General features: G+C 69.3%; 98 protein-coding genes and 2 pseudogenes (2 of these 100 cut by a window edge). 53 read left to right on the top strand and 47 right to left on the bottom strand.

The window, feature by feature from the left end:
* The 7 genes from WT60_RS14640 to WT60_RS14610 form a co-directional block, all read left to right on the top strand.
* Window positions 1-114, top strand: partial view of a PLP-dependent aminotransferase family protein gene (locus WT60_RS14640; RefSeq protein WP_060355459.1) — the 3' end only. The gene continues 1,338 nt to the left of window position 1, outside the view; the window shows 114 of its 1,452 coding nt (coding positions 1,339-1,452); its start codon lies off the left edge, out of view; the stop codon is at window positions 112-114.
* Window positions 115-246: 132 nt separating this feature from the next.
* The gene (gene htpG / locus WT60_RS14635; protein ID WP_038748705.1) at window positions 247-2,145 is read left to right on the top strand and encodes a molecular chaperone HtpG; all 1,899 of its coding nucleotides are present in this window, start codon (window positions 247-249) and stop codon (window positions 2,143-2,145) included.
* Window positions 2,145-2,747 carry a chorismate lyase gene (locus tag WT60_RS14630; protein ID WP_186448540.1) on the top strand — a complete coding sequence of 201 codons (603 nt, stop codon included), beginning with the start codon at window positions 2,145-2,147 and terminating at the stop codon, window positions 2,745-2,747. The genes htpG and WT60_RS14630 overlap by 1 nt, the downstream gene beginning before the upstream one ends.
* The gene (locus WT60_RS14625; protein WP_038748743.1) at window positions 2,747-3,223 is read left to right on the top strand and encodes a DNA-deoxyinosine glycosylase; all 477 of its coding nucleotides are present in this window, start codon (window positions 2,747-2,749) and stop codon (window positions 3,221-3,223) included. The genes WT60_RS14630 and WT60_RS14625 overlap by 1 nt, the downstream gene beginning before the upstream one ends.
* Window positions 3,224-3,422: 199 nt before the next feature.
* Window positions 3,423-4,346, top strand: a complete 924-nt coding sequence (locus WT60_RS14620) for a hypothetical protein (protein ID WP_059574700.1) — start codon at window positions 3,423-3,425, stop codon at window positions 4,344-4,346.
* Window positions 4,347-4,637: 291 nt separating this feature from the next.
* Window positions 4,638-4,877: a DUF3311 domain-containing protein gene (locus tag WT60_RS14615; protein WP_038748701.1), complete on the top strand. Its 240-nt coding sequence runs from the start codon at window positions 4,638-4,640 to the stop codon at window positions 4,875-4,877.
* Complete coding sequence (locus WT60_RS14610; protein ID WP_038748699.1) at window positions 4,874-6,424, top strand: sodium:solute symporter; 1,551 nt, start codon at window positions 4,874-4,876, stop codon at window positions 6,422-6,424. The genes WT60_RS14615 and WT60_RS14610 overlap by 4 nt, the downstream gene beginning before the upstream one ends.
* A gap of 118 nt (window positions 6,425-6,542) precedes the next feature.
* Here WT60_RS14610 and WT60_RS14605 read toward each other — a convergent pair whose 3' ends face one another.
* The 5 genes from WT60_RS14605 to WT60_RS14585 form a co-directional block, all read right to left on the bottom strand.
* Entirely contained in the window at window positions 6,543-6,977 is a 435-nt protein-coding gene (locus WT60_RS14605) for a glyoxalase/bleomycin resistance/extradiol dioxygenase family protein (RefSeq protein WP_038748697.1), read from the bottom strand.
* 350 nt (window positions 6,978-7,327) lie between these two features.
* Window positions 7,328-8,281, bottom strand: coding sequence for a transaldolase (gene tal / locus WT60_RS14600; RefSeq protein WP_059574696.1), 954 nt, complete (start codon window positions 8,279-8,281; stop codon window positions 7,328-7,330).
* 281 nt (window positions 8,282-8,562) lie between these two features.
* Window positions 8,563-9,780 (bottom strand): benzoate/H(+) symporter BenE family transporter, encoded by a 1,218-nt coding sequence (locus tag WT60_RS14595; protein WP_059645774.1) that lies wholly within the window; start codon window positions 9,778-9,780, stop codon window positions 8,563-8,565.
* Window positions 9,781-9,841: 61 nt separating this feature from the next.
* A complete protein-coding gene (locus WT60_RS14590; protein WP_038748692.1) occupies window positions 9,842-11,017 on the bottom strand; it encodes a VWA domain-containing protein in 1,176 nt (391 codons plus the stop codon).
* Between the two features lie 122 nt (window positions 11,018-11,139).
* Entirely contained in the window at window positions 11,140-11,982 is an 843-nt protein-coding gene (locus tag WT60_RS14585) for a MoxR family ATPase (RefSeq protein WP_060355458.1), read from the bottom strand.
* 233 nt (window positions 11,983-12,215) lie between these two features.
* Here WT60_RS14585 and WT60_RS14580 point away from each other — a divergent pair, with 233 nt between their 5' ends.
* Together WT60_RS14580 and WT60_RS14575 are read left to right on the top strand one after the other, a co-directional pair.
* A complete protein-coding gene (locus WT60_RS14580; RefSeq protein ID WP_038748688.1) occupies window positions 12,216-12,575 on the top strand; it encodes a cytochrome c in 360 nt (119 codons plus the stop codon).
* A gap of 40 nt (window positions 12,576-12,615) precedes the next feature.
* Window positions 12,616-12,984 carry a c-type cytochrome gene (locus WT60_RS14575; RefSeq protein WP_038748686.1) on the top strand — a complete coding sequence of 123 codons (369 nt, stop codon included), beginning with the start codon at window positions 12,616-12,618 and terminating at the stop codon, window positions 12,982-12,984.
* Window positions 12,985-13,473: 489 nt separating this feature from the next.
* Here the strand turns inward: WT60_RS14575 and WT60_RS14570 are convergent, their stop codons facing one another.
* Window positions 13,474-13,908: a DUF1841 family protein gene (locus tag WT60_RS14570; RefSeq protein WP_038748684.1), complete on the bottom strand. Its 435-nt coding sequence runs from the start codon at window positions 13,906-13,908 to the stop codon at window positions 13,474-13,476.
* Between the two features lie 395 nt (window positions 13,909-14,303).
* Between WT60_RS14570 and WT60_RS14565 the strand changes: the two genes are divergently transcribed.
* Both WT60_RS14565 and WT60_RS14560 read left to right on the top strand, forming a co-directional pair.
* Entirely contained in the window at window positions 14,304-15,236 is a 933-nt protein-coding gene (locus WT60_RS14565; RefSeq protein WP_059670798.1) for a DMT family transporter, read from the top strand.
* A 188-nt stretch (window positions 15,237-15,424) separates the two neighbouring features.
* Complete coding sequence (locus tag WT60_RS14560; protein ID WP_060355457.1) at window positions 15,425-15,676, top strand: hypothetical protein; 252 nt, start codon at window positions 15,425-15,427, stop codon at window positions 15,674-15,676.
* 307 nt (window positions 15,677-15,983) lie between these two features.
* On the opposite strand, the gene nth is transcribed toward WT60_RS14560, so the two are convergent.
* Both nth and rsxB read right to left on the bottom strand, forming a co-directional pair.
* On the bottom strand, window positions 15,984-16,628 hold the full coding sequence (gene nth, locus WT60_RS14555; protein WP_038748677.1) for an endonuclease III: 645 nt from the start codon (window positions 16,626-16,628) through the stop codon (window positions 15,984-15,986).
* Window positions 16,629-16,632: 4 nt separating this feature from the next.
* Window positions 16,633-17,505 (bottom strand): electron transport complex subunit RsxB, encoded by an 873-nt coding sequence (gene rsxB / locus WT60_RS14550; protein WP_060355456.1) that lies wholly within the window; start codon window positions 17,503-17,505, stop codon window positions 16,633-16,635.
* A 257-nt stretch (window positions 17,506-17,762) separates the two neighbouring features.
* Here rsxB and bspR point away from each other — a divergent pair, with 257 nt between their 5' ends.
* Window positions 17,763-18,395: a T3SS transcriptional regulator BspR gene (gene bspR, locus WT60_RS14545; protein ID WP_038748673.1), complete on the top strand. Its 633-nt coding sequence runs from the start codon at window positions 17,763-17,765 to the stop codon at window positions 18,393-18,395.
* A 143-nt stretch (window positions 18,396-18,538) separates the two neighbouring features.
* Here the strand turns inward: bspR and phaZ are convergent, their stop codons facing one another.
* On the bottom strand, window positions 18,539-20,017 hold the full coding sequence (phaZ, locus tag WT60_RS14540; protein ID WP_060355455.1) for a polyhydroxyalkanoate depolymerase: 1,479 nt from the start codon (window positions 20,015-20,017) through the stop codon (window positions 18,539-18,541).
* Between the two features lie 218 nt (window positions 20,018-20,235).
* Window positions 20,236-22,068: a glycoside hydrolase family 15 protein gene (locus WT60_RS14535; RefSeq protein ID WP_038748670.1), complete on the bottom strand. Its 1,833-nt coding sequence runs from the start codon at window positions 22,066-22,068 to the stop codon at window positions 20,236-20,238.
* A gap of 237 nt (window positions 22,069-22,305) precedes the next feature.
* Between WT60_RS14535 and WT60_RS14525 the strand changes: the two genes are divergently transcribed.
* The gene (locus WT60_RS14525; RefSeq protein ID WP_038748668.1) at window positions 22,306-23,481 is read left to right on the top strand and encodes a lactonase family protein; all 1,176 of its coding nucleotides are present in this window, start codon (window positions 22,306-22,308) and stop codon (window positions 23,479-23,481) included.
* Between the two features lie 199 nt (window positions 23,482-23,680).
* Here WT60_RS14525 and WT60_RS35185 read toward each other — a convergent pair whose 3' ends face one another.
* Window positions 23,681-29,449 carry a DNA translocase FtsK gene (locus tag WT60_RS35185; protein WP_060355454.1) on the bottom strand — a complete coding sequence of 1,923 codons (5,769 nt, stop codon included), beginning with the start codon at window positions 29,447-29,449 and terminating at the stop codon, window positions 23,681-23,683.
* 175 nt (window positions 29,450-29,624) lie between these two features.
* The gene (locus WT60_RS14515; protein ID WP_038748664.1) at window positions 29,625-30,173 is read right to left on the bottom strand and encodes an META domain-containing protein; all 549 of its coding nucleotides are present in this window, start codon (window positions 30,171-30,173) and stop codon (window positions 29,625-29,627) included.
* Between the two features lie 774 nt (window positions 30,174-30,947).
* Between WT60_RS14515 and purT the strand changes: the two genes are divergently transcribed.
* From purT to WT60_RS14480, 4 genes are all read left to right on the top strand, one after another.
* Complete coding sequence (gene purT, locus WT60_RS14500) at window positions 30,948-32,162, top strand: formate-dependent phosphoribosylglycinamide formyltransferase (protein WP_038748661.1); 1,215 nt, start codon at window positions 30,948-30,950, stop codon at window positions 32,160-32,162.
* Between the two features lie 173 nt (window positions 32,163-32,335).
* Entirely contained in the window at window positions 32,336-32,500 is a 165-nt protein-coding gene (locus tag WT60_RS14495) for a DUF6726 family protein (protein ID WP_038748659.1), read from the top strand.
* 63 nt (window positions 32,501-32,563) lie between these two features.
* On the top strand, window positions 32,564-32,950 hold the full coding sequence (locus WT60_RS14490) for an MliC family protein (RefSeq protein WP_038748657.1): 387 nt from the start codon (window positions 32,564-32,566) through the stop codon (window positions 32,948-32,950).
* Window positions 32,951-33,488: 538 nt separating this feature from the next.
* Window positions 33,489-34,937, top strand: a complete 1,449-nt coding sequence (locus tag WT60_RS14480) for a DEAD/DEAH box helicase (RefSeq protein ID WP_059574683.1) — start codon at window positions 33,489-33,491, stop codon at window positions 34,935-34,937.
* 306 nt (window positions 34,938-35,243) lie between these two features.
* Here the strand turns inward: WT60_RS14480 and gluQRS are convergent, their stop codons facing one another.
* Window positions 35,244-36,137 (bottom strand): tRNA glutamyl-Q(34) synthetase GluQRS, encoded by an 894-nt coding sequence (gene gluQRS, locus WT60_RS14475; RefSeq protein WP_038748653.1) that lies wholly within the window; start codon window positions 36,135-36,137, stop codon window positions 35,244-35,246.
* A gap of 31 nt (window positions 36,138-36,168) precedes the next feature.
* A complete protein-coding gene (locus WT60_RS14470) occupies window positions 36,169-37,050 on the bottom strand; it encodes a sulfurtransferase (protein ID WP_038748651.1) in 882 nt (293 codons plus the stop codon).
* 548 nt (window positions 37,051-37,598) lie between these two features.
* On the opposite strand from WT60_RS14470, the gene dnaE reads away from it, so the two are divergent.
* From dnaE to rfaQ, 7 genes are all read left to right on the top strand, one after another.
* Window positions 37,599-41,123 (top strand): DNA polymerase III subunit alpha, encoded by a 3,525-nt coding sequence (gene dnaE / locus WT60_RS14460; RefSeq protein WP_038754833.1) that lies wholly within the window; start codon window positions 37,599-37,601, stop codon window positions 41,121-41,123.
* A 36-nt stretch (window positions 41,124-41,159) separates the two neighbouring features.
* The gene (gene msbA, locus WT60_RS14455; protein ID WP_060355453.1) at window positions 41,160-42,950 is read left to right on the top strand and encodes a lipid A export permease/ATP-binding protein MsbA; all 1,791 of its coding nucleotides are present in this window, start codon (window positions 41,160-41,162) and stop codon (window positions 42,948-42,950) included.
* Between the two features lie 50 nt (window positions 42,951-43,000).
* Window positions 43,001-44,092, top strand: coding sequence for a glycosyltransferase family 4 protein (locus WT60_RS14450; RefSeq protein ID WP_038754827.1), 1,092 nt, complete (start codon window positions 43,001-43,003; stop codon window positions 44,090-44,092).
* A 317-nt stretch (window positions 44,093-44,409) separates the two neighbouring features.
* Window positions 44,410-45,555, top strand: a complete 1,146-nt coding sequence (locus WT60_RS14445) for a glycosyltransferase family 9 protein (RefSeq protein ID WP_059574676.1) — start codon at window positions 44,410-44,412, stop codon at window positions 45,553-45,555.
* The gene (locus tag WT60_RS14440; RefSeq protein ID WP_038754822.1) at window positions 45,552-46,850 is read left to right on the top strand and encodes an O-antigen ligase family protein; all 1,299 of its coding nucleotides are present in this window, start codon (window positions 45,552-45,554) and stop codon (window positions 46,848-46,850) included. Before WT60_RS14445 ends, WT60_RS14440 begins: the two co-directional genes overlap by 4 nt.
* Entirely contained in the window at window positions 46,847-48,100 is a 1,254-nt protein-coding gene (locus WT60_RS14435; RefSeq protein ID WP_060355452.1) for a glycosyltransferase, read from the top strand. The genes WT60_RS14440 and WT60_RS14435 overlap by 4 nt, the downstream gene beginning before the upstream one ends.
* An 86-nt stretch (window positions 48,101-48,186) precedes the next feature.
* Complete coding sequence (rfaQ, locus tag WT60_RS14430) at window positions 48,187-49,383, top strand: putative lipopolysaccharide heptosyltransferase III (RefSeq protein WP_060355451.1); 1,197 nt, start codon at window positions 48,187-48,189, stop codon at window positions 49,381-49,383.
* Window positions 49,384-49,767: 384 nt separating this feature from the next.
* Here rfaQ and WT60_RS14425 read toward each other — a convergent pair whose 3' ends face one another.
* Entirely contained in the window at window positions 49,768-50,532 is a 765-nt protein-coding gene (locus WT60_RS14425) for a glycosyltransferase family 2 protein (RefSeq protein ID WP_060355450.1), read from the bottom strand.
* Between the two features lie 423 nt (window positions 50,533-50,955).
* Here WT60_RS14425 and WT60_RS14420 point away from each other — a divergent pair, with 423 nt between their 5' ends.
* Window positions 50,956-51,348, top strand: a complete 393-nt coding sequence (locus WT60_RS14420) for an RcnB family protein (RefSeq protein WP_038754811.1) — start codon at window positions 50,956-50,958, stop codon at window positions 51,346-51,348.
* Window positions 51,349-51,615: 267 nt separating this feature from the next.
* On the opposite strand, the gene WT60_RS14415 is transcribed toward WT60_RS14420, so the two are convergent.
* From WT60_RS14415 to WT60_RS14390, 6 genes are all read right to left on the bottom strand, one after another.
* A complete protein-coding gene (locus tag WT60_RS14415) occupies window positions 51,616-52,173 on the bottom strand; it encodes an FUSC family protein (protein WP_052145211.1) in 558 nt (185 codons plus the stop codon).
* A 267-nt stretch (window positions 52,174-52,440) separates the two neighbouring features.
* On the bottom strand, window positions 52,441-53,703 hold the full coding sequence (locus WT60_RS14410; RefSeq protein WP_038754805.1) for an MFS transporter: 1,263 nt from the start codon (window positions 53,701-53,703) through the stop codon (window positions 52,441-52,443).
* Window positions 53,700-54,674, bottom strand: coding sequence for a hypothetical protein (locus WT60_RS14405; protein WP_060355468.1), 975 nt, complete (start codon window positions 54,672-54,674; stop codon window positions 53,700-53,702). The genes WT60_RS14410 and WT60_RS14405 overlap by 4 nt, the downstream gene beginning before the upstream one ends.
* 659 nt (window positions 54,675-55,333) lie before the next feature.
* On the bottom strand, window positions 55,334-55,786 hold the full coding sequence (locus WT60_RS14400; RefSeq protein WP_059645655.1) for a carboxymuconolactone decarboxylase family protein: 453 nt from the start codon (window positions 55,784-55,786) through the stop codon (window positions 55,334-55,336).
* A 481-nt stretch (window positions 55,787-56,267) separates the two neighbouring features.
* Window positions 56,268-57,161: an RNA polymerase sigma-70 factor gene (locus tag WT60_RS14395; protein WP_060355449.1), complete on the bottom strand. Its 894-nt coding sequence runs from the start codon at window positions 57,159-57,161 to the stop codon at window positions 56,268-56,270.
* A gap of 172 nt (window positions 57,162-57,333) precedes the next feature.
* A complete protein-coding gene (locus tag WT60_RS14390) occupies window positions 57,334-58,326 on the bottom strand; it encodes a LysR family transcriptional regulator (RefSeq protein WP_060355448.1) in 993 nt (330 codons plus the stop codon).
* Between the two features lie 109 nt (window positions 58,327-58,435).
* Between WT60_RS14390 and WT60_RS14385 the strand changes: the two genes are divergently transcribed.
* Complete coding sequence (locus WT60_RS14385; RefSeq protein WP_059574668.1) at window positions 58,436-59,668, top strand: MFS transporter; 1,233 nt, start codon at window positions 58,436-58,438, stop codon at window positions 59,666-59,668.
* A gap of 280 nt (window positions 59,669-59,948) precedes the next feature.
* Here the strand turns inward: WT60_RS14385 and WT60_RS14380 are convergent, their stop codons facing one another.
* Window positions 59,949-60,242: a hypothetical protein gene (locus tag WT60_RS14380; protein ID WP_038753152.1), complete on the bottom strand. Its 294-nt coding sequence runs from the start codon at window positions 60,240-60,242 to the stop codon at window positions 59,949-59,951.
* 301 nt (window positions 60,243-60,543) lie between these two features.
* Between WT60_RS14380 and WT60_RS34500 the strand changes: the two genes are divergently transcribed.
* A complete protein-coding gene (locus WT60_RS34500; protein ID WP_186448539.1) occupies window positions 60,544-61,170 on the top strand; it encodes a hypothetical protein in 627 nt (208 codons plus the stop codon).
* A gap of 49 nt (window positions 61,171-61,219) precedes the next feature.
* Window positions 61,220-61,479 (top strand): annotated as a pseudogene (locus WT60_RS14365) (chemotaxis protein); the annotation flags it as partial.
* Between the two features lie 207 nt (window positions 61,480-61,686).
* On the opposite strand, the gene WT60_RS14360 reads toward WT60_RS14365, so the two are convergent.
* A complete protein-coding gene (locus WT60_RS14360; RefSeq protein WP_038753150.1) occupies window positions 61,687-62,202 on the bottom strand; it encodes a hypothetical protein in 516 nt (171 codons plus the stop codon).
* 972 nt (window positions 62,203-63,174) lie between these two features.
* Between WT60_RS14360 and plcR the strand changes: the two genes are divergently transcribed.
* Window positions 63,175-63,891: a phospholipase C accessory protein PlcR gene (plcR, locus tag WT60_RS14355; RefSeq protein WP_060355447.1), complete on the top strand. Its 717-nt coding sequence runs from the start codon at window positions 63,175-63,177 to the stop codon at window positions 63,889-63,891.
* Window positions 63,892-63,948: 57 nt separating this feature from the next.
* Window positions 63,949-65,337, top strand: coding sequence for a pectin acetylesterase-family hydrolase (locus WT60_RS14350; RefSeq protein WP_060355446.1), 1,389 nt, complete (start codon window positions 63,949-63,951; stop codon window positions 65,335-65,337).
* 474 nt (window positions 65,338-65,811) lie between these two features.
* Here the strand turns inward: WT60_RS14350 and WT60_RS14340 are convergent, their stop codons facing one another.
* The 11 genes and pseudogenes from WT60_RS14340 to upp all read right to left on the bottom strand — a co-directional run bounded on the left by WT60_RS14340 (window position 65,812) and on the right by upp (window position 76,221).
* Window positions 65,812-67,200 carry a nucleobase:cation symporter-2 family protein gene (locus tag WT60_RS14340; RefSeq protein WP_038753145.1) on the bottom strand — a complete coding sequence of 463 codons (1,389 nt, stop codon included), beginning with the start codon at window positions 67,198-67,200 and terminating at the stop codon, window positions 65,812-65,814.
* Between the two features lie 180 nt (window positions 67,201-67,380).
* Window positions 67,381-67,918 (bottom strand): annotated as a pseudogene (locus WT60_RS14335) (GNAT family N-acetyltransferase).
* A 249-nt stretch (window positions 67,919-68,167) separates the two neighbouring features.
* Entirely contained in the window at window positions 68,168-69,631 is a 1,464-nt protein-coding gene (rng, locus tag WT60_RS14325) for a ribonuclease G (RefSeq protein ID WP_038753141.1), read from the bottom strand.
* A gap of 16 nt (window positions 69,632-69,647) precedes the next feature.
* Window positions 69,648-70,280 carry a nucleoside triphosphate pyrophosphatase gene (locus WT60_RS14320; RefSeq protein WP_038753139.1) on the bottom strand — a complete coding sequence of 211 codons (633 nt, stop codon included), beginning with the start codon at window positions 70,278-70,280 and terminating at the stop codon, window positions 69,648-69,650.
* A gap of 49 nt (window positions 70,281-70,329) precedes the next feature.
* Window positions 70,330-70,800, bottom strand: coding sequence for a 23S rRNA (pseudouridine(1915)-N(3))-methyltransferase RlmH (rlmH, locus tag WT60_RS14315; RefSeq protein ID WP_038753137.1), 471 nt, complete (start codon window positions 70,798-70,800; stop codon window positions 70,330-70,332).
* 88 nt (window positions 70,801-70,888) lie between these two features.
* Window positions 70,889-71,344: a ribosome silencing factor gene (gene rsfS, locus WT60_RS14310; RefSeq protein WP_060355444.1), complete on the bottom strand. Its 456-nt coding sequence runs from the start codon at window positions 71,342-71,344 to the stop codon at window positions 70,889-70,891.
* A 4-nt stretch (window positions 71,345-71,348) separates the two neighbouring features.
* Window positions 71,349-72,101: a nicotinate-nucleotide adenylyltransferase gene (locus WT60_RS14305; protein ID WP_038753133.1), complete on the bottom strand. Its 753-nt coding sequence runs from the start codon at window positions 72,099-72,101 to the stop codon at window positions 71,349-71,351.
* Window positions 72,098-73,021, bottom strand: a complete 924-nt coding sequence (gene hemF, locus WT60_RS14300) for an oxygen-dependent coproporphyrinogen oxidase (RefSeq protein ID WP_038753131.1) — start codon at window positions 73,019-73,021, stop codon at window positions 72,098-72,100. The genes WT60_RS14305 and hemF overlap by 4 nt, the downstream gene beginning before the upstream one ends.
* A 127-nt stretch (window positions 73,022-73,148) precedes the next feature.
* Entirely contained in the window at window positions 73,149-74,426 is a 1,278-nt protein-coding gene (gene purD, locus WT60_RS14295) for a phosphoribosylamine--glycine ligase (protein ID WP_038753128.1), read from the bottom strand.
* A 107-nt stretch (window positions 74,427-74,533) separates the two neighbouring features.
* Window positions 74,534-75,262, bottom strand: coding sequence for a YebC/PmpR family DNA-binding transcriptional regulator (locus tag WT60_RS14290; protein WP_038753127.1), 729 nt, complete (start codon window positions 75,260-75,262; stop codon window positions 74,534-74,536).
* Between the two features lie 308 nt (window positions 75,263-75,570).
* Window positions 75,571-76,221, bottom strand: coding sequence for a uracil phosphoribosyltransferase (gene upp, locus WT60_RS14280; RefSeq protein ID WP_038753126.1), 651 nt, complete (start codon window positions 76,219-76,221; stop codon window positions 75,571-75,573).
* A 237-nt stretch (window positions 76,222-76,458) separates the two neighbouring features.
* Here upp and WT60_RS14275 point away from each other — a divergent pair, with 237 nt between their 5' ends.
* The 19 genes from WT60_RS14275 (at window position 76,459) to WT60_RS14175 (ending at window position 99,537) form a co-directional block, all read left to right on the top strand.
* Complete coding sequence (locus WT60_RS14275; RefSeq protein WP_059669575.1) at window positions 76,459-77,238, top strand: SDR family oxidoreductase; 780 nt, start codon at window positions 76,459-76,461, stop codon at window positions 77,236-77,238.
* A 193-nt stretch (window positions 77,239-77,431) separates the two neighbouring features.
* Window positions 77,432-77,824 carry a methylglyoxal synthase gene (locus tag WT60_RS14270; RefSeq protein WP_038753122.1) on the top strand — a complete coding sequence of 131 codons (393 nt, stop codon included), beginning with the start codon at window positions 77,432-77,434 and terminating at the stop codon, window positions 77,822-77,824.
* Window positions 77,825-78,590: 766 nt separating this feature from the next.
* Window positions 78,591-79,565, top strand: a complete 975-nt coding sequence (locus WT60_RS14260) for a quinone oxidoreductase (protein ID WP_038753118.1) — start codon at window positions 78,591-78,593, stop codon at window positions 79,563-79,565.
* A gap of 436 nt (window positions 79,566-80,001) precedes the next feature.
* A complete protein-coding gene (kdpF, locus tag WT60_RS14250) occupies window positions 80,002-80,094 on the top strand; it encodes a K(+)-transporting ATPase subunit F (protein ID WP_038753116.1) in 93 nt (30 codons plus the stop codon).
* The gene (gene kdpA, locus WT60_RS14245) at window positions 80,091-81,899 is read left to right on the top strand and encodes a potassium-transporting ATPase subunit KdpA (protein WP_060355442.1); all 1,809 of its coding nucleotides are present in this window, start codon (window positions 80,091-80,093) and stop codon (window positions 81,897-81,899) included. Before kdpF ends, kdpA begins: the two co-directional genes overlap by 4 nt.
* Before the next feature lie 67 nt (window positions 81,900-81,966).
* The gene (kdpB, locus tag WT60_RS14240; protein ID WP_100185295.1) at window positions 81,967-84,078 is read left to right on the top strand and encodes a potassium-transporting ATPase subunit KdpB; all 2,112 of its coding nucleotides are present in this window, start codon (window positions 81,967-81,969) and stop codon (window positions 84,076-84,078) included.
* 12 nt (window positions 84,079-84,090) lie between these two features.
* Window positions 84,091-84,672, top strand: a complete 582-nt coding sequence (kdpC, locus tag WT60_RS14235; RefSeq protein WP_060355263.1) for a potassium-transporting ATPase subunit KdpC — start codon at window positions 84,091-84,093, stop codon at window positions 84,670-84,672.
* Window positions 84,673-84,920: 248 nt separating this feature from the next.
* Complete coding sequence (locus tag WT60_RS14230; RefSeq protein WP_081989514.1) at window positions 84,921-88,004, top strand: sensor histidine kinase KdpD; 3,084 nt, start codon at window positions 84,921-84,923, stop codon at window positions 88,002-88,004.
* A 56-nt stretch (window positions 88,005-88,060) separates the two neighbouring features.
* Window positions 88,061-88,759 (top strand): two-component system response regulator KdpE, encoded by a 699-nt coding sequence (gene kdpE, locus WT60_RS14225; protein WP_038747356.1) that lies wholly within the window; start codon window positions 88,061-88,063, stop codon window positions 88,757-88,759.
* Window positions 88,760-89,055: 296 nt separating this feature from the next.
* Window positions 89,056-89,352, top strand: a complete 297-nt coding sequence (locus WT60_RS14220; RefSeq protein ID WP_038747354.1) for a DUF333 domain-containing protein — start codon at window positions 89,056-89,058, stop codon at window positions 89,350-89,352.
* A 204-nt stretch (window positions 89,353-89,556) separates the two neighbouring features.
* Window positions 89,557-89,877 (top strand): quaternary ammonium compound efflux SMR transporter SugE, encoded by a 321-nt coding sequence (gene sugE / locus WT60_RS14215; protein WP_038747351.1) that lies wholly within the window; start codon window positions 89,557-89,559, stop codon window positions 89,875-89,877.
* A gap of 191 nt (window positions 89,878-90,068) precedes the next feature.
* Window positions 90,069-90,686 (top strand): DUF4126 domain-containing protein, encoded by a 618-nt coding sequence (locus WT60_RS14210; RefSeq protein WP_038747348.1) that lies wholly within the window; start codon window positions 90,069-90,071, stop codon window positions 90,684-90,686.
* Window positions 90,683-93,310 carry an FtsX-like permease family protein gene (locus WT60_RS14205; RefSeq protein ID WP_060355262.1) on the top strand — a complete coding sequence of 876 codons (2,628 nt, stop codon included), beginning with the start codon at window positions 90,683-90,685 and terminating at the stop codon, window positions 93,308-93,310. The genes WT60_RS14210 and WT60_RS14205 overlap by 4 nt, the downstream gene beginning before the upstream one ends.
* Before the next feature lie 71 nt (window positions 93,311-93,381).
* Entirely contained in the window at window positions 93,382-93,792 is a 411-nt protein-coding gene (locus WT60_RS14200) for a group II truncated hemoglobin (protein ID WP_038747342.1), read from the top strand.
* Window positions 93,793-93,904: 112 nt separating this feature from the next.
* Window positions 93,905-94,636, top strand: coding sequence for an alanyl-tRNA editing protein (locus tag WT60_RS14195; RefSeq protein ID WP_060355261.1), 732 nt, complete (start codon window positions 93,905-93,907; stop codon window positions 94,634-94,636).
* The gene (locus tag WT60_RS14190; RefSeq protein ID WP_060355260.1) at window positions 94,633-95,259 is read left to right on the top strand and encodes a DUF924 family protein; all 627 of its coding nucleotides are present in this window, start codon (window positions 94,633-94,635) and stop codon (window positions 95,257-95,259) included. The genes WT60_RS14195 and WT60_RS14190 overlap by 4 nt, the downstream gene beginning before the upstream one ends.
* A gap of 263 nt (window positions 95,260-95,522) precedes the next feature.
* Window positions 95,523-96,917, top strand: a complete 1,395-nt coding sequence (locus WT60_RS14185) for an amidase (protein WP_060355259.1) — start codon at window positions 95,523-95,525, stop codon at window positions 96,915-96,917.
* A gap of 156 nt (window positions 96,918-97,073) precedes the next feature.
* Window positions 97,074-98,408, top strand: a complete 1,335-nt coding sequence (locus WT60_RS14180) for an MFS transporter (RefSeq protein WP_059645078.1) — start codon at window positions 97,074-97,076, stop codon at window positions 98,406-98,408.
* A gap of 55 nt (window positions 98,409-98,463) precedes the next feature.
* Entirely contained in the window at window positions 98,464-99,537 is a 1,074-nt protein-coding gene (locus WT60_RS14175) for a porin (RefSeq protein WP_060355258.1), read from the top strand.
* Window positions 99,538-99,614: 77 nt separating this feature from the next.
* On the opposite strand, the gene WT60_RS14170 is transcribed toward WT60_RS14175, so the two are convergent.
* The 13 genes from WT60_RS14170 to WT60_RS34495 all read right to left on the bottom strand — a co-directional run bounded on the left by WT60_RS14170 (window position 99,615) and on the right by WT60_RS34495 (window position 111,150).
* Window positions 99,615-100,553, bottom strand: coding sequence for a LysR family transcriptional regulator (locus WT60_RS14170; protein ID WP_060355257.1), 939 nt, complete (start codon window positions 100,551-100,553; stop codon window positions 99,615-99,617).
* A gap of 200 nt (window positions 100,554-100,753) precedes the next feature.
* Complete coding sequence (locus WT60_RS14165; RefSeq protein ID WP_060355256.1) at window positions 100,754-102,670, bottom strand: hypothetical protein; 1,917 nt, start codon at window positions 102,668-102,670, stop codon at window positions 100,754-100,756.
* Window positions 102,671-103,199: 529 nt separating this feature from the next.
* Window positions 103,200-103,958 (bottom strand): SDR family oxidoreductase, encoded by a 759-nt coding sequence (locus WT60_RS14160; protein WP_059669565.1) that lies wholly within the window; start codon window positions 103,956-103,958, stop codon window positions 103,200-103,202.
* A gap of 312 nt (window positions 103,959-104,270) precedes the next feature.
* The gene (locus WT60_RS14155; protein WP_059574632.1) at window positions 104,271-104,858 is read right to left on the bottom strand and encodes a TIGR00730 family Rossman fold protein; all 588 of its coding nucleotides are present in this window, start codon (window positions 104,856-104,858) and stop codon (window positions 104,271-104,273) included.
* The gene (locus WT60_RS14150; RefSeq protein ID WP_006025081.1) at window positions 104,855-105,574 is read right to left on the bottom strand and encodes a TetR/AcrR family transcriptional regulator; all 720 of its coding nucleotides are present in this window, start codon (window positions 105,572-105,574) and stop codon (window positions 104,855-104,857) included. The genes WT60_RS14155 and WT60_RS14150 overlap by 4 nt, the downstream gene beginning before the upstream one ends.
* A 237-nt stretch (window positions 105,575-105,811) precedes the next feature.
* Window positions 105,812-106,360, bottom strand: coding sequence for a diacylglycerol kinase (locus WT60_RS14145; RefSeq protein ID WP_038747312.1), 549 nt, complete (start codon window positions 106,358-106,360; stop codon window positions 105,812-105,814).
* Between the two features lie 8 nt (window positions 106,361-106,368).
* Entirely contained in the window at window positions 106,369-107,403 is a 1,035-nt protein-coding gene (locus WT60_RS14140) for a glycosyltransferase family 1 protein (protein ID WP_038747309.1), read from the bottom strand.
* 21 nt (window positions 107,404-107,424) lie between these two features.
* Window positions 107,425-108,363, bottom strand: coding sequence for a UDP-2,3-diacylglucosamine diphosphatase (locus WT60_RS14135; RefSeq protein ID WP_038747307.1), 939 nt, complete (start codon window positions 108,361-108,363; stop codon window positions 107,425-107,427).
* Window positions 108,364-108,453: 90 nt separating this feature from the next.
* Entirely contained in the window at window positions 108,454-108,963 is a 510-nt protein-coding gene (locus WT60_RS14130; RefSeq protein WP_161788657.1) for an RDD family protein, read from the bottom strand.
* 6 nt (window positions 108,964-108,969) lie between these two features.
* Window positions 108,970-109,722 (bottom strand): DUF3106 domain-containing protein, encoded by a 753-nt coding sequence (locus tag WT60_RS14125; RefSeq protein ID WP_038747305.1) that lies wholly within the window; start codon window positions 109,720-109,722, stop codon window positions 108,970-108,972.
* Window positions 109,723-109,752: 30 nt separating this feature from the next.
* Window positions 109,753-110,178 (bottom strand): DUF3619 family protein, encoded by a 426-nt coding sequence (locus tag WT60_RS14120; RefSeq protein WP_038747303.1) that lies wholly within the window; start codon window positions 110,176-110,178, stop codon window positions 109,753-109,755.
* Window positions 110,175-110,735, bottom strand: coding sequence for an RNA polymerase sigma factor (locus tag WT60_RS14115; protein ID WP_038747300.1), 561 nt, complete (start codon window positions 110,733-110,735; stop codon window positions 110,175-110,177). Before WT60_RS14115 ends, WT60_RS14120 begins: the two co-directional genes overlap by 4 nt.
* Before the next feature lie 109 nt (window positions 110,736-110,844).
* Window positions 110,845-111,150 carry a hypothetical protein gene (locus WT60_RS34495; protein WP_186448594.1) on the bottom strand — a complete coding sequence of 102 codons (306 nt, stop codon included), beginning with the start codon at window positions 111,148-111,150 and terminating at the stop codon, window positions 110,845-110,847.
* Here WT60_RS34495 and WT60_RS14105 point away from each other — a divergent pair.
* The 4 genes from WT60_RS14105 to WT60_RS14090 all read left to right on the top strand — a co-directional run.
* A complete protein-coding gene (locus WT60_RS14105) occupies window positions 111,122-112,885 on the top strand; it encodes an acetolactate synthase 3 catalytic subunit (RefSeq protein ID WP_059574629.1) in 1,764 nt (587 codons plus the stop codon). The genes WT60_RS34495 and WT60_RS14105 overlap by 29 nt on opposite strands.
* 112 nt (window positions 112,886-112,997) lie before the next feature.
* Entirely contained in the window at window positions 112,998-113,489 is a 492-nt protein-coding gene (gene ilvN / locus WT60_RS14100) for an acetolactate synthase small subunit (protein WP_004186134.1), read from the top strand.
* 82 nt (window positions 113,490-113,571) lie between these two features.
* Window positions 113,572-114,588: a ketol-acid reductoisomerase gene (ilvC, locus tag WT60_RS14095; RefSeq protein WP_038747295.1), complete on the top strand. Its 1,017-nt coding sequence runs from the start codon at window positions 113,572-113,574 to the stop codon at window positions 114,586-114,588.
* A 121-nt stretch (window positions 114,589-114,709) separates the two neighbouring features.
* Window positions 114,710-115,343: the 5' portion of a phosphatidylserine decarboxylase gene (locus WT60_RS14090; protein ID WP_038747292.1), read on the top strand. 17 nt of this gene lie beyond the right edge of the window; the window shows 634 of its 651 coding nt (coding positions 1-634); its start codon is at window positions 114,710-114,712; its stop codon lies off the right edge, out of view.

Below are 115,343 nucleotides of genomic sequence, written 5' to 3'. Positions count from 1 at the left end.
CCGCAGCAGTCGCCGTCGACGTGGACGCGCTTTAACGTCGCGAACTGCGGCGATCCGGCGTTGCCCGCGTTCCTCGGCCGCTATCTCGACGGCGTGAACCGCCGCGCCTCTTGAAATTCCGTCGAGCGCCCCAACTTGGGGCGCGGTCGAGCGTCGCGAAAGTGTGATGACGCCGCGCGCCGGCTCCTTTGGGGTCGTGAATCGAAAACGTCTGTCGTAATTGACGCAATCAATGGGTAAATCAAGATGACTCAGCAAACCATGAGCTTTCAGGCAGAGGTCAAGCAGCTCCTCCACCTGATGATTCATTCGCTTTACAGCAACAAGGAAATCTTCCTGCGCGAACTCGTGTCGAACGCGTCCGACGCCGCTGACAAGCTCCGTTTCGAGGCTCTGGAAAACAACGCGCTCTACGAGAGCGATCCGAACCTGCGCATCCGCCTGTCATTCGACAAGGCCGCGCGCACGATCACGATCGACGACAACGGGATCGGCATGAGCCGCGACGAGGCCATCGCGAACCTCGGCACGATCGCGCGCTCGGGCACGAAGGAATTCTTCTCGAAGCTCTCCGGCGACCAGCAGAAGGACGCGGCGCTCATCGGCCAGTTCGGCGTCGGCTTCTACTCGGGCTTCATCGTCGCGGACCGGATCACCGTCGAGACGCGCCGCGCGGGCCTGGCCGCGTCCGAGGGCGTGCGTTGGGAAAGCGCGGGCGAAGGCGACTTCTCGGTCGATGCGATCGAGCGCGCCGCGCGCGGCACGACCATCACGCTGCACCTGCGCGACGGCGAGGACGAACTGCTCTCGTCGTACCGCCTGAAATCGATCGTCCAGAAGTATTCGGACCACGTCGCGCTGCCGATCCTGATGAAGAAGGAAGAGTGGGATCAGGAAAAGGGCGAGATGGTCGAGAAGGACGAGGACGAGACCGTCAACCAGGCGAGCGCGCTGTGGACGCGTGCGAAGAGCGACGTCACCGAGGAGCAGTACAAGCAGTTCTACCAGCACGTCGCGCACGACCACCAAGATCCGCTCGCGTGGACGCACAACCGCGTCGAGGGCCGCAGCGAGTACACGCAACTGCTCTTCGTGCCGTCGCACGCGCCGTTCGACCTGTGGAACCGCGACTATCGCGGCGGCCTCAAGCTGTACGTGAAGCGCGTGTTCATCATGGACGACGCGGAGCAACTGCTGCCGCAGTACCTGCGCTTCGTGAAGGGCGTCGTCGACTCGTCGGATCTGCCGCTCAACGTGTCGCGCGAGATCCTGCAGGAAAGCCGCGACGTGAAGGCGATCCGCGAAGGCGTGACCAAGCGCGCCCTGTCGATGCTCGAAGAGCTCGCGAACGCCGAAGACGACGCCGGCCGCGAGAAGTACAAGACGTTCTGGAGCGCGTTCGGCCAGGTGCTGAAGGAAGGCGTCGGCGAGGATCACGCGAATCGCGAGCGCGTCGCGAAGCTGCTGCGCTTCGCGTCGACGCACGGCGACACCGACGAGCAGAACGTGCCGCTCGCCGATTACGTCGCGCGGATGAAGCCCGAGCAGACGAAGATCTACTACGTGACGGCCGACACGTGGCAGGCCGCGAAGAACAGCCCGCATCTCGAAGTGTTCCGCAAGAAGGGCGTCGAAGTGCTGCTGCTCACCGATCGCGTCGACGAATGGATGCTGTCGTTCCTGCACGAGTTCGACGGCAAGGGGCTCGCGAGCGTCGCGCGCGGCGACCTCGATCTCGGCGCGCTGAACGACGACGAGAAGAAGGCGCAGGAGCAGACGGGCGAGGCGATGAAGCCCGTCGTCGACAAGATGAAGGAAACGCTCGGCGACAAGGTGAAGGACGTGCGCGTGACGTTCCGGCTCACCGATTCGCCGTCGTGCCTTGTCGCCGACGACAACGACATGAGCGGCTACCTGCAGCGGATGCTGAAGGCGGCGGGCCAGAACGCGCCGTCGTTCCAGCCGATCCTCGAGATCAATCCGGAGCATCCGCTCGTCAAGGCGCTGAAGGCCGACGGCGCGGACTTCGGCGACTGGTGCCATCTGCTGTTCGAGCAGGCGCTGCTCGCCGAAGGGGGCGCGCTCGAGGACCCGGCAAGCTTCGTGAAGCGGACCAACGCGCTGTTGCTGTCGCGCGCGGCGTGATGGCGCGGATGCGTTTCGACGCGGCCGACGCGCATTGGCGCGAGACGCCGCGCCCCGGCGCGTCGAGCGCGCAGAAGGACTGGCTCACGCGCGGCGGCTCGCTGACCGCGCACCTCGCGCGGCTCGGCCGCGTGACGGTGCGCGTGACGCGCGAGACCGTCGCGACGCCGTGGGCCGATGAGCACGCGGCGCTCGCATGCGCGCCGCGCACGCCGGTGTGGGTGCGCGAAGTCGTGCTCGCGGTCGACGGCACGCCGTTCGTCGCCGCGCACAGCATCGCGCCGCTCGCCGCGAGCAAGGGCGTGTGGCAGGCGATGCGGCGGCTGCGCACGCGGCCGCTCGCGGAGCTGCTGTACAGCGATCCCGAAGTGACGCGCTCGGCGCTCGTGAGCCGGCGCGTGATCGCCGGCCATTCGCTGTTCGCGCTCGCGTCGCGCGCGCTCGAGCGCGCGCAAATCGCGCCGCACGCATTCGCCGCGCGCCGCTCGGTGTTCGAGCGGCACGGCGAGCCGCTGATGGTGACCGAATGCATGCTGCCCGCGTTGTGGCGGCATCTCGATGCGCGCGGCGCGCGCCGCGCGCGCGGCGGCGAGGCCGCGTGATGTTGCGCGGCTTTCCTCCCGTCGTGGCGCCCGGCACGCACACGCTGATTCTCGGCAGCTTTCCCGGCGAGGCGTCGCTCGTGGCCGCGCAGTATTACGCGCATCCGCGCAATCAGTTCTGGCGGCTGCTCGGGGCGGCGCTCGGCGAGCCTGCGTTGCATGAATTGCCGTACGACGCGCGTCTCGCGCGCGTGCTCGCGCACGGCTTCGGCATCTGGGACGTGCTCGCTGCGTGCCACCGCGAAGGCAGCCTCGATTCGGCGATCCGCCATGCGAAGCCCAATGATTTCGATTCGCTGCGGGAAGTCGCGCCGTCGCTGAAGAAGGTGTGCTTCAACGGCAAGACGGCGGGGCGGTTCGAAGCGATCATTCGCGCGGCGGGGTTCGATACGCTCGTGTTGCCATCGTCGAGCCCGGCCAATGCAACGCTGTCGTTCGACCAGAAGCTGATCATTTGGAAGGGCATCGTCGCCTGACGCGCTGCGCGCGACGCGATCGCCGACGCCGGCCGTCGCGCGTTTCCCGTTCGTTTCGTTTTGCTTCGTCATCCTTCGCGTCGAGTGCCGCGGAATGCGGGGCGAACCGATGCGGCGAGCAACCGTTTCACGTGTGCTCAATGCCGCGAGTGCTATCCTCTCGTTCGCCCGAAGACCCACATCAGTACGAGATTCATCCATGACCCGATTGATCAAGCGCGCGTCCGCCGAGGCGCGCGCGTTCCAGCGCGGCAAGCCGTCTCCGTTCAACGGCTCCGACAAGCTCAAGCCGTCCCGCGCGAAGCGTAGCCGCGCCGCGTTCGACGACGAAGTCGACGGCGTTGCCGTGCTCGACGCGCCTCGCAAGCCGCGCTTCGCGCCCGTCACGTTCTCCGAAGAGCGCGGCGTGCGCTATCTGCATTTCGGCACCGAGTGGGTGCAGGGCGCGATGCGCCTGTCGAAGCCGCATCACATCGAGCTCGAGTACGCGCAGCAGATGATGGCGTGGCTGCTCTTTCTCGAGACGCCGAAGCGCATCGTCCAGCTCGGCCTCGGCACCGGCGCGCTGACGAAGTTCGCGCATCGCTTCCTGCCGCGCGCGCACGTCGAGGCGGTCGAGCTGAATCCGGCCGTGATCGTCGCCGCGCGATCGATGTTCGAGCTGCCGCCCGACGACGCGCGTCTGACCGTCCACGAAGCGGACGCGTGGGATTTCGTCAATGATCCGAAGAATCGCGGCACGATCGGCGCGCTGCAGATCGACCTGTACGACGCGACCGCGCGCGGCCCGGTGCTCGACAGCGTCGCGTTCTATCGCGCGGTGCGCGGCTGCCTGGCCGGCGCGGGCGTCGCGACGATCAACCTGTTCGGCGATCATCCGAGCTTCGTGCGCAACATGAAGCACCTGAACGCCGCGTTCGACCAGCGCGTGATCGCGCTGCCCGAAGTGCACGACGGCAATCGGATCGCGCTCGCGTTCTCGGGCCCGGCGCTGTCGGTGCCGTTCGCGCAGCTGACCGAGCGCGCGAAGCTGATCGAGGCCGAGCTGCGCCTGCCCGCGCGCTCATGGGTGAAAGGATTGAAAGCGTCGCTCGGCGAGCGCGCCGACGTGTTCACGATCTGACGCCGAAGCGGCCGCGCAGGCCGAAGGCCGCGTATGCCGCGCAGGCCGCGTATGCCGCGTATGCCGCGTATGCCGCAGAGGCCGCGCAGGCCGCGCAGGCCGCCCGCGCCGCCGCCGCAAGGGCGGGCGGCGGCGGGGCCGGCTCCGGGTTCGCCCTCGTATGACAGGGTATTTCCGACTTTTATACTGACTGACGCCAGGGGAGGCGCAGCTTACCCGTCGTGTCGTTCCTCTCGCACCGCCGTACCCGTTCAGAACATATCAATAACCGGGATGTGAAGAGGAGACGTCATGGCTCACGATGCCGACGCCAACCGGGCCGCGAAACGCTGGCTCTGGCTGCTGGTCCTGCCGCTCGTCGCGATGGTCTGGGTGCCGTCGTACAACAAGATCGAACCGCAATGGCTCGGTTTCCCGTTTTTCTACTGGTACCAACTGATGTGGGTGTTCATTAGCGCCGTGATCACCGCGTTCGTCTACTTCAAGACGAAGAACTGCTGGAAGGGCGTTCCGCGGGGAGACGGCAAATGAACCTGACCGCGACCTTCGTCTTCGTGCTGTTCTTCGTCGGCGTGACGATCATGGGCTTTCTCGCCGCGAACTGGCGGCGCGGCAATCTCGCGCATCTCGACGAATGGGGCCTCGGCGGCCGGCGCTTCGGCACGATCGTCACGTGGTTCCTGCTGGGCGGCGATCTCTACACCGCGTACACGTTCGTCGCCGTGCCGGCGCTCGTGTTCGGCGCGGGCGCGATGGGCTTCTTCGCGCTGCCGTACACGATCCTCATCTATCCGTTCGCGTTCGTCGTGTTTCCGAAGCTCTGGAGCATCGCGAAGCGCCACGGCTACGTGACGGCCGCCGATTTCGTCAGCGCCCGCTACGGCAGCCGCTCGCTCGCGCTCGCCGTCGCCGTGACGGGCATCGTCGCGACGATGCCGTACATCGCGTTGCAGCTCGTCGGCATCGAAGTGGTGATCGGCGGGCTCGGCTTCGACACGAAGGGCTTCGTCGGCGACCTGCCGCTCATCATCGCGTTCGCGATTCTCGCCGCGTACACGTACACGTCGGGCCTGCGCGCGCCCGCGATGATCGCGATCGTCAAGGACATCCTGATCTACATCACGATCGCCGCGGCCGTGATCGTGATTCCGGCGAAGCTCGGCGGCTTCGGGCACATCTTCGGCGCGGTGCCCCCCGCGAAGCTGCTGCTGAAGGTGCCCGACGCGTCGAGCATGAACGGCTTCAGCGCATACACGACGCTCGCGATCGGCTCGGCGCTCGCGCTCTTTCTGTATCCGCATTCGGTGACGGCGATCCTGTCGTCGTCGTCGGGCAACACGATCCGCCGCAACATGGCGATGCTGCCCGCGTATTCGTTCGTGCTCGGCCTGCTCGCGCTGCTCGGCTACATGGCGCTCGCGTCGGGCGTGAAGGACATGCCGCAATACGCGCCGTACTTCAAGGCGTTCGGCCCGAACTTCGCGGTGCCCGCCTTGTTCCTGCACTTCTTCCCGTCGTGGTTCGTCGGCGTCGCGTTCGCCGCGATCGGCATCGGCGCGCTCGTGCCGGCGGCGATCATGTCGATCGCGGCCGCGAACCTGTACACGCGCAACATCCATCGCGAGTTCGTCAACCGCAACATGACGCACGACCAGGAGACGAACGTCGCGAAGCTCGTGTCGCTGATCGTGAAGGTCGGCGCGGTCGCGTTCATCCTCGGGCTGCCGCTCACGTACGCGATCCAGCTGCAGCTGCTCGGCGGGATCTGGATCATCCAGACGCTGCCCGCGATCGTGCTCGGCCTCTACACGCGCATGCTCGACTATCGCGGGCTCCTGCTCGGCTGGGCGGCGGGGCTCGTCTGCGGCACGTGGATGGCGATCTCGCTGAAGCTCGCCGGCTCGATCTTCACGATTCATTTGTTCGGCTATGCGATTCCGGGCTACGCGGCCGTCTGGGCGCTGGCCGTGAATCTCGTCGTGTCGATCGTCGTCAGCGCGCTCGTGCGCGTGCTCGGGATGGCGCATGCGGAAGACCGCACGCGGCCGGAGGATTATCTCGACGTCGTCGAGAGCTGAAGCGCGCGCCCGCTCCGGCGGGAAACGCAAGCAAAGACGCCCGCGGCGCGCATCGCGCCGCGGGCGTCGTCCGTCGATCGGTTGCGGGAAGCTTCGGCTTCCGAAGCGTTCGCCGCCTTCACTTCTTCATGTTCGGATCTTCGACGTTGATCATCCAGTGCACGCCGAACTTGTCGCGCAGCATGCCGAAGCCGAGCGCCCAGAACGTCTTCTCGAACGGCATCGTCACCGCGCCGCCGCCGCCGAGCAGCGCGTCGAAGATCTTCTTGCCTTCGTCGACGCTCGGAGGATTGAGCGACAGCGAATAGCCGTCGTGCACCTGCTGCGTGCCCGACTTGCAATCGCCGTCCGAGCACATCAGCACCGAGTCGCCGATCTGGAAATTCGCGTGCATCACCTTGTCGGCCATCTCGGGCGGCGTCGGCCGCTCGGGATTCGGCGGCGCGTCCTTGAAGCGCGCGATGAAATTCACTTTCGCGCCGAGCGCGTCGCCGTAGAACTTCAGCGCCTCGTCGCAGCGGCCGCCGAAAAACAGATACGGTTGTACTTGCATCGTCGTCTCCTTGAACTTGGGCTGGGAGGGGCGCAGTCGCACCCGTGCGAACGATTGTAGTGCGTCTGGATGACAGCGACGGGAAGAATGAAAAGGGCCGCAACGCGCGAGAGGGGAAAGCGCTCGGGAGAAGGGCCGCGATCGAACAGGACCTCAAAAGAACCGTGCCGGTGGCGGACGGCCGGGCGTGCGCCACCGGCGCGATGCAAGAGCGCCGCATCGCATCGCGACGCAGCGCTTCGTCGATTCATGCAATGGCAAGCAAAGAAACGGATGCCGGCCCCGAGCCGCGCGGCGGCGGACGTCGACGCCGCGCCGCGCGCCGCACCGCGATTCGGGGCCCGCGCGCGTCAGCGCAGCGCGTCGATCATCCGCTCCAGCTTCACCGCATCCGCCGAGAACAGGCGGATGCCTTCGGCGAGCTTCTCGGTCGCCATCGCGTCGTCGTTCAGCTGGAAGCGGAACGACGATTCGTCGATCGCGACGCGCTCGAGCTGCGCGTCCTTCGCCGCGTCCGGCGACAGCTTGCGCGCGACCGTTTCGGCGCTGTCCTGCAGCTTCTGCAGCAGATCGGGGCTGATCGTCAGCAGATCGCAGCCGGCGAGCTCGGTGATCTGGCTCGTCGTGCGGAAGCTCGCGCCCATCACTTCGGTCGTGTAGCCGAAGTGCTTGTAGTACGTGTAGATGCGGCGCACCGACACGACGCCCGGATCGTTCGCGCCGCCGTCCTTCGCCTCGTCCCACTCGGCGCCTTTGTGCTTCTTGTACCAGTCGTAGATCCGGCCGACGAACGGCGAGATCAGTTGCGCGCCCGCCTCCGCGCACGCGGCCGCCTGCACGAGCGAGAACAGCAGCGTCATGTTGCAGCGGATGCCTTCGCGCTGCAGCACTTGCGCCGCACGAATGCCTTCCCACGTCGACGCGAGCTTGATCAGCACGCGTTCGCGGCCGATGCCCGCCGCTTCGTAGAGCTTGATGAGCTCGCGGCCCTTGTCGATCGAGCGCTGCGTGTCGAACGACAGGCGCGCGTCGACTTCGGTCGACACGCGGCCCGGGATCAGCTTCAGGATCTCGGTGCCGAACGCGATCAGCAGGCGATCGATGATGAAGCCGACGGATTCGCCCGCATGGTCGCGGACCGTTTTTTCGAGAATCGGCCGATAGGCGTCCTTCTGGACGGCCTTCAGGATCAGCGACGGATTCGTCGTCGCGTCCCGGGGCTGGTATTGCGCGAGTTGCTGGAAGTCGCCCGTGTCGGCGACGACGGTCGTGTATTGCTTGAGCTGGTCGAGTGCGGTAGTCATGACGAGTCGAAAGCGAGGCGCGGCGCGCCGGTTCGGTGAGGACGACCGCGCGGCGAGGCGCGGGGCGATGCGTGGCGGCGCGGCTTGCGCGGCCGCCGGGCCCTCCATTTTAGGCCCGAATCGGGAACCGGTGCCGAACGCTCGTGCGCGGACGGTTGCGCGGCGCGCGCCGACCGCGCATCGAGCGCGCATGCCGGCGATGCATCGGGATGCCGATCGCGCCGCCGCCCGCGTGCGAGCCGGGCGGACCGAACGCGGCGCGCACGCGAGCCCGGCGAACGTCAGGCGGTGCGACGCGCGTTGAGAATCGCCTGCGTGAGCACGCCCGCGACGAGCCCCCAGAACGCCGAGCCGATCGACAGCAGCGTGAGGCCGGAGGCCGTGACCATGAACGTGACGAGCGCCGCCTCGCGCTGTCGCGCGTCCTGCATCGCGTTGGTGAGGCCGCTCATGATCGAGCCGAACAGCGCGAGCGCGGCGACCGATACGACGAGCGCCTTCGGCAGCGCGCCGAAGAGCGCGGCGATCGTCGCGCCGAACACGCCCGCGACGAGGTAGAACACGCCGCACCAGACGGCCGCCGTGTAGCGCTTCGTGCGATCGTCGTGCGCTTCCGGGCCGGTGCAGATCGCGGCCGTGATCGCCGCGAGGTTGATACCGTGCGAGCCGAACGGCGCGAGCACGAGCGACGCGATGCCCGTCGTCGCGATGAGCGGCGACGACGGCGTCTCGTAGCCGTCCGCGCGCAGCACCGCGATGCCCGGCACGTTCTGCGACGCCATCGCGACGACGAAGAGCGGAATGCCGATGCTCACGATCGCCGACAGCGAGAACGACGGCATCGTGAACACCGGCCGCGCGAGCGCAACGTGGAAGCGGCTGAAGTCGAGCAGGCCGAGCGCGCCGGCGGCCGCGGTGCCGGCCGCGAGCGTCGCGACGATCGCGTAGCGCGGCGCCGCGCGCTTGACGATCAGGTACGTGAAGAACATCGCGAGCACGAGCGCGGTCTGGAACTGCGCGGCGCGGAAGATCTCGATGCCGATCTCGAACAGGATGCCGGCGAGCAGCGCGGCGGCGATGCCGGACGGAATCCTGCGCATCAGCGTGTCGAACAGGCCGCTCGCGCCGACCGCCGCGAGCAGCAGCGCGCACACGACGAACGCGCCGATCGCGTCCGAGTACGCGACGCCCGGCAGCGATGCGACGAGGAGCGCCGCGCCGGGCGTCGACCACGCGACGACGATCGGCGCGCGATACCGCAGCGACAGCCCGATCGTCGTCACGGCCATGCCGATCGACAGCGCCCAGATCCACGACGAGATCTGCGCATCGCTCAGATGCGCGGCGCGGCCCGCCTGGAACATCAGCACGAGCGAGCTCGTGTAGCCCGTCATCATCGCGACGAAGCCCGCGACGAGCGCGGACGGCGACGTGTCCGCGAGAAGATTGGGCCGCGCGAGCGCGGGCGACAGATTGGAGGCGGGCGGCTGACTGCTCATCGGTGAAACGTCGGGTCTGATGCGTTGGGGGAGGTGAAAGGCGCGGTGCGCGGCGCGTGCGTCACTTGCTCAGCGCGCGCATCGCGGATTCGAGGCCCGCGAGCGTGAGCGGATACATCCGGTCGCCGAGCACGTCGCGGATGATCGAGATCGACTGCCGGTATTCCCACAGCCGCTCGGGCTCGGGGTTCAGCCACGCGAAGCGCGGGAACTGGTCGGCGAGACGGCGCAGCCACACGGCGCCCGCCTCGGGATTGTTGTATTCGACCGAGCCGCCCGGCTGCAGCACCTCGTAAGGGCTCATCGTCGCGTCGCCGACGAAGATCAGCTTGTAGTCGGGCGTGAACTTGTGCAGCACGTCCCACGTCGGCGTGCGCTCCGCGTGGCGGCGGCGGTTGTTCTTCCACAGATGGTCGTACACGCAGTTGTGGAAGTAGTAGAACTCGAGGTGCTTGAATTCGGCCTTCGCGGCGGAGAAGAGCTCCTCGGTGCGTTTGATGTGGTCGTCCATCGAGCCGCCGACGTCGAGCAGCATCAGCACCTTCACGTTGTTGTGGCGCTCGGGCACCATCCTGATATCGAGCCAGCCGGCGTTCGCGGCGGTGCTGCGGATGGTGTCGGGCAGGTCGAGCTCCTCGGCCGCGCCTTCGCGCGCGAAGCGCCGCAGCCGCCGCAGCGCGACCTTGATGTTGCGCGTGCCGATCTCGACCGAGTCGTCGTAGTCGCGATACGCGCGGGCTTCCCACACCTTGACCGCGGTGCGGTTGCCGCTCGACGGCCCGCCGATCCGGACGCCTTCCGGGTTGTAGCCGCCGTGCCCGAACGGCGACGTGCCGCCCGTGCCGATCCATTTGTTGCCGCCCTCGTGGCGCTCCTTCTGCTCGTCGAGCAATGCCTTGAGGCGCTCCATCAGCTTGTCGAGGCCGCCGAGCGACTGGATCTGCGCCTTCTCCTCGGGCGTGAGCTCGCGCTCGAGGCGCTTTTCGAGCCAGTCGAGCGGGATGTCGAACGCGTCCGACGGCAGCGCCGACACGCCGTGGAAGTACGCGCCGAACGCCTTGTCGAACTTGTCGAAGTACTGCTCGTCTTTCACGAGCGTCATGCGCGCGAGATAGTAGAACGCGTCGAGCGACGGCTCGATCGTCTGCGCCTTGAGCGCCTCCAGCAGCGTCAGGTATTCCTTGACGGACACCGGCAGCTTCGCGGCGCGCAGCGAGTAGAAGAAATCGATCAGCATGGGCGGGCCCTCGCGCAATCGCGGCGAGCCGGGCGGCAAACGCGCGTCGCGCGCTCGTTCGCGCTCGTGGCGGCTGAAATCCGGCGGCTCATCTCGCGTGTCTCCTCGCAGCGCCCGCGCGCCTAGCGGTTATGGCGGTTCATGTAGACGAGCCGCTCGAACAGGCTCACGTCCTGCTCGTTCTTGAGCAGCGCGCCCGCGAGCGGCGGCACGATCTGCTTCTGGTCCTTCGAGCGCAGCGCGTCGGGCGGGATGTCCTCGGCGAGCAGCAGCTTCAGCCAGTCGAGCAGCTCGGACGTCGACGGCTTCTTCTTCAGCCCCGACACGCCGCGCAACTCGAAGAAGCTCTCGAGCGCCGCGCGCAGCAGGTCCTGCTTGATGCCGGGGTAGTGGACCGCGACGATCTTCTGCATCGTCGACGGATCGGGGAACTGGATGTAGTGGAAGAAGCAGCGGCGCAGGAACGCGTCGGGCAGCTCCTTCTCGTTGTTCGACGTGATGATGACGAGCGGGCGGTGCTTCGCGCGCACGGTCTCGCGCGTCTCGTACACGTGGAACTCCATCCGGTCGAGCTCGCGCAGCAGGTCGTTCGGGAATTCGATGTCGGCCTTGTCGATCTCGTCGATGAGGAGCACGCTCGGGCGCTCGGCGTCGAACGCCTGCCAAAGTACGCCCTTGACAATGTAGTTCGCGATGTCCTTCACGCGCTCCTCGCCGAGCTGCGAGTCGCGCAGGCGCGATACCGCGTCGTACTCGTAGAGGCCCTGCTGCGCCTTCGTCGTCGACTTGACGTGCCACTGCAAGAGCGGCATGCCGAGCGCCGCGGCGACTTCCTCGGCGAGCATGGTCTTGCCCGTGCCCGGCTCGCCCTTGATGAGGAGCGGGCGCTGCAGCGTGAGGGCGGCGTTGACGGCGAGCTTCAGATCGTCTGTCGCGACGTAGTGCGAGGAACCTTCGAAACGCATGGCGGCGAGCTTCCGGCGAAAAAATCCCAGTATAAGGCAGAAGCGCCGACGGCTTCGCGCGCGCGGTGTATCGTGCGGGGCGCACTCGGCGGGGCCGCATGGTGGACGCATTCCCCGGCGACGCGGTACAATCTGGCCGTTTTTTTGGCCTGCGTGGCGGCCTCACAAGTAAAACGGCGCCGGCCGTTGCCTTTGCGGGCGCCAGTTTCCCCTCAAGCTAGGTTACAAGAGCTATGAATAAATTCGGCAAACATGTCGTTGTCGCAGCGGCGCTCGCGGCGCTCGCCGCCGGCGCGCAGGCGGCCGGTGTGGTCGGCAACCCGAAGGACGGGGCGAGCAAGGCCGCGATGTGCATCGGCTGTCACGGCATCGACGGCTACCGCGTCGCTTACCCGGAAGTCTACCGGGTTCCGCTCCTCGGCGGCCAGAACCAGGTTTATCTCGAGAACGCGCTGAAGGCCTACCGGAAGAAGGATCGCCATTTCCCGTCGATGAACGCGATCGCCGAATCGCTGACGGATCAGGACGTCGCCGATCTCGCGGCCTACTACGCCGCGCAAAAGCCCGATTCGAAGAACAATCCCTACAAGTAAGCTCGCGCTTGCTGATCTCAGCACCGGGATAGGAGCATCCATGAAGAAGCCTCAGACGGCACTCAAGACGGCGGCGGCGCTCGCGCTCGCGGCCGGCTTCGCGATCGGCACCGCGCATGCGGCGGACATCGCGAAGGGCAAGGAACTCGTCGAGTCGCACAACTGCGCGGCCTGCCACGGCGCGAAGCTCGACAATCCGATCAACGCGGAATATCCGCGCCTCGCGGCCCAGCACGCCGACTATCTGGTCTGGGCGATGCGCGAGTATCAGATGGGCCTGACGAACCCGCTCCTCGGCCGCAACAACGCGATCATGCAGGCGCAGGTGCAGAGCCTGTCGGTTGCCGACATGAAGGACATCGCCGCGTATCTCGAGTCGCTGCAAGGCAGCCTCGTGTTCAAGAAGTAAGGACGGATACGTCCGGCGTCGCGTGCGTCCGCTTGCGCGGCGCGCGCCCGAAAAAATGCCCCGCTTCGCGCGGGGCATTTTTTTGTTCGGCGCGCAGCGCGCGGATAGCGGCGTGCGATGCGATCGCGAGCGCGGCGGTGCGGGCGATCGCGCAAGCGCGGGGTGAGCGCGGCGCTCGCCGGTGTGCGAGCGTTTCCGGAGCGCGACGCGCGGGCGGCGTGTGCTCGCCCGAGGATGCGCACGGCGCAGCGTGCGGCGGACTCGTTTTTTTGCCCGATTGCGATTGCGGCGCAATCCGTGCGCGCCGATGTTCGCGCGCCGGGCGAAGCCGTGCCGTGTCGTCGCTTCGGCCGTCGCAGCGGCTTTCGAGGGCGGATGGCAGGAGCGGGCGGTGCGAAGCCGCGAAACGGCGCGGCGAAAGCGGATGGCGAAACCGGACGAAGATACCGGAGGAGGCAGCGAAGCGCGAGGTGGCGAAGCGCCGCCGCGTCAGCCGCGCGAAGCGCGTTGCAGGATGCGCTGCAGATAGGCGTCGGAGTCGGGCGGCGTGTTCGTCCGTTGCGCTTCCCAGATCGTTTCGCCGAGACATTCCATGATCGCATGCTGCGCGTCGTGCGCCGAATCGCAGCGGGCGGCGAGTTTCTCGTGCGCGGCCCGGATGCCGGGCGGTTGATCGATCGACAATTGCTCGCTGATCGCGAGATGCATCGACAGATGCAGGAACGGATTCGTGCGCCCTTCGTCGGGCGTGTAGTCGTGCGCGGCCGAACGTTCGGCGTCCTCGAGTTCCGCGTGGTATTCGGGATGCTCGACGATCCAGTCGGCCGCCATCGCTTCGAGCGGCGTGAGGATTTCGCCCTTGCGCTGCTTGCGCCAGGCGTCGATGAAGAAGCGACGCACGTCGTCGCGGCTCGGATTGAACATGATCGTAAAGCGGGGTGCGTGTAGCGGGCCGTCGCGGCCGCGCGAATGCGCATTTTACGCCGCTTGCGGGCGGGCTGCCGAAAGTGCGTCGATACGGTGCGCGGGCGACGGGCAGCGCGCATGCGACGGGGCGGATCGCCCGCGCGCGAGGTTCGCGTGCGGATGGTCGCGGCGCACGGGAAATCGTCCGGCGGCGGCTTGCCGGCGCAGATGCACGGCGATGATTTTCCGTTTCGTCGTGTCCGGCTGGCGAGCGGGCGGTGCGCCCGTGACGCGGGGCATGGAACCCGCCGCGCCGCGTGTTGCGCGGGTGGCGGCGGATTCGGCATAAACACCGCTTATGCGGGCGTTCGAAGCTCGTTAGAATCGAGCGCTGTCACTACTCGTTTCCCGCCATGGCCGCTGCCGCCGGAGCACCTTCCGCCGCCTTGCGCGGTGCGCTATACGTCGCGTTGTCCGCCGCCGCGTTCGGCGCGATGGCGATCTTCGGCCGCTACGCGTATGCGGGCGGCGCCGACGTGCTCGGCTTGCTGATCGTCCGCTTCTCGATCGCGGGCGCGCTGCTCGCCGTCATCGCGCGACGGCGGCGCGTGAGCTGGCCGCGCGGCCGCGCGCTTTGCGCGATCGTCGGCATGGGCGCGCTGGGCTACGTCGGCCAGTCGCTGTGCTACTTCAGTGCGCTGCAACATGCGCAGGCGAGCCTCGTCGCGTTGCTGCTCTATTTGTATCCGGCGTTCGTCACGTTGCTCGCCGCGTGGTGGCTCGGCGAGCGGCTCACGCGCGCGAAGGCGCTCGCGCTCGCGCTGTGCGTCGCCGGCTCGGCGCTGATGGTGGGCGGCGGCCGCGGCGAGCCGCTCGGCATCGCGCTCGCGCTCGGCGCGGCGGTCATCTATTCGCTGTACATCGTCGTCGGCGCGAAGGCGACGCGCGGCGTCGATCCGCTCGCGACCGTCGCGGTCATCTGCTGCGCCGCTGCCGCGACGCTCGTCGGGCTCGCGCTTGCGCGCACGGCCGCGTTCGACTCGCCGCCGCATTGGCCGCGCGCGGCGTCCGGCTGGGCGGCGCTCGTCGCGATCGCGCTCGTGTCGACGGTCGCCGCGATGCTCGCGTTCTTCGCCGGCCTCGAGCGGCTCGGCGCCGCTCGAACGTCGATGCTGTCGACGCTCGAGCCTGTCGTGACGGTCGCGCTTGCCGCGTCTCTGTTCGGCGAGACGCTGACGCCGCTGCAATGGGCGGGCGGCGTCGCGATCCTTGCGGCGGTGCTGTGGCTCGTGCGTGCCGGCAATCCGGCCGACGAAGCGCCGCCGTCGACGATCGCGAGCGCGTGACGCGCGCGGGGTGGCGCGTGGGGCGTCTTGTCGATCGAGCGGGGCGGAGGGCGAGCGTGGGGAGGGAGTTGACGTCGCTCGCGGAAGGCGCTTTTGCGACGGAGACTCCGCCGGGCGTATCGGGCGCATCGAGTACATCGAGTACATCGGGCACGTCAGGTGCATCGGGCGTATCGAGCACGTCGGGCATGTCGGGCACGTCGAACATGTCGAGCGTGCCTAGCGACGAGCATGCGGAGTACGCCGGACACATGAACTACGCCGAGCACATCGAGCGAGCCAAGCACGGCGAGCGCGCGGAGCAAGCCGCGTACTCAATTTCGGCGAGCGCGCCCAGCACGCCCCATATGGAGAGCATGCCGAGCAGATCGAGCGGCTATACGCGGCGCTCGGAATTGAGGCGTGCAGGCGGCGGCGTGATTCGCGTACAGAACGGCTGAGCGGACGGTGCGAATGTCGATGCCGCGCGCCGCGGTCTCCTCAACGGCTTCGATTGCGTCGATGCAGCCTGCGGTGAACGGGACGCACGGGGCGCGGAGCCTCGCCACGCGGCCTCATCGCGACTGTTCGAAGCGAGCGAGATTGACGATGTCTCCATCGGCCGAAGGCGCGTTCGAGTCTCGCATCGCCGGATCGGACGAGGCATTTCGACGCACGCGCCTTCGCATCGAACGCCTGCGCGCAGGCGCGAAGCAAGCGCGGAGCAAGTCGAGCGGACCGCGCCGCATCGCATGCGGCGCGCGTTCGTCACTGCACGGGCGCCGGCGTCTTCGGCTTGTATTCGCACAGCGGCTCGATCGCGCAATGCCAGCATTCGGGCCGGCGCGCCTTGCACACGTAGCGTCCGTGCAGGATCAGCCAGTGATGCGCGTCGTGCACGAATTCCTTCGGCGTGAACTTCTCGAGCGCGGCTTCGACCGCGCGCACGTCCTTGCCGGGCGCGAGCCCCGTGCGGTTCGCGACGCGGAAGATGTGCGTGTCGACGGCGATCGTCGGCTGGCCGAACGCGGTGTTCAGCACGACGTTCGCGGTCTTGCGGCCGACGCCCGGCAGGCTCTCGAGCGCCTCGCGCTCGGCCGGGACTTCGCCGCCGAAGCGCTCGAGCAGGATCTTGCACGCCGCGACGACGTTCTTCGCCTTCGTCCGATAGAGGCCGATCGTCTTGATGTAGTCGGCCACGCCGTCCTCGCCGAGCGCCACGATCTTTTTCGGCGTGTTCGCGACCGGGAACATCTTGCGCATCGCCTTGTTGACCGACACGTCGGTCGCCTGCGCCGACAGCATCACCGCGATCAGCAGTTCGAACGGCGTCGTGTATTCGAGCTCGGTCGTCGGATGAGGATTGAGGCTTTGCAGCGTTTCGAAGATCGCGCGTCGTTTGTTGGCGTTCATGCGGTTATGGCTTCGTTTTCGAGGTCGGCGACGCGTCGCCCGCGGCGCTCGATTCGCCGCCGCCGGGCTGGTCGGTCGTGTCTCGCCGTTCGGCGAGGCGCCGGCGCCGCGCTTCGGCCGCGTCGATCTGCGCCTGCACGGCGGCGCTCACGCCTTCGGTGTTCTTCGGTCCCGCGCCTTGGGCGGCGAGCTCTTCCTTCTTCTTGCGGGCGCGTTCGAGCGCCGCCGCAATGATCGCACGCTTCTTCGCTTCCGGATCGTGGTCGGCGGACGTGCCGGCAGCGGACGCACCGGCAGCCGGCGCGGCCACGGAGGCGCTCGCCGCTGCCGCCGCGCGACGCGCCGCCGCACGCGCTTCGGCGGCTTCGCGCTCGCGCTTCTGGCGCGCGAGGCGCGCGTCGTGCCGCGCGCGCGCGGCGTCCGCTTGCTGCTGCGACCACGCGTCCCAGCCGGTCTTCTCGCCCGTGACGGGTATCATCGCGATGCAATCGACGGGGCACGGAGGCACGCACAGGTCGCAGCCGGTGCAGAGCTCGGCGACGATCGTGTGCATTTGTTTCGGTGCCCCGACGATCGCGTCGACGGGACACGCCTGCATGCACAGCGTGCAGCCGATGCAAAGCTGCTCGTCGATGAACGCGACGGGGCGCGGGCGCTCGACGCCGTGCTCCGGATTGAGCGCGATCACGGGCTTGCCGAGCAGCTTCGCGAGCCGCGCGACGCCTTCGACGCCGCCCGGCGGGCATTGATCGTAGCCGGCGGCGCCGGCCGCGATCGCCTCCGCGTACGGGCGGCAGCCGTCGTAGCCGCACTTCGTGCATTGCGTTTGAGGAAGCAGATCTTCGATGCGATCCGCGAGGGTCTTGGAATCGGTCACAGTGACTACGTGGGGAGGCACGCGGGCGCGGCGCGGCGGCCGGGCGTTCGAACGCGGCCAGGATCTCTCTCGAAACGACAATTATCGCCGATTTTTCGCATTGCGCTTAACAACGCATGTGCCATAATCAAAACGCTTTTTCGCGTGACTATAGCAGGGTGTCCCTTAACGATGGCGCGCCCGTTCACGCCGCCGGCGATCGACGCAGGGCCGGCGGCGCGAGCCGGACTACGCGGCTCACATAGCAAAACGCCACTATGAATCAGCCAAAAATCAAAAGAGACCCAGAGGGAACCCGGCGCCGGATCCTGCTCGCGGCGGCCGAAGAGTTCGCGACAGGGGGGCTGTTCGGTGCGCGAGTCGACCAGATCGCGCGCCGCGCCGAAACCAACGAGCGCATGCTCTATTACTACTTCGGCAGCAAGGAACAGTTGTTTACCGCGGTGCTCGAATACGCATTCTCCGCGCTGATGGAAGCCGAGCGGACGATCGATCTGGAAGGCATCGCGCCCGTCGAGGCGATCACGCGGCTCGCCCATTTCGTGTGGGATTACTACCGTGACCATCCCGATTTGCTGCGCCTGCTCAACAACGAGAACCTGCACGAGGCGCGCTATCTGCAGAAATCGACGCACATTCGCGAAATGATCTCGCCGATCGTCAAGACGCTCGACGGCGTGCTCGAACGCGGCCAGAGGGCCGGGCTTTTCCGCACGGACATCGATCCGCTGCGGTTCTACGTGACGCTGTCGGGGCTCGGCTACTACATGGTGTCGAACCGCTTCACGCTCGCGGCGATCTTCGGCCGTGATTTCAGCACGCAGGGCGAGCGTACCGAGATGATCAAGATGAACACCGAGCTGCTGCTCGCGTTTTTGCTGAGGCGCTGAGCCGGGCGGCGCCCGGCCGGTTCCGATCGTTTGCGGCGCGGATGCGGCCGTAGATTCGTCAAATTCAAAAAAAACGCGCGCCGCTCGCGCCCGAAGGCGGGAGGCGGCGCGCGATTCGGCGGGAGCGCGCGGCGGCGCCCGCTTCAGGCGGCCTTGCGCGAGCGCGGCGCGCGCGTCGAAGGGGCCTTCGCCGCGGTGCGCTTGGCGGCGGCCGGCTTCGCCGCGCGGGCTTTCGCCGCCGGGCGCTTCGCGGTCGTCAGACGCAGCGCGGCCGCTTTCGCGGGCGCGGCGCTCGCCGTTTCACTGCCCGATTTCGATTCGCCCGGCTTGGACCGCGAAGCGGGCGCGGGCCCGGCCTGCGGTGTCGGCTTTTTCGGCTGCGACGCGTGCTCGCGGATGAAGTCGCGCAACTGCGGGTAGATGATCGTGCGCCAGCGGCGGCCGGAGAAGATGCCGTAGTGGCCGCACTTCTCGGCGGTGAGGCTGCGGCGTTGCACCTGCGGGATGCCTGTGCACAGCTCGTGCGCGACATGCGTCTGGCCGCTGCCCGAGATGTCGTCGAGCTCGCCTTCGATCGTCATCAGCGCGGTCGAATGAATGTCGGCCGGCTGCACGCGTTCGCCGTGGATGTCCCACGTGCCTTCGGCGAGACGGAACTCCTGAAACACGATGCGGATCGTGTCCAGGTAGTATTCGGCCGCCATGTCGAGCACCGCGTTGTATTCGTCATAGAAGCGGCGGTGCGCCTCGGCGTCTTCCTCGTCGCCGCGCAGCAGGCTTTGGTAGAAGTCCCAGTGCGATTGCGCGTGGCGCTCCGGATTCATCGCGACGAAGCCCGTGTGCTGCAGGAAGCCCGGATACACTTTGCGGCCTTCGCCCGGATAATTCGCGGGCACCGTGTGGATCACGTTGTTCTCGAACCACGAATGCGAGCGGTTCGTCGCGAGCGAATTCACCGACGTCGGGCTCTTGCGCGCGTCGATCGGGCCGCCCATCATCGTCATCGTGAGCGGCGTGTCCTCGCCGCGGCTCGCCATCAGCGAGATCGCCGCGAGCACGGGCACGGTCGGCTGGCACACCGAGATCACGTGCAGGTTGCGCGCGCCGATATGCCGGATGAATTCCTGGATGTAGTCGACGTAGTCGTCGAGATGGAACGGGCCGACTTCGACGGGCACCATCCGGGCGTCGATCCAGTCGGTGATGTAGACCTTGTGATCCTGCAGCAGCGTGCGGACCGTGTCGCGAAGGAGCGTCGAGTGGTGGCCGGACAGCGGCGCGCACACGAGCACGACGGGTTCGTCCTTCAGTTGCCCGACGGCGCCCGAATCGTCCGCGTAGCGCTTGAAGCGCAGCAGGCGGCAGAACGGCTTCTCGACGATCGTCTGCTCGACGATCGGAATGTTGTGCCCGTCCTTGACGATCTGATGAATCGCGAACTCCGGCTTTTCATAATCCTTGCCGAGCCGATACAGCAATTCGTAGCCCGCCGCGAGGCGCGTCGCGCCCGGCACGAGCGAAAGCGGGCTCGACGGATTCGCGAACGATTTGGATGCGGCTTGAGCCCAGGCGGTCAGCGGGCTCAACATCGCCCGCTGGAATTCGTGAAATTGGTAAAGCATGCGAGCTCCCGATGGGAGAACGGTGCGCGAACGCGGCGCGGGGCGTCGCGGCGTGCCGTGTCAGTCAGCAATCGGACCGATTCGCTCGTCGGATCGAATCAGTCGCGACTGATCATATCGGACATTCAGGGGTGTCGCAACGCAGCATACCCGCATTTCCGAGCGATGCCTCGACATCTGACCTTGTCTTACGTTTGTCGCGAAAAGCGTGATCGGCGCTAGCGTCCGGCGACGGCGTCGGCGGGCGTCGGCTGGCCGGCCGCGCGCAGCATTTCCTCCTCGTGATGCATCAGGTTGAACGCCGTGTGCACGAGCCCGACGTGCGAGAACGCCTGCGGGAAATTCCCTACCTGGCGACGCGTCACGGGATCGTATTCCTCGGCCAGCAGGCCGAGGTCGTTCGTGAGCGACAGCAGGCGGCGGAAGAGCGCGTGCGCGTCGTCGATGCGGCCCAACAGGGCGAGATTGTCGACGAGCCAGAAGCTGCATGCGAGAAACGTGCCTTCGCCGGGCGGCAGGCCGTCGTCGTATTCGGTCGTGTGATAGCGCAGCACGAGGCCGTCGCGCATCAGCCCGCGCTCGATCGCGGCGACCGTGTCCGCGACGCGCGGATCGGACGGCGGCAGGAAGCCGACGAGCGGCAGCATCAGCACGCTCGCGTCGAGCGCGTCGCTGCCGTAGCTCTGCGTGAACGCGCGCATCCGCGAATTCCAGCCGTGCGCGCAGACGTCCGCGTGGATCTCGGCGCGCACTTCGTGCCAGCGCTCGAGCGGCGCGGGCAGGCGGAACATCTCGGCCGACTTGATCGCGCGATCGAACGCGACCCACGCCATCACCTTCGAGAACGTGAAGTGGCGACGGCCGCCGCGCGTTTCCCAGATGCCTTCGTCGGGCTCGCGCCAGATCTTCTCGAGGTGCGCGAGCAGCGTCGTCTGCACCGACCACACCGTGTCGTCCGCCTGCAGGCCGCCCACGCGCGCGACGTGCAGCGCCGCCATCACTTCGCCGAACACGTCGAGCTGCAACTGGTTCGCCGCATTGTTGCCGATGCGCACCGGCCGGGAGTCGTGATAGCCCGGCAGCCAGCCGAGCTCCATCTCCGGCAGGCGCCGCTCGCCGGCGATTCCGTACATGATCTGGATCTGCTCGGGCGAGCCCGCCATCACGCGGCCGAGCCATGTGCGCCACGCGCGCGCCTCGTCGTAGTAGCCGCCGCGCATCAGCGCGAGCAGCGTGATCGTCGCGTCGCGCAGCCAGCAGTAGCGGTAGTCCCAGTTGCGCGAGCCGCCCAGTTGCTCGGGGAGCGACGTCGTCGGCGCGGCGACGATGCCGCCCGTCGGCTCGTACGCGAGCGCCTTCAGCGTGATCAGCGAGCGGCGCACGGCGGCCGCGTAGCGCCCGCGCACCGGGCAGCGCGCGGACCATTCGAGCCAGTAATTCTCGGTGCGCGCGAGCATCGACAGCGGCTCGCGCGCGGGCGGCAGCCGCAGGTGCGACGGCGCGTACGACAGCGAGAACGGCACGCGCTCTTCCGCCTTCACGGTGAATTCGGCGATCGTGTGCAGGTTCTCGCCCGACAGCGGCACCGGCGTGCGCAGCACGACCGTGTCCGGGCCGGCGATCGCCTTCACGCCGGCTTCGCGCGACAGCCGCGTGACCCACGGGACCGAGAAGCCGTAGTCGAAACGCAATACGAGCTGCATTTGCATTCTCATCTCGCCGCGCCGGCCGACGACGATCCGCACGAGCTCCGACCAGCCGCTGCCGGGCGGCATGAAGTCGATCACGGTGACGGCGCCTTCGTCGCTCTCGTAGTCGGTTTCGAGGATCAGCGTGTCGCCGCGGTAGCGGCGCGAGGTCGAGCTCACGCGGACGTCGGCGGCGGGCGCGACGAGCCAGCGGCCGTGCTCCGGCGTGCCGACGAGCGCGGCGAAGCACGCGCCGGAATCGAAACGGGGCCAGCACAGCCAGTCGACCGAGCCGTCCCGGGAAATCAGCGCGGCCGTGTGGCCGTCGCCGACGAGGGCGTAGTCTTCGATGAGGGCGGGCATGGGCGACGATCCTCCAGCAATCCTTGTCGTTTCACGATCTGGGCACGTTCGCGCCGCGCTGTACGGCGGCAAGCGGGCGCCCGTATACTCCGGCGGGCGGCGCGGCGCGGGCGCTCGAGGCGGCCCGCGTTTCGCAACATCACATCACTTGAGACGAATCGATGCAAGGAGGTTCCGATGACCCGACGCGCTCACGCGCCTTCGCCTTTCGCTTTCCCGCTTAGGTTGAGCCACTGGATGAAAGGTTTCGCGCTCGCGCTGCCGCTTTTCGGCGCCCATGCGTTCGCAGAAGAGGCGAGCGCGGGCCCGGCGGGCGGCGTCTTCAACCTGCTCGTCGGCACCTACACGGGCTCGGGCAGCGAAGGCATCTACGTGTATCGCTTCGACACCGGCTCGGGCGGCATGACGCCCGTGTCGTCGGCGAAGGCGGAGAACCCGTCGTATCTCGTCGCGAGCCGCGACGGCCGCCACGTGTACGCGGTCAACGAGCTGCCGGGCGACGCCGGCCCCGCGAGCGTGCGCGGCGGCGTGAGCGCGTTCGACTTCGACGCGAAGACGGGCGCGCTCACGTTCGTCAACCGCGTGTCGGCGCAAGGGAACGACCCGTGCTACCTGAGCCTGTCGCCGGACGGCAAGTATCTCGTCGCGGCGAACTATTCGGTCGCGTCCGATCCGGGCGGCAGCTTCTCGGTGTTCCCGGTCGAGGCGACGGGCGCGCTCGGCGCCGCGGTGCTGAACGTGCATCACGAGGGCACGGGGCCCGTGAAGGGGCGGCAGGACGGCGCGCACGTTCATTCGACCGTGTTCTCGCCGGACGGCCGGTATCTGTTCGTGCAGGATCTCGGCGCGGACAAGATTTTCTCGTACCGCTACACGCCGGACGGTAGCCGCGGGCTCATCGGCCCGACCGACATGCGCTACACGCTCGCGAAGCCGGGTTCGGGCCCGCGTCATCTCGTGTTCAGCGCGAACGGGCGGTTCGCGTACGTGACCAACGAGCTGAACGCGTCGGTCGGCGTGTACCGCTACGACGACGGCCGCCTCGCGCACGTCGAGACCGTGCCGATGACGGCGCCGGGCTTCGCGGGCAAGGTCGGCGGCGGCGCGCTGCATCTGTCGCCGGACGGGCGCTTCCTGTACGCGACCAATCGCGGCGACGCGAACGACATCGTGATCTATGCGGTCAACGCGGCCGACGGCAAGCTCGCGCTCGTCGGCCGTCAATCGAGCCTCGGCAAGACGCCGCGCGAGTTCGCGATCGATCCGAGCGGCAAGTGGCTCGTGGTCGGCAACCAGGACAGCGACAGCGTGTTCGTGTTCCGGCGCGACATCGCGAGCGGCCGGCTCGAGCCGAATCCGGCGCGCATCGAGCTCGGCAAGCCGGTCGACTTCAAGTTCGTGCCGGCGCGGTGACGCCGGGCGGCGCGCGGCGCGCTTGACCGCCCCGGCGGGGATCGGGGCGGGCGACGGGCGCGGCGTTCGCCGTTGGCGTTGATTCGGGCGCGAAAAAGCAAAACCCCTCGCGGCGTGCGAGGGGTTTTGCTTGCCGCATTGCGTCGCGCGGCGCGGCGCGGCGCGGCGATCGCGCTGCGCCGCATGCGCGCGGGCGCGCCTATTCGGGCAGCGGCGGCGCGAGCACTTCGCGGCTGCCGTTGATGCCCATCGGCGACACGAGGCCCGCCGCCTCCATCTGCTCGACGAGGCGCGCCGCGCGGTTGTAGCCGATGCGCAACTGCCGCTGCACCGACGAGATCGACGCGCGCCGCGTGCGCACGACGAACGCGACCGCCTCGTCGTAGAGCGGATCGGCTTCCGCATCCGGCGCCTCGCCGAACAAGTCTTGCGAGCCGCCTTCGGCGCTCGGCCCGTCGAGAATGCCTTCCTCGTACTGCGGCTCGCCGAACTGCTTCAGGTATTCGACGATCCGGTGCACTTCCTCGTCCGCGACGAACGCGCCGTGCACGCGCTGCGGGTAGCCCGTGCCGGGCGGCAGGAACAGCATGTCGCCCTGGCCGAGCAGCGATTCGGCGCCCATCTGGTCGAGAATCGTGCGCGAATCGATCTTCGACGACACCTGGAACGCGACGCGCGTCGGAATGTTCGCCTTGATGAGGCCCGTGATCACGTCGACCGACGGGCGCTGCGTCGCGAGGATCAGGTGGATGCCCGCGGCGCGCGCCTTCTGCGCGAGCCGCGCGATCAGCTCCTCGATCTTCTTGCCGGCGACCATCATCAGATCGGCGAGCTCGTCGATCACGACGACGATGAGGGGCAGCGTCGACAGCGGCTCGGGATCGTCGGGCGTGAGCGAGAACGGGTTGCCGATCTTCTTTTCCTTCGCGGCGGCGTCGCGGATCTTCTGGTTGAAGCTCGCGAGATTGCGCACGCCGACGGCCGACATCAGCCGGTAGCGCTTCTCCATCTCGCCGACGCACCAGTTGAGCGCGTTCGCGGCGAGCTTCATGTCGGTGACGACGGGCGCGAGCAGATGCGGGATGCCTTCGTAGACCGACAGCTCGAGCATCTTCGGATCGATCATGATGAGCCGCACGTCCTCGGGCGCCGCCTTGTACAGCAGCGACAGGATCATCGCGTTGATCGCGACCGACTTGCCCGAGCCCGTCGTGCCGGCGACGAGCATGTGCGGCGCCTTCGCGAGATCGGTGACGACCGGGTTGCCGGTGATGTCCTTGCCCATCGCGAGCGTCAACTGCGACGCCGAGTGCTGATACTGGCGCGACGCGAGAATTTCGGACAGGCGGATCACTTGCCGCTTCGCGTTCGGCAGCTCGAGGCCCATGCAGGTCTTGCCGGGGATCGTTTCGACGACGCGGATCGACGTGAGGCCGAGGCCGCGCGACAGGTCCTTCATCAGGCCGACGATCTGGCTGCCGCGCACGCCGAGCGCGGGCTCGATCTCGAAGCGCGTGATCACCGGGCCGGCCGACGCGCCGACCACCGTCACCGGCACCTTGAACTCCTGCAGGCGCTGCTCGATGATCTGGCCGGTATGCGCGAGATGCTCGTCGGAGATCGCCTCGATCGCGTCGGATGCGGGCTCGAGCAGGTCGAGCGTCGGCAGCTCGACGTTCGACGCGGCGGGCGCGTGGAATTCGAACGCGTTCGGGCCGGGCTGGCGGGCCGGGCTGGCGGGCTCGGCCGGGGCAGTGGGGGCGGCGGCCGGCTGCGCGGCGGCGATGGCGGCCGGCGCGGGGGGGATGAGCAGCGTGCCGGGCGTTGCCGGCGCGCCGGATGCCGGTGGTGCTTCCGGCGTTCCGGGGACGCTCGGTGTTCCTTGTGTTCCTTGTGCTCCCGGTGCTCCCGGTGCTCCCGGTGCTCCCGGTACGGCGGCGTGCGACGGCAGCGTCGCGCCCAGCGCGGTTGCGGTCGGCACGGCCACAGCCGGCGTGACGACGGGCGGCGTGACGACCGTCGATGCCGCGACTACCGGCGCAGCGACGGGCGGCGCTGCAACCGCCGGTCCGGCGACAGCAGTCATGGCAGCGGACGGCGCGGACGGGCTCGGGAACGCACCGCTGGTTGCGATGAAATCCGGCCCGGCTGCGTTCGTCGCGTGGCCGTGCGGGGCGGATGCGTGCGTTGCGGCGGCGCTCGGCGTCGACGCGACCGGCGCGATGTTCGGCGACGGAATAGACGGCGTGATTGGCGCGGTGGTCGTGCCTGGAGCGGCGGCGCTTGTCCCCGGGATTGTCGGCGCGCTCACGCTAGACATCGCGAACGGCGCACCTGCGGGCGGCACGATCGGGTTCGACGCGACGGCAGGCGCAGCGGCAACGTTCTGAGCGGCATTGCCTGCCGCGGCGGCCGACGGGGCGACGTTCGTGGCGGCGGCGCTTGCTCGCGGGACGCTCGGCACGCCGGCCGATGACGCAGCCGTGCTCGCCGCAGCCGTGCTCGCGGGCGCAGTCGGCACGGCGGGGGCGGCCGGGACGGCCGGAATGGCCGCGCCGGGGAGCGTTGCGGTTACGCTCGGCGCAATGGCGTCGGGCGACGCCGCAGCGGAAGTCGGTCCGGCGTGGCCGCTGGCGGCGCCGAAGGCCGCCGTCGGAGCGGCCGCCGTCGACGCATCGAACGGCGGCACGGCGGCGGATGCCGCTCGATCGATCGCGGGGGGGCCGGCGGGCGTCACCGGGGCGCTTGTGCTGGCGCTTGCCGTGGCGGCCGGCGCAGCCGCGTCGGCCCCGGCGGCTTCGGCAACCTCGGCGACCCCGGCGGCCTCGGCGACCTCGGCAACCGCGCGGGCGGCACCGAGCATTCCGAATGCCGCACCGACGATGCCGACGGCGCCGCCTGCGGCTGCGTCGCCCGCCGGGGCGGGCGCTGCGGGAGGCGTCGAGTCGACCGGGGCCGACGCACTCGACGTTGTCGATGCGGCCGGCGATGCAGCCGGTGTCGGCGCAGCCCCGTCCTTCGAGTCGTTCGATAAGGGTGCCTCAGCCGGTTCCGGCACCTGGGCAGCCGAAGTTCCCGCCACGGCCTGCGTCTCGCTGCGCTGGACGCTCGTCGCGGGGCGCGCGGCGTCTGCCGAACGGGGGAGGGCGACGGCCGCGCCGCTTGCCGGCATCCCTGTGGGCGCCGGGAGCGAAACGGCGGTGCCGCTCGCGATTGCGGCTTGCGCTGGCTGCGGCTGCGCGTGCGATTCGCTCGGCGTCGTCGCGGACGAAGCGGCCGCTGCGCCGGCATCGGCCACGTTCTCCCACGGTGCGACCGAGTTGCGCATGTCGCCGGCGGCCGGTGATGCGCTCGTCATCGCGTGCGAATCGACCGCCGCAGCCGGTTGCTGTGCGGCTTGCTTGCCGTCGTCGCCGGCGGACGCGATCGGGGTGCGATCCGCGACGCCGTTGTTCGATGTGGCGGCATGCGCGGCGAATGCCGTCTGCGCCGCGAATGGCGACGCATTCATGACGCGCGGCGAGGCGGCTGACCGGGGTTGCTCGTTCGAGGCCGACGCGACGGCGCTCGCGGAGTCTCGGTTCGAGGCCGAGGCTGCGGCGCTCGCCGAGTCTCGGTTCGACGACGGCGTGTCGGCGGCGCCGGGGGCCGGCCCTTGCGGCGCGGCGACGGCTTGCAGCATCGCGTCGCCCGAGTCGGTCGCGGAGTCGGCCGCATGCTTTTCATCGATGGCTTCGGATGTTGCGGCTGACGCGAATTTTGTCGCCGCGACCGGCTGCTCGGGTTCGATGCCGACCGGCGCGGGGGCCGCCGCAACGGGGACAACGGCGGTTGCGGGGTTGCTCGACGAAGCGACGGCGGATGGCGCGTTTTGCTCGACCGAACTGCCGGCGTGCGTGCCGGCTTCGGCAGCCGGCATCGTGCCCTGGACAACGACACCCGCGGTAACGGCCGCAACGGCGGGCGCAGCGGCCATGTCGGCGCGATCGCGATGGGGGCCGTTCGTCGCCGACGACGCCGGTTCTTCGGACACGCCGGCCTCGCTGACATGGGCAACGGACGTACTGTCGTCGATGTCGTGGGCGACGGCGGCCGCGGCGGCGGCGGTTTCGACCGGAGCAATCCCGCTTGCGCAACCGGTAATGTCCGCGGCTGCAGCTTCAGTTACCGGGTCGGCGGCGACCATGCCGCCAACGCCAACGCCAACGCCAACGCCATCGGAAGCGACGCCGACGGCCCGCGCGGCCGCATATTCAGCCGGTGCGGCGGCTTCGGCGACGGAAGGACCCGCGGCGGCGATCGCCGCCGCCGTCGGAACGTTCGATCCTGCCGTCTCGGCATCCCAGTCCGGCGATGCGGTCGATGCCGTCGGCGCGCGCGCCGTTTCCAGCGCCGCGCCGGCATCCGTTGCGCCGGCGAGCGCCGTCCACCGCGCCGCGCTGGCCTCGATCGAGCGCAGCGTTTCGTGCACGCTCGGCGCGGGCGCGATGCGTTCCGCGGGCTTTTCCGTCCATGCGTAGAGCGGCGCGCGCGCCGGGCCGGGCGCACGCTTGCGCGCCGGCTCGGCGGCCTGCGTCGGCATCGGCGCGCGGGCGGCGGGCTGCGGCGACGTCGCGGCGGCGTTGCGCGACGGGCCGGCCGTCTGTTGCGACGGCGTGAACGACATCGGCCGATTGCGGACCGCCGACACGGCGGCGTGCGTCGCCGGGCGGCGCGGTGCGAAGCGGTGGTCGGGCGTGGCCGGGCGCGCTTCCGAGCGTTTGCCGATTGCCGCGACGGCCGCGGTCGAGCCGATCGGCTTCGCGATGCCGGCCGAGGCCGGCACGAACGTCGCGTGCGGCGTGGCGGGCAGGGCGGGCGAGGCGAACAACGCGGGTGAAGTGCCGGTGCCGAGCGGCGCGGCCGCGCCGCCCGCCGAGGCGGCGCTCGCCGTTTTTACGGGCACGCCCGCCGGCATCGTCGCTCCGGCAGACTTCACGGCGCCGGTCGCGGGCGTGGCCGAAACGGGCGTCGGCGCTTTCGCCGCACCCGCACCGCTTCCTTGCATCGCGAAACCGGCGGCCTTCGGCATGCCGCTTGCGGGCGACGTCGAATGGGCCGCGTTCGGCGCGATGTGGACGGGCATCGCTGCGCCGGCCGTTTTCGCCGGCTCGCCCGTCGGCAGGGCGCTGCCTGTCGCCTTCGCGAATCCGGGCCCCGACGCGTCGGGGCCCGCCGCCTTCGTGGCGCCGCTCGCTGCCGTTCCCGCCGTTCCAGCGGCTCCAGCCGTTCCAGCCGTTCCAGCCGCCATCGCGGCGGCCGGCGTCGCGCTCCGCGGCGTCGCGCCCGGCCTGAGCCAGCCCGCGGGCGCGGTCGGCTCTGCGGCGGCTTTCGCCGCGCCGCTCGCCCCGGCATGGCGCCGCTCGCCGCGTTGCGCGTCGTTCGGCCGCCATAGCGTCGGCCGCGAATAGCGGCCGTTCTGTCGCGGAGCCATCGAGTTGACCGTGTGCGCGGTCGTCGGCTGCACGTCGGCCGCGCGTCGCACGCGCCGGTCGTCGTCGCGATGCAGCGCGGCGCGCGGCAGATCCGCGACGCCGCGCGATTCGTCGTCGCCGTGATCGCGCGCGAGGCGGATGCCGAACGACGCGTCGAGCCACGCGTTCACCTGCTGCCAGCGCACGCCGACGAGCCACGGCAGCCCGACGACGAACAGCACGACCATCGCGAGCGGCGTGCCGACGTGTCCGAGCACGCGCTCGAAGCCGCCCGCGAGCGCATGGCCGAGCGCGTTCGTCGTCGCGTCGCCCGGCAGCGCGGTCGCGAGCGTGCAGCTCGCGATCAGCACGCACAGGAAGCCGAGCCAGAGCCGGATCGAGCCGGGGCCCGCGAGCCCGCCGCCGCCCGGCAGCATCGCCTTGATGAGCCGCCAGAAAAGAGGAATGAACCAGACGGCCGAGAAGCCGAACCAGCCGAGAACTACCGTTTGCATGCTCAGAAACAGGAGGAGGACGGGGCGCGATGCGCGAACCCGTCGAGTTTAACCGGTCGACGACGATGTTTTCGGGAACGGCGCGCGTCGCCGCGCCGTTCCCGTGCGGCGCGCCGGGGACGCCCGCCGTCCGGTTCGCCGGCCGGGCCGTGCGCCGTGCGTCGCGTGACGCGGCTTATTTGCTGTCGCGGCGCGCGAACGTGAGCGTCGCGCCGTCGTCGGTGACGATGATCAACTGCTGCGGCTCGCGCATCTGCACGCCGGCCTTCGAGACGTGGGCGAGCGCGGCGAGGTAGTCGCGCTCGAGCGCGCTGCGCGCGGGCGCGGCGCACGCCATCCGCGTGCCGACGAGCGGGCCGAAGGCGAGCACGCCGTTCTTCACGTCGTAGGCGCCCATGTAGCGGTTGCAGCCCGAGAAGCCGGCCACGCGCCGCACGCCCGTTTGCGTCGACAGCGCGAGCTTGATCGGCTCGCCGTTGTCGCCGTGCGGGATGTCGCGTTGCGAGCCGTCGGCGTTGCGCCAGCCGACGAGCTCCCAGCTCGTGTCGTCGATCAGTTGGATCGTCGCGGGATTGAACGGATCGGGGGCGGGGGCGCTCGAGTCGGGATGAGTCGGCATCGTGCAGGCGGCGAGAAGCGCGGCGACGGTCAGCGCGCCGAGCGGCGCGCGCAGCGAGCGGACGATGCGAAAGCGCATGCGCGCGGCTGCGGATGAATTGAACATGACCTCGTTCCTCTTCGAATTTTCAATGTTGCGGGCGAAGCCGTAAGGGTAACGCACTAGCGTCGCCGGATGCGAGCGGACAGTCGCCGCACGCGTTCGTTCATGTGTTTTGCGGCGATGATGCGGTGCGTTTCTTGCGCGGTTCGCCGGCAATGCGGCGCGGCGTTGAGGATCGGCCTCGGGTTGTTGCGAGGCGCGGCGCGCCGGCGGCGAAAAGGAACGCGGCGCTCGCCACGAGGGAACGCGGCGCTCGCCGCGAGTTGGGTCGATGCGCCGGGGCCGCGCATGGCTCCGCGACGTCGGCGCCGTCGCGCGCGACGACGGGCCGACCCGCCGCCGGCGGACGGCGAGGCGACATGCTCGTGGCGAAGGCCCGCGAAGTCATGGAAGCTGCGGCGAACGCCGCGTGTCGTGAACAGCGCGGATGATGCGGGCGCGGGCGCGGGGGCGGGCGCGGGCGCGGGCGCGGGCAAGGGCAAGGGCAAGGGCAAGGGCAAGGGCAAGGGCAAGGGCAAGGGCAAGGGCAAGGGCAAGGGCAAGGGCAACGCGGCCGCCGCGCGGCCGCCGAGCCTCGTGGCGGCGCGGCGCCGGCCGTTTCACCGTGCGTCTCGAGTCACGGCGCGGCGCGGGCGCGCGCAGCGCCGTGTTGCCGGCGCGCCCGCCCGCGCACAGTTCGGCCCGCCCGCGCATCCGCCAATTCGGCCGGCGGCGCGCGCGCCTCGCGTGATAGCATCGCGAGTCGTTTTCGCCATCCATCATCCAGCGGGAAATCTCATGCAGATCGGTCAGCGGCTCGGCACGCCGCTTTCGCCGTCCGCCACGCGCGTCATGCTGCTCGGCGCGGGCGAGTTGGGCAAGGAAGTCATCATCGCGTTGCAGCGGCTCGGCGTCGAAGTGATCGCCGTCGACCGCTATCCGAACGCGCCCGGCCATCAGGTTGCGCATCGCGCGCACGTGATCGACATGACGGACCCGGCCGCGCTGCGCGCGCTCGTCGACGCGGAGCGTCCGCATCTCGTCGTGCCCGAAATCGAGGCGATCGCGACCGATGCGCTCGCGGCGATCGAAGCGGCCGGCGTGGCCGAAGTGATCCCGACCGCGCGCGCGACGCAGCTCACGATGAATCGCGAGGGCATTCGCCGGCTCGCCGCCGAGGAGCTCGGGCTGCCGACGTCGCCGTACGCGTTCGCGCAATCGTTCGACGAATTCAAGGCGGCCGTCGCGCAGATCGGTTTCCCGTGCGTCGTCAAGCCCGTGATGTCGTCGTCGGGCAAGGGGCAGTCGGTCGTCAAGAGCGACGCCGACGTCGAGCCCGCGTGGCAGTACGCGATGGCGGGCGGCCGCGTGAATCACGGCCGCGTGATCGTCGAGGGCTTCATCCGGTTCGATTACGAGATCACGCAACTCACGGTGCGCGCGATCGACCCGGCGAGCCTCGAGACGCGCACCTATTTCTGTGAGCCGATCGGGCACGTGCAGGTCGCGGGCGATTACGTCGAGTCGTGGCAGCCGCAGCCGATGAGCGCGAAGGCGCTCGAGCGCTCGCGCGACATCGCGCATCGCGTGACGAGCGCGCTCGGCGGGCGCGGCATTTTCGGCGTCGAGCTGTTCGTGCGCGGCGACGACGTCTGGTTCTCGGAAGTGAGCCCGCGTCCGCACGACACGGGGCTCGTCACGCTCGCGTCGCAGCGTCAGTCGGAGTTCGAATTGCATGCGCGCGCGATCCTCGGCCTGCCGGTCGAGCCCGCGCTCGCGACGCCCGCCGCGTCGGCCGTGATCTACGGCGGGCTCGACGAGGCGGGCGTCGCGTTCGAAGGCGTGCGCGACGCGCTCGCGGTGCCGGGCGCGGACCTTCGCCTGTTCGGCAAGCCGGAGAGCTTCGTCAAGCGCCGGATGGGCGTCGCGCTCGCGGCGGGCGCGAACGTCGACGAAGCGCGCGAGCGCGCGAAGCGGGCGGCCGCCGCGGTGCGGCCGGTGTCCGCGCGCTGACGGCGGGCGGCACGTATCGCGCATCGCCCGCGTCGGCTCGCGCCGGTACGGGCGGGGCAGCCGCGATCGGCCGGCGGTTGCGACGCCCCCGGCCCGCCGGCGGCAGTCGAGGTTTCGGGCCGATGCCGCGCGCCGCGATTGGGCGTGCGGCGAAGGCTGTAGAGGAGGTGGCAATGAAGTGGATGTTGATCGTCGTGTTGTGTCTGTCGACGGCGGGCTGCGGGCTTGCCGCCGCGCCGTGCCGGATCGCGTCGGCGGGGCTGAAGATCGTGCCCGTCGTCGGCCACGTCGCGGCGGCGCCGACCGACGCGTGCGCGGGCGTCATCGATCCGGACTGACGGACTGACGGACCGGCGCGCGGCGCTCGTGCGGCGCGCGTCCATCGCTTGAAGAGGAAAGGCATGAACAAGGCAACGCAGGCGGCGATCGGCGTCGCCGCTCTGTGCGCGGCGGCGGGTGCGGCGCACGCGGCGCGGCTGACCGTCGAGGAAATCGACGCCGACGCGCGCGAAACCGTCGTCTATCGGTGCGCGAACGAGCCGAAGCCGGTGCGGGTGTCGTACTGGCGCGCGGACAACGGCCAAAGCTTCGCGCTCGTGCCCGTCAACGGGACGCCGCTGTTGTTCGTCGACACCGTGTCGGCGTCGGGCGCGCGCTATCAGGCGGGCCGCTACGTCTGGTGGACGAAGGGGCGCGACGCGAATCTGTACGACGAAATCGCGGACGAGAAGGCGCCGCCCGTGCTCGGCGGCTGCAGCGAGATTCAGAAGAAGCGCAAGAAGGATTGAACGGCGGGAGGGCGCTGCCGCGTGAGGGCGTGCGCTTCGTGCTTGTCGCTCGGTTCTTCGTCGTCGCTCGGCGTTTGGCGTTCGGTATCGGGTTATTGTGATTTGGGGGGCCGGCGTTCGGCGTCTGACGTTGCATCCGGCGCTTGGCGCGACGCCGCATCGATCGGCTTGGCCCGCGCCGCGGCCGTATCGCGGCGCCTGAGTGCCGTGCGGCCGCGCGGTGGTTCGGGCGCCTGCCGCAGGCCGTCGTCCGCATCGCCGCCGCACGGATCTACCCGCGGGATCGCCCGCGCGGGACGGGCCGGCGGAACCCTTTCGCGAGGGATGCTACAATGCTGCCCTTTCTGCCGGCACTCCTGCCGGACGAAGCCCCGCGCGCGGAAGCCCCGCGCGCGGCCCGGACGGCCTCAAGCGCCGGCGGCGCCCTGCGGCGCGCCGCGGCTTCGTCTTCATTCCGAAGTGGTTTGCGCAGCGTGTCTCGCGAGCGAGCATGCCGCGCGCTAGATGTCCCGCCGCGCCTTTTGAGCGAAACGCCACCATGTCCGATTCTGTTGCCAAGCCTGTCGACGCGACGTTCGATCAATTCGGCCTTGCCGCCGAGATCCTGAAAGCGATTGCCGATCAGGGCTATACGACGCCGACGCCCATTCAGGCGAAGGCGATTCCGGTCGTGCTGTCCGGCCGCGACGTGATGGGCGCCGCGCAAACCGGCACCGGCAAGACCGCGAGCTTCTCGTTGCCGATCATCCAGCGCCTGCTGCCGCAGGCGAACACGAGCGCGTCGCCCGCCCGCCATCCGGTGCGCGCCCTCATTCTCACGCCGACTCGCGAGCTCGCCGACCAGGTCGCCGCGAACGTCCACGCATACGCGAAGCACACGCCGCTGCGCAGCGCGGTCGTGTTCGGCGGCGTCGACATGAATCCGCAGATGGCCGAGCTGCGCCGCGGCGTCGAGGTTCTGATCGCGACGCCGGGCCGCCTGCTCGACCACGTCCAGCAGAAGACCGCGAATCTCGGCCAGGTGCAGATCCTCGTGCTCGACGAAGCGGACCGGATGCTCGACATGGGCTTCCTGCCCGACCTGCAGCGAATCCTGAACCTGCTGCCGAAGGAGCGCCAGACGCTGCTGTTCTCGGCGACGTTCTCGCCGGAGATCAAGAAGCTCGCGTCGACCTACCTGCGCAACCCGCAGACGATCGAAGTCGCGCGCAGCAACGCGACGGCGACGAACGTCACGCAGGTCGTCTACGACGTCGCCGAAGGCGACAAGCAGGCGGCCGTCGTCAAGCTGATCCGCGACCGCTCGCTCAAGCAGGTGATCGTGTTTTGCAACAGCAAGATCGGCGCGAGCCGCCTCGCGCGCCAGATCGAGCGCGACGGGATCGTCGCGTCGGCGATTCACGGCGACCGTTCGCAAAGCGAGCGGATGCAGGCGCTCGACGCGTTCAAGCGCGGCGAGATCGAGGCGCTCGTCGCGACCGACGTCGCCGCGCGCGGGCTCGACATCGTCGAGCTGCCGGCCGTGATCAACTTCGATCTGCCGTTCAACGCGGAAGACTACGTGCACCGGATCGGCCGCACGGGGCGCGCGGGCGCGTCGGGCGACGCGCTGTCGCTGTGCAGCCCGAACGAGCGCAAGCAGCTCGCCGACATCGAGAAGCTGATCAAGCGCGCGCTGCCGCTCGAGGCGCTCGAGCTCGACCTGCCGCGCCATCGCCACGACGACCGCGGCGGCCGCCGCGAGCGCGACCGTGACGAGCGCCGAGGAGGCGCATCGGTGGGCCGCCGCTCGGCGGGCGGCGAGCGCTCGCATCATTCGCGCCGCGATGCGCCGATCGACGATTTCTTCCTGAAGCCGTACGTGCCGTCGCCTGCGGCGAGCCAGCCGGAAGAGGCGAAGCCCGTGCACCCGGAGAAGAAGGCGCCGAAGCAGCCGCTCGCCGCGCTGCTCGGCGGGTTCGGGATGCCGCGCAAGACGTCGTCGTGACGCGCGGGGCCGAGCGTCGCGCGTGACGGTGCGTCACGCCGGGCTCGGCGCCAAGGCCAATGAGAAACGGGCGGGTGCGTGAGCATCCGCCCGTTTCGTTTTGCATGGCCGATCGAGAGCGGGCGGGCCGAGGGAGAATGGCGGCGGTGTCTCGGTCGGGCCTCGAGAGAACCGCTCCGCGCGGGCTCGGCGGCTGCGTACTGCGTAGTGGGTGAACGAGCACGATAGCGGCGAACCGGCGGTTGCGGGCAGAGCGACGGGCAGAGCGACGAGGCTACGCGTCGCGGCCGAGCGCCACGCGCCTCGTCATCGACGCGCGTTCGGTCCGAACCGCGCGTCCCACGCGGCGATCGCGGCCGGCTGGAACGCGCCGAGCGACGCGCACGCCGCCTCGTCGAGCGCGAGCCCCAGATGCCGCGCGGCCGCGGCGAGCGGGGGCAGCGGCGCGGCGGGATCGAGCGCCGTCGCGCCCGTTTGCTTGCTGAGCTTTTCGCCGTTCGCATCGACGACGACGGGCACGTGCAGATAGTGCGGCGTCGGCAGCTCGAGGCAGCGCTGCAGGTAGATCTGCCGCGCGGTCGAGTCGAGCAGGTCCGCGCCGCGCACGACGTGCGTGATGCCCGCGTCGCCGTCGTCGACGACGACCGCGAGCTGGTACGCCCACTGTCCGTCCGCGCGCTTCAGCACGAAGTCGCCGACTTCCGTCGCGAGATCCTGCGTCTGCGCATGCTGCCAGCGATCGTCGAACGTGACGACGGCGGTTGCGCCGTCCGGCACGCGCAGCCGCCACGCACGCGCGGGCTTGCCGTGCAGGCCGTTGCGGCAGGTGCCGGGATACGCGAGCGTCATGTGCCGCTCGTGCGCGGCGCGCAGCGAATCGGCGATCTCCTTGCGCGAGCAGCCGCACGGATAGACGAGCCCCGCGGCCGTGAGCCGTTCGAGCGCGGTCGCGTAGCGCGCGACGCGGGTGCTTTGCCAGACGGGCGGCTCGTCGGGGACGAAGCCGAAGCTGCGCAGCGTCGCGAGAATGTCCTCGGCCGCTCCGGGCACCGTGCGCGGTGCGTCGATGTCCTCGATCCGCACGAGCCACGCGCCGCCCCACGCGCGCGCGTCGAGCCAGCTCGCGAGTGCGCCGACGAGCGAGCCGAAATGCAGCGGGCCGGTGGGCGACGGCGCGAAGCGCCCGCGATAGTCCGTCATCGAATGCGGCGTGCGAAGAAGGCGCGCGGCGTCAGGCGGCGTGCGCCGGCTCGGCGGTGCGATCCGCGCGCTCGCCCGGATGGCATGCGGGGCACGACTTGCCGGGCACGTAGAGCGGCGACTGCTGCGCGTCGGCCGGCACGACCGCGCGGCATGCGAAGCACGTGACGTCGGCTGTCGGCTCGAGGCGCGGATTGAGCGCCGTGCGGTAATCGAACACGAAGCAGTCGCCGTGATAATGCGCGCCGCCCACTTCCTCGAAATACTTGAGAATCCCGCCTTCGAGCTGATACACGTTCTCGATGCCGACGTCCTTCATGTGGATCGCCGCCTTTTCGCAGCGAATGCCGCCCGTGCAGAACGACACGACGGTCTTGCCTTCGAGGTCCGAGCGGTTCGCCTCGATCACGTCGGGGAACTGGCTGAACTTGTCGATCCGGTAGTCGAGCGCGTTGTCGAACGTGCCGACGTCGACTTCGAATGCGTTGCGCGTGTCGAGCATCACGACCGGGCGGCCCGCATCGTCGTGGCCCCGGTCGAGCCAGGTCTTCAGCGTGCGCGAGTCGACGGACGGCGCGCGGCCGAGTTCCGGCTTGATCGCGGCCTTCTTCATCGTGATGATCTCGCGCTTCAGGCGCACGAGCATCCGCCGAAACGGTTGCGAGTCGGACAGGCTCTCCTTGAACTGCAGGTCCGCGAATTTGCCCTCGAAGAGCGGATCGTGGCGCAGGTAGTCGACGAACGCGCCGGTTGCGTCGCGGGTTCCCGCGATGAACAGATTGACGCCTTCGGGCGCGAGCAGGATCGTGCCGCGCAGCTCGAGCGCATTGCAGCGCGCGGCGATGAGCGGCCGCATTTGCTCGATCGAGTCGAGCGAGACGAAGCGGTAGGCGGCGAGGTTGACGGTGGTCATGTCGTTCGAAAGGTAAGGCGGCTGCGGCCCGACGGCGCGGCCGCACATGACGGGTGGCGGCGGAGGGCGCTCGGGCGGAAGCGGGCGAAAGCGGAAAACCCGTATTATCCCGCAAACCGCGTGGCTTTCCGCGGTCGGCCGAACGGACGACGTGCGACGACATCGCGCGGCCGCGCCGAGGCGGGCGAGCCGGCGCGCCGCAGCGGGTTCTCGATGCGGCCGGATCGCCGGCTTGCCGGGGCGCGTCCATCCGTTCGCACAATTGCCGAACCGCCGAACCGCCGAACCGCCGAACCGCCGAACCGCCGAACCGCCGAACCGCCGAACCGCCGAACCGCCGAACCGCCGAGCAAAACGAAGCGAGGGATGGAAGAACAAACGGACGTCGCCCCGACCGCGCTCCACCGGAATTCGGGCCGCGCGAATCGCCGTCTCGCGCGCCGTCGCCGCCCGCCGGCCCGCGCCGGCGCTCGGCCGAACGGCCAACGTCGCGTTTTTTTGGCCGGCGCGAACGGTGCCGGGCCCCCGGGCCGGATACAATAGCGCCCATGTCAGATCCCCGTTTCGTTCATCTTCGCGTTCACTCCGAATTCTCGATTGCCGACGGCATCGTGCGTCTCGACGATATCGTCAAGGCGGCGGCCGAAGACGGTCAGGGCGCGCTCGCCCTCACCGACCTCGGCAACGCGTTCGGTCTCGTCCGTTTCTACAAGGAAGCCCGCGACGCGGGCATCAAGCCGATCGCCGGCTGCGACGTCTGGATCACGAACCACGACGATCGCGACAAGCCGTCGCGGCTGCTGCTGCTCGTCAAGGACAAGCGCGGCTACCTGAATCTTTGCGAGCTGCTGTCGAAGGCGTGGCTCACGAACCAGTATCGCGGCCGCGCGGAGCTCGACGCGAGCTGGCTCGAAGGCGAGCTCGCCGAAGGGCTGCTCGCGCTGTCCGGCGCGCAGCAGGGCGATATCGGCCTCGCGCTCGCGGCCGGCAACGAAGCGTCCGCGCGCCGCCATGCCGAGCGCTGGGCGAAGACGTTTCCGGGCGGTTTCTACATCGAATTGCAGCGCTACGGCCAGCCGGGCGCCGAAGCGTACATCCAGCAGGCGGTGACGATCGCCGCCGAGCTGAAGCTGCCCGTCGTCGCGACGCATCCGCTGCAGTTCATGACGACCGACGATTTCACCGCGCACGAGGCGCGCGTGTGCATCTCGGAAGGCGACATCCTGGCGAATCCGCGTCGCCAGAAGCGCTTCACGACCGATCAATTCTTCCGCACGCAGCACGACATGGTCGCGCTGTTCGCCGACCTGCCGTCGGCGCTCGCGAACACGGTCGAGATCGCGAAGCGCTGCAACCTGACGCTCGAGCTCGGCAAGCCGAAGCTGCCGCTCTTCCCGACGCCCGACGGGATGTCGCTCGACGACTACCTCGTGCAGTTGTCGAAGGAGGGGCTCGAGAAGCGCCTCGCGCAGCTCTATCCGGACGAGGCCGCGCGCGAAGCGCAGCGCGACACGTACTATCAGCGCCTCGATTTCGAGTGCGGCACGATCAAGAAGATGGGCTTTCCGGGCTACTTCCTGATCGTCGCGGACTTCATCAACTGGGCGAAGAACAATGGCGTGCCGGTGGGCCCCGGCCGGGGCTCGGGCGCGGGCTCGCTCGTCGCGTACTCGCTCGGCATCACGGATCTCGATCCGCTGCGCTACAACCTGCTGTTCGAGCGTTTCCTGAATCCGGAGCGGGTGTCGATGCCCGACTTCGACATCGACTTCTGCCAGCACGGCCGCGACCGCGTGATCCAGTACGTGAAGGAGAAGTACGGCGCGGATGCCGTGTCGCAGATCGCGACGTTCGGCACGATGGCCGCGAAGGCGGCCGTGCGCGACATCGGGCGCGTGCTCGACCTCGGCTACATGTTCACCGACGGCGTCGCGAAGCTGATCCCGTTCAAGCCGGGCAAGCACGTGACGATCGCCGACGCGATGAAGGAAGAGCCGCTCCTGCAGGAGCGCTACGACAACGAGGACGAAGTCCACCAGTTGCTCGATCTCGCGCAGCGCGTCGAGGGCCTGACGCGCAACGTCGGGATGCACGCGGGCGGCGTGCTGATCGCGCCCGGCAAGCTGACCGACTTTTGCCCGCTCTACACGCAGGGCGATGAGGGCGGCGTCGTCAGCCAGTACGACAAGGACGACGTCGAAGCCGTCGGCCTCGTGAAGTTCGACTTTCTGGGCCTCACGACGCTCACGATTCTCGACTGGGCCGAGCGCTACATCCGCCGGCTCGATCCGACGAAGGCCGACTGGTCGCTCGCGCAGGTGCCGCTCGACGATCCCACTTCGTTCCAGATCCTGAAGAAGGCAAACACGGTCGCCGTGTTCCAGCTGGAAAGCCGCGGCATGCAGGGCATGCTGAAGGATGCGCAGCCCGACCGCTTCGAGGACATCATCGCGCTCGTGTCGTTGTACCGTCCGGGCCCGATGGACCTGATTCCGAGCTTCTGCGCGCGCAAGCACGGGCGCGAGAAGGTCGAGTATCCCGACATGCGCGTCGAACCCGTCCTGAAAGAGACCTACGGGATCATGGTCTATCAGGAGCAGGTGATGCAGATGGCGCAGATCATCGGCGGCTACTCGCTCGGCGGCGCGGACTTGCTGCGCCGCGCGATGGGCAAGAAGAAGCCCGAGGAGATGGCCAAGCACCGCGAGATCTTCGCCGAGGGCGCCGCGAAGAACGGCCTCGCGCGCGAGAAGTCCGACGAAATCTTCGACTTGATGGAGAAGTTCGCGGGCTACGGCTTCAACAAATCGCACGCGGCCGCCTACGCGCTGCTCGCGTACTACACCGCGTGGCTGAAGGCGCACCATCCGGCCGAATTCATGGCGGCCAACATGACGCTCGCGATGGACGACACCGACAAGGTGAAGATCCTGTACGACGACTGCGTCTTGAACAACCTTGCGGTGCTGCCGCCGGACATCAACCAGTCGCACTACCGTTTCGAGCCGGTCGCGGAGGCCGGCGGCAAGCGCTCGCACACGATTCGCTACGGCCTGGGCGCGATCAAGGGCAGCGGCCAGAACGCGATCGAGGAAATCCTGCGCGCGCGCGAGGAAAAGCCGTTTGCCGATCTGTTCGACTTCTGCGAGCGGATCGACCGGCGCGTCGTGAACCGCCGGACGATCGAGGCGCTGATTCGCGCGGGCGCGTTCGATTCGCTGCACGCGAGCCGCGCGCAATTGCTCGCGTCGGTGCCGCTCGCGATGGAGGCCGCCGAGCAGGCGGCCGCGAATGCGCTGCAGGCGGGGCTCTTCGACATCGGCGGCGAGCCCGCGCACCAGCACGCGCTCGTCGACGAGCCCGCATGGGACGACAAGCGCCGCCTGCAGGAAGAGAAGAGCGCGCTCGGCTTCTATCTGTCCGGCCACCTGTTCGACGCATACCGCGACGAAGTGCGCCGTTTCGTGCGCCAGAAGCTCGGCGAGCTGAAGGAAGGGCGCGACAAGGTGGTGGCGGGCGTGATCGCGTCGCTGCGCACGCAGATGACGCAGCGCGGCAAGATGGTGATCGCGCTGCTCGACGACGGCACCGGCCAGTGCGAAGTCACCGTGTTCAACGAGCAGTTCGACGTCAACCGCGCGCTTTTCAAGGAAGACGAGCTGCTGATCGTCCAGGGGCAGGCGCGCAACGATGCGTTCACGGGCGGAATCCGCTTCACGGCTGATTCGGTGATGGATATCGAGCGCGCGCGCAGCCGTTACGCGCAGGCGGTGCGCATGACGATGAACGGCAACGCGGACGCGGCGGCGCTGCGCCGCGTGCTCGAAGCGCACGTCGCGAAGCCCGACGAGACGCCGGCAGCCGAAGCGCCGGCGCCGCGCGGCGGCCGCGACGGCGGGCGGCGCGCGCAGCCCGTGATACCGAACGGCCTCGCCGTGCGGATCGCCTACAGCAACGCGCGCGCGCAAGGCGAGATGCGCTTGGGCGACGCGTGGCGCGTGAAGCCGAGCGACGCGTTGCTCGCCGATCTGCGCGCGGCGTTCGGCGGCAGCGTCGTCGAGATCGTCTACTGACCTCCAGCACGTTTTCCGGATTCATTTGAGGGCATTTTGAGCGTCAAGCCTACCCTAAGCAAACCGATCGGCGGCCAGGACGCGTCGTCGCCCGCCGTCGTGATGCGCCGCCTCTGGCCGTATGTGAAACCGCTCGTCTGGGTGCTCGTTGCCGGCGTGCTCGCGATGGCCGCGGTCGCCGCGACGGAAGCCGGGATTCCGGCGCTGCTGAAGCCGCTTCTCGACCACGGCTTCGGCTCGAAGGGCGACATGACGACGAAGCTGTACGTGCCCGCCGCAGTCGTCGGCCTCGCGCTTGCGCGAGCGCTTGCGCAATACGCGTCCGGCTATCTGCTGCAGTACGTGTCGAATCGCATCCTGCTCGATCTGCGCATCCAGATGTTCGAGCGGATGATCCATACTGGCGTGTCGTTCTTCCAGCGCGAGACGGCGAGCACGGTGATCAACGCGATCGTGTTCGAAGTGAACCAGGTGCTGAGCGTGCTGATGAGCGTCGCGATCACGCTCGTGCGCGATTCGCTGACGGTCGTCTTCCTGCTGGGCTACCTGTTCTATCTGAACTGGCGGCTGACGCTCATCGTCGCGATCCTGCTGCCCTGCATCGGCTGGCTCGTCGGCAAGATCAACCGGCGGCTGCGCCGTTTGAATCGCGAGCACCAGATGCTCACGAACCAGCTCGCGTACATCGTCGAGGAGACGGTCGGCGGCTACAAGGTCGTCAAGGTCCACAACGGCGAGCCATACGAGATCGGGCGCTTCAACGAACTGAGCCGCAAGCTGCGCGGCTATTCGATGCGGATGACGGTGTCGGGCGGGCTGGCGCAGCCGCTCACGCAGTTTCTCGCGTCAATCGCGCTCGCAATCGTGCTGACGATCGCGGTGGTCCAGTCGGCGAACGATCAGACGACGGTCGGCGGTTTCGTCGCGTTCGTGACCGCGATGTTGCTCATCATTTCGCCGCTCAAGCACCTGATGGACGTGAACCAGCCGCTGCAGCGCGGGATGACCGCGGCCGAGCTGATCTTCGGGCTGATCGACGAGCCGCGCGAGCCGGAAGGCGGCGGCAAGCCGCTCGCGCGCGCGTCGGGCGCGATCGAGTTCAGCCACGTGTCGTTCTCGTACGGCATGCCGCGCGACGGCCGGCAGACGCTCGACGACGTGTCGTTTACCGTCGCGCCGGGCGAGATGGTCGCGCTTGCCGGGCCGTCGGGCAGCGGCAAGACGACGCTCGTCAATCTGCTGCCGCGCTTTTTCGACCCGTCGTCGGGCTCGGTGCGCGTCGACGGCGTCGCGCTTCCCGAGTACAGCCTGCACGACCTGCGCAACCAGATCGCGATGGTGAGCCAGGACGTCGTGCTGTTCAACGATTCGATCGCGGCGAACGTCGCATACGGCCAGACGCCGGAGCGCGATCGTGTCGAGGCGGCGCTGCGCGCCGCGAATCTGTGGGACACCGTCACCGCGATGCCGGAAGGCATCGACACGCTCGTCGGCGACAACGGGATGCGGCTGTCGGGCGGCCAGCGCCAGCGGCTCGCGATCGCGCGCGCGATCTACAAGGATGCGCCGATCCTGATTCTCGACGAGGCGACATCCGCGCTCGATTCCGAATCCGAGCGGCACGTGCAGGCCGCGCTCGAGACGCTGATGAAGGGGCGTACGACGCTCGTGATCGCGCACCGTCTGTCGACGATCGAACGCTCGGACCGGATTCTCGTGCTCGAAGGGGGCAAGATCGTCGAAAGCGGCAGCCATCGCGAACTGCTCGAGCAGCGCGGGTTGTACGCGCATTTGCATCGCATTCAGTTCCAGCAGGACGCAGGGTGAGCGGCGGACTTCCGGGCGGACGGGTCCCTGGCGAGCCCGATCGCCGCGCGATGAAGATCGGCCTGTCCTGCAATGCGTTCAGGTACGGCGGCGGGCTCGAGCGCTACGCGATCGACCTCGCGCGCGGTCTGGCCGATGTCGGGTTTCGGCCTGCGGTTTTTGCGCGTTCGTTCGATCCGTCGGTGCCGGAGTACGGGCGCGTCGAGCCGCACCGCATCAACGTGTCGTTCCTGCCCGGCAAGTGCCGCGACGCCTGGTTTTCGTGGCGGCTGCGCGTCGCCCGCCGTGCGTCACCCGTCGACGTGCTGATCGGCTGCAACCGGGTCGATTCGTCGGAGATCGCGATCTGCGGCGGCACCCATCTCGGATTTCTCGACGCGCTCGGTCGTACGCCGACCTTCTTCGATCGCCGCCAGATCGCGCTCGAACGCCGTCAATATGAACGTGCGCGCTTCGTCGTTGCGCACTCGGTGCTGATGCGCGACGAACTGCGTCGTTTCTACGGGCTCGGCGACGACAAGATCCGCGTGTTGTTCCCGCCCGTCGACGCCGCGCGCTTCGCGCCGGTCGGCGCCGCGCGCCGCGCCGAGCTACGCAGGCGCTTCGGCTTCGCCGACGACGAGATCGTGCTCCTGTTCCCGTCGAGCAGCCACGAGCGCAAAGGGCTGCCGCTCATCGAAGCGGTGCTGCGCGACGGTGGGCCGCCCGTCGTCGTCGCGGTCGCGGGCAGGCCGCCGGAGCGGACGTCGCAGCGGCTGCGCTACGTCGGCTACGTGAAGGACATCGAGGACGGCTACCGCGCCGCCGATTTCACGATCCTCGCATCGAAATACGAGCCGTTCGGGCTCGTCGGCATCGAATCGGTGATGTGCGGCACGCCTGTCATTCTGTCGTCGAACATCGGCTGCTGCGACGCGATCGCGCCGTCGGCGAAGCTCGTGTTCACCCCCGGCGATGCGGCCGGGTTGCGCGCGACGTTGGGCGACGCAGTGCAGCGGGCGAGGGCGGGCGCGGCGCACGTCGAATCGAGCGCGGCGGCGCACGCGGCCATCCGGTACGATTCGAGCGTCGCGCGCCACGTCGAGCAATTACTCGACCTGGCCGCCGAGACCGGAGGCCGCGGGCGCGACGAACCGCGATGACGCGCGCTCGCGCGTGGCTTACGGCGTGTCTTTCATCAGGGTATTGGTGCCGGGAGCGCATGGGCCGGATGGTATACTCCGCCAGTTCGGCCCAGCCCGCGATCGCGCTTGCAGCGCATCGCGGGCTGGGCCGCGTGTCCTGGCCCGGCACTGAGAAATGCACGTCGGTTTCGCGGATGTCCTGCGGGGTGACGGGGCCTCTGGTTTGTTCTTCGCAATATGAACCGTGGAAATCCTGCATGACGAAACGGCTTTCGGCCGGCCTCCGGCGCATCGCATCTCAAGTGGCGGAATCGATCAGCCGTTGAATTAATCGAATGAGCAGACTTCACGGCCGGTTCCACATCTTCGCGCGAGCGCTGCCGAGGCTTGCCCTCAAGCCGTTGCACCGCAAGCCCGCGCAACTGCGGCGCATCCTGATCGCGCATCATCTGCTGCTCGGCGATACGCTGCTGCTGACGCCGCTCGTCGCGAAGCTGCGCGAGCAGCACCCGGATGCGCAGATCGTGCTGGCTTGCCCGAAGGCGATTGTGCCGCTTTATGCAAAGCGGCCGTTCGGGGTGGACGCGTTCGCGTTCGATCCGCGCGACGGCACATCGGTCAAGCGCCTGCTTGCGTCGGGGCCGTACGACCTCGGGATCGTCGCGGGCGATAACCGCCACAGCTGGCTTGCGCTCGGCGCGGGCTGTCGCTGGATCGTCGCACATGCGGGCGACGCGCCCGCGTGGAAGAACTGGCCGGTCGACGAGCTGATTCCGTATCCGGACGCGCCCGCCGCGTGGGCCGATTTCGCCGCCGAGCTCGTCGACGGGCCCGCGCCGCGGCCGTACCGTCCGGCCGACTGGCCCGCGCCGCAGGCGAGCGCGCAGTTGCCCGCCGAGTTGCGCGGGCGGCCCTACGTCGTGCTTCATCCGGGCGCGAGCACCACGGTCAAGTGCTGGCCGTCCGAGCGCTGGCTCGAGCTCGCCGCGCGCGTGGAGGCGGCGGGCTATCTGCCCGTCTGGAGCGGCGGGCCGAGCGAGGTCGAGCTCGTGGCCGAGATCGGCCCCGATCCGGGGCAGCCGAATCTTGCCGGCCGGCTCGGCCTCGCCGATCTGTGGCATTTGCTGGATGGTGCGCGGGCGGTCGTATGTCCCGACACCGGCGTCGCGCATCTCGCGCGTCTCGTCGGCGTGCCGACCGTCGCGCTGTTCGGTCCCGGCAACGCCGGCATTCACGGCGCGGGGCGCTATTGGCAGGACGCGCCGTTCGTCGCGCTGACGATCGCGGACATGCCGTGCCGCGACCAGCCGTCGATTTTTCGGCGTCATGTCGAGTGGGTGCGGCGCTGCGATCGAAATGCGTCGACCTGCGTCGCATGGCACGGCGATCATGCGGACTGCATGGGACGTCTTTCAGTGGATGCGGCGCATCGTGCGCTGCAAAACGTTCTGGCGCTTGCGCCGTCAAGTTCAAGTCGATGACGATAATGACATCGCGCGTCGAGCGCGTGCTTTGGATTGCCTGTCCCACGTTGATGTTCGCCGTGATGTTCGGCCACATGAACGGAGTCGTCAACACGACGCTCGCGTTGATCGGCGCGGGCACGCTCGCCGGCATCCTGTCCGCGAACCGGCCGCCGTTCCGGCAATGGCCGCTCGTTCTGCCGATCGTTGCGTGGGCCGCGTGGAGCCTCGCGTCGGTCGGATGGTCGCTGTATCCGCACGTGAGCATGCGCGCATGGTTCGACGAGGTGCTGTATCCGCTCGTCACGTTTTGGGGTTTCTGGCTGTTCGGCTCGCGGGTGGAGCGCCCCGAGCGGCCGGTGCTCGTCGTGTGGGGCGCGTGCGTGCTGCTCGCGTTGCTGAGCGCGTTCTATTGGGGGCGCCTGCAGCCGCCGACGCCGGACGTCTTCCCGATTCGCTTCTACAACCGCGTCGGTCATACGAGCACGCTCGTCGTGTTCGCGATGCCGCTGTTCGCCGCGTTGCTGCTGCGCGCGCGCTGGCGCGCGATCGGCGTGATCGGGCTTGTCGCGTGCGGGTTCGTCGGGCTCGCGAGCCTGAATCGCTTCTTTTGGCCGGCAGCGGGCGCGACGCTCGTCGTCGCGTTCTATCCGCTCTATAGGCGGCGGCTCGGCGCGAGCGTCGTCGCGATCGCGCTCCTCGGCGCCGCGGCGCTCGGCATGCTCGAATACAGCGCGCGCGAGCGCGATCCGACCGCGTCGGCGGCGAGCGCTTCGGCGTCGTCGGCCGCGCGCGACATCACGGTCGCGGGGCAGCGGGTCTACGTGCCGGGCGAGCTGAACGCGCTCGGCGACACGCTGTCGTCCGACACGCGCCCGAAGCTCTGGGCGTTCTACGCGGAGCAGGGCAGGCACCATGCTTGGCTCGGCGTGGGCTTCGGCAAGCCGCTTCCCGGGCACGCGTACGCGGCCGCCGCGCCGCCGTTGCTGCTGCGCATCGAGCCGCAGGCGCTCACGCATGCGCACAACTTGTTTCTCAATACGTGGCTGCAGACGGGCTATATCGGCGTTGCGTTCGAGGCGATGCTGTTCGTGAGTCTCGCGGGCGCGTTCTGGCGCTTGCGGCGCGACGTGCCGGCCGTGTCCGCCGGGGGCCTCGCGCTCGTCGTCGGGATGATTGCGAAGAACACCGTCGACGACTTCATGTGGCAGACGACGATGCTCGCGTTCTGGTCATTCGCGGGTTTCCTGCTCGGCTGCGGCGAACGCGACGCACGCATGCCGCGCGCGTTGCGGAGCGCGGACGCGCGATGACGATGCCCGCCGCTCCCGCTACGCAGGCCGCCGCGCCGGCGCAAAACGTCGCCGGCCCGAGCGCGCGGCGCGTGCGCATCCTGTTTCACATCGACGATTTCGGCCGAGGCGGCACCGAGACCGCGCTGCTCGGCTGGCTCAACGCGCTCGACCGCAGCGTGTTCGAGGTCGGGCTGTCGGTCACGTATCCGACGCAGGATCTGACGACGTGGTGCGCGAAGGCGATTCCGCCCGACGTTGCGCTGCAGGTGCTCGCTCCCGAGCGATGGATGCATGCGCTCCACCAGCGCGAGCGCGGGCGCAAGCTGCGCGGCGGCGAGAAGCTGCTGCACAAGGCGTCGACGCATGGGTTGATTCGCCCGATCGTCGCCCGCCGCTTCCTGAGGCTCGCGCGCGGCTACGACGTGGTCTGCGATTTCGACTTCTCGCTGCGCCGCATCGCCGGGCAGGGCGGTGCGCCGTGGATCGGCGTCAGCCATTACAGCTTCGCCGCGCGGTTCGGCGACAAGAGCGCGTCGTACATGGCGCGGCGCGTACGCCAGTACGAGCGATATGCGGCACTCGCCGTGCTCACGCCCGACATGCGGCGCGAGGCGGAACCGCTCTTCGCGAATACTCGCGTCGTCGTCACCGCGCTGCCGAACGTGATCGATCCGGCGGCGCTGCGCGCGCGGGCGGACGAGCCGGCCGAGCTGCCGGACGGGCGCTTCATCGTGTCGGTCGCGCGGCTCGACGAAGGGCAGAAGGATCATCGGACCTTATTGCGCGCGTATGCGAAAGTGCGGGCGCGCCGCGCCGACGCGCCGCGCCTCGTGCTCGTCGGCGACGGTCCGGACCGCCGCGTGCTCGAGCGGCTCGCGGGCGAGCTCGGGTTGCGCGACGCGGTGCGGTTCACGGGTTTTTGCGCGAATCCGTTTCCGTACGTGCGCGCGGCCGACATGCTGATCCTGAGCAGCCGTTACGAAGGCTTCGGGATGGTGCTCGGCGAGGCGATGGCGCTCGGCACGCCGGTGATCTCGTCCGATTGTCCGACGGGGCCGCGCGACCTGCTCGACGGCGGTCGCGGCGGGCTGCTCGTCTCGCCCGGTGACGCCGATGGGCTCGCGGACGCGATCGAGCGGATGCTCGCCGACGACGCGCTGCGCGCGTCGCTCGTCGCGCATGCGGCGCACAAGGTCGAATCGTTCGGCCCGTGCGCGGCGAACGCGCGCATGCAGGCGCTCGCCGCGCAACTGCTCGAGCGGGCGTGAGTTCGCTCGCGTCGCATGGGCGTGCGACGCGAATTCGCTAAAATGTCCAGTCGCCCGTTCTTCCTGCCTTCACCGTGACCGCTTCGTTGACGCTCCCCCGGCCGCCGCGCACCATTCTCGTGTCCTGTACGCGCCGCCTCGGCGACGTGTTGCTGACGACGCCGCTCGTCCGCTCGCTGAAGGCGCGCTGGCCCGACGCGCAGATCGACATGATCGTGTTTCGCGGCACCGAAGGCGTGCTCGAGCACAATCCCGACATCCGGCGCGTGATCACGGTCGCGCAGCGCGCGCGGCCGAAGGAGCGCATCGCCGACGCGCTGCGCATCTGGCGCAAGTACGACCTCGCTTGCGCGGCGATCAACTCCGATCGCGCGCGTTTCTACGCGTTCTTCGCGGGCCGCAAGCGGATCGGGCTCGTCGATCCCGACCGGCTCACGTGGCTCACGCGCTTCATCCTGAACGGCATCGTGCTCGACGCGCATCGCGACGTGCATACCGTCACGAGCAATCTGTCGCTTGCCGGCGCGCTGGGCGCGACGCCGTGCGCCGACGTCGTCGCGCCCGGCATCGGCGACGATCCCGCCGCGCGCGCGCGCTTCGACGCGAAGCTGTACGCGACGCCCGCGCTCACGCGCGGCGAGCCGTACGTCGTGCTGCATCCGTATCCGATGTTCCGCTACAAGCAGTGGCGCGAGGACGGCTGGGTCGATCTCGTACGCTGGGCGCGCAGCCGGGGCTTCGCGGTCGCGCTGAGCGGCGGCCCCGCGCAGGCCGAGCGCGACTACGCGGCGCGGATCGCGCGGGCGTCGGGCGAGCCGGTGCTGAACATGGCGGGCGAGCTGTCGTTCGGCGAGAGCGCCGAAATGTTCCGGCGCGCGCGGCTCTTCATCGGCCCGGACACCGGCGCGACGCATGTCGCCGCCGCCTGCGGCGTTCCGACGATCGCGTTGTTCGGGCCGTCGAATCCGACGCGCTGGGGCCCATGGCCCGCGCACTGGCCGGCCGGCAACGAGCCGTGGCCGCTGCGCGGCTCGGGGCGGCGCGGCAACGTCTATCTGTTGCAGGGCGAAGGCGACTGCGTGCCGTGCAAGCTCGAAGGCTGCGACCGTCATCTGGAAAGCTGGAGCCGATGCTTGACGGAATTGTCGTCGGCGCGCGCGATCGGCGTCGCGACCGACATGCTCGGTCTCGGTCTCGGTCTCGGTCTCGGTCTCGGCGTGGCGCACGCGCAGGCCGACGGCGCGGTGCCGGTCGACGTCAGCCGGCTCGGCGCGAGGAAGTAGGGGCACGTCTGCCGCGCCTCGCATAACCGGGACGACGCGGCGAAGCATCGGCGAATCTTGCCGACGCGGTTCGTTCGGCGGGCGCAGCCGATCAGGCGCGCGGCGGCACGCAACGCGCGGCCGCGCCGGCGCGACGTTCGCGATTGGCGCCATGCATATGCGGCATGGTCGGCGAAGCGTTGTAATGTGCGGACCGCGGACCGCGGACCGCAGACCGTAGACCGACGCAATGGCTTGTCGCGCTTGGCCCGGCGCCAATGTGCCGGCGCCGATTCTTCGCGCCGCGCCTGAGGCGGCTTCACGCGATGCGGCGTCGTTTCCTGCCGACGCCATTTCCCCGGCGCGCTTGCTCCAGTGACGTCGCGGGCGTCGCTCGTGCGCGCCTCAGTCGCCCGCCTTCTCCGGCCGCGGATGTCCAAGCTTCAGGAAGCGGTAGTAGACCGTCTCGGCATTGAACACGGCGATCATGAAGCCGGCCCGTCCGTCCAGGAAGCCGCGCCGCAGCAGATACGTCCGCGCGAACGCCCATGCGGCGCGGCCGAGCGCCTTCGCGAATCCGCCGCGCTTGCCCGCCTCGCGCCGCTGTGCCGCGCCTGCGCTCGAATATGCGTCGAGCTTGCGCAGCACGGTTTCGAAGTCCTCGTACGAATAGTGGAGCAGTTGGCCGTCGAGCCTCGCGGACGGCCCGTCGAACACGAGCCGCTCGTGGACGAGATCGTCGGAAAAGCGCGCCGATTCGCGCTGGAAGAGGCGCGGCACCCAATCCGGATACCAGCCGCTATGGCGCACCCAGCTGCCGCAGAAGCTCGACAGCCGATCGAGCGCGTAGACCTGCGCGCGCGGCGCGCGGATCGCCGCCTGGATCGACGCGGCGAGTTCGGGCGTGACGATCTCGTCGGTGTCGATCGACAGAACCCAGTCGGTGTCGAGCGCGGCGACCGCGCGATTCTTCTGTGGCCCGAACCCCGGCCAGTCGGCGGCGACGATCACGCGCGCGCCGTGCGCCTTCGCGATTTCGACGGTCGAGTCGGTGCTGCCGCCGTCGACGACGACGACGTCATCGGCGAACGACAGCGCGTCGAGACATTCGGCTAGCCGGGCCGCGGCGTTGAGGGCGATGAGGGCGACGCCGAGAGTGGGTTCTGCCATGAAAGCGATGGGTTGGTGCGAGGCGGGTGTTGAGAGTGAGCGCGAGTATACCCGCGCGGCGCGTGGCGGCCCGCGATGTCGCGCAAGCGGGGGCGCGGCTCGCCGCGTGGGGCGGCTCACGAGGCCGCGGCGCATCGAGCTGGATGGGCGGATCGAATGGACGAGCGGATCGAGCGGGGCAAGCGAGGCGGTGGCCCCGAGGAATCGGAGGGCCTGATTGTCCGGATGCGCGGAAGGCGGGGGCGAAAGAACGATCGGGCGGCCCGCAACGGCAGCCGCATGGCCGAATCGTACGCGGTTTGCGGCGCCTCACGTTATTTTTCATCACGACCCGCAATTCCGGGCGGATCAGCCGCGATGTGCTACCTTTTTCTATGCGCCCCGGCGCCAACGGCCGGTTGCGCCTTTTCACGGAGAGATTCGATGAAAGCACATCGCATGTTGTGGATTTCGATGGTCGCCGCCGGCGCGCTCGTGTCGTCGCTCGCCGTCGCTCAACCGCACGGCCCGGGCGGGCCGGGCGATGAGCGTCATGGGCCGCCTCCCGGCAAGCATTACGGCCGCGATCATGGCAATCACGGCGAGCGCGGCGATCAAGGCGGCCCGCGTCCCGGCGAGCATCGCGGCGACGAAAACGCCGCATGGCGTCGCGGCGATCGTCTGCCTGACGAATACCGGGACCGCCAGTACGTGATCGACGACTGGCGCGGCTACCGCCTGTCGCCGCCGCCGCGCGGCTATCACTGGGTCGGGATCGGCGGCGATTATCTGCTCGTGCGCATTTCGACGGGCGTCATCCTGCAGATCGGGCCGTAAGCCGGCCGGCGCGCGGCGCGCCGCACGCGGGCCTTCGCGCGATCCGCACGGGGCGGGCGGGGCGAGCGCCGCGCACGTTCCGGTTCCGGGCGGCTCGGGATCGGACTGGCAGCTCCATTGCGGCTTCATTGCGGCACCAGCGCGGCACCAGCGCGGCATCGGGGCGGGCATCCGTCAGGTTGCCGCGCGATGCGAGCCGATGCGGCCTCGTGCCGCGCCGTCATTTCCGCGCGCGCGGCGGCCCATTTTGGGCTTCCCGTCGCGGCTTCAGCTTTTGGCGAACCAGCGCCGCTCGATTTGCGACATCGTCCAGCCGACCGCCATCGCGCACGCGGTGCCGAGCGTCACCTCGCCGAGCCGCACGAGCGGGATGTCCCACAGCGGGCCTTCGCCGGGGAACAGCAGCACGATCGTCGCGGTGATCGCGCCGAGCCGCGCCGCGCTGCCGACGTTCAGACACCAGCAGCAGACGATCGCGGCCACGATCGTCACCGCGTACGCGACGAAGTGGCCGGCGCCCGTCGCCGCGCCCGCGAAGCCGATCAGGCCGCCCACCATCGCGCCGATGAACTGGTCGCGCGACAGGCTGATCGTGTCCGTGTAGTTGTGCTGCGTGACCGCGATCGCGGTGATCGCCGCCCACACGGCCTGCTCGGTGTGCAGCGCGCGGCCGATTCCGTAGGCGAGGCACGCGCCGCTCGCGGCCTGCACCGCCATCAGCAAGCCTTGCAGCAGGCGTTCCTTGAGCGAAAGGCCCTTGAACAGGTCGAGCACCGATTCCTGGATCTGCCGGCGCGCGTCGTTGAATGCTTTGATCGTTTCCATCGGGTTCATGCAGGGATTGGGGAATCAGCAGTGACTGCCGCACGGTCGGCGCGCGCGGGCGGCGGCGCGCATCGATCGCCGCCCCGCCGTCACGTGCGCGCCGAAACGGCGACGCGTCGCCGTTTCGGCGGCTGCGGCGGGCGCACCGTGCGCGTCGCGGCCACATCGAGCATCGTGCGGCCCCATGTCTGTCGTCGCGTTCGTTCGCGCTCGTCGTCGTGTCTGTCGTCGGTCGGCCGGCCGTCGCGCGCGACATCGCCCGCCGCGTTACTGCGCCGGCTCGGCGCTCGGGCGCTCGGCGTCGTCGACGAACGCCGCGTCGCGCGTCTCGGGCATCGCGAACCAGACGAGCAGCGTCGCGAGCGCGCCCGCGGCGGCGAGTCCGAAGAAGCTCGTCGCGTTGCCGAAGTGGTCGGCCGCGAAGCCGGCGAGCGCGGTGCTGAGCGTTGCGCCGACGCCGGCCGCCAGTCCGAAGAGCCCGATGCATAGGTTGTAGCGCCCCTTGCCGCCCGCGACGTCGGCGGCGACGAGCGGCAGCATCACGCCGAACACGGCGGCGCTGATGCCGTCGAGCATCTGCACCGGCACGAGCAGGTATGGGCTCGAGACGCCCGCGAACAACAGCGCGCGCAGCGGCAGCGCGGCGAAGCCGAGCAGCAGGATCGGCCGGCGCCCCCAGCGCTGCGCCGAGCGGCCGACCCAGGGCGAGAGCATCGCGACGATCGCCTGCGGCACGATGATGCACGCGGCGATCACGAGCTGCACGTTCTCGCCCATGCCCGCCGTCACTTCGCCCGCCGCGAGGTTCAGCATCGCCGCGTTCGACAGGTGGAACAGCACGACGCACGCGGCGAAGATCAGCATCCGCTTGTCGCGCAGCAACTCGCGCAGCGTTTCGCGCTCTTCCTCGTCGTCGGTGCCGTCGCGCGGCGCGGCCGCGCGCGGGGCCGCGTGGTGGTGATGGTGCGTCGGCTCGATCATCGCGAGCGCGACGAGCGCTGGCAGCGCGAGCGCCGCCGTCAGCCAGAACACCGCGCGCGCGGAGAAGTACTCGCCCGTGAGCCCCATCAGGCCCGCCGCGACCGCGCTGCCGAGCGACGCCCAGCGGGCGTTGCGGCCGAGCCGGTCGCCGAGGTTCTCGCGGCCGACGAGCGCGAACGAGATTGCCGCCATTGCCGGCACGAGCATGCAGCTCGCGAAGCCGTGGAACACCTCGGCCGCGATCACGGGCACGATGGTCGGGCTCGTGGCGAGCAGCACCGCGGACAGGATGATCGCGGCGATCGCCCAGGCCGCCGCGCCTTTCTTGTTCTTCAGCGCGTCGACGGCCGCGCCGCCCGGCACCTGGCTCACCATCGCGCTGATCGTGCCGATCGACAGCACCATGCCGATCTCGCCCTGCGTCCACTTGTGCGAAGCCAGATACGACGCGATGAACGGACCGAAGCCCGTTTGCACGTTTGCGACGAAGAAGTTGAGCCAGTCGAGGGCGCGCAGGCTACGCGCGCTGACCGCATGCCGGAGCGTCATCGTTTCGCCCCTGCTTGAGCGGCGGCCGGCGCGGCCGCAGGGGCCACGGCCGGCGAGACGGCGAGGATCGGCTTGTCGCCGGCATAGGGCGGCGACGCCTTGAGCTGCGCGTCGCTCAGATCGAGCAGCGCGCGCAGCGATTTGTTCTTCGGCGCGAAGCGCAGCGCCGACCAGTTCGCGGCGATCGTGTGCCGGTCCGGATCGACGAGGCCGCCGACGTCGAGCACGACCGCCTGCGGCTGCGCGTCGCGGCCGATCAGCACGTCGACGACGCGGCCGATCTTCGCGCCGTTCGGGCGTTCGACGTCCGCGTCGATGATGCGCATCTGGCCGGGCTCGGCGCCCGCCTGCGTCGAGCCCGTGAGCGGCACCGTTCTCGGGCGGTCGGCGGGCGGCAGTTGCGCGGCCGCCGGCATGTCGAGGACGATCGGCTCTTGCCTGCCGCCCGGCGTGAAGCGGAACAGCTTCCACGGGAAGCTCACCTTGCGATCGCCGACGCCCATGAAGCCCTGCAGGTTCACGAGCATTTCGCGCGGCGCGCCGTTCGCGTCGGCCGTCATGTCGACCGCGCGGCCGATCACTTTGCCGCCGCGTCGCACTTCGCTGTCGAGCAGCGCGTGCACCTGGCCGCGCTCGATCGCGCGCGTCGTCACGACCGGCGCGAGCGCCGGCGCGGGCGCGGGAGGCGGCGGCGCGGCGCGCGCCGGTTTCTTCGGCGGCGCGGCTTCGTGGTGCGGCTTCTTCGGCGGCGCGGCCTCGGCCGGCTCGGGCGCGCTCGCGGGCTCCGGGGCCGCGACGGGCTCGCTCGCCGGCTCGACGGGCACGGCGACCGCCTCGACGACGGGCGCGGGCGCCTGCGGCGCGCGGAACAGCGCGCAACCGGACAGCGCAAGCGTGGCGAGGACGACGGGAGCCGCAGTGGCGACGGGACTGGGGAGACGGAAGGCAGGACGCGGGAATCCGCCGCTCATCAAGAAATACTCCATGAACTGGGGCAGGCCGCGTGGGCGGTCGCTGTCGATGATGGCTGACGCCCCGAGGGCATCGCGGGAGGACAGAGTTTAACCTGTGAGGAATACGTGCCGGGGAAACGGCGCGCGGCGTTCGAATCGAATGGTACGCCCGTGCGGGCAGTGGTGGGGCGGGGGACGGATGGGCGGCGGCGATCGGCGGATGGCGAACGGCGGGTGATTCGCATTCGGCTTTTTGTTTTTCGATGTCTTTTGCCTCGCCCCGCCGAGGGATTTTTCGCGGGCGGGGCGCGAGGCGGCGGCCGCTCTCGATACGGCGGTCGCGAGGCTCGGCATTCGGCGGGGCCGAGGCGTCGCGGCGATCACTGGTCGATACGACGGAACCCGGAACCATGCGGCGGGCACCAACTGCCGAACGTCGAACGTCGAACGTCGAACGTCGAACGTCGAACGTCGAACGTCGAACGTCGAACGTCGAACGTCGAACGTCGAACGTCGAACGTCGAACGTCGAACGTCGAACGTCGAACGTCGAACGTCGAACGTCGAACGCCGGAACGCCGGAACGCCGGAACGCCGGAACGCCGGAACGCCGGAACGCCGGAACGCCGCGAGGCGGTCGTCGCCCTTGCGGCGCGACGACCGGCCCCTGACGTCCGCTCACACCGCTTCCGGAATCGGATTCCTGAAGCTGACGTTGAGCAGGTTCCATGCATTGATGGTCGCGATCGCGAAGCCGAGCTCGGCGATCTCGGCGTCGGAGAAGTGCGCCTGTAGCTCCGCGAACGCCGCGTCGCTCGGGTCCGTGCGCGGAATTCGCGCGACGCTTTCCGCCCATTGCAGCGCGGCGCGCTCGCGTGCGTCGAAGAACGGCGCCTCGCGCCAGCCGGCGACCGCGTTCAGGTGCCGCTGGTCGACGCCGAGGCGCACGAGATCGCGCCAGTGCATGTCGATGCAGTACGCGCAACCGTTGATCTGCGACACGCGCAGGAACACGAGATCGACGAGCCGCTTGTCGAGCGAGCCGCTCCACACGGTTTCGGACAGATGGAGCAGCGCGTTGAACGATTTCGACGCGAGCTTCGGGTACGGAAGACGGGGGGCGTGAGCCATGATCGGTTTCATCTTGAAGGCGGGGGCCGCCCGATGCGGCCCTCTCGCCTACAAGACGCGTCGCGGCGCGCGTTTGTGACAGACTTTTTGCTGGAGAGAGGGGCGGTGCGGCTCGGCGCGGGTCGAAATCGATGGCCGTTTGGACGATGGGATGGTCTTCGAGGCGTGCCATACCATGCTGGCTATGAGCCGAGCCGAGCCGAGCCGAGCCGAGCCGAGCCGAGCGGAGCTAAGCCAAGCCGAGTCGAGTCGAGCCAACCAAGCCAAACCGAGCCAAACCGAGCCAAGTCAGGCCAAATCAGGCGCGTCGAATCGAATCAAGCCAAACCGTTCGACAGCGAACTAAGCAGTGAAGCCGAGCCGTAACGCAATGAGCCGTCGCGCAGCGCGCGCGGCGGCACGCGGCGCCGCGGCGGCGACGCGCGATTCGCCGCGCGACATCGCGCACAGACGCGGGCCGCCGCGCGCCCCCCGGCAGCGTTCACGCGTCGCGTGTCGGGATATGCGCAAGCTTGTCCGGGTTGCGCACCGCGTAGATCGCGACGATTCGCGCGCCGTCGGTGACGAACGCCTGCGCCGATTCGATCTGCCCGTCGATGAAGCGCAGCAGGCCCGGCTCGCCGTTGATTTGCGCGAGGCGGTATTCGATGCGCCCGACGTTACGCCGGCCGACGACCCAGTACAGATTCGCGATCCGGAGCGCGCCGCGCAGCACCTTGAAGAACGACGGCACCTTGCCGCCGCCGTCGCCGACGAGCTCGACGTCGTCGGCGAGGAGCGCCTGGATCGCGCCGCGCTCGCCGCTCGCCGCGGCCTGCGCGAAGCGCTCGACGAGCTGCCGGTGCCGATCGCGCGACACGTCGAAGCGCCGGTGCGCCTGCTGCACGCGCGTCGACGCGCGATGAACGAGCTGCCGGCAGGCGGCCTCGCTCTTGTCGAGCAGTTGCGCGATTTCCGCGTAGTCGCGCTCGAACGCCTGACGCAGCAGGAACGCCGCGCGTTCCTCGGGCGACAGCCGCTCGAGCACCCACAGCAGCGCGACCGACAGATCGTCGGCGAACTCTGCCGCGGTCTCGGGCGTGCGCTCGTCGACGTCGACGAGCGGTTCGGGGAGCCACCAGCCGACATACGCGTCGCGCTGCGCCTTCGCGGCGCGCAGCCGGTCGATCGACAGCCGGGTGACGACGGTGACGAGCCACGCCTCGGCCGAGTCGAGCGCGCCGTGATCCGCTTGGTGCCAGCGCAGCCATGCGTCCTGCAGCACGTCCTCGGCGTCGGCGCGCGTGCCGAGCATCCGGTACGCGATCGAGAAGAGGCGCGGGCGCAGCGAGGTGAACGGTTCGTCGGACGGCTTCGGTCGGAAGGTTTCGGTCATGTTCGTAGGGGGCTTGAATGGCTAACGGTCCATCCCACCAAGACGGGGCGGGCCGCGTTTTTGTGACAGCGGCGAGCGGGGCGATGCGCCGAAGCCCGGCGCTTGGCCGTTTGTCGGGGGACGGAGCGCATCCGGCGACGGGCGCGCGGCGCTCAAGGCTTGGTCGTGGCGCTCAAGGCTTGGTCGTCCGCGCGCCGCCGCCCGATTCCGGGGCTGGCTCCGGCTCCGGCTCCGGCTCGCCCGTGCGCTGCCGAACGACGGCGCACAGCTCGTCGCGCAGCCAGCGGTGCGCGGGATCGGCTTGCAGACGCGGATGCCATGCGGCGGCCAGCTTGAAGCCTTCGACTTCGACGGGCAGCGGCAGCAGATCGAGCCGCTTGGCGAAGCGCATCAGGAAGCGCTCGGGCAGCGCGCACACGTAGTCGGTCGCTTCGAGCACGAGCGGCGCGAGATGGTACTGCTGGACCGACACCGCGACGGCCCGCGAGCGCCCCAGCGCGCGCAGGCGGTCGTCCATGAAGCCGTGAAAACCGCCGCCGTCGCCCGACACGATCACGTGACGAAGCGCGCAGTATGCGTCGAGGTCGGGCGGCGCGAGCCCGCGCGGATGTCCCTTGCGCTGCGCCATCACGTATCGTTCCTGCAGCAGCAGGCGCGCGACCGTCGTGCGCGGCACCGAGAAATCGGCGGCGATCAGCAGATCGGCCTCGCCGCGCTCGAGCATCGCGCCCGCGGCGTCGGCGGGCAGGTTGCGGAACGCGAGACGCACGCCCGGCGCGCGCGTCGCGACGCGTCGCACGAGATCGAGGCCGGCCATCACGAAGCCGTTGTCGCTCGCGACGATCTGGAACGTGCGTTCGTCGGTGGACGGATCGAACGCCGCGCCGTGACGCAGCGCGGTCCGCAGCTCGCGCAGCGCGCCGCGCAACGGGCCGCGCAGCGCGAGCGCCCGCGCGGTCGGCACCATCCCGCGGCCGTTCTTCGCGGGCAGCAGCAGCGGATCGCCGATCAGCTCGCGCAGGCGCGCCAGTTGCGCGGACAGCGCCGGCTGGCTCAGATGCAGCCGCGCGGCCGCGCGGGTCACGTTCGCCTCTTCGAGCAGCACGTCGAGGGCGGCGAGCAGCGCGAGATCGGCGCCGCGCCATTCGGTCGACGTATTTCCCATGTGAATGGCTCCAATACGAAGAATCGATTTCAAATATACCAACAGGATGCGCAGACTGTCGCCAAGCGCGGCTTCGGTGGCCGCGATCGGGACATTCGAAGGGGATTCGATGAAGACACACGAACCCGAGCGTCACGCGCTGCGCGCGCTCGCCAGCGCGAATTTCGCGATGGGCAGCATGTCGTACGGCGTGGTGGGCGCGCTGCCGTCGCTCGCCGCCGACTGGCGGATCGCGCCGGGGCGCGCGGCGCTGTTGATGGCGGCGTTCTCGATCGCGTTCGCGCTCGGCGCGCCGATGCTGCAGATGCTGATCGGGCATCGGCGGCGGCGCGGTGTCCTGATTGCCGGCCTGCTGACGACGTCGCTCGCGACGCTCGCCGGCGCGTTCGCGCCGGGCTTCGGCTGGCTGTTCGCGACGCGGATCGTCGCGGGCGTCGGCGCGGGCGCGGTGAGCCCCGTCGCGACCGCGATCGGCGCCGGGCTCGCGCCGGCCGAGCGGCAGGGCAAGGCGCTCGCGATTGTGTTCGTCGGCGTGACGTTATCGAGCGTCGTCAGCGCGCCGCTGTCGGCCTGGGTCGCGCAGGCGCTCGGTTGGCGCGAGACATTCGGCTGGCTCGCCGCCGTCGCGCTCGGCAGCGCCGCATGGATCGCCTGCACGGTTCGCGACGCGTCGCGCGGCGAGCGGATGCGCCCGGGCGGGCTGCTTGCGTTGCTCGCGCGTCCCGCGACGGCGGCGGGCCTCGCCGTCGTCGTGCTGCAGACGGGCGCGTTCTTCTGCACGTACACGCTGATCTTGCCGCTGCTGCATCGGCGCTTCGGCGCGAGCCCGGGCGACGGCGCGTTCGCGCTCCTCGTGTTCGGCGTGACGGGCGTGCTCGGCAATCTCGTCGCGCAGCGCGTGGCGCGCCGCTGGTCGGCCGATTCGCTGCTCGGCGCGGCGATGGGCGCGATGCTCGTGGTGTTCACGGTGTTCGGGGGCATGGCCGCGCTCGCGACGGCGGGCTTCGCCGGCGGCGCGCGATTCGCGGCGGCGCTCGCGCTGCTCGCGCTCTGGGCTTTGATGCAGGATCTGTTCTATCCGTCGCAGTTGCGGCGCGTCGTGGGTCTCGAGCCGAATTACCGTGCGATGGCGCTCGCACTCAATTCGTCGGGGATCTTCGCCGGCATCTCGCTCGGCTCGGCGCTCGGCGGGCGGGTCGCGGACACGTGGGGCGTGGGCCGGCTCGCACCGGCGTCTGCGGCGCTGACGGTCGCCGCGCTGATTGCATTGGGGATCTCGCGGCGATACGTGGCCGCGCCGCGCACGAGCGCACGCGCGGCGGGGGCGCCCGTGCTCAGATGACGCGCGAATCGGGCGCGCGCGAGCGCAGGCTCGCGAGCCGTCTCGTTTTTTTGTCGACGCGTCAGGCGTTCGGCCGCGCACAGCCGGACGAGCCGGACATGCTTCAGCGTGCCGTTCCGCTGCGGCGTCGGCGTGCCGAGATGCGGCGCGTTGTCGGTCGGCTCGACGTTGCGTGGCCGGAGCCGGGCTCAGACGCCGGATGCTGGCCGCCGTCGCCATCGCGGCCGCAAGTATCGCGACGTCGCCGACTCCGCACGGCTCGTCGCGCGACATCGCGGTATCAATAACCGTGCGTGACGAGCGACAGCACCGACAGATCCGGATGCGTGCCGTCGACGATGCTGCGGCCGATCGACACCGCCTCGTGGAACGCCTCGTCGGCGCTGCGGAAGCTCTCTTCGCCGTCCGCATGGAACGGCACGGTGTGACCGGGCAGCGCCGGATCGGCGCCCGGGTGGCACACGTAGCCGGCGTACGTGTAGCGGTTTGCGTCGGCCTGCGTCGGGGCCGGCGACACGTGGATCTCGAAGCCTTCGTAATCGACGTGTCGAGACGGGAGTGGCGATTCGGACATGGCTGTCTCCTGGGCCGCGTTCGGCGCATCTGGCGCCAGTCGCGCGGCCGTCTTTCGTTGTTGTCCTTTGAAGGAAATTCTAGGCGATGCGGGGCGCGGCGGCGGGTGCGGCGCAGCGTGCGGGGCGACGCCGCGGCTGGCGCGAGCACGTTGCGGGCGGCCGCGAGCGTGCAGCAGGCGGCCGATGGGCCGATGACGGTTCGCCACGCGGCTGCGGCCGGGATGCGCGGTGCATCGCCTGCTGCGCGATGGATTCGCTCACTGCGGGAGGGGCTATGCAACCCGAATTTTCTCGAAGCGTATGGCATGCGGTTGCCGTTGGGGTAACGACGGCCGGATTGGCGATGGCAATGGCGATGGCAATGGCAATGGCAATCGCAATGGCAATGGCATCCTGCTCGAAGCCGGGCGGCTCGAACGCCGATTCGAGTCCGACCGGCGCGACGGGCGGCGTGCAGCCCGTGTCGATGGCGTTGTCTGGCAGTTCCGGCGCGGCGTCTGGCGGCGCATCCGGTGGCGGTTGATCCACGAATTTCGCCAGTTCGGCGCATGGCGAACGCCGAACACCGAACACGAACACCGAGCACCGAGCACCGAGCACCGAGCACCGAACGCCGAACGCCGAACGCCGAACGCCGAACGCCGAACGCCGAACGCCGAACGCCGAACGCCGAACGCCGAACGCCGAACACCGAACACCGAACACCGAACACGAACACCGAGCACCGAGCACCGAACGCCGAACGCCGAACGCCGAACGCCGAACGCCGAACGCCGAACGCCGAACGCCGAACGCCGAACGCCGAACGCCGAACACCGAACACCGAACACCGAACACCGAACACCGAACACCGAACACCGAACACCGAACACCGAACACCGAACACCGAACGCGCCGCGCGCCTGGGCCGACGCGCGATTCGCCTGATCTGCCGACGCGCACGACGATCGGCTCCGCACCGAGCCGCGAAGACGGGCTGCTTGAGTTGAGCGAAGAGCGTCCGCCGAAAGGCGGCGACGATCGTTTGCTCGACCCTAGCGACTCGTCGATCCGCGGCGGCAGCGCGGCTGTGAAGCGGAGGCCGTTCGATGTCGATGCCGCGCCCGACAATCGGCGCGCGAGACGGGCAATGCCGATCCCGGTAGCGACACGGATCATGGCGGAACGGGCCGGTGCGCATCGGCGGACGGTGATTCGACGCTCGATGAACGCGCGGATGTCGAGCCTGACCGGACAGGCTCGGGTCGCGGTCGACGCGCGATGGTTGGCGGATGCGCGCGCTTTTCTTCAACGCCGTTGCGAAATGTGACGATGTCGGCGGAACTGCATCGCGGCGGCGCTCGAAACGTCGGCCGATACGCGCGCGCTCGCTCTTGGGAGCGACCTTGAATGCGCTCGGGCGGTTAGGGCGCATCAGGGCGCAACAGGGCGCATCGCGTCGGCTCACGGTGCGATGCGAACGATAGCCGACGTGGAATTTTCGTCGGAGTTATATGTACCTGCATGAATCTTCATTTCTGCAATCACCGAAACCATGCTGCCGGCCGGCAGGACGACGGCCTGCATATCGTCCATTTCCGCATTGGGCAGGAACTCGTAACTGTCGCCTGCGCGTTCCAGCAAGTTTGCGCTCGCGACAAGTTCTCCTTCGTCCTCGTGAAACACGGTTCCGGCTTTCGCATCCACGGGCAGTTTGCGTACGCGCAACTGGTACGTGTCTTTGTTGCTGCTGGTCAACGCGAAAGTGCTGTTGCGCGGGTTTTTCGACTTTGCATGGATCACGAGCAGGCGGAGGTTGTCGTGATAGGGCAGCACCTGCGTGTCGAGCGTGATGTTGTTCTGCCAGTCTGTCGAACCGCCGAGCCAGAAAATCCATGCCGCCCATCCGCCTGCGACGAGAATGGCGATGCACGACAGCACTTTCAGAATCAGATCGAGGATTTCGATGGCTCGTTTCATAACCAATGCCTCCGGTAATCGTCCGCCCGTGCCGCCGCGCGAATCACGCCTTCGCTGTCCCCGCACGCGCAAATTGTCGATCGAATAGCCGCACGGCGTCGCGCGCCGAGCCCCCGCACATATCGACAGCGGCCGTTCAGATTCGCGATCGCGACGGGCCCGGACGCGACGAGTGAACTGGACGTCGATTGAATCGACACTCAGCTCACCTCGTCGTTCGACATCGGGATGTCGTGCGTCTTCGCGCCCGCGTCCGGCGTATCGAAGGCGGCCTTGCTGCGTGTCGCGACCGCTTGCTTGTCGATGCCCATGTTTGCACCGGTTCCGGTCACGGAATACACCGCGCCGCCGTCAGCGCGAAGGGAACGGCGTCGAGTTCACGATCGTCGGCGTGATGCCGGTGAGATGCCGGTGAGATGCGCGATCGACGTGAACGCAGGGCCGGCGCACGTGTACGACTGCGTCGCGTGCATCATGTCGCCGTTCCGCCTGAACGACAACGAGCGTTCGTTCGCGCCGAATGTCGGATCGTCATTGCGCGTATGACTGGCGTATGACCGGCGCTGCGGGCCATGTCGATGGGCGCACCGATCGATTCGACCGCCCGGAGGAAGACGTTCCGCGCGCCGTTGGCCATGCTTGCGAAACATCGCGGCGAATCGTTGCGCTCCATCGGCGCGACGTTCGCTCATTTCGTTTGGACACCGAACGTCGACAGTCGTCGACCGCACACATCACGTACCACGCACCACCATTCATCGACGGAAACCCGATGGCCGACACCCGCCCGTAAAGCGGCGCGCGCCCCGGCGCCGCGATATGTCAGGAAATGCAGGCAATGCGAGCGTCCGATGCGTGTTTTGCGGCTAGTGGATACCTTCTAGCGCGCGCTTTGACCACGGGTATGTTTCGACATAGAACCTACTCGAAAGCAAACTGTGAAGTGTCGCGACGGCCCGATCAGGAGACGCCGTGAAAAAATCGAAAACGCTTTGGCGAACGGTATCGCTGTTGACGATGATCGGTGCCGCTGTTGCGGTATGGCGATACGTGACGCCGTCGCCGGCCGCCGCCGCTTGGCCCGCGCAATCCGGTGCGACGCCGAGCGAACGGGTCGAACCGTCCGCGGGCGCGACGCCGAGCGAAATGCTCGCCGACGCCGGCCCCGCTGAGCGCAAGCTGGATCTCGTCGCACTGCGAAAGAGTCTTGCGGGCCGCGCGGACGCGGAAGCGCAGGTGCAGCGCATCGTTGCATTCGCTCGCTTCCGAGATCGGGTCGCCGCATACGGCGAAGGCAGGAACAGCATGCCGGTTGCGCAAAGAGCCCGATTGGCCCATCAGATTCTTGCGGAATTGCCCGAGCATGTTGCGCGCAACGAAATTGTCCCGGTGCAGGCCGAGGCGATTGGCGTCGCGCTGGTTGCCGACACGACGGCGGATTCCGCGACGCGCAGCGCGGCCATCCAGGCGATGCGGCAACAGTGGGATGCCTATGCGCGGCGGACCGTCGGCCCGTCGCCCGCGCAGGACCCGCGCTATCAGGCCTATGCGCAGCAGAGCCGCGACATCGTCATGCAGGTGCAGGCGAGCATTTCCGATCCCGGCCAGCAACAGGCCGTCATCGCGCAGCGTCTGCAGGCGCTGCGCGTTCAGCTGTTCGACCAGTCGTCCCGTCCCGACACCCGTTGAGCGAGCCGCGCGCTCGTGACCGTGCGCCGTGGCGGCAAAAAAAACCGATCGATAGAGATGGAGGTGCGAATGTTCGTTCTCGAATGCGTCAAACGCGTCTGCGTCGCCGGCCTGCTGAGTCTCGCGATCCTCGACGGGCATGCCGCGAGCGCGGCGATGCAGGATTCGTCGATTCCCTATTATTCGTGGTACGAAGTGACGCTGCCGGAAAGCAGCGGCGCGTCGTGCGGCAACGGCACGCCGATGCGCTTCTACATCAATCGCGCGCAGTCGGACAGCCTGCTCCTTATGATGGAGCCCGGCGGCGCATGCTGGGATCACGGCACCTGCACCGAAACGGCGGCCGGCTCGCAGGCGGGGCTGGGCGCGCTCAATCCCGGCGGCGTTCCGCGGAACTACGTGAACGGCACCGTGCAGCAGAGCCTGAAGACGTCGTTCCTGTCGCCGTTGATGACGCGAATGGATCTCGCGCATATCCTCGTCGGCGAGCCGAAGGTGGAAACGCAGGATTGGACCCAGGTGTTCGTTCCGTACTGCACGGGCGATATTCACATGGGCAGTGCGGTGCGCAGCTACACGTCGCCGTCGGGCGACTGGCGGATTCAGCATTACAACGGACTGAAGAACATGCGGGTGGTCGCGCAGTGGCTCGTCGACCACGGATTCGGCCAGCCGAACCGGCTGCTCGTGTACGGCACGAGCGCGGGCGGCTACGGCACGCTCGGCAACTATGCGACGCTGCGCAACACGTTGCGGCCGCAGATGCACAGCTCGCTGCTCGACGACGCGGGCACCGTCTTTTTTACGCGCTTCGGCGCCGATCCGGCGACGCATCCGTCCGTCGGGCTATACGACAAGGTGCGCGACGAGTGGGGGATGACGGCGCCGGACGGCATGATCACGATCAACAGCCGGCTGACCCGCAACTTCGATCCCGGCAACATGGGCAGCGCGTACGCAGCGTTGTCGGCGACCTATCCGCACGACCGCTTCGGCTTCACGACGTACCGGCGCGACAAGATCATCGCGGCCTACCATTACCGCCCGTTCGTGTCCGCGGTGATTGCGGCGCCGGACGACGCGACCAAGGACGAACTGTCGCTCGCGATGTTCGATCAGGAGCTGAGCAACTTGAAGGAGGTGCTCAATGCGCTGCCGAACTTCGGCTATTTCATGCCGTGGGCGCGCGACGACTTCATCGGCAACCATCAGGTGACGGCGGTCAGCTTCACGGGATCGGGCATCCACGAGAGCGGCATCGACGCGGACGTCGGGACGTTCGTCGCCGATCTGCTCAATCAGCGGGACCCGGCGGATACGCCCGTGATGAAGGCGTATCGCACCGAGCAGTGGTCGGATTTCACGTTGTCGACATTCCTCGCGTGGATCGACAGCATCTTCAACCTGACCGGCGAGGCGGGGCCGATCTCGGGGCATCGGGCGTGAGCGTGCGATGCGCAAGTCGGCGTCGTGAAGCGTGCGATGGCCGCAGGCGCCGCGGCGTTTCGACTGCGCTCGAGCGCCGCACGCAAGCAGTTGGATCGCCGGATCATCGACTCACCGACTCACCGACTCACCAAATCACCGAATCACCGAATCACCGACTCACCGAATCACCGAATCGCCGAATCGCCGACTCGCCGAATCGCCGCGATGCGTGACGCGCCGCGCGGACGTGTGGTGAATCCTGCGCGATTCGGCGGTTGTCGGCGTTTCACGCGAGGCGTTCGCGCGAGCCGTCGTGGCGAGACGAGCGGGAGGCGGGGCAGCGGGCCATCAGGCGATTGGCGACGCGTTCGGACGCCGATTCGGCGATGACATGTCGACGCACGGATGTGGCGCGGCGACGGACGCGCGCCTTTCCACGCTCGGCGGCGGCCCGCGAGCCGCCGCTATTGCATCGAGCGCTTCGTCGGCGCGTCATTTCTTCTCGGGCAGGAACCAGTTCATCACGAGCGCGCAGATGCCGCCCGTGGCGACGCCCGATTCCAGCACGTTCTTCAGCGCGTGCGGCAGGCTCGTCAGGATCTCCGGCACTTGCGACACGCCGAGGCCGAGCGCGAGCGAGACGGCGATGATCAGCAGCGCGCGGCGGTCCAGCCGGATGCCGGCGAGGATGTTGATGCCGGACGCGGCGACCGCGCCGAACATCACCATCGCGGCGCCGCCGAGCACGGGCTCGGGCACGGCCTGCAGGACGCCGGCGACGACGGGGAAGAGGCCGAGCAGCACGAGCATGCCTGCGATCCAGATGCCGACATGGCGGCTCGCGATGCCGGTGAGCTGGATCACGCCGTTGTTCTGTGCGAACACGGAGCTGGGGAACGTGTTGAAGACGCCGGCCAGCAGCGAATTGGCGCCGTTGACGAGTACGCCGCCCTTGATGCGTCGCATCCACAGCGCGCCCTCGACGGGCTGCCGGGAAATCTTGCTGGTGGCGGTGACGTCGCCGATCGCTTCGAGCGACGTGACGAGATAGATGATCAGCATCGGCACGAAAAGCGACCACGAGAAGCCGAGGCCGAAGTGCAGCGGTGTCGGGATTTGGAAGAGCGCGGCTTCGCGCGCGCCGGTGAAATCGAGACGGCCCATCGCGGCCGCCGCGAGATAGCCGATGGCGAGCGCGATGACGAGCGCGGTGCTGCGCACCCAGACGACGGGCACCCGGTTGAGCAGGATGATGGTGCCGAGGACGAGGCCGGACAGAGTCAGGTTCTGGATGCTGCCGAAGCTGCCCTTGGCGATCGCGCCGTAGCCGCCGCCCATGCTGACGAGGCCGACCTTGATGAGCGTGAGGCCGATCAGCAGCACGACGATGCCGGTGACGAGCGGCGTGATGAGGCGCTTGACGAAGGGCAGGACGCGGGACACGGCCATCTCGACGAACGAGCCGGCGATGACGACGCCGAAGATCGCGGCCATTACCGTCTCGACGGGCGCGCCCTGCTTGACCATCAGGCCGCCGCCGGCGATGAGCGGGCCGACGAAGTTGAAGCTCGTGCCCTGGACGATGAGCAGACCCGCGCCGAGCGGGCCGAAGCGTTTGCACTGGACGAATGTGGCGATGCCGGAGATCACGAGCGACATCGACACGATGAGCGTGGTGTCGCGGCTCGCGACGCCGAGCGCTTGGCAGATCAGCAGGCCGGGCGTGACGATGGGCACCAGGATCGCGAGCAGGTGCTGCAGCGCGGCGACGAAGGCGACCGCCGGCGCGGGGCGATCGTCGGGGCCGTAGACGAGGTCTTGGACGGATTCGGCGTCGTCGGCGCCGGGGGAAGCGGGTTGAGCGAGCGGGGCGGGTTGCATGGCGAAAGTGCCGGTCCGGGTGGAAAGTGCGGGATTTTAACGGAAGGCCCGACCGCGCCCTCCCGGAAAGGCTGCCGGCTGACAGCCCTTCCGGGAGGGCGCGTGCCGAGGGCGTGCGCTCTTGCATCGCGGTTGTATCCCGGTTGCATTGCAGTTGCCACGCGGCGCGACCGGCGATCGCTAATCGATTGCCAGTCGCGAATAGAGCGCAAAGTCCGCCGGGGCGCCTCGCACGATGCGATAGGAGCGGAGCAGCCCCTCGTGACGATACCCGCAGGCGATGAGCACGCGCGCCGATCGCGCGTTGCTTTTCAACACCGTCCCCTGCACGCGGACAAAGCCGTAGTGGCCGAACGACCACGCGGTGACGGATGCGCACGCCGCGCGCGCGATGCCTTTTCCCCAATGCGACGGACAGAGGTCATAAGCGATCTCGGCAGTCCGGTTCACTTCCGAAATCGAGTGAAAGCCTATCGTGCCGATCAATTCCTGCGTGCGATCGTCGACGCGTCGCGAGACGCCGGGTCGATTCGGCCGAGGTGGCGTCGTAACCGTCGAACAGCGGCAGCAGATCGTTCTTCGCGCGCAAGTTCCAGCTCGTGTGCTCGACGACATGAGGGAGCTTCAAATACGCATACCAAGCGTTCGCGTCCGTGCGTTCGAGCTGACGAAGCGATACGCCGGGGTAATCCAAGTGCGGGGCGCGTTCGATTCTCACCTTGAATGGGCCTCGGATGTCGATGCGCCGCCCCTGGCGATTGCGCGCCGGGCGAGCATGCGGCTGCCGTGCCGATCAATGCCGGCGGCGGCGCGGCGATCGGACCGCCGTCATCCGGATCGACGACGAATCCGCTAGCAAGCTCGTGCTTGCGCTTGCGCGTTCGAACCCGCGCTGGACGGCGGGCTCCGTCGTCGCGACGCAGCGCGCATTCGGGATCGACAGGCGCCCGTATGACGCCGGATGAATCTACATCAGCACGATGTCGTATTGCTCTTGGCTCAAATTCGACTCCACTTGCAACGACACCGGCTTGCCGATGAAATCGATCAGCATCGCGAGATGCTGTGACTCCTCGTCGAGAAAGAGGTCGATCACCTGCTGCGACGCGATCACGCGAAACTCGCGCGGATTGAACTGGCGCGACTCGCGCAGGATCTCGCGCAGGACGTCGTAGCACACGGTGCGCGAGGTCTTCACCTGGCCCTTGCCCTGGCACGTCGGGCAAGGCTCGCACAGCACGTGCGCGAGCGACTCGCGCGTGCGCTTGCGCGTCATCTCGACGAGCCCCAGCTGCGAGAAGCCGTTCACCGTCACGCGCGTGCGGTCGCGCGCGAGCGCCTTCTTCAGCTCGGCGAGCACCGCGTCGCGATGCTCGGCGTTCTCCATGTCGATGAAATCGATGATGATGATCCCGCCGAGATTGCGCAGCCGCAACTGCCGCGCGATCGTGTGCGCCGCTTCGAGGTTCGTCTTGAAGATCGTGTCGTCGAAGTTGCGCGCGCCCACGTAGCCGCCCGTGTTCACGTCGATCGTCGTCATCGCTTCCGTCTGGTCGATCATCAGGTAGCCGCCCGATTTCAGATCGACGCGCCGCGACAGCGCACGCTGGATCTCCGTCTCGATGTTGTACAGATCGAAGAGCGGCCGCTCGCCCGTGTAGTGGTGCAGCTTCGGGCTCACGGCCGGCGTGAACTCGGCCGCGAAATCCACGAGCCGCTGGTGCGTCTCGCGCGAATCGACCTGGATGCGCGTGGTGTCGTCGTTCGCGAAATCGCGCAGCACGCGCTGCGCGAGATCGAGATCCTGATACAGCAGGCTCGTCGGCGGCAAGCGCTGGCCTTGCGCGACGATCGTCGCCCAGGTCTTGCGCAGGTACGCGACGTCGGCGGCGAGCTCGTCGGGCGTCGCGTCCTCGGCGATCGTGCGCACGATGTAGCCGCCTTTCTCGTCGGCCGGAATCACCGAGGTCAGCCGCGCGCGCACCGCTTCGCGTTCGGTTTCGCTCTCGATCTTCTGCGAGATGCCGATGTGCGGCTCCTGCGGCAGGTAGACGAGCGTGCGGCCCGCGATGCTGATCTGCGTCGACAGCCGCGCGCCCTTCGTGCCGATCGGGTCCTTGATCACCTGGACCATCAGCGTCTGCCCCTCGAACACGATCTTCTCGATCGGCTGGTGCACGGCGGCGGGCGCGTCGGCCGCGCGCGGCTGCCAGATGTCGGCGACGTGCAGGAACGCCGCGCGCTCGAGCCCGATGTCGATGAATGCCGACTGCATGCCGGGCAGCACGCGCACGACCTTGCCGAGATAGATGTTGCCGACGCGTCCGCGCGACAGCGTGCGCTCGACGTGAAGCTCCTGCACCGCGCCTTGTTGGACGAGCGCGACCCGCGTTTCCTGCGGCGTGATGTTGATCAGGATCTCTTCGTTCATGGTGCGATGGGGCGGTTCAGAAGGCGACGTGCGCCGCGCGCAGCAGCGCCGCGGTCTCAAAAAGGGGCAGACCCATGATACCTGAATGGGAGCCGTCGATTCGCTCGACGAATTCCGCGGCGCGTCCCTGGATCGCGTACGCGCCCGCCTTGCCGAACGGCTCGCCGGTTTCGACGTAGCGCTCGAGCGCGTCGCGCGTCGCGGGCGCGAAGCGGACTTCGGAGCGCGACAGCGCGGGCGGCATCAGCTCGCCCGTCGCGTCGATCACCGCGAGCGCCGTCAGTACTTCGTGCGTGCGGCCGGCGAGGCGCGCGAGCATCGCGAGCGCGTCCGCGGCGTCGGCGGGCTTGCCGAGGATCGCGCCGTCGATCGTGACCGTCGTGTCGGCGACGAGCACGGGCGCGGCCGGCTTGCCGCCCGCGATGAGCCGCGCGCGCGCCGCCGCCGCCTTCGCGACGCACACGCGCAACACGTAATGGTCGGGCGTCTCGCCCGGCAGCTCGGCTTCGAGCGCTTCGGCGTCCTCGTGCGGCGCGGGCGCGAGCAGTACGTAGCGCACGCCGAGCTGGTCGAGCAGTTCGCGGCGGCGGGGGCTTTGCGAGGCGAGGTAGACGAACGGATAGGACGGGGCGGCGGCGCGGTCGGGCATCTTCTGGGTTGTCTCGATGGACACGTGCGGCGCGTCGGGACGACGGCCGCTACGCGCGATGGTAAGGGTGATTCTGCGTGATGCTCCACGCCCGGTAAAGCTGCTCGGCGAGCAGCACGCGAACCATGCCGTGCGGCAGCGTGAGGCTCGACACGCGCAGCAGCAGCTCGGCGCGCGACTTGAGCTCCGGATCGAGCCCGTCGGCGCCGCCGATCACGAACGCGACGTCGCGGCCGTCCTGCTGCCATGCGGGAAGCGCCTGCGCGAGCTGCATCGTGGTCCAGTCGCGGCCGCGCTCGTCGAGCGCGACGACGCGCGCGTGCTTCGGCAGCGCGGCCTCGATCCGCTGCTTCTCGGCGGCCATCACGCTCTCGGCCGTGCGCGAGCCCGAGCGCAGCTCGGGCTTCACTTCGCGCAGCTCGATCCTGAGCTCGGGCGGCATCCGCTTCGCGTATTCGTCGAAGCCGGTCGCGATCCAGCCGGGCATCTTGTGGCCGACCGCGACGATGTGCAGTTTCATGGCGGCGAAAGCAATGAAAACGATGAAAAAAAGAAAGCGACGAAGGCGGTGACGGCGAGAAAGCCGACAGGCGCGACGAAACGGCGCGTCAGCGGCGGCGCGCGGCCGTCGTCTTGCGCGCCGGGCGCTCGGCGGGCGCCTCGTCGTCGTCGGATTCGTCCTCGTCGGCCGCGCGCGCGCCGCGCGCGTTCGCCGCCACGCCGCCGAGCTTCATCCGCACGGGCTTGTCGCCCCAGATCTCCTCGAGGTTGTAGTACTGGCGCAGCGCCGGCTGCAGGATGTGGACGACGGCGTCGCCGCAGTCGACGAGCACCCATTCGCCCGTGTCCTCGCCCTCGGAGCTGACGACGTCGCCGCCCGCTTCCTTGACCTTGTCGCGCACGTTCGACGCGAGCGCCTTCGTTTGCCGGTTCGACGTGCCGGACGCGACGATCACGCGGTCGAACAGCTCGGTCAGGTGGCTCGTGTTGAACACTTTGATGTCTTGCGCCTTGACGTCTTCGAGAGCGTCGACGATCACGCGCTGGAGTTTGCGGATATCCATGGAATCAGGGGTGGTAGAGACGATGTTGGAGAATATAGGCCCACACGGCGGCGGGCACGTGCTCGGCCGACGCGTCGGGCACCCGCGCGCGGCGCGCGATGCATTCGCGCAGGTGCGCGCGGATGTCGGTCGCGGCGACGTCGAGCGAAAGCGTCGTGTCGATCAAGAGGCGCCCGGCGGGCGTCGCCTGCAGCACGTCGGCGCCGGCCTGCCGGCTCGCGATCTCGGCCGCGACGGCGGGCGACGCCGCCGCGAAGTCGAAGCCCGGCCGCGTCGCCGCGCACACGTGCGCGAAGTCGAAGAGCCGGCGCCAGTCGCGCCACGTGTCGAGGCGCACGAGCTGGTCGGCGCCGATCAGCAGCGACAGCGACGCGTCGGCGCCGAGCTGCTCGCGCCAGCGCGCGAGCGTCTCGACGGTGTAGGTCGGCCCGGCGTGCTCGATCTCGTCGGTCGCGACGCTCACGGCGACGCCCGGCAGCACGAGCGAGCCCGCCGCGGCGCGCGTCATCGCGAGCCGGTGCTCGGCCGCCGACACATCCTGCTTCTGATACGGCTGGCCGGCCGGCATCAGCACGAGCTCGGTCAGGCGCAGCACGTCGGCGAAGCGGCGCGCGAGCGCGAGATGGCCGTCGTGGATCGGGTCGAACGTGCCGCCGAGCATGCCGATGCGGCGCGGCAGCGGCGGCGGGCCCGCGTGGTCGGGATTCGGCGCGCGTCCTTTCGCGGCGGCGGCGCGGCCGGTGGCGGGGCGGCTCATGCCCAGTCGCGCGGCGCGAGGAAGTCGCTGTAGAGGCGCGCTTCCGGCGTGCCCGGCTCCGGGCGCCAGTCGTAGCGCCAGCTCGCCGTCGGCGGCATCGACAGCAGGATCGACTCGGTGCGGCCGCCGCTTTGCAGGCCGAACAGCGTGCCGCGGTCGAACACCAGGTTGAATTCGACGTAGCGGCCGCGCCGGTACGCCTGGAACGCGCGCTCGCGCTCGCCGTACGGCGTGTCGCGGCGGCGCTCGACGATCGGCAGGTACGACGGCAGGAACGCGTCGCCGACGCTTTGCAGCATTTCAAACGAGCGTTCGAAGCCGAGTTCCGAGAAATCGTCGAAGAAGATGCCGCCGACGCCGCGCGCCTCGTTGCGATGCTTCAGGAAGAAATAGTCGTCGCACCACTTCTTGAAGCGCGGGTACAGCTCGGCGCCGAACGGATCGAGCGCCGCGCGGCACGTGCGATGGAAGTGCCGCGCGTCTTCCTCGAAGCCGTAAATCGGCGTCAGATCCATGCCGCCGCCGAACCAGAACACGGGCGCCTCGCCCGGCTTCGTCGCGATCAGCATCCGCACGTTCATGTGCACGGTCGGGCAGTACGGATTGCGCGGGTGCAGCACGAGCGACACGCCGAGCGCCTCGAAGCCGCGCCCGGCGAGCTGCGGGCGCGCGGCGCTCGCCGACGGCGGCAGCGCGTCGCCCGCGACGTCGGAAAAGCCGATGCCCGCGCGCTCGAAGAACCTGCCTTCCTCGACGATGCGCGTGCAGCCGCCGCCGCGCAGCCGCTCGCCGGGGCCGCGCTGCCACGCGTCGGCGCAAAGCGGCGTGCCGTCGAACGCGCCGAGCGCGTCGGCGATGCGCGTCTGCAACCCTTGCAGATACGCGCGTACTCGGTTGACGTCGTAAGTCGAATCGGTCATCGATGTGGGGCGACATCCGCATGACGGATGCCGTCGAAAAATGCTTCTGCCGGGCATTCTAGCGAACCCCGGCAGAAGAGAGGGCGCGCCGGCCGGGAAGCCGGCGCGCGAGGAGCGGCGCGGCGCGTCAGACCGTCTTGCGGTTGAGCGCGCGGTGGCCGATGTCGCGGCGGTACTGCATGCCCTCGAAGGTGATCTGGTTGATCGCCTCGTACGCGGCCTGCTGCGCGCCGCGCACCGAATCGGCGAGGCCGACGACGCACAGCACGCGCCCGCCCGACGTGACGAGCTTGTCGCCGTCGAACGTCGTGCCCGCGTGGAATGTCACCGAATGCGCGGTTTCGGCCGGGATGCCGTTGATCCGGTCGCCCTTTCTCGGCGCATCGGGGTAGCCGTGCGCGGCGAGCACGACGCCGAGCGCCGTGCGGCGGTCCCATTCGAGCTCGACCGCATCGAGCGTGCCCGCGATCGCCTGCTCGACGACCTTCGAGAAATCGCTCTTCAGGCGCGCCATGATCGGCTGCGTTTCCGGGTCGCCCATCCGGCAGTTGAATTCGAGCGTGCGCGGGTTGCCGTCGCGGTCGATCATGAGGCCCGCGTACAGGAAGCCCGTGAAGCGGATGCCGTCCTTCTCCATGCCGCGCACGGTCGGCATGATGATCTCGCGCATCACGCGCGCGTGCATCTGCGGCGTGACGATCGGCGCGGGCGAGTACGCGCCCATGCCGCCCGTGTTCGGGCCGCGATCGCCGTCGAGCAGGCGCTTGTGGTCCTGGCTCGACGCGAGCGCGAGCGCGTTCTTGCCGTCGACCATCACGATGAAGCTCGCTTCCTCGCCGTCGAGGAATGCCTCGATCACGACGCGCGCGCCGGCGTCGCCGAGCTTGTTGCCGGACAGCATCATGTCGACGGCCGCGTGCGCTTCTTCCAGCGTCGTCGCGACGACGACGCCCTTGCCCGCGGCGAGGCCGTCCGCCTTCACGACGATCGGCGCGCCTTTCGCATCGAGGTACGCGTGCGCGGCGGCCGCGTCGGTGAACGTTTCGTAGTCGGCGGTCGGAATGCCGTGGCGCTTCATGAACGCCTTCGCGAAATCCTTCGAGCTCTCGAGCTGCGCCGCTTCCTTCGTCGGGCCGAAGATCTTCAGGCCGCGCGCGCGGAAGTGGTTGACGATGCCCGCCGCGAGCGGCGCTTCCGGGCCGACGAGCGTGAACGCGACGCCTTCGGATTCCGCGAAATCGGCGAGATCGTCGAGCGAGCTCAGATCGACGTTCTTCAGGCGCTCGTCCTGCGCGGTGCCGCCGTTGCCGGGCGCAACGTAGACGAGCTGGACGCGCGGCGACTGGGCGAGCTTCCAGGCGAGCGCATGTTCGCGGCCGCCGGAGCCGACGACGAGTAGTTTCATGGGATTCCCCGCAGACTAGAAAATAGGGCGGCCGGCGCGCGCGAGGCGGGCCGGCCGCGAGAAACGGCGGCGGCCGTCTTTCGCGCGAAAGGGCGGCCGCGCAACGCTCATTCCTCGATGACGACGGCGTTCGTGTAGACCTCCTGCACGTCGTCGAGATTCTCGAGCGCGTCCAGGAGCTTTTGCATCTTCACTGCGTCTTCGCCGGTGAACTCGATCTCGTTCTGCGGCTTCATCGTGACTTCGGCGAGCTCGGCCTTCAAGCCCGCCGCTTCGAGCGCGTCCTTCACCTTCGAGAATTCCTGCCAGTCGCACAGCACCTCGATCGAGCCGTCGTCGTTCGTGTTGACGTCGTTCGCGCCCGCCTCGAGCGCCGCTTCCATCAGCGTTTCTTCCGACGTGCCCGGCGCGAACAGGAACTGGCCGACGTGATCGAACATGAACGCGACCGAGCCGTCGGTGCCCATGTTGCCGCCGAACTTCGAGAACGCGTGGCGCACTTCGGCGACCGTGCGGGTGCGGTTGTCGGTCAGCGTGTCGACGATGATCGCCGCGCCGCCGATGCCGTAGCCCTCGTAGCGGATCTCTTCGTAGTTCGCGCCGTCCGCGCCGCCGACGCCGCGGTCGATCGCGCGCTTCACGTTGTCCTTCGGCATGTTCGCGTCGGCCGCCTTGTCGACCGCGAGACGCAGGCGCGGGTTCGAGTTCGCGTCGCCGCCGCCCAGGCGCGCGGCCACCTGGATTTCCTTGATGAGGCGCGTCCAGATCTTGCCGCGCTTCGCATCGGCCGCCGCCTTCTTATGCTTGATGTTGGCCCATTTCGAGTGACCAGCCATACTTTTCTCCGTCCGCTAGCGCGACAGGCCGCGCAGGCGTTTCAATGTGTCTGTCGTTGAGTCCGGCGGCCGCGTGAGCGGGCGAATGCCGCTTGGGCCGCGCGTTATCGAGTGGAACGTGATTTTATCACGCGGCGGTGCGCCGTTTGACGGGCAGACGGCGGGCGAGCGGCCGCCGCGCGGCGCGCGAACCGCGGCGCACCGGGGCCGCGCATCGTGCCCGCGCGCGGGCCCGGCCGCGTGCGCACGGCGCGGCCTGCCGCGCTCGGCTCGACGCACGAGCCCGCGCCGGCCGCCGGCGTTTCCCGTCAGTTTTTCGTGCCGAACAGGCGGTCGCCCGCGTCGCCCAAGCCCGGGACGATGTACGCGTGGTCGTCGAGGTGCGAATCGAGCGACGCGACATAGAGCTTCACGTCCGGATGCGCGTCCTGGAACACCTGCACGCCTTCGGGCGCGGCGACGAGCGCGAGGAACATGATCCGCTCGCCCGGCACGCCGCGGCGCTTGAGCACGTCGATCGCGTGCGCGGCCGAATAGCCCGTCGCGACCATCGGATCGCACAGGATGAAGATCCGGTCTTCCAGATCGGGCAGGCGCACCAGGTATTCGACCGGGCGGTGGTCGTCGGCGCGGTACACGCCGATGTGGCCGACGCGCGCCGACGGAATCAGCTCGAGCAGGCCGTCCGACATCCCGACGCCCGCGCGCAGCACGGGCACGATCGCGAGCTTCTTGCCGGCGATCACGGGCGCGTCGACCTCGACGAGCGGGGTTTCGACCCGCTTCGTCGTGATCGGAAGATTGCGGGTGATCTCGTAGCCCATCAGCAGCGTGATTTCGCGCAGGAGCTCGCGGAACGTGCGCGTCGACGTGTCCTTGTCGCGCATGTGCGTGAGTTTGTGCTGGATCAGCGGATGGTCGAGGATGAAGAGATTCGGAAAACGGCTGTCCTGTTTCATGGAAGCGGCGGCTCAAAGGATTCTGGGACGGCGGGCGTGCCGGGTCGGCAGGCTGCGCGCGGGACAGCCGCAAGTTTACCGAAGATGAACGCTCGCGATCCGGATATTATCGGCGTTTCGACGCGCGTTTGGCGCGCGCGTTCGGTCGCAGGCGGCGGGACGGGCGCGCGTCAAGCGCCGCCCGGCTGCGCGCGGCGGCGGTTTTCGTCATGCAGGCATCGGTAAGGAACACGCTCAATGGATCTGGGAATCGCAGGACGGACCGCGCTCGTGTGCGCGGCCAGCAAGGGCCTCGGGCTCGGCTGCGCGCAAGCGCTCGCGGCCGAGGGCGCAACGCTCGTGATCGTCGCGCGCACGCGCGAGACGCTCGAGGCGGCCGCGGCCGACATCCGCGCGAAGACGGGCGCCGGCGTGACGGCCGTCGCGTGCGACATCACGACGCCGGAAGGGCGCGCGGCCGCGCTCGCCGCGTGCCCGCAGCCCGACATCCTCGTGACGAACGCGGGCGGCCCGCCGCCGGGCGACTTCCGCGATTTCTCGCACGACGACTGGATTCACGCGCTCGAGGCGAACATGCTGACGCCGATCGAGCTGATCCGCGCGACCGTCGACGGGATGATCGCGCGGCGCTTCGGGCGCATCGTCAACATCACCAGCTCGGCCGTGAAGGCGCCGATCGACGTGCTCGCGCTGTCGAACGGCGCGCGCTCGGGCCTCACCGGCTTCGTCGCGGGGCTCGCGCGCAAGGTCGTCGAGCACAATGTGACGATCAACAACCTGCTGCCGGGCCTGTTCGACACCGACCGGATCGCGACGACGCTCGCCGCCGCGGCGAAGGCGCAAGGCGCCACCGTCGACGAGCTGCGCGCGCGCCGCACGAAGGAGATTCCGGCCAGGCGCCTCGGCACGCCCGACGAGTTCGGCGCGGCGTGCGCGTTTTTGTGCAGCGTCCATGCCGGCTACATCACCGGGCAGAACTGGCTGCTCGACGGCGGCGCGTATCCCGGCACGTTCTGAAACGATTTGAGCCTGTCATGCCGGGCCCGTAAAGTAGCGGGGCGGCGCTAGCACGGCGGCGCGCCGGCCGCCGGTCAGGTTCGGCGCCGCTCGGGCGTGACCGCGCATCAGCGCACGCAAGCGGAGCGGAATCGGCCGCGACCGGCGCGCGCGGTCAGCCCGCGTCGACAGATCAGCAGAAGAGGATTCACGGATGAGCACTCCCCGCATTGCGCTGATCGCGCACGATGCGAAGAAGGACGAAATCGTCGCGCTCGCGGGCGCCTACCGGGCGGCGCTCGCGCAATGCCGGCTCGTCGCGACGGGCACGACGGGCGGGCGGATCGCGCAGGCGCACGGGCTCGAGGTCGAGCGCAAGCTGTCGGGGCCGCTTGGCGGCGACCTGCAGATCGGCGCGGAGCTCGCGGACGGGCGCGTCGACATCGTGATCTTCCTGCGCGATCCGATGACCGCGCAGCCGCACGATCCCGACATCACGGCGCTCGTGCGCGCCTGCGACGTGCACGACGTGCCGGTCGCGACCAACGTCGCGACGGCGCGCGTGCTGCTCGACGAATTGATGCGCCGGCTCGCCGCGAAGGCGTGAGCGGCGCGGCGCGCCCGAGCGGGCACGCCGGCGCGGCCGAAGCCGGTGCTGCGGCGGGTCGGGGCGAGCGGGCGGGGCGGCCGGACATCGCCGGCTCTTGAGCGTCGCGGCCTTGTTTTCGTGACTCTCGGGCGAACTGGAGCGGCGCCCGCTCACGCGCATCGAGGCTGCGCGTTGATCGTCTCCGGCGCGAGCAGCGTCCGCGTGGCGTGTCGTCGCACCGTCTCCCGGACGCGCAACCGTTCCTCGGCGGCATCGCCGCAGTTCGCCGGGTGCTCGCCGCATTTCGGCGGCGTCGCCGCCGCGGTTCGAGCGAACCGCCGCTCGCGGGCGCTGCGCGGGCGCGCTTGCCGCATTTGCCGCGTTTGCGCCGTATTGCGCCGTATTGCGCGGCGTCATCCGCCAGCGCGGGCCGACCGCTCGATTCCGGCTCCCGCGGCGCATCCGACGCGCGTCGAAGCCGGGCCCTGCAAGCGTTCCCGCAACGCGCGACAATCGTGCGACGCGACGCGACGCGCGCCGCAGCGCCGGCAGCGCCGACAGCGCCGACAGCGCCGACAGCGCCGACAGCGCCGACAGCGCCGACAGCGCCGACAGCGCCGACAGCGCCGACAGCGCCGGCGCCGTCCGACGCCGTCCGACGCGCTTCGTTCCACCCGCCGGCCGTGGGCGTCGCGCTCGTCCACGCATTGCGCGCGCCCGCGCATCGCCCGGGCGCGCCAACCGATTCCGAACTCAACGCGCATCGCAACCAGGAGGAGCCAGCATGCCGAAGGCAATTCGTTACGACCAGCCGGGCGGCCCGGAGGTCATGAAGTGGGTCGACGTCGACGTCGGCGCGCCGCAGCCGGGCGAAGTCCGCATCAAGCAGCACGCGGTCGGCCTCAACTACATCGACGTCTATTTCCGCACCGGCCTCTACCCGCAGCCGCTGCCGGGCGGCCTCGGCATGGAGGCGGCGGGCGAAATCACGGAAGTCGGCGAGGGCGTGACGACGCTCGCGCCGGGCGACCGCGTCGCCTACGTCGCGCAGCCGCCGGGCGCGTACGCGCAGGAGCGCGTGCTGTCCGCCGCGAAGCTCGTCAAGCTGCCGGACGGCATCGGCTACGAAGACGCGGCGTCGGTGATGCTGCAAGGTCTGACCGCGCAATATCTGCTGCGCCGCACGTACGCGGTCAAGCCGGGCGACACGATCCTCATCCACGCGGCGGCGGGCGGCGTCGGCCTCCTTGTCTGCCAGTGGGCGAAGGCGCTCGGCGCGACGGTGATCGGCACGGTCGGCTCCGACGAGAAGGCGGCGCTCGCGAAGTCGCACGGCTGCGACCATCCGATCGTCTACACGCGCGAGAATTTCACCGAGCGCGTGAAGGCCATCACGAACGGCGCGGGCGTGCCGGTGGTCTACGACTCGATCGGCAAGGACACCTACGTCGGCTCGCTCGACTGCCTCGCGCCGCTCGGGCTTTTCGTCAGCTTCGGCAACGCATCCGGGCCGCTGCCGCCGATCGACTCGAAGGAGTTTTCGTCGCGCGGCTCGCTGTTCTTCACGCGGCCGACGCTGTTCTCGTACATCGCGAAGCGCGAGGATCTCGATCGCAACGCGGCCGAGCTGTTCGACGTGATCGCGTCCGGGCGCGTGAAGACGAGCATCCAGCAGCGCTATCCGCTCGAGAACGTCGCGCAGGCTCACCGCGATCTCGAGGCACGCCGCACGACGGGCTCGACGATCCTGCTGCCCTGATCCGCGCGCGGGCGCGTCCGTGACGCCCCCGCGTGCCGGAGCCGGCGCGCGCGCCTTCCGTTCCGCGCGCCGGCTCGTTCCATGACCGTTCGCAACGGCGCGGCGCCGCACGCGCCGACTGCCGATGCGCGAACGGCGCGGCGCCCGAGCGCGCCGCATGCCGATTCCGACGATCCGATCCGCAGCGAACGGCGCGACGCGTCGCGCCTTCCCGCGGCGCGGCCTGTTCGCGTTTACGCGCTTTTTACATCCCCCTGCGAACCTTTGACCTGCCCTTTACACGCAATCCTCTAACGTTTCACCGGTCCGATTTGGAACACGGAGAAACAAGAATGGATGCGGTTTACATAGGCGGTCTGGCGCTTTTCACGGGGTTGATGCTCGCGCTGATCGCCGGTTGCGAGAAGCTTGCGCGATACGGTCGCGGGGGGCGTTCATGAGCTGGATGTTGTGGTTGGCGGGAACGGCGACGTTCCTGCTGTTCGCGTATCTCGTCTACGCACTGTTGCGCGCGGAGGACATCGAATGAACGCGAACAATCTGTTGCAGGCGGCGCTTTTCATCGTCGTCCTGATCGCGGCCGCGGTGCCGGTCGCGCGTTACCTGAACCGCGTGATGGACGGCTCGTCGGCCGTCGTGCGCGTGTTCGGCCCGCTCGAGCGCGCGCTCTACCGGATCGCGGGCGTCGACCCGCAGGCCGAGATGAGCTGGAAGCAGTACGCGATCGCGACGATCGCGTTCAACGCGCTCGGCGTGCTGTTCCTCTACGGGCTGCTGCGCGTGCAGGGCCTGCTGCCGGGCAACCCGCAGGGCTTCGGCCCGATGACGGTCGACGGCGCGTTCAACACGGCCGTGTCGTTCGTCACGAACACGAACTGGCAGGACTACACGCCCGAGCAGACCGTCAGCTATCTCGCGCAGATGCTCGGCCTGACCGTGCAGAACTTCCTGTCGGCGGCCACGGGCATCGTCGTCGTGATCGCGCTGATCCGCGGCTTCGCGCGCCACACCGCGAAGACGATCGGCAACTTCTGGGTCGACGTGACGCGCGTGACGATGTACGTGCTCGTGCCGATGGCCGCGATCGTCGCCGCGCTCCTGATGAGCCAGGGCGTGATCCAGAACATGAAGGCGTACCAGGACGTGCCGACGCTGCAGACGACGGCCTACGCGGCGCCGAAGCTCGACGCGCAGGGCAATCCGGTCAAGGACGCGCAGGGCAACCCGGTCACGGTGACGACGCCCGTGAAGGCGCAGACGCTCGCGATGGGGCCCGTCGCGTCGCAGGAAGCGATCAAGATGCTCGGCACGAACGGCGGCGGCTTCTTCAACGGCAATTCCGCGCATCCGTACGAAAACCCCACGCCGTTCTCGAACTTCCTCGAGATCTTCTCGATCCTGATCATCCCGGCCGCGCTCTGTCTCGTGTTCGGCAACATGATCGGCGATCGCCGGCAGGGCGTCGCGGTGCTCGCCGCGATGACGGTCGCGCTCGCGGTCGCGATCGGCATCGAGATGAACGCCGAGCAGGGCGGCACGCCGGTGCTCGCGTCGCTGAACGTCGATCAGACGGCGAGCGCGCTGCAGGCGGGCGGCAACATGGAAGGCAAGGAAACGCGCTTCGGCATCGCGCAGACGGGCATCTTCGTCGTCGCGACGACGGCCGCGTCGTGCGGCGCCGTCAACGCGATGCACGATTCGCTCACGCCCGTCGGCGGGCTCGTGCCGATGCTCCTGATGCAGCTGGGCGAGGTGATCTTCGGCGGCGTCGGCTCCGGCCTCTACGGGATGCTCGTGTTCGCGCTGCTCGCCGTGTTCGTCGCGGGCCTGATGATCGGCCGCACGCCCGAATACGTCGGCAAGAAGATCGAGTCGTACGAGATGAAGATGGTGTCGATCGTCGTGCTGCTCACGCCGCTGCTCGTGCTTGTCGGCACGTCGATCGCCGTGCTCGCCGACGCGGGCCGCGCCGGCATCGCGAACCCCGGCCCGCACGGCTTCTCGGAGATCCTGTACGCGTTCAGCTCGGCCGCGAACAACAACGGCAGCGCGTTCGGGGGGCTCTCGGTGAACACGCCGTTCTACAACTGGATGACGGCGATCGCGATGTGGTTCGGCCGCTTCGGCACGATCGTCCCGGTGCTCGCGATCGCGGGCTCGCTCGCCGCGAAGAAGCGCATCGCCGCGACGAGCGGCACGCTGCCGACGCACGGCCCGCTGTTCGTCGTGCTGCTGCTCGGAACGGTGCTGCTCGTCGGCGCGCTCACCTATGTGCCGGCGCTCGCGCTCGGCCCGGGCGTCGAGCACCTGATGCTGTTCGTCGGCGCGCATTGAACACGCAAACGACACGAGAGGACTCGCGCACAACCAGACAACTGGATACGCGCATCTGAGGATTGCAATGACTCAACATTCCGCTACGCGATCGATGTTCGACCCGGCGCTCGTGCGCCCGGCGATCGTCGATTCGTTCAAGAAACTCACGCCGCGCACGCAGTTCCGCAACCCGGTGATGTTCTGCGTGTACGTCGGCAGCATCCTGACGACGATCCTGTGGATCGCCGCGCTGATGGGGCAGGCCGAGGCGCCCGCGGGCTTCATTCTCGCGGTGACGCTGTGGCTGTGGTTCACCGTGCTGTTCGCGAACTTCGCCGAGGCGATCGCCGAAGGCCGCTCGAAGGCGCAGGCCGCGTCGCTTCGCAGCGCGAAGAAGGACGTGATGGCCAAGAAGCTCAACGAGCCGCATCCGAAGTCGCCCGTGCGCATCACGACGGCGTCGGATCTGCGCCGCGGCGACGTCGTGCTCGTCGAGGCGGGCGACACGATTCCCGCGGACGGCGACGTGATCGAAGGCGTCGCGTCGGTCGACGAATCGGCGATCACCGGCGAATCGGCGCCCGTGATCCGCGAATCGGGCGGCGATTTCTCGTCGGTGACGGGCGGCACGCGCGTGCTGTCCGACTGGATCGTCGTCCGGGTGACGGCGAACCCGGGCGAGGCGTTCCTCGACCGGATGATCGCGATGGTCGAGGGCGCGAAGCGCAAGAAGACGCCCAACGAGATCGCGCTCACGATCCTGCTCGTCGCGCTGACGATCGTGATGCTGCTCGCGACCGCGACGCTGCTGCCGTTCTCGATGTTCTCGGTCGACGCGATGAAGGCGGGGCACGTCGTGACGATCACCGCGCTCGTCGCGCTGCTCGTGTGCCTGATTCCGACGACGATCGGCGGCCTGCTGTCCGCGATCGGCGTGGCGGGCATGAGCCGGATGATGCAGGCGAACGTGATCGCGACGTCGGGGCGCGCGGTCGAGGCGGCGGGCGACGTCGACGTGCTGTTGCTCGACAAGACGGGCACGATCACGCTCGGCAACCGTCAGGCGTCGGCGTTCCTGCCCGCGCCCGGCGTGACGGAGGCCACGCTCGCGGACGCCGCGCAACTGTCGTCGCTCGCCGACGAGACGCCGGAGGGCCGCAGCATCGTCGTGCTCGCGAAGGAGCGCTTCAACATCCGCCAGCGCGACATGGCGCAACTGCACGCGACGTTCATCGGCTTTTCCGCGCAGACGCGGATGAGCGGCGTCGACCTGGCCCCCACGGGCGCGCCGTCCGGCGCGCCGGACCGCGAGATCCGCAAGGGCGCGGCCGACGCGATCCGCCGCTACGTCGAGACGCACGGCAGCCGCTTTCCGGAAGAAGTGCGGCGCGCGGTCGACGACGCCGCGCGCCGCGGCAGCACGCCGCTCGTCGTCGCGGAAAAGCAGGGCGACGCGGCGCGCGTGCTCGGCGTGATCGAGCTGAAGGACATCGTGAAGGGCGGCATCAAGGAGCGCTTCGCCGAGCTGCGCAAGATGGGCATCAAGACCGTGATGGTGACGGGCGACAACCGGCTCACCGCCGCGGCGATCGCGGCGGAGGCGGGCGTCGACGATTTCCTCGCGGAAGCGACGCCGGAAACCAAGCTCGCGACGATCCGCGAGCACCAGGCGGCGGGCCGCCTCGTCGCGATGACGGGCGACGGCACGAACGACGCGCCGGCGCTCGCGCAGGCGGACGTGGCCGTCGCGATGAACACGGGCACGCAGGCGGCGAAGGAAGCGGGCAACATGGTGGATCTCGACTCGAACCCGACGAAGCTGATCGAGATCGTCGAGATCGGCAAGCAGATGCTGATGACGCGCGGCTCGCTCACGACGTTCTCGATCGCGAACGACATCGCGAAGTATTTCGCGATCATTCCGGCCGCGTTCGCGACCACGTACCCGCAGCTCGACGCGCTGAACGTGATGCATCTGGCCACGCCCGCGTCGGCGATCATGTCGGCCGTGATCTTCAACGCGCTCATCATCGTGCTGCTGATTCCGCTCGCGTTGAAGGGCGTGAAGTACCGCCCGCTCGGCGCGGCGTCGCTGCTGCGCCGCAATCTGTTCGTGTACGGCCTCGGCGGGATTCTCGTGCCGTTCGCCGGCATCAAGCTGATCGACATGGTGCTCGCCGTCTTCGGCTGGATTTAAAGGAACATCGTCATGAAATCACTGTTTCGTCCGCTCATCGTCGTGTTCGTCGTGCTGACCGTCGTGACGGGGCTCGCGTATCCGGCCGTGATGACGGTCTTCGGCCAGGCCGTGTTCCCGTCGCAGGCGAACGGCAGCCTCGTCGAGAAGGGCGGCAAGATCGTCGGCTCCGCGCTGATCGGCCAGCAGTTCGACGCGCCGCAGTACTTCTGGGGCCGCCTGTCGGCGACGAGCCCGATGCCGTACAACGCGACGGGCTCGGGCGGCTCGAATCTCGGGCCGCTCAATCCTTCGCTGAAGGATCAGGTGAAGGGCCGGCTCGACGCGCTGAAGGCGGCGGGCACCGACCTGTCGAAGCCCGTGCCCGTCGATCTCGTGACGGCGTCGGCAAGCGGCCTCGATCCGGAAATCAGCCCGGCCGCGGCCGACTATCAGGTCGCGCGCGTCGCGCAGGCGCGCAAGATGCCGGAAGCCGACGTGCGCCGCCTCGTCGCGGACAATACGGCGGGCCGCCAGTTCGGCGTGCTCGGCGAGCCGCGCGTGAACGTGCTGAAGCTGAACCTCGCGCTCGACGCCGCGCAGGCCACGCATTGACGCGCATTGACGCGCCGCGCCGCCCGCCGCCCGCCGCCGGGCCGCGCGGCGCGTTCGCGGCGGGGGGAGCGCAGGGTGGGGCGAAGCGCGGCGCGGCGTCACAATCGCCGCGGCGGCGGGAACGCCACCGCCCGGGCCGCGGCCCCGTCGCGCCATCCGGACGACGCGCTCGACGCGTCGTCCTTTCCTTTTTGGGCGTTTTCGAACGACAATGAATTTCAGCCGCCAACCGGAGACCTCGGCCTCGCATGAACCGTCCCGATCCTGATCAGCTTCTCGACAAGATCCAGCGAGAAGAGGAAAAGCAGCAGCGCGGCAAGCTGAAGATCTTCTTCGGCGCGTCGGCGGGCGTCGGCAAGACCTATGCGATGCTGCTCGCCGCGCGCGCGCGCAAGCAGGAGGGCGTCGACGTCGTCGTCGGCATCGTCGAGACGCACGGCCGCAGCGAGACGGCGTCGCTCGTCGAAGGGCTCGACGTGCTGCCGCTCATGCAGATCGAATACCGCGGCCGCAAGATCGGCGAGTTCGATCTCGACGCGGCGCTCGCCCGCCGCCCGCAGCTCGTTCTCGTCGACGAGCTCGCGCACTCGAACGTGCCGGGCGCGCGGCACCTGAAGCGCTGGCAGGACGTGTACGAGCTGCTCGACGCGGGCATCGACGTCTACACGACCGTCAACGTCCAGCATCTCGAGAGCCTGAACGACGTGGTCGGCGCGATCACGGGCATTCGCGTGTGGGAAACCGTGCCCGACCGCGTGTTCGACGTGGCCGACGAAGTGACGCTCGTCGACCTGCCCGCCGAGGAGCTGCTAAGCCGGCTGCGCGAAGGCAAGGTCTACATGGCGCAGCAGGCCGAGCGGGCGGTGCGCAATTTCTTCCGCAAGGGCAACCTGATCGCGCTGCGCGAGCTCGCGCTGCGGCGCACGGCCGACCGCGTCGACGCGCAGATGCGCGAGTACCGCGCGGATCGCTCGATCCAGCGGATCTGGCAGGCGCGCGAGCGCCTGCTCGTGTGCGTCGGCCCGGGGCCCGAAGCGCCGACGCTCGTGCGCGCGGCCGCGCGCCTCGCCGCGAGCCTGAAGGCCGACTGGCTCGCGGTGTACGTCGAGACGCCGCGGCTCGCGCGGCTGCCCGACGCGGCCCGCCAGCGCACGCTCAACGCATTGAAGCTCGCGGCCGAGCTCGGCGCCGAGACGGCGACGCTGACGGGCGCGGACGCGGTCGCCGCGCTGATCGGCTACGCGCAGGTGCGCAACGTGTCGAAGATCGTCGCGGGCGGCTCGTCGAAGAGCGGCTTGTTGCGCCGCTTCTCGCGCCCGTTCGGCGAGCAGCTCGCGGAGCGCGCGGGCGACGTCGACCTGATGCTGATCCGCGCGTCGGCGGGCGAGGACGCGCGCGCGCCGCTCGACGCCGGCGCGCGCGCGTGGCGCGACGCGTTCTCGAGCGTCGTCGACGGCCGCTCGCCGCCGCGCAACTACGGCTATGCGGCGGCGATCTGCGCGCTGATCACGGGCGTCGCGAACCTGCTGCAGAGCCATCTCGACCTGACCAATCTCGTGATGCTGTACCTGCTCGGCGTCGTGTTCTCGGCGGTGCGCCTCGGGCGCGGGCCGGGCGTCGTGCAGTCGTTCCTGTCGGTCGCCGCGTTCGACTACTTCTTCGTGCCGCCGCGCATGTCGTTCTCCGTGACGGACACGCAGTATCTGCTGACCTTCTTCGGAATGCTGCTCACGTCGCTCGTGATCAGCCATCTGACGTCGAGCCTCACGCGCGGCGCGACGATCGCGCAGCGGCGCGAGCGGCGCACGAGCGCGATGTACGCGATGGCGCGCGAGCTCGCGGCGGCGCTCACGGCCGAGCAGATCGTCGAGATCGGCGGCCGGCACGTGTCCGAGGTGTTCCGCGCGCGCGTCGCGATCCTGCTGCCGGACAGCGGCGACAAGGTCCAGCAGAAGATCGAGAACCCGGACGAGGCGGTGACGATCACGGGCGCGGCGCTCGACATCGACGTCGGCCAATGGGTGTACGACCAGCAGAAGCCGGCCGGGCACGGCACCGACACGCTGCCCGCGGCGACGGCGCTCTATCTGCCGCTGAAGGCGCCGATGCGCACGCGCGGCGTGCTCGCCGTCGTCACGAAGGATTCGCGCGAGCTCGAGGTGCCCGAGCAGCAGCGGATGATCGACGCGTTCGCCGCGCAGATCGCGCTCGCGCTCGAGCGCGTCCACTACGTCGACATCGCGCGCGACGCGCTCGTCAACATGGAATCGGAGCGGCTGCGCAACTCGCTGCTGTCGGCGATCTCGCACGATCTGCGCACGCCGCTCACGGCGATCGTCGGGCTGTCGTCGATGCTCGCGAACGCGCGCGGCGCGCCGCGCAACGACGGCGTCGGCCCGCCCGCGCGCGAGGACGAGCTCGTCGAGTCGATCCACGACGAGGCGCTCAGGATGACGGGGATCGTCACGAACCTGCTCGACATGGCGCGGCTGCAGGCGGGCAGCCTGCAACTGAAGCGCCAGTGGTCGCTGCTCGAGGAGACGGTCGGCGCGGCGCTCGGCGCGTGCAAGCGCGTGCTCGCGCGTCATCCGGCGCGCGTGCGGCTGCCGGCCGATCTGCCGCTGCTGCAGATGGACGCGGTGCTGATGGAGCGGCTCTTCGCGAACCTGTTCGAGAACGCGGCGAAGTACACGCCGCTCGACACGCCGATCGAGATCGGCGCGGAGCGCATCGTCGACGACAGCCGGCCGTTCGTGCGCGTGTTCGTCGACGACCACGGCCCGGGGTTGCCGGCCGGCATGGAGGCGCGGATTTTCGAGAAGTTCACGCGCGGCGAGAAGGAGTCGGCGACGCCCGGCATCGGCCTCGGGCTCGCGATTTGCCGCGCGATCGTCGACGCGCACGGCGGTAAAATCGGCGCGCTCAACCGGCTCGGGCCGAACGGCCGGGTCGAGGGCGCGCGCTTCTGGTTCACGCTGCCCGTCGAGACGCCGCCGCCCGAGCCCGGCGCGGGCGACGAGGAGCCGGACGGCGAGCGGTCGGACGACGAGGCGGGCGCGGCGGGCCGCGCGGGTGAAGCGCCCTTCGGCGAGCCGCCGGCGGGCGAGCCGTCCGCCGACGCGTGTTCCCGCGCCGCGCCCGGCGAGCGCGCGGCCGACGATGTACACGCGGCCGTCGAGCGCGAAAGCGGCGAACCGGAAAGCAGCAAACCGGAAAGCGGCGAACCGGAAAGCGGCGAACCGGAAAGCGGCGAGCACGCATCCGGCGCAAGCGCCGACGCACGTTCCCGTGCCGAGCCGCGCCGAGCCGCGCCGAGCCGCGCCGGTGCTTGAGACTGGCCGCGGCGCCGGCGCGCCGGCGCCCGTATCCAACGAACATCCGCATGACCATGAGTGAACCGACCGTCACCGTCGTTCTGATCGAAGACGAAAAACAGATCCGCCGTTTCGTGCGCAGCGCGCTCGAGGAAGAGGGGATCGCGGTGTTCGACGCAGAAACGGGCCGCCAGGGCTTGATCGAGGCCGCGACCCGCAAGCCCGATCTCGCGATCGTCGATCTCGGCCTGCCGGACGGCGACGGCCTCGACGTGATTCGCGAGCTGCGCGGCTGGTCCGAGATGCCGGTGATCGTGCTGTCGGCGCGCACGCATGAGGAGGAGAAGGTGGCCGCGCTCGACGCGGGCGCCGACGACTACCTGACGAAGCCGTTCGGCGTGTCCGAGCTGCTCGCGCGTATTCGCGCGCATCTGCGGCGGCGCAATCAGGGGGGCGCGGCCGAGTCGCCGCTCGTGAAGTTCGGCGACGTGAGCGTCGACCTCGCGCTGCGGCGCGTGTGGCGCGGCGGCGAGGTGGTCCACCTGACGCCGCTCGAGTATCGGCTGCTCGCGACGCTCGTGCGGCACGCGGGCCGCGTGCTCACGCACCGTCAACTGCTGCGCGACGTCTGGGGGCCGACGCACGTCGAAAGCCACCACTACCTGCGGATCTACATGGCGCACCTGCGGCAGAAGCTCGAAACCGATCCCGCGCAGCCGCAGCACATCGTCACCGAGACGGGCGTCGGCTACCGGCTCGTCGGCGCGGGCTGACGCGGCGGCGTCCGCGCGCGGGGCCGCGCGTCGCGCGCAGCTGTGGCCCGCGCGCGCCGCGTTGCGTTCCGTCGCGGGGTGTTCGCGCGTCGCCTGGCGGCCGGTCGACGGCGGGAGGCGGACGGCAGACGGTCGACGCCGCGTCGCGCCGCGTCGCGAGGCGTCGCCGCGCGTGCGCGCGGGCAGCCCGTCGACGGGCCCAATCGGGCGCCCCGCCGACCGCGCGCGACGCCGCCTCGCGCGTTTTTCTCTTATGCTGAGCGCTTAACCAACCCAACATAACGAGGAGGTCAGCCATGCTCGTCCGTCTACTGTGCGGTTGCGCATTGGGCATCGGCGCCGCGGCGGCGCTCGCGCAGCCGTTGCCGCCGAATCAGGCGACGACGCTCGCGAATCCGGCGTCGGTGAATTGCGAGAAGCTCGGCGGCAAGGTGGTGATCCACGACGGCCCGCGCGGCCAGTACGGAATCTGCGCGTTCAGGGACGGGCGCGAGTGCGAGGAGTGGGCGCTTTATCGCGACGATCGCTGCGTGCTGCTCGACGCGCACGGCTGGCCGATCGCGCAGCACGGCCGCAAGCCCGAATCGAAGTGACGGGGCGGCATGCCGGCGCGGCGCGATTTCGCCGGATGTCCGATGCCCGGACGCCGATCCTGCGGCGCGCGGGCGCGGCCTCGGCCCCGCGGGCGCGCGCAGCGCGATTGTAAGCTGCTTGTTATACTTCCGACGCCCGGGGACGACCCCGGGCCGCCGATGTACAACGGGGACGACCCCATTTGATTCACGGAGAGTCCCCGCATGCCTTGGCTGTGGCTTCTCGTCGCCGGTCTGCTCGAAATCGCATGGGCCGCCGGCCTCAAATCCTCCGAGGGCTTCACGCGTCTCGGCCCGTCCATCTTCACGATCGTCACCGCGCTCGGCAGCTTCGGCTTGCTCGCCGTCGCGATGCGCGAACTGCCGCTCGGCACCGCGTATGCGGTCTGGACGGGCATCGGCGCCGTCGGCGCGTTCATTTTCGGGATCGTGATGCTCGGCGAAGCGGTGACGCTCGCCCGGATCGCGAGCGCGTCGCTGATCGTCGTCGGGCTCGTCGGCCTCAAGCTGTCGTCGGCCGGCTGAGCGCGCAGGGTTTGCCCGCGTCGGCGGTGCGGCGGCTGCGCGCGGCGCGCGTCTATAATGAAGCGGAATCCATCTGACAACGCCCCGCCGCCGCACGCGAATCGGCGGGGCAGGCGGGTCGATGGGCCGCTTCGCCCGGGTTCGGGCGCGGTCCGCCCTCGAACCGCGCGCATTGCGCAAGGAGGCCGCACATGGTCGAAGCCATTTCGCTCGGCGCGGGGCTCGCGTGGGCGAGCGGCCTGCGCCTCTATCTCACCGTGCTGATCGCGGGCGTGTTCGCGCGCCTCGATCTCATTCATCTGCCCGACACGCTCGCGGTGCTGACGTCGCCTTGGGTGATCGGCGCGGCCGCCGTGCTCGCGCTCGCCGAGTTCCTCGCCGACAAGATTCCCGCGTTCGATTCGCTCTGGGACGCGGTCCACACGTTCATCCGGATTCCCGCGGGGGCCGTGCTCGCGGCGGCCTCGCTCGGCCACGCCGATCCGACGCTTCTCGCGGTCGCGGGCCTCGCGGGCGGCACGCTCGCCGGCTCCGCGCATATCGCGAAGGCGGGCACGCGCGCGCTCATCAACCTGTCGCCGGAGCCGATCTCGAACTGGATCGCGTCGACGACCGAGGACGGGCTCGCGGTCGGCGGCCTCGCGCTCGCGTTCTTCGTGCCGCTCGTGTTCATCGCGCTGATGATCGGCTTTCTCGCGTTCTCCGCATGGGCGCTGCCGCGGCTCTGGCGCGGCGTGTCGGGCGGCTTTCGCGGGATGGCGAACCACATGGTGTCGCGGCTGAATTCGATCGGGAGCAAGCGCGATTGACGGCGGCGGGTAAAGCGATGCCGGCCGGCCGCCGTTTCGGCCCCGTCGACCTGCTGCGCCAGGCGGGGCGGATGACGCTGCGCGATTGGCGCGCGGGCGAGCTGACGCTCGTCGCGCTCGCGCTCGTGCTCGCGGTGGCGGCGCTCACGAGCGTCGGGTTTCTCGCCGACAGGCTGCGTCAGGGCCTCGAGCGCGACGCGCGCCGGATGCTCGGCGCGGACTTCGTCATACGGGCCGATCGTCCGATCGACCCGGCGTTCGCGCGCGAGGCGCGATCGCTTGGCCTCGCGACCGCGACGACCGCGATCTTCCCGAGCATGGTCGGCGCGCTCAATCCTCCCGGTTCGCCCAATTCGCCCAATTCGCCCAATTCGCCCGCCGCCGCGGCCGACGCAGGCGGCCTGCCGCCCGTGCGCCTCGCGGCCGTGAAGGCCGTGTCGGCCGGCTATCCGTTGCGCGGCGCGGTCGAGATCGCGCCCGACGCGAACGCGCCCGGCCGTCCCGCCGGTTCGATTCCGGTTCCCGGCACCGTGTGGATCGACCCGTCGCTGCTCGACGCGCTGCATCTGAAGGTGGGCAATACGCTGCGCGTCGGCGAACGCTCGTTCACGATCGGCGCGGCGATCACCCGCGAGCTCGATCGCGGCTTCTCGTTCGTCAACTTCTCGCCGCGCGTGATGCTGCGCGCGGACGAGCTCGAATCGACGGGGCTCACCGGCTACGGCAGCCGCGTCACGTACCGGCTCCTCGTCGCGGGCGACGACGCGGCCGTCGAACGCTTCGCAAGCTATGCGCATGCGCGCGTCGACGGCGGCAAGCTGCGCGGCGTCGCGCTCGAATCGCTGCAGGAAGGGCAGCCGCAGGTGCGGCAGACGCTCGACCGCGCGCGCCATTTCCTCACGCTCGTCGCGCTGCTGACTTCGCTCCTTGCGGCCGTCGCGATCGCGATGGCCGCGCAGCGCTACATGCGCCGCCATCTCGACGGTTGCGCGGCGATGCGCTGTCTGGGCGCGAGCCGCCGCACGCTGTCGGCGCTGTTCGCGATCGAATTCGCGCTGCTCGGCGTGGCGGGCGGCGTCGCGGGCGCGGCGCTCGGCTACGTCGGCCATCTCGTGCTGCTGCGCGCGCTCGGCAGCCTGATCGACGTCGTGCTGCCGCCGCCTTCGGTGTGGCCGGCGGCGATCGGCGTCGCGACGGGGCTCGTGCTCTTGCTCGGCTTCGCGCTGCCGCCGCTCGCGCCGTTGACGCGCGTGCCGCCCGTGCGCGTGCTGCGCCGCGAGTGGGGCGAGGCCGGCCGCATCGCATGGGCGGGCTACGCGGCGGGCATCGCGCTCTTCGCGGCGCTCCTGATCGCAGCGGCGGGCAACCTGACGCTCGGCCTCATCGTCGCGGGCGGCTTCGCGGGCAGCCTCGTGCTGTTCGCGCTCCTCGCGCGGCTCGCGCTCTTCGCGGCCGCGCGGCTCGTGCGCGACGGCCGCGTCGCGGCGGGGCTCGGCTGGCGCTACGCGCTCGCGTCGCTCGATCGGCGCGGCGCCGCGAGCGCGCTGCAGATCACCGCGCTCGCGCTCGGCCTGATGTGCCTGCTGCTCATCGCGATCACGCGCAACGATCTCGTTGCCGGCTGGCGGCAGTCGACGCCGCCCGATGCGCCGAACCAGTTCCTCATCGACATCCAGCCCGACCAGCGCGACGAAGTCGTCCGCTATCTCGCGGCCAACGGCATCGCGAACCCGGCGCTGTCGCCGATGGTGCGCGGGCGGCTCTTGTCGGTGAACGGCAAGCCGGTGAATCCGGACGACTACAAGAACGACGATGCGCGCCGCCTCGTCGACCGCGAATTCAACCTGTCGTACACGACGCAACTGCCCGGCGACAACCGGATCGTCGCGGGCGACTGGTTCGGCGCATCGAACGCCCCGCAGATCTCGATCGAGGCGGGGCTCGCGAAGACGCTCGGCGTGAAGGCGGGCGACACGCTGCGCTTCGACGTGACGGGCCTCACCGTCGAGGCGCCCGTGACGAGCGTGCGCAAGCTCGACTGGGGCACGTTCCGCGTGAACTTCTTCGTGCTGATGCCGCCCGCGGCGCTGCGCGAGTTCCCGGCGATGTACATCACGAGCTTCCATTTGCCGCTCGCGCGGCAGCGCGTGCTCGACGGCCTGATCGCGCGCTATCCGAACCTGACCGCGATCGACGTCGCGCCGATCCTCGCGCAGCTCGAGCGCGTGCTGCTGCAGGTGATCGGCGCGGTGCAGTTCCTGTTCGGCTTCACGCTCGCGGCGGGCGTGCTCGTGCTGTACACGGCGCTCGCCGGCTCGCGCGACGAGCGCGTGCGCGAGGCCGCGCTGATGCGCGCGCTCGGCGCGTCGCGCGCGCAGATCGTCGCGGTGCAGCGCGCGGAGTTCATCGTTGTCGGCGTGCTCGCGGGCGCGATGGCGGCGGCGGGGGCGCTCGCGGTCGGCGCGGTGCTCGCGTCGCGCGTGTTCGATTTCGCGCTTTCGCCGGACCCGTGGCTCGTGCCGGCCGGCATCGCGGCGGGCGTCGCATGCGCGGGCGCGGCCGGTTGGCTCGGCCTGCGCGGCGTGCTGCGCCGCCCGGCGCTTCAATCGCTGCGCGATGCATGAATCGCGCGCACGCGGTATCTTCGGCGATCCGCTTTTCGTTTTCTTGTTTGTTCCATTCGACTGATGTCCGTATGACCGATGCAACCAATGACGCGCCGTCGCAGCCGACGGCGTTCGAACTCGTGGGCGGCGAGGCGCGCGTGCGCGAGCTCGTCGACCGCTTCTACGACCTGATGGACCTCGAGCCCGAATTCGCGGGCATTCGCGCGCTGCATCCGCCGGCGCTCGACGGCTCGCGCGACAAGCTGTTCTGGTTCCTGTGCGGCTGGCTCGGCGGGCCCGATCACTACATCGAGCGCTTCGGCCATCCGCGGCTGCGCGCGCGGCATCTGCCGTTTTCGATCGCGTCGCACGAGCGCGACCAGTGGCTGCGCTGCATCGCGTGGGCGATGGAGGACGTGGGGCTCGACACGCCGCTGCGCGAGCGGCTGATGCACGCGTTCTACGAAACGGCCGACTGGATGCGAAACCGTCCCGGCTGAAATTCCGGTACGCTTCGGTGCGCGCCGCGCGAAATTGCGCCTGTCGCGGCGCGCGCGGCGCGCCGCATACTGATCGCTTCCGATCACCGATAACGATATCCGAGACTCCCACATGGCCACTCAAGCCCTCTTTCGCGAAGACGCCTATCTGACGCGCTGCGATGCGCTCGTCACGGCCGTCGACGAAGCCGGCATCCACCTCGATCGAACCGTGTTCTATCCGCTCGGCGGCGGCCAGGCGGGCGACAGCGGCACGCTGACGCTCGCGGGCGGCGCGACGCTCTCCGTCGCCGACACGCGCAAGGCGAAGTTCGAAGGCGCGACGCCCGACGACGCTGTGCACGTGCTCGCGCCGGGGCAGGACGCGTTCGCGGCGGGCGTGAAGCCGGGCGACGCGCTCGTCGCCGAGATCGACTGGGCGCCGCGGCTCCGGCGGATGCGGCTGCACACGGCGAGCCATCTGCTGTGCGCGGTGCTGCCGTACCCGGTCGACGGCTGCAGCGTGACCGCCGATTACGTGCGCGTCGATTTCGCGACGGTCGAGCCGATCGACCGCGAGCACGTGGAGGCGCGCCTGGCCGAGTTCGTCGGCGGCGCGCATCCGGTGACGACCGAATGGATCACCGACGACGAGATGGCCGCGCGCCCGGAGCTCGTGCGCACGATGAGCGTGAAGCCGCCGATGGGGCTCGGGCGCGTGCGCCTGTTGCGGATCGGCGGCGTCGACCTGCAGCCGTGCGGCGGCACGCACGTGCGCAACACGGCGGAGATCGGCGGGCTGCGCGTCGCGAAGCTCGAGAAGAAGAGTGCGCGCACGCGCCGTCTCGTGCTGGAGCTCGCATGACGGCCCCGCACGCGGACGGCGGCGCGCGCGAGGCCGCGGCGCTCGAGCCGCGCGCGCGCGACGTGCTCGATTTCTGGTTCGGCGCGCCCGGCGATCGGGCGTTCGGCACGGCGCGCAAGATGTGGTTCGGCGGCGGCCCGGCGCTCGACGCGCGACTGCGCGAGCGATTCGGCGCGCTCGTCGACGCGGCGAAGGCGGGCGATCTCGACGCATGGGCGCGCACGCCGCTCGGCGCGCTCGCGCTCATCGTCGTGCTCGATCAGTTCTCGCGCAGCATCCACCGGGGCGCGCCGGCCGCGTTCGCCGCCGATCGCGCGGCGCTCGCGCACGCGAAGGCGCTCGTCGCGTCGGGCGGCGACCGCGCGCTGCCGACGGGCCATCACCGCGCGTTCGCGTATTTGCCGTTCGAGCACGACGAATCGCCCGACAGCCAGCGCGAAGGCGTGCGCCTGTGCGCGCAGATCAAGGGCGAGGCAGGCTGCGCCGGCTATCACGACTTTGCGCTGCGCCATGCGGCCGTGATCGAGCGTTTCGGGCGCTTTCCGCACCGCAACGCGATCCTCGGCCGGCCGTCGAGCGACGAGGAAGTCGCGTTCCTGAAGGAACCCGGCTCGTCGTTCTGAGCGAGTCCGAACGCGCGCGGCCGTGCCCGCGCGCTGCGCGTCCGGGGCGGGCTCGGCGCTCGTCCGGTGCCCGTCCGACGCGCCCGGCCGGCGTCTTCGCGAACGATGCGCCGCGCCGCGAGCGCTCGAAAAACGTGCGCGCCGTTCGATATAAATCGCGCTATCCATCGCGCTTTTTGCGTTGCTATCGTGAGATCCGACGACGGCGGGCGGCCGCCGCAGCCGGCCCGGCCGCCCGTCTCCCACCTTGTGAGGCCGATACCATGCCCGAGCTGCTCGAGCTGACCGCCTGCTCGCTTGCCGAACGATTCGAGAACCGCAGCGTGACGCCCGCCGATTATGCGGACGCGCTCATCGACCACATCGCCCGTTGGGAGCCGCATCTGAACGCGCTGTGCCGCTTCGATCCGCAGCGCGTGCGCGAACAGGCGCTCGCGTCGACCCGCCGCTGGGCGGCGGGCGCGCCGTTGAGCGGTATCGACGGCGTGCCGGTGACGATCAAGGAGCTGATCGCGACCGAGGGCGACCGGCTCGCGCAAGGCTCGGCCGCGGCCGCCGACGCGCCGCCCGCCACCGTCGACGCGCCCGCCGCGATGCGGCTGCGCGAGGCGGGCGCGGTCGTGATCGGCAAGACGACGGTGCCCGATTACGCGATGCTGTCGTCGGGGCTGTCGAGCCTGTACGGCACCACGCGCAATCCGTGGCGGCTCGATCTCAATCCGGGCGGCTCGAGCAGCGGCGCGGCGGCGGCGGCGGCGGCGGGCTACGGGCCGCTGCACGTGGGCACCGACATCGGCGGGTCGATCCGGCTGCCGGCCGGCTGGTGCGGGATCGTCGGCTTCAAGCCGTCGAACGGGCGGATTCCGATCGATCCGTACTACACGGGCCGCTGCGCGGGGCCGATGACGCGCACGCTCGACGATGCGGCGCTGCTGATGCGCTTCCTGTCGCGCCCGGACCGGCGCGACGCGACGAGCCTGCCGCCCGAGACGATCGACTGGGCGATCGCGCCCGCCGACGTGACGGGCATGCGGATCGGCCTGATGCTCGACGCCGGCTGCGGGATCGCGCCGGAACCGGAGATCGTCGCGGCGGTGGAGGCGGCGGCCGAGCGCTTCGCCGCGCACGGCGCGCGGGTCGCCGAGGCGCCGCCCGTGCTGTCGCGCGCGATGCTCGACGGCCTCGACCGCTTCTGGCAGGCGCGCCTGTGGGCCGACCTCGAACGGCTGCCGGACGCGGCGCGCGCGCGCATCCTGCCGTACATCCTCGCGTGGGCGGGGCAGGGCGCGAAGGTGTCGGGCGTCGACGCGGTGCGCGGCTTCGGCGCGACGTTCGAGATGCGCGCGGCCGCCGCACGCCTGTTCCAGTCGGTCGACGCGGTGCTGTCGCCGACCAATGTCGTCACCGGCTTCCCGGCCGAATGGGCGGGGCCGACCGACGATCCGGCGCGGCCGTTCGAGCACATCGCGTTCACGGTTCCGTGGAACATGGGCGAGCAGCCGGCGCTGTCGATCAATTGCGGCTTCGCGCGCAACGGAATGCCGATCGGCCTGCAGATCGTCGGGCCGCGCTTCGCCGATCGCCTCGTGCTGCAGCTCGGCAAGGCGTACGAGGATTGGCGCGGAGAGATGCCGCGCTGGCCCGCGCCGCCTCACTGACGCGGCCGCGCGCCGCGCGCCATGTACCGCGCGCCGCCGTGCGCGTTGCGCCGGCTTTTCGCTTCCCCATCCTGACACCGCATCCGGTTCGGCGGCGGGCGCCGCTCGCGCCGCGCCCGCGGCTGGTATCGTCGCCGCTTCGATCGAGGACACGCCATGGAAGACCTGCTTGAACCCGCGTACCAGCCGGCGTCCGGCGACACGTCCGCGCCGGCCGGCCCGGCCGCGACGCGCGCCGACGCTCGCCGCAACGTCGCGGCGGTCGCGCTCGGCAACGCGGTCGAGTTCTTCGACTTCGGCACCTACGCGACGTTCGCGGTGATGATCGGCCACACGTTCTTCCCGTCGAAGAGCGCGTTCACGAGCCTATTGCTGTCGGTGTCCGTGTTCGGGCTCGGCTTCGTCGTGCGGCCGTTCGGCGCGCTCGTGATCGGCGCGTACGCGGACCGGGCGGGCCGCAAGCCCGCGATGATGCTGACGCTCGCGATGATGGCGGTCGGCACGGGCGCGATCGCGGTGCTGCCGGGATACGAGACGATCGGCGTGGCCGCGCCGATCCTGCTCGTCGTCACGCGGCTGATCCAGGGGCTCGCGTGGGGCGGCGAGGCGGGACCCGCGACGACCTACATCCTCGAGGCGGCGCCGCCCGGGCGGCGCGGCGCGTACGCGTGCTGGCAGGTCGCGACGCAAGGCTTCGCGGCGGTCGCGGCGGGGCTCGCGGGCTACGTGCTCACGCTCGCGCTGCCCGAGGCCGACCTGTACGCATGGGGCTGGCGCGTGCCGTTCGCATTCGGCCTGCTGGTGCTGCCGATCGGCATCTATATCCGCCGCCGGCTGTCCGACACGATCGACGCGCACGGCGCGTACGGCTCGACGCGCGCGATCCTGCGCGAGCTGAACGCGCGGCATCGGCGGCCGATCGCGATCGGCCTGATGATCCTGCTCGGCAGCACGATCACGCAGTATTTCCTCAATTACATGACGACGTTCGCGCTGACCGAGCTGCATCTGCCGGGCGGCGTCGCGATGCTCGCGACGCTTGCGACGGGCGCGGCGCTCGCCGTGTGCTCGCTCGCCGGCGGCAGCCTGTCGGATCGCTTCGGACGCCGCGCGATCCTGATCTGGCCGCGCGTGCTGCTGTTGCTGCTGATCTTCCCGGCGCTGCAACTGATCGTGTCGCATCCGACGCCCGCCGTGTTCCTCGCCACGCTGACCGTGCTGTCCGGCCTGCACGGCATGAGCGGCGCGGCGCTCATCGTGCTGATCGCGGAAAGCTTCCCGCAGCGCGTGCGCTCGACCGGATTCTCGATCGTCTACGCGCTCGCCGTGTCGCTGTTCGGCGGCACCGCGCAAAGCATCGTCGCGTGGCTCATCGGCGCCACGGGCAATCCGATGGCGCCGACGGGCTACCTGCTCGTTGCGAACGCGATCTGCATCGCGGCCGGCTGGCTCGCCGCCGAGACCTGGCCGGGCCGCCGCGCCGCGCGGTAGGACGCGCTCCGTCGTTCTCCTTTCCTCGATGTCTTCCCGTCACGCAGGAATCCGGATGAAATATCGACGACTCGACGGACTCGCGCGCGCCGGGCGCTGCGCGGCGCTTTGCGTCGGATTCGGCTACGGCGCGGCCGCGCCGGCGCAGAGTTCGGTGACGCTGTACGGCCTGCTCGACGCGGGCGTCCAGTACAAGACGCATGCGAACGCGGCCGGCGACGGCGCGCTCTCGTCGAACAACGCGAGCACGTCGTATCCGTCGCGCTTCGGGCTGCGCGGCAGCGAGGATCTCGGCGGCGGTTATCGCGCGATCTTTCAGCTCGAGAACGGCTTTTCGCTCAGCAACGGCGCGTTCGCGGCGGTGAACACGCCGTTCAACCGGATCGCGCTCGTCGGCCTGACGAGCGATCGTTTCGGATCGCTGACGTTCGGCCGCCAGTACGGCGTCCAGTACGACAAGACGGTGCTCTACGAGCCGACGCTCTTCAACAACTATTCGATCTTCTCGCTGAACATGATTCCGCCCGCGACCGTGCGGCTCGACAATTCGATCAAGTACGCGTCGCCGGACATCGCGGGCGTGAACGTCGAGGCGATGTACGGCTTCGGCCAACAGTGGCCGGGCAACGCGGACGCGGGCCGCTACTGGGGCGTCGCCGCCGAATACAAGCTCGGCGAGTTTTGGGCGCGCGCCGGCTACGAGGAAGTGCGCGGCACCGTGAGCGGCGCGCTCGACCGCTCGGGCGCCGCCGACCGTCGCGCGAGCGTGGTCGCGCGCTACGCGTTCGACCGCTTCACGGTGTCGGGCGGTGTCGTGGCCGTGCGCGGCTCGCTGCAGGCCTCGCCGAACGGCGACATCTACTGGGCGGCGGCGCAGTACATGCCGACGCCGGCGTTGAAGCTGATCGTCGAAGGCGGCCGCTACGCGTTCAAGGAAGGCGGCGGCCGGCCGACGCTCGTCAATGCGTCGGTGCTGTACTGGCTGTCGAAGCGCACCACGGTGTACGTGACGACGGGCTACGCGATCAACGGCGGCGGTAGCGACTTCGGCGTCAACAACTATACGGCGGCGCCCGCGCCGGGAATGACGCAGCTTGCGGCGGGCACGGGGCTCTTCGTGCGGTTCTGACGGCGGCCGCGGGGGCTGCTGCGGGTGCCGCCGCGGCCGTGGCGAGCGCGGCCCGAACCCCTTTGCACGACGAGCCGTCAGCCTTTCTCGCCGAATCCGGCGTCCTGCCGTTGCCGCGCCATCGCTTCCTTCAGCATCTCGACGCACGTGTTCACAGCGATCGACCGCGGCCGATACCGATATACGCAAAGCGCGACGCTGACCTGCCGCAGCTCGGCGTCGGCGATCGGCACCGCATGCAGGCCGGTGTCGTCGGCGGGCGCGGCGCCGTTCGCGCCGGGCGGCGTGAAGCACGGCAGGATCAGCAACGCCGCGCCCTGCCGCGCGAGCGCCTTTTGCGTTTCGAGCGAGCAGGTCGTGAACAGTGGCTCGAGCGTGACGCCGGAGCGCTTCGCGATCCGTTCGAGCGCCTGGCGCACGCCGAACGCCGCGTCGGGAATCGCGAGCGGCTGGTCGACGAGTTCCGCGAGCGTGACGCTCGCGCGCGCGCTCAGCGGGTGCGCCGGCGGCACCAGCACGCGATGCGACAGATCGACGGCGTCGAGAATCTCGACGTCCGCCCGGTGCGGCAGATAGAAGCCGACGCCGAGATCCGCGCGGCCCTGGCAGAGCGCGTCGAGCGTGTGCTGCGCGCTCGCGACCGTGATGTCGAAGCGGATGCGCGGATGGCGTCGCGTGAATTCGGCGAGCACGGGCGCGAGCAGCCCCGACACGATGCCCTCCGACGCATAGACCGACACCGATCCGACGTCGAGATTGCGCCGCGCCGAGATCAGCGTCTTCACTTCGTCGAGCTCGCGCAGCACGGAATCGATGCGCTCGGCGAGGAATTCGCCTTCGGCGGTCAGGCGAATGCCGCGCGGTCCGCGCTCGAGCAAGGGCGCGCCGAAGTGGTGCTCCAGTTGCTCGATTTGGCGGCTGATCGCGGTCGGCGCGACGTGCAGCCGCTCGGATGCCTTGCGCAGCGACGCGCAGTGCGCGAGTTCCTGGAAGTAGCGAAGTGTGCGGAGTTGCATGAGGCCGTCCGGTTGGGCAAGCGCGAGAAGGCGCCGACCGACGGGCGGAGCAATTCCCGTACCGGGCCGGCGGATGCGGACGCGGCCGGGCACGGCCGGGGCCGCGCACGGACGGCGCGAACCGCAACAGCATAGGGCACGGCGAACGCCGCGAAAATGGGGGAGACGGCGCGTGGCGGAGACGCCGCGCGCCGCGGGCATTACGGGCGGGTGCTCGTCGCGGCGGGCGGCGCCGGCGTGCGCACGTAGACGCGCAGCATTTCCTGCTCGTCGCCCGGACGCGCGCCGGACCAGAATGGCTTCCAGTGGCTGCCGAGCACAGGCGGGCTCGCGCGCGAGCCTTGCACGATGAGCCACGTGCACGCGCTTTCGTTCGGTTGCGCGACGGGCTGGTGCCGGACGCCGGAGAAGTAGTAGAGCATCGGCGCTTCCGACTCGCCGAGATCGACGCTCGCCATGCAGTCGCCGTCGTTCCATTCGAGCGCGAGCTGGCGGTTCAAATCTTCGAACACCGAACGATAGCTCTTCGCGACGTCGAGCCAGGGCAGCAGCAGCGTGTAGACGAGCGCCCACGCGACGAGCGCGCCCATCGCCCACGACAGTGCGCCGCGCCACTTGCCCGCGAGCCGCAGCGACGGCAGCAGGCCGACCCAGCCGATCGTGATCGCGAGCGCCGACAGCACGAGCGCGGGCTCGATCGGCATCGTCCAGTCGAGCGGCAGCCAGCGGCCGAGCCAGTGCAGGCCGTCGCGCGAGCCGTTCTGGTCGGACATCAGCGACCAGACGACCCACACGAGCGCCGCGGCGGCGCCGAACAGCAGCCGGCTCGCGTAGTCCCACGCGGTGTGCAGCCGCAGCGGCAGGCGCGGGATCGCCTGCGCGGCGACGAGCGCGAGCGGCGCGATGAACGGCAGGATGTACAGCTGGCGCGACGTCGCGGAAACGTGCAGCACGACCATCCCGATGCCCGCGAACGCGATCGGCAGCGCGACGCGCGGCGCGCGCCATTCGCGCCAGAGGCCGCGCGCGAACGCGACGAGCGCGAGCGGGCCGACCGGGAAGCCGACCGTCAGCAGCGCGCGCCAGATGAAGAGCGGCTTGTCGTTTTCGGCGCCGAGCGTCGGCACGGAGAAGCCGAAGAAGCGGCCGACGTTGTTTTCCCAGAACCAGACGAGGAACAGCGATTCGGAGCGCAGGTACAACGCGGCCGGCCAGATCAGCGCGAACGGCGCGCACACGAGCGCGGCGAGCGCGAGCGAGCGGAAGAACGCGCGGCTGCGGCAGGCCGGATAGAGGATGAGCGCCGCCGCGACCGTCGCGCCGAACACGAGCGGCACGAAGAGGCCCTTCGACATCAGCGCGACGCCGACGCCGAGGCCGAAAAGCGGCGCCGCGAAGCGGTTCGCGGGCGGCCGGTGCGCGGCGTCGGCGTCGTTCGCGCCGCCCGCGTGGCGGATCACGAGTTCGAGCAGTCCGCAAAAGCCCATCGCCGTGCCCGCCATCAACGCGACGTCGGTCATCAGATCGTGCGCGTGCTTGATGACGACGAGCGAGCCCGCGAACAGCGCGACGGTGCCGATCACCGGCAGCTCAAGCCAGCGCGTCGCGCCGGTCGCGATGCGCGCGGCGCGCGCGGCGAAGCCGAACGCGAGCGCGGCGAAGAGGGCGCTTGCGAGCCGCGCCGCGTCGTGCAGCGGCAGATAACGGGAAAAGAGCCACGCGAGGCCGGTGGCGACCCAATCGTACAGCGGCGGCTTTTCGAGGAACGGCTGCCCCGCGTTGGTCGGCACGACGAAGTCGCCGCTTTCGAGCATGTGCTGGATGATGCCGAACGTATAGGTCTCGTCCTGCTTCCACGGATCGTGGCCGAGCACGCCCGGCAGCAGATACGCACAGAGCACGGCCGCGACGACGAGCCATGCGCGCAGGCCGGTGAGCGGTGCGCGCGCGGCGGCGGGGCCGCGCGCATCGGCGGTGCGGCCGCCTGCCGCGCCGGCCGTGTGCGGCGCGCCGACGGCGAGCGCGACGGACGACGAATCGGCTTCGGACGGAAGGACGTGACGAGTCGACGCGCGCGCGCGCGCGCGCCGGCCGCCGGGCGTTGCATTTCCCTGCATCGGGGTGATCTCTTCGAGTGCGCCGGCCAGGCTGCGTGGGCCCGGCCGATTTCGTGGCCGCGAGGTGGCGGGTAACGGACGTGCTGCGGCGTAGGCCGCGATTATCGTTAGTAGACCACGAGACTATTACGAACGTTTACGAAAATTGTTATGAAACGCTAAAGATTGCGGAGAATTGTGAAGATTTGTGTAACTGACGCCGCGCGGGGCCGTCCCGTAGATCGTGTCAGGCCCGCAATGCACGGCGGCCGACGCGGGTAAGGCCGCCCGGCGGCCTCGGGCTTCGGGGCTTGTCCGAGCGTGCGGGCAAGCGCGGGAAACCGTTCGAAGCCCGAAAGCGTGCTGATTGCGCCGACCACCGATCACCGTATGCTGTCGCCGCCTGCCGCCTGCCGCCTGCCGCCTGCCGCCTGCCGCCTGCCGCCTGCCGCCTGCCGCCTGCCGCACACCATCCACCGCGCACCACGCACCGCCCACCGCCCACCGCCCACCGCCGGTCGGCGATCGCCGGTCAGCGGTGCGCGACGCGTCAGCGCCCGCCGCCGACGTCGAGCAGCGCGCCCGTCACGTACGACGCCGCGTCGCTCAGCAGCCAGACGATCGCTTCGGCAATTTCGTCGGCATTGCCCGCGCGGCCGAGCGGCGTCTGCGTGCCGAGCCGCTCGGCGCGGCCGGGCTGGCCGCCGCTCGCGTGGATGTCGGTCGTGATGAGGCCGGGCCGCACCGCGTTCACGCGCACGCCGTGCGGGCCGAGCTCTTTTGCGAGGCCGAGCGTCAGCGTGTCCACCGCGCCCTTCGAGCCCGCATAGTCGACGTATTCGTTCGGCGAGCCGAGCCGCGCGGCGATCGACGACACGTTGACGATCGCGCCGCCCGCGCCGCCGCGATCGGTCGACAGCCGCCGCGCGGCCTCGCGCGCGCACAGATACGCGCCGAGCACGTTGATGTCGAACACGCGCCTGAGGCGCGCGGCGTCCATGTCGGCGAGCGGCAGCGACGGCGCGACGATCCCCGCGTTGTTGACGAGCGCGTCGAGCCGGCCGAACGACGACTGCATCGCGTCGAACATGCCGATCACGTCGGCTTCGTTCGCGACGTCGCCGCGCACGACGCACGCTTGCGCGCCCGCGGCACGCACCGCGTCGGCGGTCGCGTCGGCGGCGGCCGCGTCGCGCGCGTAGTTGATGCCGATCGACCAGCCGCGCGCGGCGGCCGCGAGCGCGGTCGCGCGGCCGATGCCGCGGCTCGCGCCGGTGATGAGAACGACTTTGGACGGCGTGCTCGTCATCGCTTGGACCTCGGCCCGCGCGCGATGCGCTCGGGCGGAAAAGGGGAAGAGGCGGGACAAGGCGGCCGCGCTTCGAGTGCGCCGCATTCGCAGCGCGATTGCGCGATCGCTGCATGACGTGGTTGACCGAAGCGCTCGACCGGAGCGCTCAACTGAAGAACCAGCCGACCGAGGCGCTCGACCGAAACAGCTGACCGGAGCGACGGACGCGGCCGGCGGCGCGAAGCGCCGAGCGCGCATCGACACGACTGGAAAAGCCGGGCGATGCGCCGCACCGCACCGCGACGCGCGCCCGCGCGGCGTCGCGCCGGCTCAGGCTTCCTGCTTCGACACGAACGCCCATTTGTCGCGCGCGGGCGGTCGATACTGACCGAGCCGATCGATGAGCGCATCGGGCGCGGCGTCGATGCAAAGCGCGTCAAAGTACGTGCGCTGCATGAAGCCTTCGTCGACCGTGTGCTTGAGGAGCGTGATGAGCGGTTCGTAGAAGGCGTCGACGTTGTAAAGCGCGACGGGCTTGCGGTGATAGCCGAGCTGCGCCCACGTATAGACCTCGAAGAACTCTTCGAGCGTGCCCGCGCCGCCCGGCATCGCGACGAACGCGTCGGCGAGCTCGGCCATCATCTTCTTGCGATGATGCATGTCGGGCACGACGTGCAGCTCGGTCAGGCCGGTGTGGCCGACTTCCTTGTCGAAAAGCAGCTCCGTGATGACGCCGATCGCGCGCCCGCCGGCGGTGATCACCTCGTCGGCGATCACGCCCATCAGGCCGACGCGCCCGCCGCCGTAGACGAGCGTGAGGCCGGCTTGCGCGAGCGCGCGGCCGAACGCGCGCGCCGCTTCCGTGTAGACGGGCTTGACGCCGTTGGCCGAGCCGCAATAGACGCAGACGCTCTTCATTGCTTCGCGTCCTTGCGCGGCGAGCCGTCGCGCGGCGGCAGGTAGTCGTGGAATTCGCGCTTCGGCAGCTTGCCCGACACGAGATCGTCGAAGATCTGCCGCGAGCGGCCGCGCAGATACGGCGCGATCACCGAGATCACGTGCATGCTGACCTGGTGCAGCTCCTCGCGGATCGCGTCCTGATCGTTGTACTTGCGCGGATGCATCACGTACTGATACGACAGCCAGTAAGTGGCGATCACGGCCATGTTGGTTGCGATCACCTCGATCTCGGCGGGCGTCGCGACGAGCTCGCCGTCGGCCGCGAGCAGCTCGCACATCTCGCGCGCGAAGCGCACCTTGTGGCTGATGATCTGCTTGAAGTGCGTCTCGAGCGTGCGGTTGCGCGCGAGCAGATCGTTCAGATCGCGATAGAGGAAGCGATAGGTCCACATGAAGTCGGCCATGTACTGCAGGTACGACCACGTTTCGTCGATCGTCGGCCGATGATCTTCGGGAAAACGCAGGCGCCGTTCGATCTGCTGCTCGAACTGCGCGAAGATGCTGTTGATGATGTCGTCCTTGTTGCGGAAATGGTAGTACAGGTTGCCTGGGCTGATTTCCATTTCCTCGGCGATCGTCGTCGTCGTGACGTTCGGCTCGCCGATCTCGTTGAAGAGTTTCAACGACAACTCAAGAATCCGTTCGCGCGTGCGGCGGGGAGGTTTGGCTTCCATGTCGTCCGGCCCTGTGTTTGCCGGACAGGCGGGCGCTGCGAATACTGCTGCGTGAATCGTAGTCCGGCTCGGGTTGCTGTTTTGAAGGCTGTCGGCCGATTATAAACCGCTACCTTGCGCGTCCGGGGTATTTCGTCATCGGGGCATACCCGGCCGTGTTGCATCGCACACGAAGGCGGAGGGTGCACGGTGCGCGCCGCGCCGGATGCCGCCGGCGGCAGCGGAACCGCCGGCCGCCTAGCCGCCGGCGAGCCGGTGCCAGACGAGCGGGCCGAGTATGAGGCCCCAGGTCGTCACGCACGTGCAGAGCGCGACCGTGACGGCCGCGCTGCCGAGATCCTTCGCGCGCTTCGACAGCTCGTGGCGCTCGAGCGAGATCCGGTCGATCGCCGTCTCGACGCTCGAGTTCAGCAGCTCGACGATCAGCACGAGCAGCACGGTGCCGATGAGGAGCGCGCGCGAGCCCGGCTCGACGGGCACGAATGCCGCGATCGGCAGCATGATCGCCGCGAGCGTGAGCTCCTGCCGGAACGCGCTCTCTTCGCGGATCGCGACGCGAAAGCCGTTGTACGAGTTCTTGAGCGCGTACCACGCGCGCATCAGGCCGCGATTGCCCTTGTACGGATTGTGCGGCAGCGCGAGCGGATCGTCCGGGCCGAGCGGCTCGTGCGCATCGGGCGGCTCGTGCGTTTCAGACGGCGCGAGCCGGACGTGGGCGGGACGCGTCGCGCCGGCGCGCGCGGCCGGCTTTCGCGACGGGCTGACGGGGGGCGCTTTCGCGCGCATGGCAGGTTTCAAACGGCTGCGCCTTCGGTGTGTGGGCAGGCGGATTTCGGCAGCGGCTTCAGGTGCGACGCGAACTGCTCGGACGCCGCTTGCCACGAGAAGCGCTCGGCCCACGCGCGCGCATGCGGCCGGTCGATCTTCAGCGCCTCGAGGCACGCTTCGCGCAGGTCCTCGTTCATGGCCCCCGCGCCGCCGTCTCCGAGCACGTCGACGGGCCCCGTCACCGGATACGCCGCGACGGGCGTGCCGCACGCGAGCGCCTCGAGCAGCACGAGCCCGAAGGTGTCGGTGCGGCTCGGGAACACGAACACGTCGGCGGCCGCGTATACCTTGGCGAGCTCCGCCTGCGTCAGCACGCCGAGGTAATTGGCCTCAGGATAGCGCGATTTGAGCTCGGCGAGCGCGGGCCCTTCGCCCGCGACCCACTTCGAGCCGGGCAGGTCGAGCTTCAGGAACGCCTCGACGTTCTTCTCGATCGCCACGCGCCCGACGTAGAGGAAGATCGGCCGCGCGGTGTTGAGCACTTTCGACTCCATCGGCCGGAAGACGTCGAGATCGACGCCGCGCGTCCACAGCACGACGTTGTCGAAGCCGTACTGCTCGAGGTCGTACTTGACCACGGGCGTGGGCGCCATCACCGCGAGCGACGCGCCGTGGAACCAGCGCAGGAAACGGTAGGTCGCCGACAGCGGAACGCCGAAGCGCGCCTGCACGTATTCCGGAAAGCGCGTGTGGTACGCGGTCGTGAACGGCAGCTTGCGCGCGCGCGCGTAGCGGCGCGCGGCGAGGCCGAGCGGGCCTTCCGTCGCGATGTGCAGCGCGTCCGGCTCGAACGCGTTCAGGCGCTCGCGCAGCCGCCGGTACGGCAGGATCGACAGGCGGATTTCAGGATAGGTCGGGCACGGCACCGTGCGGAACTCGAGCGGCGTGATGAGCTCGACGCGGTGGCCGAGCGCGATGAGCTCGCGCGCGGTGCTCTTCAGCGTGCGCACGACGCCGTTGACTTGCGGTTCCCATGCGTCGGTGACGATCATGATTTTCATCGCTGGCGGTCCTCTTCGGGATCAGGCGGTGGCGGTTTTCGTCTTGCGCGATTGAGTGGCGGACGGCGTGCGCAACACGGTCCAGTAGACGATCTTCAGCTCGCCTTCCATCGTCTCGACGAGCGCGGACAGGCTCTCGACCCAGTCGCCGTCGTTGCAGTACAGCACGCCGTCGATGTCGCGGATCTCGGCCTTGTGGATGTGGCCGCAGACGACGCCGTCGCAGCCGCGGCGGCGCGCCTCGTCGGTCATCACTGCTTCGAACGACGAAATGAAGTTCACGGCGTTCTTCACCTGGTGCTTCAGGTATTGCGACAGCGACCAGTACTGAAAGCCGAAGCGGCTCCTGATCCGGTTGAACCAGCGGTTCAGCACGAGGATCAGCGTGTACAGCGTGTCACCGAGATACGCGAGCCACTTCGCGTGCTGGATCACGCCGTCGAACAGGTCGCCGTGGACGACCCACAAACGTTTGCCCGACAGCGTCGTGTGGAACGCCTCGCCGCGCACGTGAATCTCGCCGAACGCGAGATCGCAGAACTGGCGCGCGCCTTCGTCGTGGTTGCCGGGAATGTAGACGACCTGCGTGCCCTTCCTCGCCTTGCGCAGGATCTTCTGCACGACGTCGTTGTGCGCCTGAGGCCAGTACCAGCCCTTCCTCAGCTGCCAGCCGTCGATGATGTCGCCGACGAGGTACAGATATTCCGATTCGTTGTGCTTGAGAAAGTCGAGCAGGTAGCCGGCCTGGCAGCCGCTCGTGCCGAGGTGGATGTCCGACAGCCAGATCGTCCGGTAGCGGTGCGAGGCGGGCTCGTGGTCGTCGTGCCGCGTGGCGCTCGCGGCGGGAGGGCGGGCCGGCGCGAGCGTGTCGCTCGCGGCCGAGCCGGACAGAAAGGCACTGGCGGCGTGCAGGCCGGCAGGATCACGGAAGAAGGAGGTCGCGGACGTTTTTTTGCCCATGCATGACTCGCGCCGATTGATGTTATCGGCATTGCGCCATGCGGGCGTGACTGTGCCGTGACAGTCACGAGACGTTCTTATTACGGGGAATCAGGCGCGGCGGGGCGCATCGACGATGCGGGTGCGGGCGAGGCGATCATGCGGGAACTGGCGGCTCGGATGCAGCCGTGCGGCGAGCGTCCACAGCGCGAACCAGACGGCCGCGGCCGCGAGCGTGCGCGGCACGGAAAAGCCCGCGAGCGGGTGCAGCGCAAGCGGCGGCAGGAACCACAGCCAGCCGAGCGCGTAGCGCACGAGCGCCCGGCCGGCCGACAGCGGCGCGCCGCGCGCGGTCTCGACGCGCAGCCGCCAGGTCTTCATCGGCAGCGTCTGGCCGCCGTGCGTCCAGAACCAGACGAAGTACGCGCCGACGACGACCGCGATCCACACGGCGAGCAGGTTGTGGCGTTCGAGGCCGTTGCGCTGTTGCAGCGTCACGCCGAACGCGAGGCCGGCGAAGAACACGACGCCGAAGAGAAGCAGGCTTTCGTAGGCGAGGGCGGCGAGCCGGCGCCGCACGCTCGGCGGCGACGGCTCGGATGGCATCGCGGGCGTCGTCACGGACGCTTACGAACCGTTGAAGAGCGACGGCGCCTCGGACGGCGACACGGGCGTCGGCGCGGCGGGCGGCGTGACGGCGCCCGTCGTCGTCGACGCCGCAGCGGGCGTCGCGGCGGGCCCGCTGGCCGCCGGCGGCGCGGTGCTCGCGGCGGAGGCGCTTGCCGGATGGCGGTCGTGCGCGTTGACGAGCCGGTTGATGTCGCGATCGGTCTTGCCGGTGGGCGGCGCGCTGACGACGGTCGGCCGGCGCCGGCGCTCGGCCGCCGCGAGCTTCTCCTTCTGCTCGGGCGACAGCTGTTGGTAAGCCGTCCACGCCTTCTCGCGGGCCTGCGCGGACAACAGGTCCTTCGACACCAGGTAGTTCTCGCGCGCGACGCGGCGCTGCTCGGGCGTCATCCGGACCCACTCGGTCATCCGTTCCTGCAGACGCTTTTGCGCTTCAGGCGACATCTTCGGGAAGCGCGCCGCGATCTTCAGCCATTTGCGCTTGCGCTCGTCGCTGAACGAATCCCATTGATTCGCGAACGGCGCGAGCGCGACGTGCTGCTGCGGCGTGAGGCGCGCCCAGGAGAGCGGGCTCGACGGCGGCAGCGGCGGGAAGTCGGCCGACAGCGCGCTCGCGGCCGACGCGATCGCCGGCGCGCTCGCCGCCGCCACCGCGGCCGGTTGTGGGTGAAAGCGCGGGTAGGTGGCGGCGTACGCGACGACGAGCGCGATCACGCAACCGAAAAAGACAGCCAATCCCCGTTTTTGACTCACCCGTGCGTTCCTCTTCTTGATGCGTTGGCGTTAGTGAGTGTGCGAAAGATACGCGTTGAACCCGTGGTCGAGATACGCGTTGAGAGGCAGGTTGTCGCTCAGCATCGCGGCGTCGATGTCCGCGAGCTCCGCGGTGCGCTGCATGTCTTCCCAGTACGCGATGCCGACGAGGCCCGCGAGCAGCAGCGCGAGCGGCCACGCGCGGGCGAGCCGGCGCGCGAGCGACTGGCGGCGCGGCTCGTCGGGCGGGCGCAGCTCGAGCGTGCCGGCGCTGCCGGCGAGCGCCGGCACGAGCACGATCGCGGCATCGGGCTTCTTGCGCGCGAGCGCGGCGCGGCGCGCGGCGGCGAGCCGCTCCGTCGTCGCGGCGGGCAGCGAGGCCGCACGCTCGTCGAGCGCGCGGCGCACCTTGAGGGCGAATTCGAGTTCTTCTTTCGTTACGGGAGCGGAGCTCATAGCGTGATTCCTTTGGCCTTGAGCGCCAACGCCAATGTGTGAGTGGCCCGGGAGCAGTGCGTCTTGACGCTGCCTTCCGAACACCCCATGGCGGCGGCTGTCTCGGCGACATCCATATCCTCCCAATAACGCATCAGGAAGGCTTCCCGTTGACGTGCCGGAAGCTTCTGGATTTCATCGTCGATGAGGGCGAGCACCTGCTCGCGCTCGAGCCGCGTCTCGCCGCTCTCGACGCCGTCGCCGTCCGCCGATTCGAGCGTCTCGAGCGGGTCGAACTCGTCGTCGTCGGTGTTGTTCAGCGACGAGAACAGGCTGACCCAGGTGTTGCGCACCTTTTGTCTGCGGAAATAGTCGTGGATCGCGTTCTGGAGAATCCGCTGAAAAAGCAGCGGCAGCTCGGCGGCCGGGCGCTCGCCGTATTTCTCCGCGAGCCGGATCATCGCGTCCTGCACGATGTCGAGCGACGCGTCGTCGTCGCGCACCGCGTATGCAGCCTGCTTGAACGCGCGCCTTTCGACGCCCGCCAGAAAGTCCGCGAGTTCCTTGTCTGATGCCATTCCGTGAAGGTCTGCGCTGCGTTCTTGCGGCGTGAAAAGATCGGAAAAAATTCGTAAAACCCGCGGATGCTAACAAATTTTCGCGGCGCAGGGCATCCTGTTCGGGCTGTCAGGCTGCCGAAACGCGCGTGCGCGACGGTTCGCCGCCGGCGTCGGCCGGGCGGCTTGCCGCCGTTGCGACGAGACGATTGATGCGCCGCGGGATTTTCCGCTTGACCGCCTGCCGGGGACCCGCTATCGTTGCCAGTTCGCAACATAAGTGATGGTCACATTTGAGGCTGGCCCATGAAGCCCGCCTTTCAACTGGACGCGCCGCTTGAACCCGAGCCACAAGCCCGGCAGAGAGCACCCGATCAATTTTTTGCCGAAAATTCGAAAGGTCCAAGATGAACATGCCCAGCGCGGAATTCTCCACGTCGGAATCCCTTTCCCCTCAGAAAACCGGCTCCATCGGCGCCACCGTGCTCATGAAGGCACTGGCCGACGAGAACGTCGAATTCATCTGGGGCTACCCTGGCGGCTCGGTCCTCTACATCTACGACGAGCTGTACAAGCAAGACAAGATTCAACACGTGCTCGTGCGCCACGAGCAGGCGGCCGTGCACGCCGCGGACGCGTATTCGCGCTCGACGGGCAAGGTCGGCGTGTGCCTCGTCACGTCCGGCCCGGGCGTCACGAACGCGGTGACGGGCATCGCCACCGCCTACATGGATTCGATTCCGCTCGTCGTGATCAGCGGCCAGGTGCCGACCGCGGCGATCGGCCAGGACGCGTTCCAGGAGTGCGACACCGTCGGCATCACGCGTCCTTGCGTGAAGCACAACTTCCTCGTGAAGGACGTGCGCGAGCTCGCGGAAACCGTCAAGAAGGCGTTCTACATCGCGCGCACCGGCCGGCCCGGCCCCGTCCTGATCGACATTCCGAAGGACGTGTCGAAGACGCCGTGCGAGTACGAGCCCGTCAAGAGCGTGTCGCTGCGCTCCTACAACCCGGTCACGAAGGGCCACTCGGGGCAGATCCGCAAGGCGGTGTCGCTCCTTTTGTCCGCGAAGCGTCCGTACATCTACACGGGCGGCGGCATCATCCTCGCCGACGCGTCGCGCGAGCTGAACCAGTTCGCCGATCTGCTCGGCTATCCCGTCACGAACACGCTGATGGGGCTCGGCGGCTACCGCGCGTCGGACAAGAAGTTCCTCGGCATGCTCGGCATGCACGGCACGTACGAAGCCAACATGGCGATGCAGCACTGCGACGTGCTGATCGCGATCGGCGCGCGCTTCGACGACCGCGTGATCGGCGATCCGGCGCACTTCGCGTCGCGTCCGCGCAAGATCATTCACATCGACATCGACCCGTCGTCGATTTCAAAGCGCGTGAAGGTCGACATCCCGATCGTCGGCGACGTGAAGGAAGTGCTGAAGGAGCTGATCGAGCAGTTGCAGACGGCCGAGCACGGCCCCGACACCGAAGCGCTCGCGCAGTGGTGGAAGGACATCGAAGCCTGGCGCGCGAAGGACTGCCTGAAGTACGACCGTGAAAGCGAGATCATCAAGCCGCAGTACGTGGTCGAGAAGGCGTGGGAGCTGACGGACGGCAACGCGTTCGTGTGTTCCGACGTCGGCCAGCACCAGATGTGGGCCGCGCAGTTCTACCGCTTCAACAAGCCGCGCCGCTGGATCAATTCCGGTGGCCTCGGCACGATGGGCTTCGGCCTGCCGGCGGCGATGGGTGTGAAGATGGCGCACCCGGACGACGACGTGCTGTGCATTACGGGCGAAGGCTCGATCCAGATGTGCATCCAGGAGCTGTCGACTTGCTTGCAGTACGACACGCCCGTGAAGATCCTGTCGCTGAACAACCGCTACCTCGGCATGGTCCGCCAGTGGCAGCAGATCGAATACAGCAAGCGCTATTCGCATTCGTACATGGATGCGCTGCCGGATTTCGTGAAGCTCGCCGAGGCGTACGGCCACGTCGGCATGCGTATTGAAAAGACCGCGGACGTCGAGCCGGCGCTGAAGGAAGCGCTGCGCCTGAAGGACCGCACCGTGTTTCTCGACTTCCAGACCGATCCGACCGAAAACGTCTGGCCGATGGTCCAGGCCGGCAAGGGCATCACCGAGATGCTGCTCGGATCGGAAGACCTGTAACGGCGCGACGCGCGCCCGGTGCGCGGGCGGCCGCCTTCACGAAGGGCGGCGCGGCACGCGGCGGTGCGCGGCGCAGGCTAATCGACACGGATATATTCTGGAAGAAGCGAACATGAGACACATCATTTCCGTCCTGCTGGAAAACGAACCGGGCGCGCTGTCGCGCGTGGTCGGTCTGTTCTCCGCACGCGGCTACAACATCGAAACCTTGACGGTGGCGCCGACCGAAGACCAATCGCTGTCGCGCCTGACCATCGTTTCCATCGGCTCCGACGACGTGATCGAACAGATCACGAAACATCTGAACCGCCTGATCGAGGTGGTGAAAGTGGTGGACCTGACCGACGGTGCACACATCGAGCGGGAGCTGATGCTCATCAAGGTGAGGGCAGTGGGCAAGGAGCGCGAAGAAATGAAGCGGATGGCGGACATTTTCCGCGGCCGCATCATCGACGTGACCGAGAAGACCTACACGATCGAATTGACGGGTGCGAGCGACAAGCTCGACGCATTCATTCAGGCGCTGGACGCGGGCTCGATTCTCGAGACCGTGCGCACCGGCAGCTCGGGCATCGGTCGAGGCGAGCGCATTCTGAAGGTGTGACGCCGCCGCGCCGAACGAGCCGGGTGCGCCGTCAGAGCCCGGCTTCACTCACGAATTTCACTGAATCAGCGAAGGAACAATCATGAAAGTTTTCTACGACAAGGACGCCGACCTCTCCCTCATCAAGGGCAAGCAGGTGACGATCATCGGTTACGGCTCGCAAGGCCATGCGCACGCGCTGAACCTGAAGGACAGCGGCGTGAACGTGACGGTCGGCCTGCGCAAGGGCGGCGCGTCGTGGAGCAAGGCCGAGAACGCCGGCCTCACGGTCAAGGAAGTCGCCGAAGCCGTGAAGGGCGCCGACGTCGTGATGATGCTGCTGCCGGACGAGCAGATCGCCGCCGTCTACGCGCAGGAAGTGCATGCGAACGTCAAGCAAGGCGCGGCGCTCGCGTTCGCGCACGGCTTCAATGTCCACTATGGCCAGGTGATCCCGCGCGCGGATCTCGACGTGATCATGGTCGCGCCGAAGGCGCCGGGCCACACGGTGCGCGGCACGTACGCGCAGGGCGGCGGCGTGCCGCACCTGATCGCGGTCGCGCAGGACAAGTCGGGCGCGGCGCGCGACATCGCGCTGTCGTACGCGGCGGCGAACGGCGGCGGCCGCGCCGGCATCATCGAAACCAACTTCCGCGAAGAGACGGAAACCGACCTGTTCGGCGAGCAGGCCGTGCTGTGCGGCGGCACCGTCGAGCTGATCAAGGCGGGTTTCGAGACGCTCGTCGAAGCGGGCTACGCGCCGGAAATGGCGTACTTCGAGTGCCTGCACGAGCTGAAGCTGATCGTCGACCTGATCTACGAAGGCGGCATCGCGAACATGAACTACTCGATCTCGAACAACGCCGAATACGGCGAGTACGTGACGGGCCCGCGCGTCGTCACGGAAGAGACGAAGAAGGCGATGAAGCAGTGCCTGACCGACATCCAGACGGGCGAATACGCGAAGAGCTTCATCCTCGAGAACAAGGCGGGCGCGCCGACGCTGCAGTCGCGCCGCCGCCTGACGGCCGAGCACCAGATCGAGCAGGTCGGCGCGAAGCTGCGCGCGATGATGCCGTGGATCGCGAAGAACAAGCTGGTCGACCAGTCGAAGAACTAAGCTGCGCGACCCATCCGGCGCCCCGAATCGGGGGCCGACGTCAAAAAGCCGCCCGAAGGCACCGGAGCCGAGGGCGGCTTTTGCTATCCTACGGGCTTTGCAATTCATCGAAGAACGAACCATGAACTATCCTCATCCGATCATCGCGCGCGAAGGCTGGCCGTTCATCGCGATCGCGGCCGTCGTCGCGCTGTTGATCCACGCCGTTGGCGGGTTCGGCCTCGCTTGGCCGTTCTGGCTGCTGCTCGTCTTCGTGGTCCAGTTCTTCCGCGATCCGCCGCGGCCGATTCCGACGCAGGCGAACGCGGTGCTGTGCCCGGCCGACGGCCGCATCGTCGCGGTCGAGACGGCGCACGATCCGTATGCGAATCGCGAAGCGCTGAAGATCAGCGTGTTCATGAACGTGTTCAATGTCCATTCGCAGCGCTCGCCCGTCGACGGCGCGGTGCAGAAGGTCGAATATTTCCCGGGCGCGTTTCTGAACGCCGCGCTCGACAAGGCGTCGGCCGAGAACGAGCGCAACGCGGTCGTGATCCAGACGGGGGCGGGCCACACCGTGACGGCCGTGCAGATCGCGGGCCTCGTCGCCCGCCGGATTCTCTGCTACGTGCGCGCGGGCGAGCCCGTGACGCGCGGCCAGCGCTACGGCTTCATCCGCTTCGGCTCGCGCGTCGACGTGTATCTGCCGAAGGGCAGCCGCGCGCGCGTGTCGATCGGCGAGAAGGTGTCCGCATCGTCGACGATCCTCGCCGAAC

This window comes from Burkholderia sp. MSMB617WGS (assembly GCF_001532025.2).
GTDB lineage: Bacteria > Pseudomonadota > Gammaproteobacteria > Burkholderiales > Burkholderiaceae > Burkholderia > Burkholderia savannae.
Note: the sequence above shows the minus strand (reverse complement) of the source record. Positions and strands in the feature narration are given on the sequence as shown.

Coding starts and splice junctions, on each gene's coding strand:
- htpG (WP_038748705.1), top strand. CDS start 247: ATGACTCAGCAAACCATGAGCTTTCAGGCAGAGGTCAAGCAGCTCCTC.
- WT60_RS14630 (WP_186448540.1), top strand. CDS start 2,145: ATGGCGCGGATGCGTTTCGACGCGGCCGACGCGCATTGGCGCGAGACG.
- WT60_RS14625 (WP_038748743.1), top strand. CDS start 2,747: ATGTTGCGCGGCTTTCCTCCCGTCGTGGCGCCCGGCACGCACACGCTG.
- WT60_RS14620 (WP_059574700.1), top strand. CDS start 3,423: ATGACCCGATTGATCAAGCGCGCGTCCGCCGAGGCGCGCGCGTTCCAG.
- WT60_RS14615 (WP_038748701.1), top strand. CDS start 4,638: ATGGCTCACGATGCCGACGCCAACCGGGCCGCGAAACGCTGGCTCTGG.
- WT60_RS14610 (WP_038748699.1), top strand. CDS start 4,874: ATGAACCTGACCGCGACCTTCGTCTTCGTGCTGTTCTTCGTCGGCGTG.
- WT60_RS14605 (WP_038748697.1), bottom strand. CDS start 6,977: ATGCAAGTACAACCGTATCTGTTTTTCGGCGGCCGCTGCGACGAGGCG.
- tal (WP_059574696.1), bottom strand. CDS start 8,281: ATGACTACCGCACTCGACCAGCTCAAGCAATACACGACCGTCGTCGCC.
- WT60_RS14595 (WP_059645774.1), bottom strand. CDS start 9,780: ATGAGCAGTCAGCCGCCCGCCTCCAATCTGTCGCCCGCGCTCGCGCGG.
- WT60_RS14590 (WP_038748692.1), bottom strand. CDS start 11,017: ATGCTGATCGATTTCTTCTACTCGCTGCGCGCCGCGAAGCTGCCGGTG.
- WT60_RS14585 (WP_060355458.1), bottom strand. CDS start 11,982: ATGCGTTTCGAAGGTTCCTCGCACTACGTCGCGACAGACGATCTGAAG.
- WT60_RS14580 (WP_038748688.1), top strand. CDS start 12,216: ATGAATAAATTCGGCAAACATGTCGTTGTCGCAGCGGCGCTCGCGGCG.
- WT60_RS14575 (WP_038748686.1), top strand. CDS start 12,616: ATGAAGAAGCCTCAGACGGCACTCAAGACGGCGGCGGCGCTCGCGCTC.
- WT60_RS14570 (WP_038748684.1), bottom strand. CDS start 13,908: ATGTTCAATCCGAGCCGCGACGACGTGCGTCGCTTCTTCATCGACGCC.
- WT60_RS14565 (WP_059670798.1), top strand. CDS start 14,304: ATGGCCGCTGCCGCCGGAGCACCTTCCGCCGCCTTGCGCGGTGCGCTA.
- WT60_RS14560 (WP_060355457.1), top strand. CDS start 15,425: ATGTCGGGCACGTCGAACATGTCGAGCGTGCCTAGCGACGAGCATGCG.
- nth (WP_038748677.1), bottom strand. CDS start 16,628: ATGAACGCCAACAAACGACGCGCGATCTTCGAAACGCTGCAAAGCCTC.
- bspR (WP_038748673.1), top strand. CDS start 17,763: ATGAATCAGCCAAAAATCAAAAGAGACCCAGAGGGAACCCGGCGCCGG.
- phaZ (WP_060355455.1), bottom strand. CDS start 20,017: ATGCTTTACCAATTTCACGAATTCCAGCGGGCGATGTTGAGCCCGCTG.
- WT60_RS14535 (WP_038748670.1), bottom strand. CDS start 22,068: ATGCCCGCCCTCATCGAAGACTACGCCCTCGTCGGCGACGGCCACACG.
- WT60_RS14525 (WP_038748668.1), top strand. CDS start 22,306: ATGAAAGGTTTCGCGCTCGCGCTGCCGCTTTTCGGCGCCCATGCGTTC.
- WT60_RS35185 (WP_060355454.1), bottom strand. CDS start 29,449: ATGCAAACGGTAGTTCTCGGCTGGTTCGGCTTCTCGGCCGTCTGGTTC.
- WT60_RS14515 (WP_038748664.1), bottom strand. CDS start 30,173: ATGTTCAATTCATCCGCAGCCGCGCGCATGCGCTTTCGCATCGTCCGC.
- purT (WP_038748661.1), top strand. CDS start 30,948: ATGCAGATCGGTCAGCGGCTCGGCACGCCGCTTTCGCCGTCCGCCACG.
- WT60_RS14495 (WP_038748659.1), top strand. CDS start 32,336: ATGAAGTGGATGTTGATCGTCGTGTTGTGTCTGTCGACGGCGGGCTGC.
- WT60_RS14490 (WP_038748657.1), top strand. CDS start 32,564: ATGAACAAGGCAACGCAGGCGGCGATCGGCGTCGCCGCTCTGTGCGCG.
- WT60_RS14480 (WP_059574683.1), top strand. CDS start 33,489: ATGTCCGATTCTGTTGCCAAGCCTGTCGACGCGACGTTCGATCAATTC.
- gluQRS (WP_038748653.1), bottom strand. CDS start 36,137: ATGACGGACTATCGCGGGCGCTTCGCGCCGTCGCCCACCGGCCCGCTG.
- WT60_RS14470 (WP_038748651.1), bottom strand. CDS start 37,050: ATGACCACCGTCAACCTCGCCGCCTACCGCTTCGTCTCGCTCGACTCG.
- dnaE (WP_038754833.1), top strand. CDS start 37,599: ATGTCAGATCCCCGTTTCGTTCATCTTCGCGTTCACTCCGAATTCTCG.
- WT60_RS14450 (WP_038754827.1), top strand. CDS start 43,001: ATGAAGATCGGCCTGTCCTGCAATGCGTTCAGGTACGGCGGCGGGCTC.
- WT60_RS14445 (WP_059574676.1), top strand. CDS start 44,410: ATGAGCAGACTTCACGGCCGGTTCCACATCTTCGCGCGAGCGCTGCCG.
- WT60_RS14440 (WP_038754822.1), top strand. CDS start 45,552: ATGACGATAATGACATCGCGCGTCGAGCGCGTGCTTTGGATTGCCTGT.
- WT60_RS14435 (WP_060355452.1), top strand. CDS start 46,847: ATGACGATGCCCGCCGCTCCCGCTACGCAGGCCGCCGCGCCGGCGCAA.
- WT60_RS14425 (WP_060355450.1), bottom strand. CDS start 50,532: ATGGCAGAACCCACTCTCGGCGTCGCCCTCATCGCCCTCAACGCCGCG.
- WT60_RS14420 (WP_038754811.1), top strand. CDS start 50,956: ATGAAAGCACATCGCATGTTGTGGATTTCGATGGTCGCCGCCGGCGCG.
- WT60_RS14415 (WP_052145211.1), bottom strand. CDS start 52,173: ATGGAAACGATCAAAGCATTCAACGACGCGCGCCGGCAGATCCAGGAA.
- WT60_RS14410 (WP_038754805.1), bottom strand. CDS start 53,703: ATGACGCTCCGGCATGCGGTCAGCGCGCGTAGCCTGCGCGCCCTCGAC.
- WT60_RS14405 (WP_060355468.1), bottom strand. CDS start 54,674: ATGAGCGGCGGATTCCCGCGTCCTGCCTTCCGTCTCCCCAGTCCCGTC.
- WT60_RS14400 (WP_059645655.1), bottom strand. CDS start 55,786: ATGGCTCACGCCCCCCGTCTTCCGTACCCGAAGCTCGCGTCGAAATCG.
- WT60_RS14395 (WP_060355449.1), bottom strand. CDS start 57,161: ATGACCGAAACCTTCCGACCGAAGCCGTCCGACGAACCGTTCACCTCG.
- WT60_RS14390 (WP_060355448.1), bottom strand. CDS start 58,326: ATGGGAAATACGTCGACCGAATGGCGCGGCGCCGATCTCGCGCTGCTC.
- WT60_RS14385 (WP_059574668.1), top strand. CDS start 58,436: ATGAAGACACACGAACCCGAGCGTCACGCGCTGCGCGCGCTCGCCAGC.
- WT60_RS14380 (WP_038753152.1), bottom strand. CDS start 60,242: ATGTCCGAATCGCCACTCCCGTCTCGACACGTCGATTACGAAGGCTTC.
- WT60_RS34500 (WP_186448539.1), top strand. CDS start 60,544: ATGGCATGCGGTTGCCGTTGGGGTAACGACGGCCGGATTGGCGATGGC.
- WT60_RS14360 (WP_038753150.1), bottom strand. CDS start 62,202: ATGAAACGAGCCATCGAAATCCTCGATCTGATTCTGAAAGTGCTGTCG.
- WT60_RS14350 (WP_060355446.1), top strand. CDS start 63,949: ATGGAGGTGCGAATGTTCGTTCTCGAATGCGTCAAACGCGTCTGCGTC.
- WT60_RS14340 (WP_038753145.1), bottom strand. CDS start 67,200: ATGCAACCCGCCCCGCTCGCTCAACCCGCTTCCCCCGGCGCCGACGAC.
- rng (WP_038753141.1), bottom strand. CDS start 69,631: ATGAACGAAGAGATCCTGATCAACATCACGCCGCAGGAAACGCGGGTC.
- WT60_RS14320 (WP_038753139.1), bottom strand. CDS start 70,280: ATGCCCGACCGCGCCGCCGCCCCGTCCTATCCGTTCGTCTACCTCGCC.
- rlmH (WP_038753137.1), bottom strand. CDS start 70,800: ATGAAACTGCACATCGTCGCGGTCGGCCACAAGATGCCCGGCTGGATC.
- rsfS (WP_060355444.1), bottom strand. CDS start 71,344: ATGGATATCCGCAAACTCCAGCGCGTGATCGTCGACGCTCTCGAAGAC.
- WT60_RS14305 (WP_038753133.1), bottom strand. CDS start 72,101: ATGAGCCGCCCCGCCACCGGCCGCGCCGCCGCCGCGAAAGGACGCGCG.
- hemF (WP_038753131.1), bottom strand. CDS start 73,021: ATGACCGATTCGACTTACGACGTCAACCGAGTACGCGCGTATCTGCAA.
- purD (WP_038753128.1), bottom strand. CDS start 74,426: ATGAAACTACTCGTCGTCGGCTCCGGCGGCCGCGAACATGCGCTCGCC.
- WT60_RS14290 (WP_038753127.1), bottom strand. CDS start 75,262: ATGGCTGGTCACTCGAAATGGGCCAACATCAAGCATAAGAAGGCGGCG.
- upp (WP_038753126.1), bottom strand. CDS start 76,221: ATGAAACAGGACAGCCGTTTTCCGAATCTCTTCATCCTCGACCATCCG.
- WT60_RS14275 (WP_059669575.1), top strand. CDS start 76,459: ATGGATCTGGGAATCGCAGGACGGACCGCGCTCGTGTGCGCGGCCAGC.
- WT60_RS14270 (WP_038753122.1), top strand. CDS start 77,432: ATGAGCACTCCCCGCATTGCGCTGATCGCGCACGATGCGAAGAAGGAC.
- WT60_RS14260 (WP_038753118.1), top strand. CDS start 78,591: ATGCCGAAGGCAATTCGTTACGACCAGCCGGGCGGCCCGGAGGTCATG.
- kdpF (WP_038753116.1), top strand. CDS start 80,002: ATGAGCTGGATGTTGTGGTTGGCGGGAACGGCGACGTTCCTGCTGTTC.
- kdpA (WP_060355442.1), top strand. CDS start 80,091: ATGAACGCGAACAATCTGTTGCAGGCGGCGCTTTTCATCGTCGTCCTG.
- kdpB (WP_100185295.1), top strand. CDS start 81,967: ATGACTCAACATTCCGCTACGCGATCGATGTTCGACCCGGCGCTCGTG.
- kdpC (WP_060355263.1), top strand. CDS start 84,091: ATGAAATCACTGTTTCGTCCGCTCATCGTCGTGTTCGTCGTGCTGACC.
- WT60_RS14230 (WP_081989514.1), top strand. CDS start 84,921: ATGAACCGTCCCGATCCTGATCAGCTTCTCGACAAGATCCAGCGAGAA.
- kdpE (WP_038747356.1), top strand. CDS start 88,061: ATGAGTGAACCGACCGTCACCGTCGTTCTGATCGAAGACGAAAAACAG.
- WT60_RS14220 (WP_038747354.1), top strand. CDS start 89,056: ATGCTCGTCCGTCTACTGTGCGGTTGCGCATTGGGCATCGGCGCCGCG.
- sugE (WP_038747351.1), top strand. CDS start 89,557: ATGCCTTGGCTGTGGCTTCTCGTCGCCGGTCTGCTCGAAATCGCATGG.
- WT60_RS14210 (WP_038747348.1), top strand. CDS start 90,069: ATGGTCGAAGCCATTTCGCTCGGCGCGGGGCTCGCGTGGGCGAGCGGC.
- WT60_RS14200 (WP_038747342.1), top strand. CDS start 93,382: ATGACCGATGCAACCAATGACGCGCCGTCGCAGCCGACGGCGTTCGAA.
- WT60_RS14195 (WP_060355261.1), top strand. CDS start 93,905: ATGGCCACTCAAGCCCTCTTTCGCGAAGACGCCTATCTGACGCGCTGC.
- WT60_RS14190 (WP_060355260.1), top strand. CDS start 94,633: ATGACGGCCCCGCACGCGGACGGCGGCGCGCGCGAGGCCGCGGCGCTC.
- WT60_RS14185 (WP_060355259.1), top strand. CDS start 95,523: ATGCCCGAGCTGCTCGAGCTGACCGCCTGCTCGCTTGCCGAACGATTC.
- WT60_RS14180 (WP_059645078.1), top strand. CDS start 97,074: ATGGAAGACCTGCTTGAACCCGCGTACCAGCCGGCGTCCGGCGACACG.
- WT60_RS14175 (WP_060355258.1), top strand. CDS start 98,464: ATGAAATATCGACGACTCGACGGACTCGCGCGCGCCGGGCGCTGCGCG.
- WT60_RS14170 (WP_060355257.1), bottom strand. CDS start 100,553: ATGCAACTCCGCACACTTCGCTACTTCCAGGAACTCGCGCACTGCGCG.
- WT60_RS14165 (WP_060355256.1), bottom strand. CDS start 102,670: ATGCAGGGAAATGCAACGCCCGGCGGCCGGCGCGCGCGCGCGCGCGCG.
- WT60_RS14160 (WP_059669565.1), bottom strand. CDS start 103,958: ATGACGAGCACGCCGTCCAAAGTCGTTCTCATCACCGGCGCGAGCCGC.
- WT60_RS14155 (WP_059574632.1), bottom strand. CDS start 104,858: ATGAAGAGCGTCTGCGTCTATTGCGGCTCGGCCAACGGCGTCAAGCCC.
- WT60_RS14150 (WP_006025081.1), bottom strand. CDS start 105,574: ATGGAAGCCAAACCTCCCCGCCGCACGCGCGAACGGATTCTTGAGTTG.
- WT60_RS14145 (WP_038747312.1), bottom strand. CDS start 106,360: ATGCGCGCGAAAGCGCCCCCCGTCAGCCCGTCGCGAAAGCCGGCCGCG.
- WT60_RS14140 (WP_038747309.1), bottom strand. CDS start 107,403: ATGAAAATCATGATCGTCACCGACGCATGGGAACCGCAAGTCAACGGC.
- WT60_RS14135 (WP_038747307.1), bottom strand. CDS start 108,363: ATGGGCAAAAAAACGTCCGCGACCTCCTTCTTCCGTGATCCTGCCGGC.
- WT60_RS14120 (WP_038747303.1), bottom strand. CDS start 110,178: ATGAGCTCCGCTCCCGTAACGAAAGAAGAACTCGAATTCGCCCTCAAG.
- WT60_RS14115 (WP_038747300.1), bottom strand. CDS start 110,735: ATGGCATCAGACAAGGAACTCGCGGACTTTCTGGCGGGCGTCGAAAGG.
- WT60_RS14105 (WP_059574629.1), top strand. CDS start 111,122: ATGAACATGCCCAGCGCGGAATTCTCCACGTCGGAATCCCTTTCCCCT.
- ilvN (WP_004186134.1), top strand. CDS start 112,998: ATGAGACACATCATTTCCGTCCTGCTGGAAAACGAACCGGGCGCGCTG.
- ilvC (WP_038747295.1), top strand. CDS start 113,572: ATGAAAGTTTTCTACGACAAGGACGCCGACCTCTCCCTCATCAAGGGC.